A 115,343-nucleotide genomic window follows, 5' to 3' on the forward strand; every position below is an offset into this window, starting at 1 on the left:
TAATCCAGGATGAATACTACCAGCTTCAAACCAAATGGAATGGTCCAGATGTGCAAATTTACATTTATCCATCTGCTCAAAATGTTCGCCTTCTTCGTAAATTTTTTAAGGGTAAAAGCGGGTTGGCATATCCTGATGGTTTGTTCCTGTTTGTCTCTCCGACAAATAGTGAAGCTGAATGGCGTGCCTTGCTGACACATGAGTATCATCATGTTTACTATATGAATAAAAAAGGGCATGAACTAACATTGCGCGATGTGATCCTAATGGAAGGAATGGCTGAATATGCAGTACGAGAACGACACGGAGAAGATTATTTAGCACCGTGGACTTCACTTTATAAGAAGGAAGATGCACAGCGCATATGGAAGCAGTATTTAGAGAAATTTCAAGAGCTAGCCCCAGACCATCCATCCTTTAGAAAGCTCCTGTATGGAGGAGAAGGTGTGCCGCGTTGGGCTGGGTATTTTGTAGGTTATCATCTTGTTTCAAGCTATGTATCAAATAAGAAAATGAGTGCCGATAAATTGATTGAAATTCCAGCTGAACGGTTTTTACAAAACAAAGAATGGGTATAAAGAACGTAATAAATTGAATTGTTCGGCTGCAAACTTAAGGCATAGCGGTAAGCCTGTAAATCTTGCCGCTGCTTGTTTTTCACTACTATTCATTATCCAAAACGCATACTGTTTCTTCTGCTTCATAGAATGAATAAAAAGTGGACAGGCAGGGGAAGAAAATGCTTACCAAAAATATGGAAGTAGTAGACATGCTTGTTGTGAATAGCCAATGATATTTCGGTTGTTTCTTTATAGTATTGGTTTTGGATTAGCAGTAACAGGCGGGATAAGCATCATCGCCTATCTAAACCTGTTGACAATCGGCCACGACTTTACGGAATATTTGCTCTTTCTTACTAGGAAATTTGAATGTTATTTACTCCCGATCGGCCTTATTTGTATTTGGTTAAGTATCTATTGGCCATTAAAGGAAAAGTAAATTCAAAACATTTCTTTAAGTGGAATAAATTGTGTTAAAGCGGACATACTTAAGGATACATACTGATGAAGTGAGGGGAATGAGCATGTTATATCTACATGACGTATGGGTCAACTGGTTTGAAGGCGAAGAGAACGGCTATAACGTCTGTCCGTTCCACGAATGGCGTAAAACCGATTCCGTCGAACTTCTTGATCGAGTACCTCTTCTAAAAGTACATACACCATTATATCATTATATCGAAAACGATTTATCAGAATTACCAAAGAAGCTGCTTGAGGACATCTATCAAAAGAGTTTTGCGAGAAGAAATCATGAACGTGTACAGCTTGAATATTGCTTTGTAATCACAGATGGTACAGGTATTCTTGCAGTCGATACAATTGGTTACACACTGCCTATTCGAAAAAGCCGCCTAATCCCACGACAAGAGCAGGTTGTATACGAAATGATTGAAAATGAAGAGTATGTGGAGTATTCGTTTACAGAAGATGAGTTTATGAAGGAATATCACATTCTTTCACCAGAGCCCGTTCTTATGAAAGGACTTACTCGTAAAGAAAGACAGTTGAAGCAACTGCTATTTATGGCGCTTGATCAATTGAAAACAACTCAAAACCCAGCACAAATTCGCTACTGGTACACAGAATGGAATCCAGAGAAATACGATGAAATTCAAGCATTGAGCTTCCATGATATTTGGGTGCGCATGTATCAAGAAATGAAAAAAGGCTGGACAGACCGCCACGAATTAATTTGTGAGGGGTTAATAAAAGGGCAGCCATTCTTTGAAAAGCTATGGGAAATTGAACAAGGTCAAACAGTGAATTAATACAAAAAGGCAACCGTTATGGCTGCCTTTTTTTGTTGTGGAGAGTGTGGTTCAACCGAGCTTGTCGCTTTTATCGTCTTTTTCTCCCTAGACCTACAGCGTTCATTGCTTTACGCAGTGTGCGTGAGGCTGTACGGTTCGCTTTCTCCGCACCATGGTCTAAGATTTCATCGAGCTTATCTGATTCCATTAAGTTGTAGTACTTTTCTTGGATTGGTTTTAAGACATTGATAACAGCCTGTGCTGTATCTGCTTTGAAATCCCCGTATCCCTTGTTCGCGTAAGCTTCTTCAAGCTCTTCAATTGAACGGTTGGCGCAAATTGAATAAATGGTAAGCAAGTTTGAAATTCCCGGTTTATTTTCTTTGTCAAAACGGACAATTCCATCTGAGTCTGTAACTGCGCTTTTAATTTTCTTTTCGATTTTTTTCTCATCATCAAGCATAGAGATAAATGATTTTTGGTTATCATCTGACTTACTCATTTTTCTCGTTGGGTCTGTAAGAGACATAATGCGTGCGCCAACTTTTGGAATTTCGACTTCTGGGATTGTAAATACTTCAAGGTTACGGTTATTAAAGCGTTCTGCTAAGTTACGCGTTAACTCAAGGTGCTGTTTTTGGTCATCTCCGACAGGTACGACATCGGTATTATATAGAAGGATATCAGCTGCCATTAGTGGTGGATACGTTAACAAACCAGCTGAAACGCCTGCTTCTTGTTTTTGAGATTTATCTTTAAATTGTGTCATTCTTTCTAATTCGCCAATATAGCTTGTGCATTGTAAGATCCATCCGAGTTGTGCATGTGCCGGCACTTCCGATTGGATGAAAAGCGTCGACTTTTCTGGATCAATACCTGACGCTAAATATAATGCAGCAAGAGATCGGATGTTTTGACGAAGCTTTAAACGGTCTTGTGGAACGGTAATCGCATGTTGGTCAACAATACAGAAGTAGCATTCATTTCCTTCCTGCATATGAACAAAGTTTTTCATTGCCCCAAGGTAGTTCCCAAGCGTTAGTGTTCCACTTGGCTGGATACCGGAAAAAATCCTTTTCATTTCTTGTCACACTCCATTTAAATAGTTTTTTGCATATAAAAAGGCCCATTCATCCCCATAAAAAATAGGGACGAATGGACCGTGGTGCCACCCTAATTATCCTTGAATGACTCAAGGATCACTTACCCAGTACAAAATTATACTGTGCCCAGGATATCGCGCGGGCTGTCACGCCAAAGCCTACTAATGAATAGTCACGTTCAGTTTGGATGCTCGAAAGTCCATTCAATTTCGTTCGACTGCTTGTTTTCACCAACCACAAGCTCTCTATAAGTGAGACGAAATTTACTACTCTTTCTCATCGCATATTGTTCGAATCATATTTTGACCTCTATATTATAGCGAAAACAAGTAAGATGTTCAAATTGTTACAGAACTTGATTGAGGGTTTAAGTTTGAAAACTAATATTGCTGAATTCGCATACTTAATTTCGAATTTCGGAATACTATATTTTATAATATCATTACATGTAAGCGTTTTATTTTGCGTGAGAAAGACTAACATCTTGAAATTTTTTGTTGAAAATAACGGAATTATGTGTGTATAATGAAATCAGTTAATTTTGTTAAAGATTCGTTAACAAATCATTAACTTTTTACGTTAATCGCAGGGGAATGATCGGATTGCTTAAATTAGACCAAACAGATTTACGAATTTTGCAATCGTTGCAAGCGGATGGACGTAGACCATATACAGATATTGCTAAGCAATATGGGATAAGCGAAGGGAAGGTTCGCTTTCGGATTAACCGTATGATTGAAAACGGTGTGTTTGAATTTGTAATTCACACAAATCCAAACAAAATTGGTCTACATGTTCAAGCAATCATCGGAATTGTTACGAAAATCGGATTTCGTGACAAAGTAGCTATGGATTTGGCTAAGTTTAAGGAAGTTCGATTTGTGGGCGCATTCGCAGGAAAGTATGACATTATGATTCAAGCATATTTTACAAGCAATGAAAAACTCGTTGAATTTACAGACTTATACTTGTCAAAGGTAGAGGGAATTGAAAAATCAGATGTTTTCTTAGAGTTAAAAGATTACAAAGATTCATTCTCATACATTGACTTGGCAAGTGAGCAGCAATAATTTTTTTATAATTCAAAATGTCAGAATCTTAATGCTTGTCATTCGATTGTGCATTGAAGAAAAACGGTCACAAGTTGGACAACCTTTAAGGAGGTGATAGGCCGGTAGCAGCAGGAACAACGCAATACTTAGCTTTTATGAACGATTAATAAATTTATCAAAGGGGGAAAAGGTGCATGAAGAAAAGATTATCATTTTTGTTTAGCCTATTGCTTGTCTTTTCATTAGTGCTTTCCGCATGTTCTGGCGGTGGCGGTAATGAAGGCGGTGGAGATGAAGGAAACGCTGGTGAAGGTGGCGGTGAAGCACCTGAGCAAGTTTTCAAAGCTAACATTGTTACTGAGCCGTTCTCACTAAATCCGAGCTTGGCAAATGACTCAACTTCAGGCTCTGTATTATTACAAACATTTGAGGGCTTAACACGCATTAATAATGAGGGTGAACCTGAAAATGCAATGGCTTCTGAAATTCAAAAGTCAGATGACTTAAAAACTTACACTTTCACAATTCGTGAAGATGCAAAATGGTCTAACGGTGACCCTGTTACTGCACAAGATTTCGAATTTGCTTGGAAATGGGCTCTAGACCCAGCAAATGATGCACAATATGCATACCAACTTTACTACCTTACAAATGCTGAAGCAGCAAACAAAGGTGAAGTTTCTACTGATGAAGTTGGTGTAACTGCAGTTGATGAAAAGACATTAAAAGTTGAGTTGAATAACCCAACTCCTTATTTCCTTGAACTAACTGCTTTCTATACTTATTTCCCAGTTAACAGCAAAATTGCTCAAGAAAATGACAAATGGTACACAGATGCTGGTGAGCTTTACACTTCTAACGGTCCTTTCAAAATGGTTGAGTGGGAGCATAACAATAAAATCACTCTAGAACCAAATGAAAACTATTGGGATAAAGATGCTGTTAAGTTAGAGCGTATCGAATTGGCGATGATTAACGACTTTAATACTGAGCTTAATATGTTCCAAAACGGTGAGCTTAACTGGGCTGGACAACCATTAGGTGAAATTCCAGTTGAAGCAATTCCACAATTAAAGCAAGAAGACAAATTAAATGTTGAACCTATTGCAGGTACTTACTGGTACAAGTTCCACACTGAGAAAGAGCCATTTAACAATGTGAATATCCGTAAAGCATTTGCTTATGCAATTGACCGTAATGCAATCGTAGAGAACATTACAAAAGCTGGTCAAATTCCAGCGATGGCAGCAGTGCCACCAACAATGTTCCCTGAAAATGAAAAAGGTTACTTCGAAGATGCGAATTTTGAAGAAGCTAAAAAGTTACTAGAAAAAGGTATGGAAGAGCTTGGCTATAACAGCGTAGAAGATTTCCCAGAAATTAGTCTTTCATATAACACAAACGAAGCACATGCAAAGATTGCACAAGCAATCCAAGATATGTGGAAGAAAAATCTTGGTGTAGAAGTTACACTTGACAACGCTGAGTGGGCTGTTTACATTGAGAAGCTTCACCAAGGAGATTATCAAATTGGTCGTATGGGTTGGTTAGGTGACTTTAACGATCCTATGAACTTCCTTGAATTGTTTAAAGAAAAAGGTGGAAACAACGATACACGCTGGCACGATGAAAAGTTTGCTTCTTTACTAGAGCAATCTCAAACAGAAACAGATGCTGAAAAACGTAAAGAAATGTTAAAGCAAGCTGAAGAAATTTTTATGGAAGCAATGCCAGTTGCGCCTATCTATTTCTATACTAACCCTTGGGTACAAGATGAAAACCTTAAAGGTGTAGTAATTTCAGGTCTTGGTGATATTCAGCTTAAGTGGGCTTATTTCGAATAAGTCGATGACCACCTGTAAGGTATATGGGGAGTCTCCTCATATACCTTATATTCTGCATAAAAGCAGTTTGTTATAAATTGGAGGTGTATCCAACGTGTTAAAGTATATCGGCAAGCGGCTGTTATATATGCTGCTGACGCTTTGGTTAATCGTTTCTGTTACCTTTTTCTTAATGCGCGCAGCGCCCGGCACACCATTTACAGGGGAAAAAGAGTTGCCGCCAGCAATTCAAGCTAATTTAGAAGCTTACTATGGCTTAGATAAGCCTTGGTATATGCAATATGTAGATTATCTTGTTTCTGTTGCACAATGGGATTTCGGTCCATCATTTAAGTATAAAGGACAATCAGTTAATGATTTAATTAGTGATGGTTTCCCAGTTTCATTCATTCTAGGTATGGAATCTATCCTACTAGCATTAGCGCTAGGTGTATTACTAGGTGTTATTGCAGCACTACGTCATAATAAATGGCAAGATTATTCCGCGATGATAATCGCTGTACTTGGCATCTCGGTACCAAGCTTTATTATGGCCTCGGCATTACAGTATTTCTTAGCAATTAAAATGGATATTTTTCCTGTTGCACGGTGGGGGACATTTATGCATACGGTTCTACCCGCACTTGCACTTGCCTCAACACCGATGGCATTTATCGCACGTTTAACTCGTTCAAGTATGCTTGAAGTTTTAAGCAATGATTACATTAAGACTGCAAAAGCAAAAGGTTTGAATTCTTCCGAAATAACAATACGACATACAATTCGTAACGCAATGATGCCTGTTGTCTCATATATGGGACCATTAATTTCCGCAATCCTAACAGGTAGTTTCGTTATTGAAAAGATCTTTGGTATTCCAGGACTTGGGATGCACTTTGTAACAAGTATTACAAACCGTGACTACTCCGTCATCATGGGAGTAACGGTATTCTTTAGTGTACTTTTACTAGTATCCATCCTTCTTGTCGATATTGCATACAGCTTGATTGATCCGCGTATCAAGTTAGCGGATAAGAAGGGAGAGTAAACGATGCAACAATTACCTAAAGAGCTGTTCGAACAAGTCGGTACAAATACATCTGATTCCGAAAAGATATCTCGTCCAAGTATTTCCTTCTGGAAAGACGTTTGGATGCGATTTAAACAAAATAAATTAGCAATGTCAGGGATTATCTTAACTGCACTATTAGCATTTATGGCGATTTTTGGACCATATATGACGCCTTATGATTATGCAACAAATGATTTGATTAACTCGAATCAACCACCATCTGGAGACCATTGGTTTGGCACAGATGACCTTGGTCGTGACGTGTTTACGCGTGTGTGGATCGGAGCACGAATCTCACTATTTATTGGACTAGCTGCTGCTACAATTGATTTGTTTATTGGCGTTATCTGGGGTGGACTGAGTGGTTACTTAGGCGGCCGTACAGATGAGTATATGATGCGTTTTGCTGATATTCTTTGGGCAGTACCATACTTACTATTAGTTATTCTATTAATGGTTGTATTTGAACCAGGTTTGGGCACAATGATTGCTGCAATGACCATTACCGGTTGGATTAACATGGCCCGGATTGTTCGTGGACAAGTTCTTCAATTGAAAAACCAAGAATATGTAATGGCTGCTCAGACATTAGGTGCAAGTACAAAACGTATTATGGCAAAGCATTTAATCCCGAACACAATGGGACCAATCTTAATTACGATGACACTGACGGTTCCAAATGCAATCTTTACAGAGGCGTTCTTAAGCTACTTAGGTCTTGGTGTACCAGCGCCGCTAGCGAGTTGGGGAACGATGGCGAGTGAAGGTGTGCCCGCATTACAATACTATCCTTGGCGCTTATTCTTCCCGGCAACATTTATCTGTTTAACCATCTTCGCATTTAACGTAATCGGTGACGGTCTGCGTGACGCGCTGGATCCGCGACTTCGTAAGTAGAAGGAGTGTAAAGACAAATGGAAAAAGTTTTAGAAGTAAAGGACCTGAAAATCTCATTCCATACGTTTGCAGGTGAAGTGCAAGCGGTTCGTGGTGTGAACTTTCACGTAAATGAAGGGGAAACATTAGCAATTGTTGGGGAATCGGGTTCAGGTAAGAGTGTAACCACTCAATCAATTATGCGCTTAATTCCAATGCCCCCAGGTGAAATTAAAGACGGCGAAATCTTATTCCAAGGTGATGACCTTGTAAAGAAGACAAATGCCCAAATGGAAAAGGTGCGCGGTAAAGATATCGCGGTTATCTTCCAGGATCCAATGACTGCATTGAATCCAACAATGAAAGTCGGAAGACAAATCATGGAAGGGATGATGAAGCACCGCAAAGTTTCTCAGTCAGAAGCGAAGAAACGTGCAATTGAGCTGTTGAACCTTGTTGGTATCCCTTATCCTGAAAAACGTGTCGATCAATATCCACATGAATTTTCTGGTGGTATGAGACAGCGTGCAATGATTGCGGTAGCATTATCCTCTGATCCTAAGCTATTGATTGCCGATGAACCGACAACGGCACTTGATGTAACAATTCAAGCGCAAATTTTAGAGTTATTGAAGGATATTCAGAAGAAAACGAATACGTCCATTATCTTCATTACCCATGACCTTGGCGTCGTAGCAAATGTAGCAGATCGTGTTGCTGTTATGTATGGTGGGAAGATTGTTGAAACAGGAACAGTAGATGAAGTGTTCTACAATCCTAAACATCCTTATACGTGGGGACTTCTTGCTTCAATGCCGAGCTTGGATACAGATGATGGAAAGCTTCAGGCTATTCCTGGCTCTCCGCCTGATTTAACAAATCCTCCAAAAGGTGATGCATTTGCAGCGCGTAATCCGTACGCCATGAAGATCGACTTTGAAATGGAGCCACCTATGTTTAAAGTGAGTGAAACTCATTATGCGGCTACATGGCTTTTACATGAGAATGCACCAAAGGTAGAGCCTCCAGAGATTGTGAAGAAGCGTATGGAGCATTTCAAGGAAAAGGCTGGTGAGCGATAATGGCCCAGAACCAAGACGTACTACTGGAAATTAAAGAATTGAAGCAGTACTTCGGCAAAGGTGATCAAGTCGTTAAAGCTGTAGATGGTCTGACGTTTAACATCTTTCGTGGCGAAACATTAGGTCTAGTAGGCGAATCTGGTTGTGGTAAATCTACAACAGGTCGTACGATTATTCGCTTATATGACGCCACAGGCGGTGAAGTTTTTTTCAATGGTGAAAATGTGCACGGTAAAAAATCGAAGCAAGAGTTGAAGAAATTCAACCGTAAGATGCAAATGATTTTTCAGGATCCGTATGCATCTTTGAATCCTCGTATGACAGTCGCCGACATTATTGCCGAAGGAATTGATATTCACGGTCTTGCAAAAGGTAAAAAAGACCGTATGGAAAAGGTCTATGAATTGCTTGAAACAGTTGGATTGAACAGAGAGCACGCGAACCGCTATCCACATGAATTCTCAGGTGGTCAGCGTCAGCGTATCGGGATTGCACGTGCTCTTGCAGTTGAACCAGAATTTATTATTGCTGATGAACCGATCTCAGCACTTGATGTATCGATTCAAGCGCAAGTTGTTAATCTGATGAAAAAATTGCAGCAAGAAAAGAACCTAACTTATTTGTTTATTGCGCATGACTTATCAATGGTAAAATATATTAGTGACCGTATTGGTGTAATGTACTTCGGGAAATTAGTCGAGCTTGCAAACAGTGAGGACTTGTATAAGAACCCATTCCATCCATATACAAAGTCACTGTTGTCAGCTATCCCGCTTCCTGACCCGGATTACGAGCGAAACCGTAAGCGTGTCACATATGATGTTGAGAAGCATCGCAAAGAAATGAATGGTGAAGAAGCTGAATTCCGAGAAGTGAGCCCAGGGCATTGGGTATCATGCACAGAATCAGAATTCGAGAGCTACAAAAGAGAATTAAAGCAATAATTTAAAAAGCTCATCTGTTAAGTAGATGGGCTTTTTTGCTTTTTTAAAAATGAAGAGAATCTTATATTACCTTCATTCATTGCACTTTCTACACAATTTAGAAAATTCCTTCTTTTTAAGGAGGAAAATTTGTGTGTTAGTATCCAGTGAATGTGGAAATGCACACTAAATTCTGAACGTCCAATATAATCCAATATAAGGTGAAAAGAAAATTTTTTCAGCTATAAAGTACGGATAACTAGACTAAAGTGCTCATAAATATATAACAAAAGTTGTTATCAATGGAGCAAATATGAATTTTTGCTTTTTTTGGTCGAAAAATGTCTTATAATGAGAAGAGAAACTAAAAAAGATGGGAGACAGGCGAAATGGGGAAACATCGTACTACTTACATCATGTTCATCTTCTCTGCCTTCATTGCACTTTTAATCGCTGGCGTACCCTCGGTTAATGCTGCAGATGATAAAGGGATGCCTGCTGCAGTGCACAGTAAGAAGCAATCCAAAATTACAGTGCGTGATGTTCCAGAATCAATGAAACGCTTTAAATACGATTCTGGGCTTAGTTTTGAGTATCCAGATGCTGTTCGTGGCGCTTATTTAACAGGACACACTGCAGGTGGATACAAGACGTACATGGATTATAAGAATGGCGAACGTGAGACGTTAACAACACCAGGAAGAAAGTTTGGACATATTGTCGAGAAAACTGAGAAAACGGATTTGAATGCAGTTGTCATCGATATTAAAGATGACTGGGGGAACATTACATATGTTCCGCCAAAGGATTCACCACTTCATAAGTACGGAAAGCCTTATATTAATGAGCCGCGTAAGATGCTTGAGTATCTTGAGAAGAAAAAGATTTATCCAATTGCGCGTATCGTTGTTTTTAAGGATTCTGTGTGGCCGAAAGAGCGCCCAGACCTTTCTTTCCGTAAGAATGGTCAAGTGTGGACAAACGGCCGTGGAGAATCATTTGTAAACCCATTCTTAGCAGAAGTTTGGGAGCACAATGTTCAAGTAGCAAAAGAAGCAGCAAAGCTCGGATTTAAAGAGATTCAGTTTGATTATGTTCGCTTCCCAGAAGGCTTTGAAAAACGCGATGATACACTAGAGTATTCAATGGGAGAATACAAAGAAGTGGACATGAATAATGTACAAAAGCGTGTAAAAGCGGTAACAGATTTTGTTGCATTTGCTGAAAAAGAGCTCGACCAATACGATGTTGATGTATCAGTTGATATCTTTGGCTATACAGCAACATTGCCAGAGGCTCCAGGGATTGGCCAAAATTTCACGAAGATTTCACAGCATGTTGATGTCATTTCTTCAATGATTTATCCAAGTCACTGGACATCATACTTTAATATCGCAAAGCCTGATCTTGAGCCGTATCGACTTGTGTCAGAGTATGCGAAGGTTGAAAACAAAAAGCTTGCTGAATTAGAAAATCCGCCTACATCAAGACCGTGGATTCAAGACTTCACAGCTTCTTATCTAGGTTCTGGCAACTATCGAGTATATGGTAAAGCAGAAGTAGAAGCCCAGATCCGTGCCTTAAATGAGCAAGGGATAAAAGAATATTTACTATGGAATGCAGCGAACAACTATACAGAAAATGTGGATTATACACCACAATAACAGAAAGAGCCCTCTCGCCGATTCGAGAGGGCTCTTTTCATTTATTTTTGGCTTCCGCCAACAGCGTTCCAGCCTGTTTGTGTTTTATCAGATTGGTCGACATTTTCATTTTGCTTACCACGCCCAAAAATTTTAAGGCCAATCGTGCTCGAAATGACACCAACTGTGGCTGTAATACCAACAATTAATAATGCTAGTAATGTAAAGTCAAATAACATACTGCCCATATGTATCCCCCTTATAATGAAATCGCTTTCGAAAACACAAATGAGATTCCAAAAAACGTTACTTCTCTCTTCATTGTATGCCATGATTAGCAGAAAGAAAAGAGGGTTAAGCTATTTATTATCATCTCCGCTCATTGGCAGGAGCTTTATCTAAGTAATGCTTTGCAGGGGTAGGAAATTACGAATAATTCCGACAATATTAAAGGAAATCGACGCATTTAGATGAGTTAATGGGCTGTTTGGGGTCAAGCGGTTGAGGGTATTTACAATACTGGTTAAAGCATCTTAACGCCGTTTTATTGGTAATGACTCACTGTGATATAATTTTCACAGACAATAATTAACAAGGAGTAGATCAATGAACTGGTACGAAAAGTTAAATCAATATTTCCCTGTAGAGGAAATGAAATCCCGCGAACACATGGAAGCTCTGCTAAAGGACAAAGGTGACATCTACTATAAGGATGAAGGACCGAAACACGTAATGATGTACGTAGAAACAGATGACTTCTTATTCGTGGATTACGTTTTCGTATCCAAGAATGCACGAGGAGAAGGACTAGGACATAAGCTTATCCAAAAGCTAAAAGCAAAAGGAAAGCCAATTATTCTAGAGGTTGAACCGATTGACTATGAAGACAGTGATTCTGGTAAGCGTTTGCGCTTTTATAAGCGGGAAGGCTTCAGACATGCAAGATCGATTGGTTATCGACGTCGTTCACTTGCAACGAATGAAGTAAATCAATTGGAGATTTTGTACTGGTCGCCAGGAGATGAACCAGAAGAAGTGATCGAAAAACGCATTTACGAAGGCATGAAACGGACATATGAATTAATTCACACGTACAAGGATGAAGAATTCTACGGCAGATCCTATCAAACTGTAGATGAAGTTCTTACCTATGACCGAAATGAAAATGATGAGACCGAAAATATTTTAGCAAATATTTAAATGAGAAAAGCCTCCTTCGCTAAAAGAAGGGGGCTTTTAAAGTTCAAAACATGCATGTAATCACACAATTTCAAAAAATAATAAAATTTTTTCTCAATTTGCGAAACTTTTTCTCAGTTATATACGTATATACTAATGAAAAGTTTTTTAGGAAAAAAGCTAAAAAAGGTTTAATGTGAGGGATATTGAGGGAAAAGGAAATACAACGAACAATGTCGAAGTATTGTAGTGCTTATGTAAATTTTGAAAATGTATATCATTCTTAGTGGTTTTATTGTATAATCATTGTTGAATACCTCTTATTAATTAAAAATAATTTTAAAGTAATAAGTCATTCAACATATATATCGATTTTTGGAAGGAGTGAATGTGTGATGGTTACGTTGTATTCATCACCAAGCTGCACATCTTGCCGTAAAGCGAGGGCATGGCTTGAAGAGCATGAGATTCCGTTTGCAGAAAGAAATATTTTTTCAGAGCCGCTTACAATCGATGAAGCAAAAGAAATTTTGCGTATGACAGAGAATGGGACAGACGAGATTATTTCTACACGCTCAAAGATTTTTCAACAGTTGGATGTGAATCTGGAAAACATGCCGCTTCAAGATTTATTTGAGCTGATTAGTGAGAATCCAGGTTTGTTACGTCGCCCAATCTTACTTGATGAGAAGCGTCTTCAGGTCGGTTACAATGAAGATGAAATCCGCCGTTTCTTGCCTCGTAGAGTACGTACATTCCAATTAAGAGAAGCACAGAAGTTAGTTAATTAATAATAACAACATGAACAGGCAACAGCTTTCGGCCGAAAAAGAAAAAACTTCTACACAGGGTGTAGAAGTTTTTTTACACTTTTTTGTGCTTGCTTGATTGATGGAACTTTTATAGAAAGTTCGAAATATTCCTTGACGATGCGCAAGAAAGTTGTATAACATGAAAAAAACATGCATACTGCTTGCAGATTCACATAATCTTCAATATAGTAAATGCTTTTAGCCTTTGTCAAATGTATGATAAATGACCATTTTAGTAATTATGGGCGCTTTTCATTTCCATTCTGTTGCTTTTTATCATAAAATATAAGTACAAGGTTCCTCTTAGGGACTGATGAGCATTATGCTCAGGGGGTAAGGAGTTTGTCCCTTCAACAATACAATATTAGAAGGGAGAGTGTATTCGATGGAAATCGAACGAATAAATGAAAACACCGTGAAATTTTATGTCACATATGGCGATATAGAAGACCGCGGATTTGATCGAGAAGAGATCTGGTATAATCGTGAACGCAGTGAGGAATTATTTTGGGATATGATGGATGAAGTGCATCATAAAGAAGAGTTTCCAGTGGAAGGCCCCCTTTGGATTCAAGTACAAGCACTGGAAAAAGGTCTTGAAGTGATTGTCACAAGAGCGCAGCTTTCAAAAGACGGTCAGAAATTAGAACTACCAATCTCTGAAGAAAAGCAAAATGAACTGCCTGTAGATGAGCAAATTGAATCGATGCTTGACCAGCAATTCCGTTCAGGTAATAACGAGGATTCTGAAGAGGATGAAGTGGAAGAACTAGAAGAAGAGCAATTACGATTTGTAATTGGGTTTAGAGACTTCGAAGACATCATTTCGCTTGCTCACAATTTTAAAGTAGAAGGTATGTTCCAACAGCTGTACTATTTTGAAAATCGTTACTATTTATATATAGGATTCACAGATGAGCGTTATAGTGAAGAACAGCAAGATAATTTGCTTAGCCAAGTCCTTGAATACGGATATGAAGCACGAATTACCATCCATCGAATTCAAGAATACGGCAAAGAAATTATGGTGGATGAAGCTTTAGAACAAATTCGCAAGCATTTTCCACTTCATGTATAAGCCGGTTTCACTTTGTTGAAATCGGCTTATTTTTACGTATAAGCGGGTATGAATAGAAGAGGACATTTAATTTTGATGAACTAGTAATCATTCTAGAATTTATGCAGAGTGTAAGGAGCTTTCAAATGAAAAAGGGATTACAAGTGCTGGTGTTTATCGTCGGCATAGCCGTTATCATGTACTTTACAAATGATTATTGGGGAAACCAGCTTCTTGGTTGGTTAAGTCTTCTCGCTTCCTTATCAGCGGTTTTTATTGGAGCTATTATATTCCTTGAAAACCGCCATCCAACAAAGACGTTAACATGGCTGGTTGTACTCGCGGTATTCCCGGTGCTTGGTTTCTTCTTCTATTTAATTTTTGGACAAAGTTACCGAAAGAAACGAACTTATCAGCGGAAAGCTTGGCTTGATGAGCAGGCTTTCGCAAAAATTGAAGGAAACAGGCAAATAAATGAACGTGATATTGAACAAATGGGCGGGCACCAAAAGTTGCTCTTCAAACTCGCTCATCGGCTTGGAAAGAGTCCAATTTCTTTTGCAAGTGAGACGAAGGTTCTTACAGATGGAGAAGAGAAGTTCGAAGAGTTGAAAAAGTGGTTAAAGCGAGCAAGACATCATATTCACTTGGAATATTATATTGTTCGTAACGATGATATTGGTAAAGAATTAAAAGATATTCTAATTGAGCGTGCTCAAAAAGGTGTTGAAGTTCGCTTTCTCTATGATGCGGTTGGTTCATGGCAGTTATCAAGAAGTTATATTCACGAACTGAGAGAAAATGGAGTTGAGGTTGTTCCGTTTTCACCTGTTAAGATTCCGCTTCTTAATAGTCGTATCAATTTCAGAAATCATCGCAAAATTGTTGTCATTGATGGGAATGTAGGCTTTGTCGGAGGAATTAATGTTGGGGACGAATATTTAGGAAGAGATGAATATTTCGGGCATTGGCGTGATACACATCTCTTTGTAAAAGGCGAGGGTGTTCGGAGCTTACAGCTTATTTTTCTACAAGATTGGTATTATATGACTGGAAAGCCATTGCTGACACCTAATTATTTATCACCTGATTTGGTGCATGAAGAAAACCTTGGCGGCGTCCAAATGCTTGCAGGTGGGCCGGACAATGATTTTGATGTTATAAAAAACGTTTATTTTTCGATGATTATTTCAGCAAAAGAGTCGATCTGGATTGCAACACCGTATTTCATTCCTGATGAAGATATTTTATCAGCTTTAAGGATTGCAGCCTTAAGCGGTGTGGACGTTCGTATTCTAATGCCGAGTCGTCCTGACAAGCGAATTGTCTTTCATGCTTCCCGCTCCTACTTTCCTGAATTACTTGAAGCTGGGGCAAGAATTTATGAATATGAGCGTGGGTTTCTGCACAGTAAGATTGTAATCGTTGATAAAGAGCTTGCTTCAATTGGAACATCAAATATGGATATGCGCAGTTTTCATTTGAATTTTGAAGTAAATGCTTTCTTGTATAAAACGAAAAGTACACAAAAATTAGTACAAGATTTTCTTGATGACTTGGAAAACTCATCTGAGCTTGATTATGACACGTTTAAGAAGCGTTCTTTCTTTTTGCGTTTATTCGAATCTACTTCCCGTCTTCTTTCACCACTTTTATGAAAAGTACCGCTTTGGCGGTGCTTTTTCTTTTTGGAAGAGGAATGGTAAGGCAGGTGTCGAATGGTGTATAAGTAGAAAGGGGGAATTGAATTTTGCTTACAGCGGTTACGAAAGAAGGAACAGAGGTTTCATTGCTTGATGAAATGTTTCGTAGACAAGCAGCTAAGTCAGCAAAGCAACTCACATATTATTGTCCTGCATGTGGTGGCAGGCTTGTTCTTAAGCTTGGCACGAAGCGCATTTGGCATTTTGCACATGCTCAACAAGAAGCGTGTAACGCTCATTCAGAAGGAGAGTCAGATTATCACCTTCAAGGGAAGCAGCAATTGTATCATTATTTTCAGCAGCGTGGGTATACAGCCCTCTTAGAGCCCTACTTACATGAAATTAACCAACGCCCGGACATTTTACTTGAGAAAAAAGGACGTATGGCAATTGAATTTCAATGCTCAACGGTTTCGCGACAACTGGTGATAGAACGTACACAAAGCTTTCAAAATGAACAAATCCGTCCCTTATGGATACTAGGTGCTAACAGGCTTAAACGTTTAACAACCTCATTGTTTCGAATTTCCGCTTTTGACTGGACCTTTCTTACACCTCAACACCATCAGCCTACACTTCTCTACTACTGTCCTCACTCACATCATTTGCTTACTCTTTCTCATATTATGCCTTTTTCTACACAAACAACGATCGCTCATTTCTCCATAAAATCCTTAACCACAAACAAACCGCCTGTCTCTCATCAACAAATCACTCCTATCCAAAAAAATTGGCTTAAACAAAAACAAAAATGGCGCATGCATGCGGGGATGTTCGTATCTCCTCTTAAACATCAACTAGCTTCATTGCTCTATGAACATGGAGTGTATCTATGTTACGTACCTGCAGAAATCGGTATTCCGCTATCTTCCCTGTATTGGATTGAAACACCAGCTGTTATGTGGCAGGCATGGTTATGGCTTGTTTGTCTTAAGCCGGTTTCGATTGGGGATGTTTTGCACTTTGATTATGTTCATCAGCAATTCAAAAATGGGCTTAAGAACGGTTTATTTAGAGTGCGAAAGCTGCCGATGATGCAGGCATCTCATTATTCTTTTGCATTAATGGAGTATTTACAAGCGCTGAGTCAGCTTGGTGTTTTACGTCGAACTGGGAAAAAGTCATTTCAAAAAGTGAAAGAGCTTGAACAGCTTCAAACTTTAGATGAAGCTTTTTTTCAAGATAAAGAAGTGCTTGCATTATTATCAGCAAAGGAAAATGTGACAACATTTTGAAATGCATCCAGATGTGATCTACATCACTACCCCTTTTCCAAAAATGCTATATCTTTAAAACAGAATCTTTTGGAGGGGGATGGAACAATGTTCTGTCATCAATGTGAACAAACGCCAACAGGCGGTTGTAAGGTAATCGGTGTATGTGGGAAGGACGAAACAATTGCAAGCTTACAAGATACACTTGTTTTTGGTTTGAAAGGTATCGCTGCTTATCGTGTTCATGCAAGACAACTTGGATATACAGATCCATTCGTTGATCAAACGACACATGAAGCATTATATATGACGTTAACAAATTCGAACTTCAATGTGCAGGAGCATATTGATATGGCGATGCAAGTTGGGCAAGCGGCTGTACGTATGATGGAAGTGCTTGATGAAGCTCATACAACTCGTTTAGGTATTCCACAGCCAGTAAAAGTTTCCCAAAACAAGGTTGAAGGAAAAGCTATTCTAGTTTCAGGGCACAACTTATTCGCTTTAGAAGAACTGTTAAAGCAAACAGAAGGTAAAGGCATTAACATTTATACACACTCTGAAATGTTGCCAGCTCACGGTTACCCACAGTTGAAAAAGTATTCGCACCTTAAAGGAAACATCGGTAAAGCTTGGTACGATCAACGCCGTTTATTTGAAAAGTTCAAAGGTGCCGTTCTAGCAACAACGAACTGTGTTATGCCGATTAAGGGAACGTATGCTGACCGTATGTTTTCTTATGAAGTAGCAGGACTTGAAGGCGTGCAAAAAATTGTTAACGATGATTTCTCACCATTAATTAAGCGTGCGTTAGAGCTTCCAGATGCCGATATGGAGTCAGATGAAACATTGGTTACAGGCTTCCATCATGAAACAGTGATTGGTCTTGCACCAGAAGTCATTCAAGCTGTAAAAGATGGAAAAATCAAACGGTTCTTCGTTATCGCTGGTTGTGATGCACCAGGAAAAGGTGGGGAGTACTATCGTGAGTTAGCAACATCACTTCCACCAGAAACGGTTATCTTAACAACATCTTGCGGGAAGTTTCGTTTTAATGATGTTGATTACGGTACGGTTCCAGGAACAGACATCCCTCGTTACATTGACCTTGGCCAATGTAACAACTCCGGCTCGACTGTCAAGATTGCGAAAGCACTTGCTGACGCATTTGAATGTGAAATTAACGAACTGCCAGTTTCAATTGTTCTTTCTTGGTTTGAACAAAAAGCAGTTGCGATTCTGCTTGGACTGTTCAGCTTAGGTATCAAAGATATCCGTATCGGACCGAAAGCACCTGAGTTTATTAATGAAGGTGTGCTGAATGTGTTACAGGAAACATTTAATTTACAACTTATTGGTGATGCTCAAGAAGATATGGAAGCAATGCTTGCACTTTCATAATTCTTGTCTCATATTTTACCCTCAATCCCATTCTTGCCCGCTCACTCGTTTGAGCGGGATTTTTTTGTTGGTGTATTCTTTGCAACAGAGGGTGATTTGTAGGATAATTTTAGAGGTAAAGAATACACTAAAAGACAGGAATTAGCAGTATTCAAAGCGAAATGAAAACAGTGTGTACAAATCCGAATGGAGGGATGATCGATATGGCAGAAGTAAAGAAGCAATCACTACCGAAGCGTTCTGAAATTGATGAGCAATATAAATGGCGCCTTGAAGATATCTTTGTAAATGATGAGGAATGGGAGCAGTTATTTCAAGAGATAAAGGAAATGCTTCCAAAAGCAGTTGATTTTCAAGGTAAGCTTGGCCAATCATCAGAAACGCTTTATGAAGCGCTTGAGTATCAAAATGAAATTTCTAAACGTATTGGCAGATTATATACATATGCACATATGCGATATGATGAGGATACGGCAAATTCTCATTACCAAGGGTTAAATGACCGTGCCATGAACCTTGCGACACAGGTAGGCAGTGCTCTATCATTTGTTGTTCCTGAAATTCTTTCAATCCCTGAAGAAATGATTCAAAAATATCTTCAGGAACATGAAGGTTTAAAGCTATATGAACATTTATTAGATGAAATTAATCGTGAACGTCCGCATGTGTTATCGGCAAAGGAAGAAGCATTATTAGCTGAAGCTGGCGAAGTAATGGGGAATTCAAGTAATACGTTCGGTATGCTGAACAACGCGGATTTAACTTTCCCGGAAATTAAAGATGAAAATGGTGATGATATTGAAATTACACATGGCCGTTATCTTCGTTTCCTAGAAAGTACAGACCGTGACGTACGGAAGAACGCGTTCAAGGCTGTGTATGAGACATATGGAAAATATAAAAATACATTTTCTTCAACGTTAAGCGGTGCTGTAAAGAAAGATAACTTCTATGCACGGATTCGTCATTATGACTCAGCAAGACAGGCTGCCTTAAGTTCAAACAATATTCCAGAAACGGTCTATGATAATTTAGTGGAAGCCGTGAATGATAATCTTGATTTGTTACAGCGTTACGTCAAACTACGCAAGAAAGTGCTTGAAATCGACGAACTACATATGTATGACTTGTATACACCATTAATGCAGGACATTAAAATGGAAATTAACTATGATGAGGCAGAAGAATATCTCCTTAAAGGCTTAGCGCCATTAGGGGAAGAATATACAAGCATTTTAAAAGAAGGATTTACGAACCGCTGGATTGATGTTTATGAAACAAAAGGGAAGCGGAGCGGAGCTTATTCATCAGGTACGTATGGCACGAACCCGTATATTTTGATGAACTGGCAGGATAATGTGAACTCATTATTTACGTTAGCGCATGAGCTGGGTCATTCTTTGCATAGCTACTATACACGAAAAACACAGCCATACCCGTATGCAAATTATTCAATTTTCGTTGCAGAAGTTGCGTCGACATGTAATGAGGCACTATTAAATGATTATATGTTGAAGAAGACAGAAGATAAGAAGGAAAAGCTTTATCTCTTGAATCATTACTTAGAAGCTTTCCGAGGAACGGTTTTCCGTCAGACGATGTTTGCAGAATTCGAACATCAAATTCATCAGGTCGTGCAAAGTGGACAGGCACTGACTGCAGATTCATTAACTGAGATGTATTATGAGTTAAATAAAAAATATTTCGGGGACGACATCGTTATTGATGAAGAGATTGGCTTGGAGTGGGCGCGTATTCCACACTTCTACTACAATTATTATGTGTATCAATATGCTACAGGCTTTAGTGCTGCGGCAGCTCTGTCCCAGCAAATTCTTGATGAGGGAGAGCCGGCTGTTAAGCGCTATATCGATTTCTTGAAAGCAGGAAGCTCTGACTATCCAATTGAAGTGTTAAAAGGTGCAGGCGTTGATATGACAACAAAAGAGCCAATTGAACAAGCGTTACAAGTATTCGAAGCAAAGCTAACTGAAATGGAAAGCCTGCTAGACGAAATTTAATAGTCTGAACAAAATGAAACAGCCTTCCGCTCAAGAGAAGGCTGTTTTAAATTTCTCTTTTTTAAAGCCACGGCCGCGAAACTGATTGCGTCTATTCCATAAGTAAATGGTTAAAAGCAATGTTCCGAATTGAAGTGGTAGCGCAATGTATAAAGGTTGTAGTTGCATAAGTCCTAATAAATAATAAGCGAACACGATGAGGTTAAGCAGGAAGACAAAAATGGCTAAGATATTTCGTTTCATTTTTAAAACCTCCTACCCTCATTATAAGCGCGAAAAGTACATACGATGCCAAGCTTTTAAGTTTGATTTTAAATAATAAATTTATCATAATAACGTTGATAACGTATTCATTTCAAGCATAAAACCACAAGATTATTAAAGAATGTTTAAGAAAGTGACAGTTTTGTGAAAAAGGTAACAATCTAATTGTCAGACGTCTTAAAACTTGATATATTTGATTTGTAAAGTTAATCACAAACAAACATAACCCCTTTGTTTGACCGTGAAACTTTCTCCCACCCCCCTGTCGAATGAAGACGTGAGAAAAAGCCCGAAACCATTGTGTTTCGGGCTTTTTCATTTTAGCCGACAAATACAGAAGCGGTATCTTCGTATTTTGTATCATCGCGTTTATAGAGCCATGTATAGCCGATGTAGAGTGGCCCTAGTCTTGCAAGGAGCATGAAAAGCGAAATCATCAGCTGTTCAATCGGAAGAGCTACGTTCGAAATGACACCTAAACTAATCCCAGCCATACTAGTCAGTGAAAAAGCTTCAAAGGCTGCATTGAAAAAAGAAATATCAAATCGTATTAAGAAGAAAAACATGAGCATGAGAATAAATAAAAGGCTGCTTATCGTCAGTACCATTGCTTTGAGAATGCCATCCTTCACTAACTCTTTTCGATCAAGTACGGGAATTTTTCGTTTTCTTAAATAAGAATAGATGCTAAATAAGATTACTGCTACAGAGGTTAACTTCAGTCCGCTCCCTGTTGAGCCGCTTCCTGCTCCAATTAACATCAATAGCATCATCAAAAAAAGGGAGAACAACGATAGCTCACTTACACTAATGGTTGTAAACCCTGCTGACCTTGTCGTCAATGTTTGAAAGTAACTTGCCCATAACGCTTCTCCTGTATCCATATTGACAAATGCTTTGTTTTTTTCAATCATGAACAAAGCGAAGGTCCCTCCAACATTTAACACAATCGTCCCGATAAGCATGATTTTCGAATGAAGTGTAAGGGTAAAGAACCGCCTCTTCTTCAAGATATCCATCCAAACGAGATAGCCAAGCCCACCCGTTACGAACAGCAATGTAATACTCAAATTAATCATTGGGTCTCCGCGGTAATGAGAAAGACCGTTAGACCATAGCGAAATGCCTGCATTGTTAAAAGCAGAAACTGTGTGGAAAATAGCATAATACAGCCCTTCGAAAAACCCGTAGCGATTCGCCCATTTAAATGTAAGAACAAAAACACCAATACTTTCTACAAGCAGCATGAAAGAAATAATCTTTTTGCTTAGTTGAACGAACAATTCTTTCGTGAGCCCTTCTTGGGAAAGCGGGTAGTAAAAGATTTTCTCTACATGTTGATTCCTTCCGAATTCAATAAGCAGAAGGGTAGAGAAGAAGATTAATAAATAGCCGCCAAGCTGGATTAATAGCAATATAATGATTTCACCAAATAGCGTAAAGCTCTGTTCAATTGGTATAACAGTGAAACCAATTAATGTAACAGAAGAAACCGCTGTAAAAATGACTTCACTCCAACTATGTGGAGAAACAGAAGCAAAAGGAAGTTTTAAAAAAACTGAAGCAAGTGTAATGCTTGTTATGTATATGAGAATAAGACTCCGGAATGGGTGTTGTAGTAAAATAATACATTCCTCCATCATTTGCAAAGAGTATATACCTTGTACCTACCCTTGCTGAAAATGAATAAAACGACCTAAACGTTTAATGAAAAGCAGTTTATGGAATAGGGTAAACAGATCAGATTAGGAGGACTTCCCCTAGGGTTTATGACGGAGGAATACGCTGAAACAGCCAAGTGGGTAGGAGTGGAGCAAGAGAAATATTGTAATCCTCGGCAGACAGTTTCTGAAAAAAGGTATTCAAACGTCAATAAACGCAAAAGAGGGCTGATAACCATTCAGCCCTCTTTCATATGAGTAGCTCCAACATAGCGCCAGAATGTGCCGTATTTGACAGGAACACATTCAACGGTCTGCTTGAGCATGAATTTTTTCATTAATTTGTCGACTTCTTTACAGCTCATATTATAAACAACTGCGATTTCTTTAGCTGCTACGAATTGATAAGTGCGCATGAATTCTTCTACAGAAGGAAGTGGTTTTGGTTTTAGATTATTTTGAAGCATGTCCTTTAAGATTTGTTCATACACGTCATAATCATACTGACCTGTTACTTTAACTCCTTCTTCATCGATGTTTTGATTATTGAAAAATACAATTGTCGGACTCTCATCGACTTCCATTTCACCGCTGATTTTGATGTCACATTGAAAGGCTTTTACAGCGCTTTCTGAATGAAGGTCTTTTTGAAATTCATCTACATCAAGTCCAGCGTTATCTGCTATTTTTACTAAAACGCCTTCCTTAGACACATTTTGTTTTTCTAAAAACATTGTTTCTTGAAGTTTTCGTAGAAAGCGAACGCCAGCTAGCTTTCCTTGCAACTCAGCTGCTTTAATTGCAATAGCTGCTGCATATGGGGTAGCTATCGGGTCTTCAAACCATAGATCCCCATCACAAGACATTCCTGAACGGCTTGCGGTTTTCTCCCATACTTGAGCAAGGTTTGATGGTTTGTGATCTTTAGCTAAATTTAAACGTCGTAACTTACTGCTAATGACGTGACGAACAGTAAAGTATTCGCCATATGTGAGATAGAGTTTTTTTAGTATTGGTTCAAGAGCCCAGCATTCTGGACATATCGGATCAATAAATACATATATTTCGATAGGCTTGTTGCACATCACCGACTGCTTCGAACCTGAATAGCTCTCAGCAAAGTTACAAATCACATGGATTCTCCTTTCTCATGTGTTTCATCCGGTGTATTCACCATGTGCTGTGCCGTAAGGACAAGTCTTTCGTAAAATACATCTCGTGGCGCGCCGTGGATGCCTGCTTCATCCATTGCCTCTGACATACAGGCAAGCCAAGCCTTTGCTCGTTTAGGTGTAATCGGAAAAGGGAGATGTCTTGCCCTCATCATTGGGTGTCCATGCTCCTCGGTGTATAGAGGGGGACCCCCTAAATATTGTGTTAAAAATTGGCGTTGTTTTCGTGCAGTTTCAGTTAAATCATCAGGAAATATCGGTGACAACTCCGGATGTTTTCCAACTTTATCGTAAAAAATGTTGACAAGCTTTGAAATGGCTTCATCGCCGCCGACTGCTTCATATAATGTGTATTGAACTTCACTCATATTGTTGACCCCTCTTAATGATGCTATTTGGTTAGGCAATCAATGTGATGTCTTTTATGATTGCCGTTCTCTGTCGAAAAAGGTGGAGCTACAAACTGCTAGTCGATCCGCTCCCACTGCTTTTATTAAGTTGTTGCTCAGTTTATCCATTATGCTTATTCTAATTCAAAACGTATAAATGTTACATGTCTTAAAAATTTAATCCTATTTCTAATTTCTTATCTCTAATTTTATCAACGGCACGGTAGATGGGCAAATGTTCTGACTGACAAGTATCGTACACAAATAAAAACGCCTGCAGTTTTGCAGACGTTTTATTAAGTCAAATAGGTGTCTGTTACTTTTCGAACATAGCTTTGTGTTTCCTTAAATGGTGGAATGCCTCCATACTTATCTACATTGCCTGGTCCAGCATTATAAGCGGCAAGTGCCAATGAAATGTCACCGTTATAGCGGTCAAGCATCTGCCGTAAATATTTCGTACCGCCTTCAATGTTGTCCTTCGGGTCAAACATATTTCGAACTCCTAATCCACGTGCTGTTCCTGGCATTAATTGCATAAGGCCTGTCGCACCTGCGTGGCTCTTTGCGTTTGGATTAAAATTCGATTCATGCTTAATAACAGAGCGAATCAGGTTTGGATCAACACCATATTTCTTGGCAGCTTGTTCGATGAATAGGTCATATCTAGAGCCGTTCAGCTTTGGTGTCGAAGAAGGAGGTGCAGAAGTAACAGGTAAAGTCATTGCTTTTACAGGCAGCTGTAGTGGCTGCTCTTCTGTCGTTTCATTCTGTTTCGATATCTGCTCTTGTAGTAATATTGTAAATAATTCACTAATATCAGATGTTGACGATGAAGCGGACGATGAATTCATATTGCGCAGTGCCTGAATTTCCATCAGGGTCTGCAATTGCTGCGCGGAAAGCTTCATTCAATGTTCCTCCTTAATCCTTTTCAATACCTACTTCTCTTTTTCGGCTAAAAAAGCGGCGGATTTTATTCGGAGTGTCCCTTTTGGGTATTTTGTACTGCATTAAGAGCTCCTCAAACTGTTTTTCACCTTTTTTACGGTTAGTAACTTCCATTTCTAGCTCATAATCTTCGGTATCTAAATAAAAGCTGTGGTCGAATACAATTGTGGCGTCATCTTGTTTAATTTCTGTTCGTTTTGTCCGCAATTCACCGAGGTTACTTATAGCAGAAGGGTTTAACCCTAAGTGTTCTATGCGAGAAGAAACGTCGCCAGGGATGCACCCGCCTTGTTCGAGCATATGGGCTGCCTCTGCTTCTGAGAGTGATTGATGTGTCTCAAGTAAATCGTCGCCATGTGGTTCTTTCAGCGTTAGTGTGTACTGGTTGTTTTTATAACGAATGCGAAGAGCACAACGGGCATCACGAAGTGTAAAGTCTGGCGTGTCAAAATAGATATTCGCCTGCTCCCAAAACATTTCTTCTGTAAGTTGAAAACGATCATATAATAAATTAAATTCTTCTTTTGTCAGTAGGTTTTTAAATTCAATTTCAACTTCTTGACTCATAGGATAATGACGCTCCTTTTTTAATTAAAAGGTTTTATTTCTAACTTCATTATGTAGAAAAGAATATGAGAAATCAATTTTAAAAAAAATGCATGGAATATGGTACACTGTAGTAGATAAATCACACTATAAGATGTAATAGTTATATACAGCAGGAGGGATTTCGCATGCGTCAAAGAATTGAAGTTACCCGAGGGTTTGTGGATAACCAAAAAGTGGTATTGGAAATAGGAGAGACGATCACTGAAGGGATAAATCCAATCAGTACGGTGCTTGTTGATTCAGACAATTTGGCATTTGTTTATCTATTAGATAGTGATGACGGTTATCGCTATGTTGTGCTTAACGAGCAGTTATGGCCTTTGTTAAAGGAAGCAGTTGACCATGAAATGGAAGTTGTTCTGACAGATGGCACAACCATTCTTTCGCTGCATGATATGGGAGAGGAAATCGGTTATTTGATTGACAACATTAAAGGCAATTCAAATTATGGGGAAGAGATGATGACCCGAGTTGAAGAAGTCTTTGTTGATTAAGAAATAGAAAGAAGCTGCCTTTTTTTAAGGGGTAGCAGTGTTTTGATCTAACAGGTTGGTGGTGAAGGTTTTCATGCATAATTGGGAGCTGTTTCTTTCACCGTATAAACAAGCGGTGGACGAATTAAAAGTGAAATTAAAGGGGATGAGAGAGCAGTTCAAAATTCAAGATTCTCATTCGCCAATTGAATTTGTGACTGGGCGAGTGAAGCCGATTCCAAGTATTCTGGCAAAAGCGAGAAGGAAGAATATCTCGATTGAACGGCTTGAAGAGGAAATGCAGGATATTGCAGGGCTCCGAATGATGTGTCAATTTGTAGGTGACATTAAGAAGGTACGAACGCTGCTTCATAACCGAAATGACTTTACCGTTGTGGAAGAGAGGGATTATGTCTCTGAAAAGAAAGACAGTGGTTACCGTTCCTACCATATGGTTATTTCTTACCCAGTACAAACGGTGCGCGGTGAAAAGAAGATCTTAGCTGAAATTCAAATCCGTACGCTGGCGATGAACTTCTGGGCCACAATTGAACATTCTCTTAATTATAAATATCAAGGACAAATTCCTGATGAAATTAAAGAACGGTTATATCGAGCAGCTGAGGCAGCATCCCGCCTTGACGAAGAGATGTCGCAAATTCGCGGCGAAATTGAAGAGGCGCAGCGTTTGTTTTTACATAAATACGAGCGTTCAAAGGATTAACGAATAGAATGCTTCTGTAGAAAATTTATTTGGCAGGGAGTCGAGCGAGGATGAAATTTGCGATTCGTTCAAAGGGTGACCAAACGTCAAATGGCTTAAAGATGAAAATGAAAAATTATTTGCAGGAATTCGATTTAACCTATGACGAGGAAGAACCTGATATTGTCGTGACAGTCGGAGGAGACGGTACATTACTGTATGCGTTCCACCGTTATAAGCATCGATTAGATAAGACAGCTTTTGTTGGTATTCATACTGGGCACCTTGGTTTCTATGCTGACTGGCTACCGAAAGAAGCAGAAAAGCTAGTGATTGAACTAGCAAAAACACCATACCAAGTAGCTGAATATCCGATTTTGGAAACCATTATTCGTCATATTGATGGCGGTAAAGAGGTGCTTTACTTAGCATTAAATGAGTGTACGGTAAAAACAGTCGAAGGTTCGCTCGTCATTGACCTTGAGATTAAAGGTGAAAAGTTTGAGACGTTCCGCGGCGATGGGCTTTGTATTTCTACACCATCAGGAAGTACAGCTTATAATAAGGCATTAGGCGGAGCGATTTTGCATCCGTCAATTGAAGCGATCCAAATTGCAGAAATGGCTTCGATTAATAATCGGGTTTTCCGGACAATTGGGTCACCATTAATTTTGCCGAAACATCATACGTGCTTGTTGAAGCCGAAAAGAGTAACTGATCTTCTTATTACAATTGACCATAAAACAATTGTTCATAAGGATGTTAAATCGATTCAATGTCGTGTTGCAAACGAAAAAGTACGCTTTGCTCGTTTCCGTCCATTCCCTTTCTGGAAGCGTGTGAGGGATTCATTTGTAGCAGACGCTGATTCTGAGTAAGGAGAAAACAACAATGAGTAACACCTTCATTTGGACAGTAGAAGAAGAGCATGAAGGCATGATGCTTCGTGCTTTTTTGTTAGGTGAAAAAAAGCTTTCCCGTCGCTTGCTTGCGGATGTAAAATTCCATGGCGGCGGGATTTTTGTGAATGAAAAAAAAGTAACAGTGCGTTACCTTTTGCAAAAAGATGACGAAATAAAGGTCGTACTTCCTCCTGAAGAAAGAGGCGCTCGTTTAGTACCTAAGGCCCTTCCATTATCGATTGTATATGAAGACCAATATGTACTTGTCGTGAATAAGTCACCAGGCATTCCAGTCGTTCCTTCGCATGAACATCCGGACCATACAATTGCAAATGCGGTACTGTATCATTATGAGCTGACAGGACATGAGAATACCATTCATATTGTAAATCGTCTTGACAGGGATACAAGTGGATTGATGCTGATTGCGAAGGACCGTTTCACTCATCATTTAATGGGATTGCAACAATACGATAAGTCGATTGAACGCCGTTATTTAGCGATTGCAGAAGGGAATATCCGAGAGGACAGCGGCGTGATTGATTCACCTATTGCACGCAAAGAAGGTAGTATTATTGAAAGGACTGTACACCCTGACGGCCAAAGGGCGGTTACACATTTTAAAGTAATCGAGCGCTATGGTGATTACACGTTAATTGAGCTTGTGCTGGAAACAGGAAGAACTCACCAAATTCGGGTCCATTGTGCTTCAATTGGCCACACGCTTATCGGTGATGATTTGTATGGAGGAAGCTGTAGGAAGATGAAACGGCAGGCGTTACATAGTTACTACTTGTCTTTTACACATCCATTTACAAATGAGAAGCTGGAGTTACAGGTGCCGCTTCCGGCAGATATGAAGCCATTAATAAGCCGTCCGCAATCATAGCGAACGGCTGTTGTTACATGTTACGTATCAAATGAACGGAACTTTTCTGATACATAAGGCATTGATGATGAGACAGACAATAATTCCATTTCTGGGTAGCGTAAGCCTGTAAGCTTGTTGCCGAATACACATCCAGTGTCAATGTTATACGTATGATTGACCTTGCGCGGCTCTTTAACAGGTGTATGCCCATATACGATCCATGCTTGTCCATTATAGCGTTTGGCCCAGTCACGGCGAACAGGTGAGCCGTCAGGATGCTTTTCACCTGTAATATCTCCGTAGAGTACAAAGGTTTTCACGCGTTTATTATTTTTTCCGATGTAATCACTACGTATGCCAGCATGAGCAACAACAAGTTGGTTATTATCTAACTGCCAATATAGTGGGGAGGTTTCGTATAATTTCATAAAATGTTCCCGAACTTTTTGCTGTTGAGCAGCAGGGAGTGCTTCCCATTCTGCAACGGTCGTTTCTAAGCCATGTGTAATTTGCACGTTTCTTCCTAAGAAGAAGCGGTAAAGCTTATCGCAATGGTTTCCAGGAACGTAATGTCCCCAATTCTGATCTACAACCAATTTCCAGACTGTTTCTATTACTTCAATTGACTTAGGTCCTCTGTCTGTTAAGTCCCCGACGAAAACAAGCTTCCTTCTGTTTGGATGAATAGGAATGCCGTCTTTCCATTGATAACCTAACTTCTCTGTCAATTCTTTAAATTCATCAAAACAGCCATGAATATCTCCGATAATGTCAAACATAAAATCATCCCTTATTAAAAATAGTCTATATTTAAAAGTTTAAACACTCTCTTACATAAATATGTGATATCCTTGTGAGGAAAGTTTACATTGGAACAGGTTTTGGGTAAATGAATATATACCTTATTATCGGTTGAAATAAACATTTCATCCCTTCATATCGCTGTTTTAAGCTTACTGCAAAATAGATCGAAATAGAACGATTTTTGATTTGACAAAGTATACAATTGCTTATACGATAAACTAGGTTTTTAGCAGAATAAATTAACAGACATACACACTTTTTATACAAAATTAGGAAAAATGTTATAGATGAAGGGGATATTTAATAGCAGTTCTGTCAATGGGAGGTGTCAAGGATGTCAGAATTGGAAGAAAAAGCAGCTGAAGAACAGTTCGAAGAAGAAGTGTTAAGAGCTATCATAGAAGGAGACTTGGCAGGTTTTCGAGAGGAATTTTTAGATGCCCATCCATATGATCGGGCAAAATTCTTTATTAAGCAAGAAAAAGAAATACGCTTGAAGATGTATAGCTATCTTTCTCCAGAAGAAACAGCTGAAATGTTTGAAAACCTTGACATTGAAGACCAGGAAATTGTACTTGAGGAAATGGACCCAGCTTATGCTGCTGAAATGCTTTCGAAGATGTATGCCGATGATGCGGTTGACGTCTTAAATGAGTTAGATAAAGCGCAAGTTGTCAGCTACTTAACAATTATGGATGATGAAGCAGCACAGGAAATTAAAGAGTTGCTCCATTATGAAGAGAAAACAGCCGGTAGTATTATGACGACCGAATTCGTCAATATAACGGCTAACTTAACGATATCTGATGCGATGAATCATCTGAAGAATGAAGCACCAGATGCGGAAACGATTTATTATATCTTCGTTACAGATGAAGAAACCCGTCTTGTTGGTGTTATTTCATTGCGTGATTTGATTATTGCTGATAATAATAAAAAAATACATGAAGTAATGAATGACAGGGTTGTCTCAGTTTCTGTAAGTGAAGACCAGGAAGAAGTCGCGAAAATGATGAAAGATTATGACTTTCTGGCATTGCCTGTTGTTGATTTTCAGAAGCATTTATTAGGGATTATTACAGTCGATGATATTATGGACGTTATGGATGAAGAAGCTTCAGATGACTATTCGAAGCTTGCAGCGGTATCTGATATGGTTTCTACGGACCGTAATCCATTCTCCGCGGCAAGAAAGCGTCTGCCTTGGCTTGTTATTCTGTTGTTTCTCGGTATGATGACAGCTAGCTTGATTGGCCGATTTGAAGGTGCGCTTGATCAAGTGCCGATTCTAGCTGTGTTTATTCCTTTGATCGCTGGTATGGCCGGAAATACAGGCACCCAAGCGTTGGCGGTAGCAGTTAGGAGTATCGCTACAGGGGATGTTGAACAAGAAAGTAAGCTTAAATTGATTACACGTGAAGCAGGAACTGGTATTATTACAGGCACAACATGTGGTGTTGTATCTGTATTAGTTGTATATTTGTGGCATCATGATCTTTTTTTAGGCGTTCTTGTTGGAATATCAATTTTTGCCGCTTTAATTGTTGCTACATTAGCAGGTGCGCTTGTGCCATTGGTGATGCATAAGCTTAATATTGACCCTGCGGTTGCGTCTGGTCCATTTATTACGACGATTAATGATATTATTAGTATTTTAATTTATTTCGGGATGGCTACAGTTTTTATGCAATATTTATTGTGACTGTGGAAAGATTTTATTAGGGGGTGCTTTGATGGAACAACATGCTTCGGTAACCTCGCTTGTCATTGTTATTATCGTTGCGTTTCTCACGCCAATATTACTGCACCGGTTGAAATTAAACATTATTCCTGTCGTTGTAGCAGAAATCATCATGGGATTGATTATAGGAAAAAGTGGTTTGAACCTCGTGCACCCCGACATCTGGCTTGAGACGTTGTCTACACTTGGTTTTATTTTCTTAATGTTTTTAAGTGGATTAGAAATTGATTTCTCTGCTTTTGCTGGAGGGAAGAAAAAGAAAGAGGATGAACCGAATGCATTCTTTGTTGCTTTCATTTTCTTCATTGGTGTATTTGTGTTATCACTCGTCTTATCGCTTATCTTTGTATGGGCAGGATTTATTGATAATGCCTTCTTAATGACATTAATTATTTCGACAATCTCTCTTGGGGTTGTCGTGCCGACGCTAAAAGACGCACAAATAATGAAAACAAATATAGGACAGACGATATTGCTTGTTGCCGTTATTGCTGACTTAGTAACGATGGTATTGCTGGCGGTATTTGTTTCATTGTATGGCGAAGGGCACGGGAACATGTGGCTACTGTTAATTTTGTTTGGAGCCGGTGTACTTCTGTATTTTGTTGGGAAGAACTTTCGACACAAGTCATTTGTTGAAACGATGGCAACCGGTACAATTCAAATCGGCACGCGTGCTGTCTTTGCGTTAATTATTTTCCTTGTTGCCTTGAGTGAGTCAGTGGGAGCAGAAAATATTCTTGGGGCATTCTTAGCTGGTGTATTAGTTTCATTACTATCACCGAACACAGATATGGTTCATAAGCTCGATTCCTTTGGCTACGGTTTTCTTATTCCGATCTTCTTCGTAATGGTCGGGGTAAACCTTGATGTGATTTCATTGTTCAGTGATCCGAAGGTTATGATGCTTATCCCGCTCTTGTTAATTGCATTGTTTGCATCTAAAATCATTCCTGCGCTTGTATTGAAAAAGTGGTATGACTGGAACACCGTGTTTGCCTCTGGGTTTATCTTAACGTCAACACTGTCACTTGTAATTGCAGCTTCAACAATTGGTGAGCGTATGGGGATGATTGATTCTCAAATGTCTGGGGCTCTTATTTTAGTGGCTGTTATTGCATGTATCATTTCACCGATTTTATTTAAAAAGGTGTTTAAAAAGCAAGAAGAAGGGCCGCAGCGTACGAAAATTGCTTTTATCGGTGCAAATCGTATGACCTTACCTGTCACACGGGAGCTTGACCCAGGTCAATATGAAACGATCTTGTATCATACAAAGCAAGATAAGATTGATAGTCGTACAGCGAGTTCGTGTTTTCACATTTATGAAGTGGAAGACTATCACCTTGATACGTTGAAAGAACAGAATGTATTTGATGTCGATATGTTGATTGTGTCAACTGGTGAGGAAGATACAAACAAAGAAGTTGCTATCTATGCAAAGGATATTGAAGGCGTTGAACGGGTGATCGCGCGGATTGAATCTGCAGATGCCGAAGCTGCTGTGAAGGCGCACAATATTGATGTTTTCTCTGTTCTTATGTCAACGAAGACATTGCTGAAAGCGTTAATCGAATCACCAAGCGTCATGAATATCTTTACAAAGCAGGAAAGCGGCTTATTCCAAATTAATATGAACAATCCGAAATACCATGGAATTATGCTTCGTAACTTTCCGTTTACAGGGGATGTCATTATGGTTCGCGTCTTTCGTGGAAAAGACTCCATTGTCCCTCATGGTGACACAGAGCTCCGTCTCAATGACCGCTTGATTGTCACTGGTTCAGTTGAATATGTTGATGAATTGAAGCACATGTTAGAGTATTGTGAGTGGTGTTAAGCCTTCAGGACATTTCCTGGAGGTTTTTTTATTATAGGGGGAGGACACTGTGATGTTTTCTTTACAAAAAAGCAGGTTTTTAGCTATTAAAAGGTGTATTGTAATAGGGAAATCGGATTTGTAGTTTTTGGAGGTAGTTGAATGTTTTTTGTGTTGCTAACCATCTCAATTACGCTTTCTGTTGTCGGTTTACTGGCGATTATCGGGCATAAATCGAACACAGATTTTGTAATTGGTGGCGTCTTACTTGCAATGGGGCTGCTTGTAATTGTGTTGACTGTTCGAAAATATCGGAAACGTAAGAATCAAAATAGCGATAACGGTAGTTCTTGGGCAGATTGTGCTATGCTTGATTGCTCACCTGTTACTAGCGGTAAAGGTAAAAGTAATGGTTTAGACTGTGATTGTCTCGATTGTGACGGCGGTTTTCCGAATTAGGGGATGCAGATGAAAACATTAGTACAGGAGATCATGACACTCCAATTTATTCCTTGTCATCGCAAGCGTGAACGGTCCCTTGTTGTGTGCGGAAGACAGTTTCCGATTTGTTTTCGTTGCATGGCAATTTTGCTTGGATACTTGTTTGTTATTCCTTTGTTATTTTTTGTAGAAGCAGACCAAATCATCTTGAAATTAGGTATCGCGCTTCTTTGCCATGTGCCAATGTTCGCTGATGGTTTCACTCAATTATGGGGATGGCGAAGCAGTCGGAATGGCCTGCGCTTTTGTACGGGACTATTAAGTGGGTTTGGTCAGTCTCTATTGATTGTTGTAATAGCAAAGTGGCTTGTTGAGCTTATTATTTAACTTTTCGTAGTTTGTACATAAGAAAAAGTAGTGGTATAATCTTTTTAAGACTAGGTACTAAAAGTATGTCATAAATGAAGAGAGTGAAGGAGGAGTTTCATATGATTTCATTGGAAGGCCGTACATATGTCATTATGGGAGTTGCAAATAAACGAAGCATTGCTTGGGGGATTGCTCAAGCGCTTGATAAAGCAGGAGCAAGCTTAGTATTTACATATGCAGGAGATCGCTTAGAAAAGAACGTGAAGGACTTAGCAGCAACATTAGAAAAAGATTCACTCGTTATCCCTTGTGACATTACCGATGACCAAGAAATTGATAAGGCTTTCTCAACCATTAAAGAAGAAGTTGGCGTCATTCATGGTCTTGCGCATTGTATTGCCTTTGCGAACAAAGAAGAGCTAACTGGTGAATATATGAATACAACACGCGAGGGCTTCTTACTTGCGCACAATATTAGCTCCTATTCGTTAACGGCTGTTGCAAAATCAGTGAAAGAAAAAGAATTGATGAGTGAAGGCGGCAGCATTGTGACCCTTACATACCTTGGCGGCGAACGTGTTGTTGAGAATTATAATGTGATGGGTGTAGCGAAAGCTTCTTTGGATGCAAGTATGAAGTATCTTGCAAGTGACCTAGGAAAATACGGTATTCGTGTCAATGCGATTTCTGCCGGTCCAATTCGTACGCTTTCTGCAAAGGGAATTGGTAACTTTAATTCTATTCTAAAAGAAATTGAAGAACGCTCACCATTGCGCCGAACTGTTACCCAAGAGGATGTTGGGAATACAGCACTATTCTTAATGAGCAACTTATCAAATGGTATTACCGGGGAAATGCTTCACGTTGACTCAGGCTATAATATTATCGCTCGCTAAAACAGCATATTAATTGTAGGAAGACTCTTCAAGTTAAATTGGAGGGTCTTTTTTTTTGTGTGCAAGAAGTATTATTTTTTCACAATTCACAATTGGCATGAAATTTGCATGTAGTTTACAAGAAAAGAACTTAATGCAGAAAAAATCATGAAAGGAGAGAATAATTTCACTGGAGGTATCGAGCCGATTTTTAAGTTCAATTTTACAAAAATTTTTGAAAATGGTATTCTCATATAGTGATTGTGAAATTTGAATGTTTGAATAATTGAAGAAATTGTCGGTGAAGCAAGGTCTGAAACATAACAAGGGGGCAACTTGTAATGCAGCAAAAAGATAAGAACATAACGTTTGGATTAGCGTTGATTCCAATGCTTGTCATGGTTGTTGCAATGGGTGTAACAATTGTCAAGTTTGAAGGAAGTCCGCATATTCCGCTTATACTAGGGGCGATTGTATCCGCTTTCATCGCATGGCGCAAAGGTTTTAGTTGGAGAGATATTGAACAAAGTGCTTATAAAGGCATTCGCTTAGCGCTTCCTGCCATCTTAATTATTATTACAGTTGGGATTACAATTGGGGCATGGATTGGCGGCGGGATTGTCGCAACGATGGTTTATTATGGCCTGAAACTAATTTCACCATCGTTATTCCTCGTTTCTATTTCAATCATTTGTGCGATTGTCACACTTGCAATCGGAAGTTCATGGTCGACAATGGGAACAATCGGTGTCGCTGGTATGGGGATTGGTGCAAGTATGGGAATTCCATTACCTATGGTAGCTGGAGCGATTATTTCAGGTTCTTATTTCGGGGATAAGATGTCGCCGTTATCAGATACCACAAACTTAGCATCAGGTGTTGTCGGTGCTGACTTATTTGATCATATTCGCCATATGCTTTATACGACTATTCCTGGCTTTGTCATTTCAATTATTATTTATTGGTTTATGGGTCGTAAATTCACGGCGTCTAGTTTAAATAATGAGAATATTGCTAATGTAATGGATACACTGCAAGCGAATTTTGTTATTTCACCGTTATTATTACTAGTCCCGGCGATTGTTATTGTACTTGTTGCTCGAAGGGTGCCAGCCTTACCAGCGTTGTTTATTGGTGTCATTCTTGGTTGGGCGTCTCACATTCTTGTGCAGGGTGGAGCGATTGGTACAGCAGTTAACACCCTTCAAGGTGGATATTCAATTACATCAGGTAATGAGATGGTTGATACGCTGTTCAACCGCGGTGGTATCGATGATATGATGTATACGGTTTCATTAACGATTGTTGCGATGACATTCGGTGGAATTATGGAACATACAGGCATGCTGAAAGCGCTTGTAGACCAGATTCTAAAGCTTGCACGTTCTGCTCGCAGCCTTGTCGTAACAACGATTGTATCTGCGTTTTTTACAAATGTAGCTGCAGCGGAGCAATACATATCGGTTGTCCTGCCAGGAAGAATGTACGCACAAGCATACCATGATAAGAACCTTCATCCGAAAAACTTATCTCGTGCAGTAGAAGATGGGGGTACACTGACCTCTCCATTTGTTCCGTGGAATACATGTGGTGTCTACATTTATTCCACTCTAGGTGTTAGCGCCTTTCAGTATGCGCCATATGCTTTGGTGAACTTTATCGTTCCAATCTTAGCGATTATCTTCGCGACAGTAGGGTTTAAGCTCGCATATATGACAGATACTGAAGCAGCTGAATGGGACAAGCTCTTAAAAGAAAAAGAAAATCAAGCAGGATAATATAACAAAACCGGTACTCTGAATGCTTTTTAGAGTACCGGTTTTTGTGGTTTATTTAATACCAAGGTCAAGACCTTTTGTTGTGAATTTTAGTACATAGGATTGATTAAGCTTTTTATTCCCTGCGGTTTGTACGTCGTTTGTGACGTAGAGATAATAAGTTTGTCCTTTTTGATAATTTTGCTGTGGCTTAACTTTGACGGTTTTGCTATCAGCTGTGGATAGTGTTGTATTCACGATCTGTCCTTGTTTGTTACGTACATAAATATTTTTTGAAGTAATCGTGGAGGCTTTTACGTTGTTTGCAAAGTTGATACTCCAAACTTTATTTACCTCGATATTTCCCTCCGCCGTAAAGACATGCCAGTTTGGATGTTCAAAATCGTCTTCAAACAGGTCATCATAATCTTCATCACGATCGTCATCGTAGCGGTCATCATCCTCGTAACGATCATCATCATTGTAGCGGTCATCATGGTCTTCGTAACGATCGTCATCCTCGTAACGATCATCGTCATCGTAGCGGTCATCATGGTCTTCATAACGATCGTCATCATCATAACGATCATCATCAGCTAGAACATAGGTTGGGGATAAAACAAGTGAAGCAGCCAGCAATGTTTGTAATGTTCTTTTCCCTTTCAAGTTTCACATCTCCTTTAATGTTTTTTGAACTGCTTCTATTACAACAAGCCAGTCTGAAAAAAAGCTGAAAAAAACACAAAAGATGGAAATTAAGATTTGGAGAGTCAATTTCGTAATCAGGATAAAATATGTTTGCGTAGGAAAAATAAATAAGATGGTAAATAGCAAAAATAATTTGCGTTTTAATGCAAAAATATTTTTCGTCGAAAATTATTTTTGCACTAAGTTGAGCTATTATTGCACAAATTGAATGAAAATAACGCAAATTCAAGTTTTATTGTGAACAGGAAAGTTGGCACAATAATTGCAAGTAATATCTGTGGAAGAAAAATAATGGTGTTAATTTGAAAACTTTATATAGAGAGGGTGTTTTTTAATGGTTATCCCATACAAACATGAACCATTCACAGATTTCACAGTCGAAGAGAATCGCAAAGCACTGGAGGCTGCAATTGCAAAAGTTGAAGCAGAGTGGCTTGGTAAGGAGTACGATTTAATTATTGGAGGCGAACGGATTAAGACAGAAAACAAGATTGTTTCCGTGAACCCTGCGAATAAAGATGAGGTCATTGGCTATGTTTCGAAAGCAGACAAAGAGCTTGCGGAAAAAGCAATGAAGGTAGCCGATGAAACGTTTAAATGGTGGGGCAAAACTGATCCGAAAATGCGCGCAGATATTTTGTTCAAGGCTGCAGCGATTGTTCGTCGCCGTAAACATGAATTTTCAGCATTGCTTATTAAGGAAGCAGGAAAGCCATTTAACGAAGCAGATGCAGATACAGCTGAAGCGATCGACTTCATGGAATATTATGGTCGCCAAATGTTAGGGTTAAAAGACGGCATGCCTGTGGAAAGTCGTCCGTTTGAATACAATCAATTCAATTACATCCCGCTTGGCGTTGGGGTAACGATTTCACCTTGGAATTTCTTATTTGCGATTATGTGCGGCACAACGGTTGCACCAATGGTTGCAGGAAACACCGTTCTTCTGAAGCCTGCAAGTGCAACTCCAGTCATTGCATATAAAATGATGGAAGTACTTGAAGAAGCAGGTATGCCTGTAGGTGTTATTAACTACATCCCGGGCAGCGGCTCTGAAATTGGTGATTATCTTGTTGATCATCCGCGCACACGTTTTATTAGCTTTACGGGTTCAAAGGAAGTTGGTTTGAACATTTATGAACGCGCAGCGAAAGTTCACCCAGGTCAAAAGTGGTTAAAGCGTGTTGTAGCAGAAATGGGCGGAAAAGATACGATCGTCGTTGATAATAACGCTGATTTAGAACTAGCAGCACAAGCGATCGTGAAATCAGCATTTGGTTTCAGTGGTCAAAAGTGTTCTGCATGTTCACGTGCTGTGATTGTAGAAGATGTCTATGATACAGTGCTTGAGCGTGTCGTTGAGCTTACGAATGAATTACAGGTAGGCGATCCGAAAGATATGCCATTCATGGGCCCTGTGATTGACCAAGGCGCTTACGATAAGATTATGGAATATATCGAAATCGGCAAGCAAGAAGGTAAGTTAATGACCGGCGGTGAAGGGGACAACTCAAAAGGTTGGTTTATTAAGCCAACTGTCTTTGCGGATCTTCAAAGCAAGGATCGCTTAATGCAAGAAGAGATTTTTGGCCCGGTTGTTGGCTTTACAAAAGCGAAAGATTTCGACCATGCTCTTGAAATTGCCAACGATACAGACTATGGTTTAACTGGTGCCGTCATTACTCACAACCGTGAACATATTGAGAAGGCACGCCGTGATTTCCACGTCGGAAATTTATATTTCAATCGTGGTTGTACAGGTGCGATTGTCGGTTATCAGCCGTTCGGAGGCTTTAATATGTCCGGGACTGATTCAAAAGCCGGCGGACCAGATTATTTATTATTGTATATGCAAGGTAAGACAACTTCTGAAATGCTTTAAGGGGGATTTTTCTTATGACAGTAACAAACACAATTATCGAACAAACGGAAAAATATGGAGCACCGAACTATCATCCACTTCCGATTGTAATTTCGAAAGCTGAAGGTGTATGGGTAGAAGACCCAGAAGGCAACCGATATATGGATATGCTTAGTGCATATTCTGCCGTTAACCAAGGGCATCGTCATCCAAAGATCATTCAAGCACTGAAAGACCAAGCAGACCGTGTAACGCTTACGTCTCGTGCATTCCATAATGACCAGCTTGGACCTTGGTACGAAAAGATTTGTCAAATAACTGGCAAAGAAAGAGCACTTCCGATGAACACAGGGGCAGAAGCTGTGGAAACAGCAATCAAAGCTGCACGTCGCTGGGCTTACGAGAAAAAAGGTGTAGCGGATAATCAAGCAGAAATTATTGCATGTGAAGGAAACTTCCACGGGCGTACGATGACTGCTGTTTCTCTTTCATCTGAAGCAGAATATAAGCGTGGCTTCGGACCAATGCTTCCAGGTATTAGTACGATTCCATATGGCGATATAGAAGCATTAAAAGCAGCAATCACCCCTAATACAGCTGCATTTATGCTAGAGCCAATTCAAGGTGAAGCAGGTATTGTCATTCCACCTGAAGGCTTCTTGAAAGAAGCGAAAAAAGTCTGTGAAGAAAACAATGTTCTCTTTATTGCGGATGAAATTCAAGCAGGGCTTGCGCGCAGTGGTAAAATGTTTGCATGTGATTGGGAAGATGTTTCACCTGACATGCTTATCTTAGGTAAAGCACTAGGCGGCGGGGTATTCCCGATCTCTTGTGTCGTAGCGAATGAAGATGTGCTTGGTGTATTCAATCCAGGCTCACACGGTTCCACGTTCGGTGGAAACCCAATTGCATGTGCCGTATCTGTCGCATCACTTGAAGTATTGGAAGAGGAAAAGCTTGCTGAGCGCTCTCTTGAACTAGGCACATATTTCAAGCAAAAGCTTCAAGAAATCGACAATCCTAAAATTAAAGAAGTACGTGGAAAAGGATTATTTATCGGTGTTGAGCTGACTGAGCCAGCACGTAAATATTGTGAAGAGTTGAAAGAAGAAGGTCTTCTATGTAAGGAAACGCATGAAACGGTTATCCGTTTTGCACCTCCGCTTATCATTTCAAAAGAAGACTTAGATTGGGCGATCGAACGAATTGTAAAAGTTCTTTCCTAATTGATTGTAAGTAATAACTACCTTTAATACGTGTATGTTGTCAACCGTGCAGTCCACCTCGCTGCATGGATATACCCCTTATTATAAATAGAAAATAAATGAGCAGCCATCGTGGCTGCTCATTTCTTATATACATACTGGACTTTTGTATTGTGTGATATAGAGCAAATCCTTTACCGAAACAATGCCAAGAAGCTGTCCATCTTTCTCAACAATCACATCATCATAGACAAGCTCTTCGCTTCGTGCAAGTACAAGTGAAATGACCTGCCGAATGTCTGTATGATGAGAGACTATGAGAGGCTCTTTAACCGCTACCCCATATAGGGAAATGTCTTGGTCTAATTGACTGTATAACCATTCTCCGCGTCGAATAATCGATACAGGTTTAGTTCCATTCATCATAACCACACTGTTAGAATATTTGTTTGTTTGAAAAAAAAGTCTTCACTGCTTCGAGTGAGGTTGTAATTGAGAACGTTTGAGCTGGTGAAGCAAGTACGGCAATTGGCTTATCATTTTTTTGAGCATGATATTGCTTTATTGAATCCGATACTGATAATGGAACAGGTTGAACAGGGTTCCCAGGGCGTGCAAATAAATAACCTTGTCCATAGTCAAAGCCCAGTTCGATCACTTTAGCTAAGTCTGCTGTCGTTTCAATTCCTTCAGCAATCACATAACTATTCATTCGTTTCGCAATTGTTACGAAAGCTTCAAGAATAGACTCTTTCACACTTGAAGTGCTCACTCCGTCAATTAATCCACGATCAATCTTAATATATTCTGGTGCTAGTTCACTGATCGCTAGTGCTGAAGAATAACCAGCCCCAGCATCATCCACTGCAATCTGGAATCCTTGGTTTCGATAATGATTTAATGCTTTACGAAAGGTCGCAAAGTCGTCAATCGCATGACGTTCTGTAATTTCAAAGACAATATCCTTTGGTTCTAAGCCGTGAGCTTGTACCATTTCAATTGTTTGCCCAGGTGTGAAAGTTGGGTCATGAATCACTCGTGCGCTTAAATTTAAGAAAAGCTTTTCCTGGTTTTTTCGATGTGGATGGACTTTTGCAATTGCTGATTCTCTAGCACACTTTTCTAATGGATATAACAAATTTAACTGCTCAGCAATTGAAAATAACTTAATTGGAAAATGAAGCTCACTATTTATCGGACCACGGGTTAATGCTTCTAAACCAAATACAGCTGCTTCATTCAGAGAAACAATTGGTTGATAAACAGTTGTAAGATTATGATTTTCAATAATAGATCGACATTCTTCTTCATATGTAAGATGGAGATTGTTCATTTTTTCCACTCCAGTCGTTTCATTCGTAATGAATAATTACAGAAAAAAGGAGCAAGGACGAGTAACGACTTCAGGGGAACGATCGTTGGTCTGCATGCTCCGTCTATTCAAACATACTATTGATAGGGTTCGAAGAAAGTGTACCAAAGGTGTGTAAAGGTATAGTTGAGTATATGTAAATTCCGTGTCAAAAATCGACAGGCGCTGTTAAAAATAGGATAAGCTATGTATGAAATTTCTGGGCACATTCCCTAGAAGTGATGCATACACTTAGTACGTGAGGAGGGATAACATGGCGAATGAGAAAAAGTCAGCTTCGAACCGGCCATTTCTGTATATTGTGCAGCCTGAATTTGAACACAGCCAGTCCCAAATGCAAGAATATGTTGTGAAGAAAAATAGGGTTGAGCGCAATACTGAGAATTCTATGGTCATTAAGGTGAAGAAGGAAGACAAAAATGAGCCGCAAGAGGAACAAGAGGCACCATCGTCATTATCCAATGCAAAGCAAAGCTTTCAGAGTATGAGCTTGAAAGAGCGGGTTGATTTTCTCTTAAGTATTCCGAAAAATGTACCTCAAGTGCCTTGTGTGCTTGAAGTGAACGGAAAGCCGATTGAAGGCATTATACTTGAAAAATTTACAGAATCACTTTCATTTAAGCAGAAAGAGAGCGGGAACACAGTGGAGTTAAACTGGAAGGAAATTGATGACGTTCGAATGGTTTAGTTAAAAAGCAGGTGAATGTTTTTGTTAACAACATGGATGGGAATTTTCATGCTTGTGTTCGCGAGCTTTCGATTAACAAGGTTGATTGTCTACGATACGATCACAGCTTTCTTGCGAAAACCGTTTCATGAATTTATCGAAGAAAAAGATGAAGAGGGTCATGTAGAGACGTACTTAAAGGTAAAAGGCTCGGGCCTTCGTTATTGGGTTGGGGAACTACTAAGCTGTTATTGGTGTACAGGAATGTGGAGTACAATGTTTTTGGTAGGAGGAATGTGGCAGTTTCCGGTAGTCTTTGAACCGATTATTCTTATATTAGCAATTGCTGGTGCTGCAGCAATCCTGGAGACATTTGTAAATCAGTTATTATAGAAAAAGGACGCCTTAGAGTGGCGTCCTTTTTATGTCGATGGAAATTGAAGTGAAATCGTATTAAGCGCAGCTTTTCCTTGTGAGTCTTCTTGACAGTAGACATATCCCTCGATTCGCACTTCTTCCCCAATATTTTCTGATAATCTAATATGAAAATTAGAAAAAGTAAGCGTTTCTCCTTGTTCAAGACGGGGGCAGTGAAGTGGCCTTAACCAATGTTCACCATCCTGACGGGTCTTTTTGCGCCAGTCATATTCTACATACGTCCATTCTTCATTACTTTGATAAATAAGCTCATCAAGGTTTTTGCCTTTTCCGTAGGAAATTTTACCGCTTAAAGCTACTTTTGCTGGGGGAGAAATCTTTAAGCAAATAACTGGATTGGTCAATGTTTTTGTTCCTGTGTTGATTAAGTGTAAGTTTCCTAAAATGAATGTTTGTGAGAGTTCTTCTGATGATGAAGGGAGGATTGTTGAATATTGAAAATAAGAATCGAATGAAAGTATTTTGGATGGTTTTGAAAGAAATAACTTCTTGCTATTTGATTCTGAAGCTTCGTTCTTTAATTGGACTAACTTATCTTCAGCTTCCCTCAATAACTCATTAATTTTCACTAATTCTTCTTTGTTATCTATTTTGCTTGAGTTTTCAATTGACATGATAACACCTCCATTTCAGCTTCATTTCTAATGATATGTATGTTGGTCTTTATAAGAACAGTATTTTTGAAAAAAGCTCTGTTAACCGTGGCGGTTGGTAGCCGCTGCAGTCAAAAAAAGATAAAGCTGCCGCGGATGCAGCAGCTTTTATATTTAGCAATCGTGATGTCGACGGTCACTAGCAGGGAAGATATCAGGACATTGCGGCGGGAATTTATCCGTTGGGCACAATGCTGAAGCAATTGGTAATTCAGGACGCGGACGACAGAATTTACCTTCGACTTCAATCTTAACTTGTGCTTCCATTTGTACTTCAACGCAAAGCGTAATTGATACATCAAGCTGTTGGAAGTCTTCTGTACAAATTAAGCTTGCATCACACTCGAAGAAGGAAAGGTGGCATTGGACATGCGTTCCTTCAGGAGCACATAATACAAATGTTTGAGCAGTTGCGAACGGAATTCCTTCGTCAAGGTGGCAGATGACTTCGCCTGTTGGAGATACTAAGTCAACTCCGACAAAACCTTTCACAAGAACTTTTACTTTTTCAAGTGTTACTTCTTCACCGCTTGGAAGTGTAACGTTAACTTTCTCGCGGCCTCTTGGTTGGATGATTTCTTGGCAAAGAATAGACGTGTCACGTGACGGGTCAATTCGATTACCATATTTGTCGCTTAAGAAGCAGTCAACAAGAACATCTTCGACCCCTTCATTTGCAAGGATATCACAAATGTTAGAACCTACGCTGTCAGCTGTTGGGTCAGTATTACAGTCGAAATCTAAACGCTTCAGTTCTTTTCCAGTATAGCTGATTAATGGTAAGTCAACTTGACGAGTAACCCAATCATAAACCTTTGGAACTTTAATACAAAGCTTTTCCTTATCATAATGGCTCATTGTTTGAAAGCCCTCCTCGTTATTTTAATTAATCCCAACTTAATTGGTTAATTCAATTTCTCGGGACTACTTTATAGTATGAATTTCTCGCATATGTGTGCGATGGCGAACGCCTAATTTCTCCTTCAAGACGTACACAGGTTTTTTTAGGGGTGCATATATATAGATGAACAAAGAATAGAGGAGGGTGATGTCATGCAAAGAAAATATACAGAGGTTCAATGGAAGCGTCTTGTCACTCGATTGAAATCAGAGCTTTCTTATTATAAGGATAAAGTAGAAGAACTTGAGCAGAAGGAAGGAACGGAACAGCAGTTGGCTGCGAAGCTTAAGGAAGCACATCAGGAAATTGAGCAGCTTCAAGTGAAGTTTGAGACATATAAGGAAGAAGTTGAACGCTTGAAGACGGCAAAAGTTGCTCCGAATGGTGAAAGAGCAGAGAAGGAATTTGATTTTGTTAATGAGCACCTTAGTAACATGAAGTCGGAAGGGAAAAGAAAAGAAAAACAAAGAGGTGCTGATTCTTGGTTTTTTGATAGTATCCAACCACGTATGAAGCGTTAAGCTGATGGGCGAAAGCCTTTCTTTCTCTGTATGCCCTTATCCTACTGAACCAAATAACTCAATCGTTCATAAGATATAGAAGCGTTGGGGCAGTATGGAAGGAGGCAGCTTATGAGAAGGAGAAATCGGAATACAAGCGAAAGTGCAAGTAAACATAATCCGAATAAAAAATATCCCAAAGTGTATACAAGCAGCTCGTCCCAATCAATCAAATCAAGCGGTGGTTGCGGCTGTGGAAAATCATATAAAAAGAAATCGTGACTGCACTTAAATAGAGGGAGGTTTATTTAAATGTCAGAAGAGAAGAAGACAAAAGTAATTCATGTTGATAAGTTAATTGTTAAAGCAAATGAGGTAATCATTGAGCCGCAACGTCATCATCACCGTCCTGATCCATGGTTTGGCTTTGGACCTAGACAACAACAAGAAGTGCAGGCTGAATCTGCAGAAGAAAACCATGAACACCATGACCATCATCATGAAAATGATACAGAAGGCGAACAACGCCCACCATTTTCTTGGATTTAACGTAAGCTAACAAAATCAAGCCTTTATAATAATAGACTTTTGAAATTGTCTATCATTATAAGGGCTTTTTTTTACTTTCCACTATATAAAAGGGTTATGGTGACTGGTTATATTCACTAAACAAACGAAATGCTTGTTACATAAAATAATATAAGGCATATGAAAGGAGGAAAGAAATATGGGAGGCAAAGGGTGTTGCCCAGACCGAAAGTTCATTAAAATTATTGATCGTCTTTGCCCTTGTTGTGCGGAAGGGATGAGGGATGTATTAGCCCAATTAGATGATGTGGAGGTTAGCATCGCCACAATTGATGCGAATGGCCCTGGTGGAGGAGATAATAATTTCGTCATTGGCGGAATCCCGGGTATCGATCCAATTCAAAATAACCTTATTGTGACAGGGACAGTGCCAGGTGCTGGTCAAGATAGAAGAAATGCGGCTTTTCCAATCTGTAATGTTGTTGGGATTCAAACTAATAATGCGGAAGTATCTGCTATCTTAAGAGAAATTGAACTTCCACAGCTTGAGCCAGATGAAGTTTGTGACTGCTGTGAGGATGCTGCAAGGTCATTCTTAAATAGATTAGTCGGTCAAACTGTTGATATTGACACCGTAAATACTCGAGAAGGGTTCAATAATCTTCAAAATGTGACAATTGATGCAGTTGGGAAAGGAACAGTCAGGTTAACAAAAGGGAACCAAACTTGGATTCTCAACATTTGCTATATCTCAACCATTCAACAATTCACTTTATAATAAAAAGTAATAGCTGTTCTGCTGAGAACAGCTATTATTTTTATTTGAAGACAATGGGACAATCCTCTGGAAATTGTTTAGAGGGACAAAAGCTTGCCAAAATTTCTTCTCGTGGTTTACAAACCATTCCTTCTAATTCCACTTTGACTTGTGCAATCGTTTGAATACTTTGACATAGAGTGATTGATATGATGATCTCTTTGCAGCCTGCCTTATCTGAATGAATAGGTATTAAGAGCGCTTTACATGTGAATTTAGTGATTTCACACTCAACAGAGGTACCTTTTGGAGCACAAAGGATAAAGGTTTCCAATGAATGAAATGGGATTGGACATGTCTTTTTCTTTTTACCATTTTTTGTACTTGTTTCAATAACAATGAAGCCTCTTATTAACACCTCTACTTTTTGTAATGTTGCTGTCTTTTGATTGGGAAGCGTAATGTTAACCTCTTCTCTATCCTCGGGGTCTGACACTTCTTCGCATATAACAGCCCCTTCATCTAGTGGGTTAACAGGGTTTCCGTCTTTATCAGTGAGTATACACTTCACACTTTGTACGTCTTTAAAATCATACACCTCATAGTGAAGATCAATTGTAAATCGCCCGGCACATTTTTCAATTTCATCAACGCACCGAACTTCTAAGGAACGCAAAGAACATAAGGTGATCGAGCGGGATTCTCCTTGATTCAGTGAAAAAAGAAGCTCTCCATTAACAAATACTTCAATGCTTCCTTGTTCTAAACAGACTGTTAACGTGCCGCTGGGGTTAATATGTTCATCTGCTTTCCACAATATCCTCGGTTCTTCATCCTTAGGAATACAAAAGTTAGCACAGATTTCATCTTTTACATTTTTGGGTTTTAAGAATTCGGATAACTTAAGTGTCGTTTGGTGGGAAATCCAGTCATACACCTTATCAACTTTGATACAGTGTCTTGGAAGTAACCGGTTCGTATCCATCTACATTTACCACTCCTTCCTTCATTATATTCATACTATGAGGTTTCTGCTTTTCATGTACTAGGCTTTGAATAAGCAAACATCACATTTTAGAGATTTGTAGTTTATGAAAAATAGGCTTTCGCTATGTATCCGTGCCTATACAATGCTAAGCTGTGTTGCATTTTATATTAAGAGAGAAAGAGTTAAGAATTTACAAATGAATTCCATTTGTACGTTGCTCTTTTTCAAAAACCATAGAAATTAAAGGAGATGTTTTGTATGGGTAAAGGCTGTTGTCCGGATCGTCCAATTGTGAAAGATGAGTTATGTGCAAACTGGGAAGCTACTTGTAATGCCGATTATAACCTTCTTTGGGAAGCAGATAATGATGTTATTAAGCCTTTTGGAACTGTTACAATATTAGTAGAAAACAGCTGTGATGGTGTTGAAATCTTTGTAAACGGAACTGCATCAGGTAATAAAATCGCTTCCATTACTGAAGGTGAATCGTTCTCAAAGACTATTAGTAACTTGAGATCTGTGTATGTCAGATGCTTAGGTGGAACTGGAAATATCTGCTGCGGTAAGCTTTGTATGACTGTTCACTATAAGAGATGCTAGTTGAATGGTCAAAAAATGATTACAACCAATATAGTCAAGAATGACTCAATGCATCGGCTTTTTTAAGTCGGTGCTTTTGCGATCTAAAAACCATTTAAACGAAAAAAACATATATACTAAAATTATAGGGTAAACATTCGGTAAATCAGCATATAAGAAGGCTTTGGGAGACTTGAAATTAACCCAGAATACGCATTGTGTGAAAATTAGAAACGGGATATAATTAAGGAAAATATTGTGAGTTAAATAGGTGATTGTCCAGTTTTCTTGTGTATATGATGGTAGGTAGCAATTGGAGATGATAACCTTGAACAAATCAATTACTTCCAAGGGAAAAACAGTTGATGAAGCGGTTGATAATGGATTAAGAGAGCTTGGTGTATCGCGTGAAGAGGTTGATGTTGAGGTGATTGAGGAAGGGAAAGCTCGCTTTTTGCATTTTGCTTCTAAAGGAGCCGTTGTCAAACTAACTCAGAAAAAGCAAATGGCCCATACATTTCAATTTCAGCGAGAAGAACATCAGTCTGAGCTGGATGAGCCTACTAGTGTAGCGTGGGTTGAAGATGGAAAGATCCTTTGGCAGCATGATGGCAAAACCTCTCCGCAAATCGTAATTCCTCCTGAGATTGACATTTACAAAAATGATACGCTTGTGAATGATACGAAATTATCCTTGCATGATGGAGACTTAGTTCGTTATGAATCTGGTAAGGTAAATGAAGAAACGAAGTTTGAAATCTATTTAAATGAGCAAAAAACAAAAGCTTTCTTAAAGGTGATGCCAGGCTTTGAGTGTATGTATGCCCTCAAAAAAATGGAGCCTAGTCGTGTTCTAAAGCTTGAGATAACAGAAATTAAAAAACCATACTTAACGCTTACTGAGCAGATGATTCAAAGTGCGATTGAAGAAGAAGGAATTGTTTTTGGGATTAAGCGTGAAATGTTTAAGCAAGCTTGTGCTACACAAGATGAAGGTGAATTTTTAATTGCCGATGGTATTGACCCAGTCCAAGGTACAAATGGCTGGCTTGAGTATAAAGTGAAAATAAATGAAAGCACAGAAATGAAGGAACGTGAAGACGGAACGATTGATTTTCGTGATACTCGTCATATTCCAACAGTTAAAGAGCAAGAGCTTATCGCTGTTATTCACCCACCTAAAAAAGGGACTTCAGGTAAAGCTGTAACAGGTGAAGAAGTACCACCTCAACCTGTTAAGGCAATTAAAGTTCAGCAGGGAGAAGGCGTGGAAATAGTCGAAAGCAGCGGAGAAGTTTTTGCGAAGGTAGCCGGAAGGCCTTCGATTGAAAATCGTTTACGATCAATTTTAGTCGAAGTTCTACCGAAGCTTGAACACCGTGGCGATGTGAATATTGAATCAGGTAATCTTAATTTCTATGGAGATATTGAAGTATACGGTAATGTTGATGAAAATATGGTAATTACAGCAAATCGCGATCTCGTCGTACGAGGAACTACGTCGAAATCAGAGCTGACAGCAGGCCGTAATATGGTATTGCATGGAAATGTGATTGGAACGAAGGTTGTTTGCGGAAAACGCCAACAAGTGATGGCATCACAAGCTGAAACGCTTGAAGCAATCAATCAAGAATTACGACACTTTGACTTGGCGGTTGAACAATTATTGAAGAACCCTGCTTTTCAGAGTGGCTCTTTCGAAAATACAGGAATTTCAGCTGTAGCTAAGCTGTTAATTAATAATAAATTTGCACATTTGGTAGAAATCGTGAAAGAATTTTCAAAAGGAATACAAAATGAAGAAGAACTCTTCTCACCAAAATGGAAAGAGGTTGCCGACAGGTTAACACAGGCTTTTGTTCATAAGAAAGAAGAGCACCTTAAAGAAATACAAGACCTGTACCAATTCATTGAAGACATCGAGCTGTTATATGAGGCAGCGACCACACCTCCTGAAGAGAAAATGTCTGTCATCCTTCCAACAGCTCTTAACAGTGATATCTTTTGTGCTGGCGATGTAACGGTAACCGATCAAGGCTGTTACAATACGAGTATTCATGCTATTGGTAAAATAAAAATAAATGGTTTTTTGCGTGGAGGTTCGGTATTTGCATCTGAACGAGCAGAAATTCATGAAGCAGGGAGTAAGGGTGGCGTACCAACACGCATTACTGTTCCGAAAGATGGAGCCATTTATATGCATCAAGTCATGGCAGATACAACGATTCGCATTGGGCATCAAAGCTTTAAATTTACGAAAAAACAACAAAATATTCATGCAAGGTTAGATGAAGATGGAAGAATAACACTTGCTTAACTGAACCGAAGCCTAAAAAAAGGTTTCGGTTTTTTTATTTTATTACACTCAAGAACTTTTTTGAACTTTCGAAATATAATATAAAAAGAAAAACTTTCTTCAATAGCCTGTTTCATACTATATTTTTGGTGTTGATGTCAATGGTTTTTAGGAAATTTGTTTCTGTTTTGCGTTTATATTCACTATAGGAAGGGTATTATTTTAGTGAATACTAATCGCAATATTTGCATAATTTTTAGTGAAGGAAAGAAAAGCGAGGGAGGTGTACATCATGGGCTATATTTTACCAATTAATCACCAGCAATACCGAGAATATCGTAAGCGTGAAGAGAGTAAGGATAAGCCACAATTTCCGCTTGAGCCTGTTGAACGCGTTGCAAGGTATGGAAATGTAAGACGTAATAATGAGGAAGATCTATATGACTTCAACAGAGCCGGAGCAAGAATCCCGCGTGAAATGAATTATGATCACCTCGTTAAAGAAGTAGAAGATGAAATTGTTGATACTTATTTTGCTGAAATAACAGGAAGAGGACTGAACTTTAACGAATACGTATAACATAGAAGATTTTAGTAGATATAAAGGGGTATGGCTTATGGAATTTAGAGAGATAAAGGATTCATGCTGGTATTTCAATAGTGCAGTAAATATTGGGTATGTTCGAAATGGCGAGAAGGGAATGCTGATTGATGCAGGCTTAGATCAATCAACAGCGAAAAAGGTTTTAAAAAAATTAAAGCAGGAAGAACTGCCGCTTACCCATTTGTTTATTACGCATGCTCATGCGGATCATTTCGGGGGAGCGGCTTTTTTGCAAGCGCAAAACGACTTGTATACGATGGCTCCACCGTTAGAAGAGGCAATTTTGCGTTATCCCGTCTTAGAGCCGATGTATTTGTTTCAAGGCAATGAACCACTCCCAGAGCTACGAAATAAATTCTTAGAGGGTTCTCCAATTCGTATTGATCAAGTGATTGATGAAGGCATACATACAGTTGACGGGTTTTCTTTTGAGTGCCTTATTCTTCCTGGGCATAGTGCATATCAAGCAGCACTGTTAATAAATGATGTGCTGTACGCCGCCGATAGTTATTTTTCAACAGAGAATTTACATAAGCATAAGATTCCATACATTACGGATGCAAAGAAAACAATTGAATCACTTGAACGAGTGAAAAGTGTGTCATGTAAAGGTGCTGTGCCAGGCCATGGGGTGTATGAAGAAAATTTCCATGAGACGGTACAAGCGAATATTGCCTATCACTTACACATAATTGAAAGCTTGCGCAAGATTTTACGTACATATGAAAATGGTTGTAGCCAGGAAACAATTGTACGTGCCTTGTGTAGAGAATGGAAGGTGAAAATCCCACACCTTTCTTCTTGGGCCTTGTTTAGAACAGCTGTAACTGCTTATGTAGCCTATCTTTTTTATGCAGGAGAAGCTGACATAACGGTTCATGATTATACATTATGGGTTCAACTGAAATAGCACATTCCATTATGGGGTGTGCTATTTATTTTCTTAAAAAGTCTCCACATACAGTGCTTCCCCTTCTTTCCATTCTGCATACAACACATGTGCAAAGTTCGCTGCTCCGTGAGTTTGGATTTGCCCTTTAAGCCATTTTTCATCAAAACCAGAGGAATGAACATTATCCCATATTACTTCCCCATCGAGAATAAATGTAACAGGGAGGACGACCTTTTCATTTGGTAAGTTCAAATCATCTCTAGTTGGTGTCGCGTTTCCTGATTTTTTTAGGACACTGATCGTACCGTCTGTTTCAAGTAGTGCATATTCCACTTCACGTAATGAAAATACATCCTTTGACCGCAAGAGGTGTTGAAGCTGATTAATGTCTAGGTTTGCCTTTGCTAATGATTCTCTTTCAATTTTTCCTTTTCGAATGACAATGTCAGGCTGCCCCTCAAGATAATGACGTGTTCGTTTGAATTTTTGGGTAAGGACTTCAATTAAATAAATTAGGATGGTCCATAAGGCAATTGCAAATAAGACTTGAAAGATGTCTACATTTGAATCGTATAACGCATTGCCGACTAGTTCCCCAAGAACAAGGGCGGAGATGAAATCAAAAGTTGTAATTTGAGTAATTTGTGATTTTCCAAGTAGTCTTGTGGTAATGAATAAGGCGATAAAGCCGATAACGAGTTCAATTGCCGTCTGTCCGTACTCCACTTCTTTCACCTGCTTATTTTAAAAGTGTATAGATAGCTTGTGATAAAACAGGAATATTATGAGTGGAGAACCTAAAAAACGAATAATGTCGAAAAAGTTGTAATAAAAAAACGACCGAGAATGGTCGTTTTTGTGTAGTGTAAGCTTATAATGCTTTTTTCATCGTTACGTGAGGAATACCAGCATCCAAAAATGTCTCAGTTGATGTGCATTCGTAGCCAAGTCGTTCATAGAAAGGCTGAGCTTGGGTCTGTGCATTTAACTTCAACGCTTTAATGCCTTTTTCTGTGGCTACTTCTTCGCAAGCTTTCATAATAAGGGAGCCTGCACCTTTGCTGCGATGAGATGCCATCACACAAATGCGCTCAACCTTCAGCATGTTATCCACGACACGACAACGTCCTGCTCCTACAGGCTTGTCAGCATCATAGAGCACAAAATGATCAGCTTCTTCTTCAAATTGGTCAATTTCTTCTTCCTCAGGAACGTTTTGTTCATTTACAAAAACTTCTGTTCTGACGTAATAAGCATCTTCAAGTTGTTTCTTTGTTGTGACGCGTTCCACTTTCATAACTTAGAGATCCTCTCCAAGGTGAAATGTCTCATATACAGTCCAAGAACCATTATCAAGCTGATAGAGTAGATGGAAGCGGTCGATCGTTTCCTCATGATTCATATCCATCATCTCAAAGCGTCCAAGGACGTCGGAATGCTCCTGATCAGAAAGCTTTTGGCCGATTGTAATATGTGGTACAAACGTAAATGTTTTTTCTGTTTTGAAGCTTCCACTGTGGGTCATTTCATGAAGCTTTGATAATTCCTCGTCTGCTCTCACTGCAAGGTAAATGGTATTTGTAGTCGGATGAAATGACTTTACTTTGTACACTTGAAATGAGAAAGGGTTTACTTTTTTTGAAATGGTACGCAGTTCTTTTGCAAGCTTCTTAATTTCATCATCTTCCGCTTCAAAAGGTTCTTTCACTGTTAAATGTGGTGGAATTAAAGAATAATGCGGATCATAGCGTTTGCGATAGGAGTTTGCAGTATCTTGTAGTTTTTTCGCTGGAAAAATTACGATTCCATATTTCATTTGTTTTCCCTCCTAATGTCGTTAAAGGGTGGTGCAGAATAATGATTTGTCTTAAGTAGAATATTCGATGCTTGAACAGAATTTCTTTACTATTATATCAAATTTTCAAGAATTTTCATACTTCTCGTTTAAATATAGACAAGCATGTGCTGTAAGGAGCGGGCAATATCAGGCTGCCAATAGCGCCACATGTGATTGCCTTCAAACTCTTCATAGAAGTAATCGAAACCACGTTCTTCAATCACATCACTTAACTGGCGATTTGGAGTGAGAAAGTCTTTAATTGTCCCATCCGTTGTTTTCACTTTATCTTCACCTGTACCGATAATGTGATAGAGATTTAGTAAATATGGGTTCGGAAAGCTTTTCACTTTTTCAATGATCTCTTCATTTACAAATGGTGAATGCATGACAATATTACCGAATGTGTTCGGATACAATAATCCAGCCATAAGTGACACTGTTGCTCCAAGTGAATCGCCCATTAGTACACGGCCATATCCCATCTGATATGTCGTATATTTTTCATCCAAGTATGGAGCAAGCTCGTGGGCTAGAAAGCGAATGTAGGCAGAGTTCTTTTCACCATTTGGATGATATTTATCACGTCGGTCGTATTTATCTTTGTAAGGGATGCCAATAATGATTGCATTTGCAATTTCTCTTTCGTTGTATAGCTTATCAGCTGTTGTCGCAAGTCGCCCTAAGTTAAAATAATCACGCCCATCCTGCGCGACAACAATATGATATTTGTACAGTGGCGAATACGAAGGGGGGAAGTAAGTAATAAGCTCTACTTCTTCGTCAAGCGCTTTACTGTGAAAACGATCTTCAACAATTTTACCTCGATCCATTGTGACGTCCTCCATTACTTGATCTACTGATTAAAGCGTTTGCAAAAAGTTAGATTTCTATTATCCATCATAAAATATTTTTAATTTTCTTTTCAACATAAACGCTTTTTATATTGTAACATACAAGGTATGTTTAATGCTTTTGCTGAAATTAGGTGTCGTTTCATATCAGAAAAATTCGGAAAATGATATAATATAGGAATCTTTATAGAAAAATAGAAACCAGTATAGAGAGGGGAAGTTCAAGTTGAGAAAGAGAGTGCACAGTCGTGAAGTAGAAGCTGCTGCAAAAAGCTTACTGCATGAGCGTGGGGTAACACTTGATGCGATTGCAGATATCGTGTACCAAATGCAAAAACCTTATAATGAAGATTTGAAGATAGAAACATGTCTGGAGAGTGTAAGTGCTGTTCTTGAAAAGCGTGAAATTCAGCATGCTGTGTTAGTAGGAGTTGAGTTAGATAAGCTTGCTGAAAAAAATATGCTTTCTGAGCCGCTTCAATCAATTGTTGAAACAGATGAAGGGTTATTTGGAGTAGATGAAACAATCGCACTTGGTGCTGTGTTTGGCTATGGAAGCATTGCAGTTACGACATATGGTCATCTAGACAAGCAGAAGGTAGGGATTATTAAAGAACTTGATACAAAGTCAGGAGAAGGCGTTCATACCTTCTTAGATGACCTTGTTGCCAGCATTGCAGCCAATGCAGCCAGCCGCCTCGCGCACAGAACGCGAGACCGTGAAGAGGAGCTGCGCGATGAAGAAATTCAAAAACGTGATAAAGAGGAACGAATCGGTTAATTGAAAAAATGCCTGCTAGCGTTTGAATACTAGCAGGCATTTTTTTATTTGTTGTTGATTATAGCAGAAGGCGCAGATACGTGCTCAGCGGAAATCAACAGCAGAGCTGTTCTATTTAATATGGAATGTTTTGCAGTATGATTTCAGCAGCTTTTAATCTTGTTTCTTCTTTTTCACTTTGCAGTAATTGGCGAAGCACTTGCTTTGCTTCATCGCGCAAGTCATTTTGTGTTTCTGGAAGTGATTCATGATACAAAATTTCGTGGATCACATTGTTGTGCTTTGTAATATCTGCAACAGTTCCGGGATAACGGAGAGAGCCTTTTAAGCTTTCAGGTAAATCTGAGCGCAGTATTGGCTTTTTATTGAAGAACCATTCGACTTTACGTTGGTGTGGATATCCTGAACCTGGTTTGTCCTCATCAAATGTTGGATTATAAATATATTCACTGACTACTTTACCGAAATAGACGTCCTTCTTATTATCATCAGGCACAATAATAAGATCATCTGGCTCCATTAAGTGAACAAGGATGTTCACATTTCCAATACCTTCTTCCCAGTGATGTCGCTTAAGAATAGAGCGAAGTTCACTGTATCCGTATTGGGAAAGGTCTTCACCAACAGGATAACCAACTGCTACAATATCATTTCGCAAAAAATCTTGCATATGGTTTGATCCATGTGGTAAAGGCCGAACAAGCCATACATTTTGTCTCTTCAAGGTGAGCACTCTCCCTAAAACAATATATTATTAATATGAAAATTCATATTAATAATAAGGAATGCTGCTGATATTGTCAATATGTGTCTTTAATTTATTTCCTCTATACAGTCAGGACTATTATTTTTTGCTGAATTTACTTTCGTAGAAACAGGATAAGCTGTCATCTCTTGGCTGTTATAAGGTATGAGATATTCCTTCAAGCTAGAAGGGTTAGTTTCAGAACGATTCAGCCATTTTGCTTCTTTATCTGTAGGTAAGATAACGGGCATTCGACTATGAAGTTCACTCATTAAATCATTCGGTTCAGTCGTTATAATTGTGCAGGAGTTTACTTGTTTTTCTGCTTGCTGCCACTTTGTCCACAGGCCTGCAAATGCGAATAAACCGCCATTCTTTAGCGTAATATAGTATGGTTGTTTCGTACTTCCTTCTTTTCTCCATTCATAAAACCCATCTGCAATTATTAAGCATCGCTTGTTAGCTAGAAGTGGTTTGAAGCTAGGCTTTGTATCGATTGATTCAGCACGTGCGTTAATCATTTTATTTCCAATGGAAGGATCCTTGCTCCACGAAGGAATAAGCCCCCAGCGGAGAAAGCCTGCGCGGTTATTCTTCCCATCATTAATAACAGTCAGAACATGTTCAGTTGGCGCAATATTGTAGCTTGCTGAAAGTGAGAGTTCATTGGCGTTTGCAATTTCAAATCGTTCAATAATTTGTTCTAAAGAATGAAATAATGTGAACCTTCCGCACATTAGGAATACCCTCCTCCAATTCATTAATGTTATTATACCGAAAATGTCCGCAGAGCTATGCTTAAAAAAGATTCATTAAGGGAAATAGTTACAAAGTATTGATTGAGCTTGATTGCTACATAAGAAGGAGGAGCACGGATGAAGCATTTTTCTTTATACCGCATTTATCGGATTGTGTGGATGGCAATCCGTTTCTTTCTGCAAGTGACATACTTCAAACGAACAAATCGCGGGGAGTGGACGAAAGACAAGGAAGAGAAATGGAATGAGCTTGTGAAAAAACAAGCTCAACAGTATAAACGAACAGCGCTTGCATTAGGAGGGCTGCTTATTAAGCTTGGTCAGTTTCTGTCTACAAGAGCGGATATGATGCCGAGAACATTTATACAAGAGCTTGAAGACTTGACTGATCATGTTCCTCCAGTCGGTTGGAAAGAAACAAAGAAAGTAATCGAAACAGAATGGGAAGGCGATTATACGACGATTCTCACAGAAATTTCAGATGAGCCTGTTGCCTCAGCCTCGATTGGTGAAGTGTACCAAGCTCGGCTTCATACAGGGGAATTAGTGGCTGTGAAAATCCGAAGACCTGGTATTGAGCAGATTATTCAAACAGATTTCAAGGCGATTCGGTTCGTTATGTGGCTTGCAAATCGTTTCACAAAAATGGGGAAACAAACTGATCTTCCTGCTCTCTATCGTGAAATAAAGCGGGTCATTAACAGTGAGTTGAATTTTCGTAAAGAAATGCAAAATGGTCAAGCTTTCAGGCGTAGGTTTGAGAAAGACCCAAGTGTAGAAATCCCAGATTATTATGAAGAGCTTTCAACGAGGCGTGTGCTTGTAATGGATTGGAAAGAAGGGAAGAAGATAACGGATACAGCTTATTTGGACAAACATCAATTAAATCGAAAAGAAGTAGCCGATCTTTTGTTACGCCTGTTTCTTCAGCAATTGTTAGAGGATGGCATTTTTCATGCTGACCCGCACGGTGGAAATATACTAGTTAAGCAGGACGGTACGATTGTACTGCTTGATTTCGGGATGATCGGAACAATTCAAGAAGCAGACCGCAAATCAGTCCAGAAAGCGGTTGAAGGTGTGGTGATGGAACGGTATGACCTTGTCGTTGATGCACTAGAAGATTTGCGCTTTTTGCTTCCGCATGCTGATCGGTCCATTCTTCAAGAGATGATTCGCCATATCGTAGAGGAATACCAAGAGATGAACTTTGCCCATGCCGACAGTAGGATGGTAGAACAACTAATGGAAGATATTATTCATGTCGTACAGAAAGAGCCACTCCAAATGCCAAGTGAATTTGCTTTTTTCGGTAAGGCCGTTTCTACTTTAATTGGCGTTATTTATGTGATTGAGCCAGAGGCAGATTTGTTCAATATGGTAAAGCCAGTGATTTCACAATGGGTGACCACTGGGACCGAGGACAAAGACAAATTGAATTGGCAAGGTGTCGTGGTGAAAGCAGGAAAAGCTTTCGTTCGCCTTCCGTATAAGCTGGATGACCTGCTTGAAGAACCTCGCCGGGAAAGGCAGCGTAAGCAAGCTGATGCAGAAAAGAAACGGATTCATGAGACGATGCTTTCGAAAAAGCGTGATGCTCTTATTTTTTTCCTAATTCCTTTTACCTTTCTTCATGTTGGCTTATTTTTTGAAAAGTGGCTTGTTATGTATTGGTTTGGCGGTATTTCATTATTTACATTTCTGAACTATCTACGTGCTTCCCATAAGGTGAAAAAAGAAGAATGAAGAAAACCCTATAAATACAGGAAAATCAGTTTAGTTTTAGGGTATTGTGGTAAAAAGTATGTATAGTCTTGTGACGAATAGTATATAGAAAGGGGAGAAAGTAAATGAACAAGCATATAAGACTTGGGGCTCTATTTGGCGTTATGCTAGCAATGGCTTTTCTATTTCCGCCAAGTATACAGGCTGCCCCTGCTTCTTTGGATGGAGGCGTTATTAAAGAGGGTAGAGCCTATTTACCGATGAGAGCCCTTTTTGAGTCAATGGGTGCAACAATCACATGGGATAATCAAACGAAAACAGCTACAGCTTATCTCAATAACGATGTTGTGAAGATGGGAATTGGGGAAGAGTATCTAGTTAAAAATGGAGAAAAAGAAACGATTGATGCAGCAGCTTTCATACATAATGGCCATACGATGATGCCATTGCGGGCTTCAGCGGAAGCATTTGGTGGTTATGTCTATTGGGATGGCGATAATCGAATCGCTGGTTATGAATTAGGTGAAAAAGAAGCAATTGTGAAGTTCGGAACAGCTAATGCTAATGAAGGTGAGCATGCAGTCATTAATGAAGGTTTCTTATCATCTTTAGAAGAAGGTTCATTCCAAACATGTCCTTTTTCAATGGAAAACCCTCCAACAAAAGGTGAAATTATTGCAAAATACGGTGAGCCTGTTGATAAGTACGAAGGGGGCGGCGGGTATGCAATGCTTCTTTCAGACGTTTCATGCTCTCCAACAGTAGCATATGTAAATGACGGTGACGATGACCCGATTACGGGAATTATGTATTATGAAATTCCAGATGGAATGACACCCTCAAAGTTTGTTGAGGTAGTAGGAGCACAGCCTGCTTCTGCCCAAACGACAAATCTCAATGATAATTTTGCAATGGTCTATTATAGTGCTGATTATGCATACAAAGCCATTGTTTCGGCACCTGGTCAAAATGAAACAATTCAAGGCATTTACATTAAAGAAAATTAAGAATAAGCGACTAAGCTTGGAGACCTCTAGTATGGTTTTCAAGCTTTTTTTGTGTGCAGGCGTTTTTCATGCTCAGAGTAAGCCCTAGGTGTTATAGTGGGAGGGCAGAATTGAAAAGACAGCAAGGAGGCCTTTATGAATACAGTCAAAGTTGGTTTAATTGGTTATGGTTTTTCAGGGAGAACGTTTCATGCGCCGCTTTTGAAGGATCTGGATGAATTTGATATAACAAAAGTTCTTTCTTCAAAGCCTGAGCTCGTGAAGCAAGATATAGGGAAAGCAGAAGTTGTTTCCGGAATAAATGAAATCGTTGAGGACCCTGAGATTGAACTAGTTGTAATTACGACACCAAACACTTTTCATTACGAAATGGCAAAACAAAGTATCTTACATAGAAAACATGTTGTTATTGAAAAGCCGATGGTTATTGAGCAGGAAGAGGCGAAAGAATTAATTGAGCTTGCGAAGAAACAACAAGTCATGTTAAGTGTTTATCACAATCGAAGGTGGGACAATGATTTTCTCACTATTAAGCAGGTAATTGAGAACGGTGAGCTAGGAAAAGTAATGTCTTATAAAGCACATTTTGACCGTTTTCGCCCACATGTACGCAAGCGTTGGAGGGAGCAGAAGGGCAGAGGTTCAGGGATGCTTTACGACCTCGGTTCCCACTTAATTGACCAAGCGCTTCATTTATTTGGGTCCCCGAACTTTGTTATGGCAGATGTGCTTGCACAGCGTGATGAAGGGGAGACGGATGATTATTTTCATATTATTCTTGGGTACGAACGTCTAAGAGTCATGCTACATTCTAGTTCATTTGTAAAAAGTGCTGGGCCGAAATTTGAAGTACACGGAACAAAAGGTAGCTTCATCAAATATGGGAGTGACAGTCAGGAAGCAGCTCTGAAAAAAGGCGAACTCCCATCAGATAAAAAAGAGTGGGGAGTAGATAAACCGGAGCATTATGGTCGTCTTATTCAAGAAAAAGCTGGAGAAGATGTGGAAAGAATAGTTGAAACAGTCCCTGGATATTATCCTGCTTATTATAAACAAGTGTATCAACACATTCGAAACAATCAGCCTGTACCGGTTTCAGCAGAAGATGGGTTACGAACAATTGAATTGATAGAAGCGGCGTTTAGAAGTAGTCAGGAGAAGAGAGCCGTTTATTTATAGAGAAGCTGTCATTTGGCAGCTTCTTTTTTTATGCGTTTTCAAAAACCTTCTTTACACAAAACCCCCTGAAAATTTTGAACAAAAAGACCTAGATAATAACCATTATTAGAAGTCATAATCCAGTAACATTCTTTTAACACTATTATCACATTTATTTCTATTAAATGACTTTTAATAGGTTTAAATAACCAGTATAATAAAACCATCAAAAGCAGGGGGTAGATGGGGATGGGAAGGCATATCATCATTTTTATACTACTTATAGGTTTCATTATGCCTACATACATTGGGGCTGAGAGTGCTTCTGTTATGGGAAATGAAAGTACAAATAGTGGGGTAGAAAGTCTTTATTCTAAGTATATAAATGTAAAAGATGTTGGTGCTAAAGGTAATGGCGAGCAAGATGATACTTATGCAATTGTGAAAGCCATTGAACAAATAGATTCAAACGGTGGAGGTACAGTTTATTTTCCAGCTGGAACCTATGTTGTAAATGGGAGTATTTCTGTAGAGCTAGATAACGATCTAACAATTTTATCAGATGAAAACGCTGTAATTGATGGGGAAAATTCAATTGCACGAACGTTAATTCGATTAGGTGGTTACCGGAAAGAAGCTGCACAATTAAGTAAAGATATTCTTAAAGGTAATACAGTTATTGAAGCAGGTTTGAACGTGACAGAAGCAGATTATGTGTTAATCACTTCGTCAGATAAGTTTAACCTTTCTCGTGATTATTATATTACTGGTGAACTAGCAAAAGTAAGTGCTGTAAGTGGAGGCAGTATTCAATTAGAGAAACCATTGTCTTCTTCATATATCGCCCGTTCTACGCAAGTTGTATTATTGCAAATGCCGAAAGTTATAGTTGATGGATTAGCAATTAAACGTAATTCTAATGACCAAGGTCTTGTAATTGAATATGCACATGATATTGAACTGAGAAATGTAAATGCAGATGGGGCAAGGGAACGAGCTTTAGCTGTTAATTATACGTATGGTGGTATAATCGAGCGAAATAAAACAACTGACTGTTTTTACCCAGGCACAGGGACAAGCTATGGCTTAGTACTAGCTTCTGCTGTTCGAGATGTGACGGTGCAAGACAATGAGCTTGTCTGTGGCCATCACGGTATGACACTAGGTGGTCAAGAACCTGTGCGGGATATACTTGTGCAAAATAATGTTTTTGACAGCTATCGTGGTGAGGAAAATAACTATCTCGGTTCTTTTAACACACACTCAAATGTTGAAAATATTACAATTCAAAATAACTTAATGCTTGCCGGTGCAAGTATCGGTGGGAAGAGCTTAACGTTTAAAGGGAATGAAGTTCATCACTTCAACCGTGATGATGCAACATTATTTGTGAAGCTGATTCAAGATATGGATGATTTAGTAATTGAAGATAATATTATGGAGTCAGAGGGGTACGGTATCCGGATAGAAGGATATATGAAGGATATTTTTGTGAAAAACATCCGTATTCAAAGAAATGAAATTAATGCCGTTCAATCTGGTATATGGATAAAACCACGTACGACCGATGATACAAACATCCATATTGGAAGACTCGAACTAAATGATAACTATGTGTTTGCGAAAGAAGGAATAGCCTTAGGTCTACGGGCGATGTCTAACACGCGTCTTGGTGTGAATGATATCATCGTTAACGGAGGAACGTATCATTCTGATTTGGAAAAAGCATTCTATACATTTACAGATGGCGACACAAACATCTCTGTTGATGGAGCAACGTTTGAAATTGGCAGCTTCAATGCAGGAGTTCAGTTTTTACAGGGTGGAAATGTCAATCTTATGAATGCTAACTTTGTCGGTTTGCATGAAAAAGGAGGCTGGACAAATAGTTTTCTTAACCTAAAATCTCTTAATGTCGAGAACAGTACCTTCGATAAATGGTCAACTATTTCTGGGGTAGACATTCGTGATGTAGGTACAAGTGATGTGCTTCTTATGAAAAATACGTATGCCAACACACCTACACGAAGAGTTTTTGCACCTAAATCAGTTAAAGCTGAAAAAATGAATGGAGTAGTCAAGGTTAATTGGGAAACCTATGTAGATTCTTACAAATATCTCGTAAAACGTGATGGAAAAGTGATTGGCAAGCACTTAACTGAACGGATGCTAGAAGATATCATTACGACAGATAACACCTCAACGTATGAGGTATATTCAATTGACCCAGCATATGGAGTGTTAAGCGACCCACTCTCTATTCAAGTAACTCGATAATATGAAGGGCTGTGTAGACATTTTGTCTCCACAGCCCTTTTGCATCTATCCATTTCGGCTGGTTTCGAGTCGCTCTAACACTCTCCGCTTACGATAAAGCATGTTGCCAGTTTCAGAAATGTCGTTAATCATTGAACGGTTTGTGAAAGCACCAAAGATAATCCCTGCGATTGGCACCATTTGCAATAACTTCTTCCAGCCAAATTGATCTCGATATGTATAGACGACTTCGCGCCAGCCTTGTAGTTGAGACATCATTTCTTTTGTTTCTTTTTTCTCTCCATAGTAAGCGGAAAGTTCGTTTAGAATAGATTGACGCCCAACAATATCAGCAGAAGCAAATTGCAAACATTTTACGATAAAGATTCGTTCACTTCGTTCGTTTGGGTCATAGCCGTGGGCAATGGCAATCTCCTGTAGTGTTTTTAACGTCATTCCTAAGAGAACTGGAATATCAATAGCAAGTGTAAATAGCCCGCCAACTCCTGTCGTAGCCCCTTGAACGGTCGCGACATTACGGCGGTTATTCTGAATGCTCTCCCCAACGGCTTTCATTACTTCCAACGGTAACTCTGATATTTGTTCATATGTTGTAATTTCTTTGTTCGACTCACCTGAAAGCTTCCTGAAAATCACTTTTTCTTGTGTTAAATATTGGCCGCCATTTTGAATGAAGTTACCGAGCTCATCAAGCATAACGCCAATTTTCCGTTGAATAAATTCTGGGGTGAAGCGGTCTAGCAGCTTGAAAGGAAGGCGACCTATCCGCTCCCAAATCCATAATTTCTTCTGGTCGCTTTCCCATTCTTCAATGGTTTTCAACTCACTTAATAAAATCTCTTTTGATTCACTCAAGTTATTTCGCTCACTTTCCTTTTTGAATGTAATACGTATTGAATGCGGAGATCGTTTCATTTAATCGTTTCCCTTTTCAATAGAAAGTAACGCATAAATTCTCACCTATAAAATTTCTTTCATTTATGATACGTTATGTTAAAAAAAGAGAGCTAGGGGAGTTTGTATGGTTTCAGTTTTGACGCGTTACGGGATACTGGGGGTAGGTGCTGTTATCCAAGGCTGTGCGATGGCCTTGTTTTTATTCCCGCATGCGATTTCTTCAGGAGGAGCGGCAGGGCTTAGCATTATCCTTCACCATTTGTTTCACGTGCCGTATGCAGTGACACTTTGGCTGTTAAATGCTGTTATGTTATTTGCAGCCGTAAAATGGCTTGGAAAAGGAAACGCGCTGCGGACTATTTATTGTGTGAGTGTGACTGCATTTGTTGTAAATGAGTTAAGTATGGAAAAACCTTTAGGTCATATTGCAATCGACCTTAGCTTAGGAGCGGTTGTGTTTGGGATTGGCATTGGTATCCTATTTCGGGGAGGCGCATCTTCTGGAGGAATGGATATCCTTGCGTTAATTATTTCAAAGGTAAAAGGCACAAGACCCGGCCGGACGCTTTTCTGGATTAATACAACGATTTTAATTGCGACAGGGCTTATTGTAGATTTGAGAGTTATTGGCTATGCACTAGCGTGTCAGTGGGTAAGTACGAGAATAATTGATTTCATCGACAAAATGCAGCATCCATTTAGTAAGCCTCTACAGGAAAGGGCAGGGCGATCAGCTTGACGACCGCCCTGTTTTTCTAAATTTTAACCCCTAATGCCGAAGCACTAATTTGTCTTGATAATAATTGTGGAGCTGTTAAATAGACAAAACCGTTGCCTTCTAATGTTTTGGCATAGCCGAGTGGTACGGTACGGCGGATAAGCTGGGCATACAGTTCGCTTTCAGTTAGCTTTCGTTCAAATTCTTTTTCAGACAGTTCCTTAACTAATGCAAGCGCACCAGATACGTGAGGGGTTGCCATTGAAGTGCCGCTTAGCTTGGCATATTTGCCGCCTGGAACAGTTGAAAGAATCTTTTCACCAGGTGCAACAACGTCAATTTGTCGATTTGAGTTTGTGAATTCAGAGGATTCGTGTTGAAGGCTAACGGCACCGACGGAAATGACTTCATTATAAGCGCCAGGATATGACAGCTCAGGTGTCTTCGGGTCTGCATCTCCTTCATTTCCTGCGGCACAGACAACTTGAATGTTGTTTTCAATTGCTTGTTTAATGGCTTTATAGAGTTCGGCTTGATTATCAGGACCGCCTAATGACATAGAAATAATATCGACCTTTTGCTCTGTTGCATATTTGATCGCTTCTGTAATCCATTCATAGCGACCAGAACCTTTTGCTCCCAACACTTTCAAGATAAGTAATTTTGCTTCAGGAGCCACACCGACAACACCTGCATCATTTTCAGAAGCGGCGATCGTTCCTGCGACATGTGTGCCGTGTCCATTATAATCCGTTACATTTTCTGAATCACCGTTATCATCTGAGGTGAAATTTCTTACATCTAGTATTCTGTCTTTTAAATCTGGATGGTTAACATCGCAGCCTGTATCGAGGACAGCGATTGTTATTCCTTTCCCGCGTGTTTCTTCCCAAAGCTGAGGGGCTTGAATCAACTCTACTCCGTTTGGAATTTCTTTAACGGTATCTAGCTGCTCTTCAATCTTATAAGGGATTAAGTGAATCAGATTCTCCATACGCAAACCCTCCTCTGTATAGTAAGCTCTGGTAAATATCAGAACTTTCGCTAAATTTTATCATACCGAACAGTAGGGGAACAGGTGCTTAAGTTTCAGGGTAGATCTGTTCAGTTGCTACGCGTGTTTCTTTTGAAATAGGCTGGACAGGGGATAGATAAGCATACTTTGAATGATGAGTGACAGCAGAACGGCTCCAAAGGTCAATGACATAATTGTTTCAGCGTCTGAGCCGCTTTCTGATTTCAAGCTTAACAATAACGCAACAGACATCGTTCCTTTAATGCCTGACCATGTGATTAACGAAATTGCCTTCCAATCAAATTTCTTCCGCCATGTTGGGAACAGCTTGATAATACCAGCAAGTACAAAGAAACGAATAATCAAGGAAATGACAAAGATGATAAGTACAAATCCCCACTGTTCTGAAACAAGGTAATTTGCTGCTTCTATACCGATTAATAGAAAGATAATTGCCAAGATACTTGGTTCAACCACTTCCCAAAAGCCATCCAAATATTCACGGTAGTCTGTTTCCTTAATGGTATGTCCAAATTCCCAAGAAAGCATAATGCCTGCAGAAACCGAGGCTAAGACCCCAGAGACACCAAGGTGCTCTGCTATATAAAAGCTTCCATAAGCTAGTACAATACTGAGCATCACTTGGTATTGACGGTGATGGGTAAAGTGAACAGCTTTACTAACGAACCAGCCAAAGGCCACACCGATAAAAATACCGCCAAGCGAAACAAGGATAAAATCAGTAAGAAATGAACTGACTGAGAAGGAATTGTCCTTCAGAAACATACCAGCAAATACAGTAAATAAGACAATGCTTGTACCGTCATTTACCATCGATTCGCCTTCAACGACATCTGCAATCGTCGGGTCCTTTGATGAGTTTTTTAAGATTGAGACAACTGAAACAGGGTCAGTTGGAGTTAGCATTGAAGCAATTAACATAGCTCCTACAAATGAAAGAGAGAGGAATGGCATGCTAATCCAGTAAATACTGATACCTAGTAGAAACGCCGTTAACATCAAACCCAATGTACTTAAAATCCCGATCAGTCCAATATTTTTTTTGAAATGAGAAAAAGGAAATTGATAGGCAGAAATAAACAAGAGAGCAGGTAAGAACCAATTAAAGATTAATTCTTTCGTTACATGTGCAGATGAAAAATAGGGAATAAAAGAAAGTCCAATCCCAATTAGGAGAAGAACCATTGGCACGGGAAAGTTCTTTTGCTTCTTGTCGATTGTGAAAATAATGTATCCAATAAATAAAAGGGCAATAACTTGATAAGAATGCATGGTTCGGGTTCGACCTCCATGTTTGCTTGTTTATGTTTCATTTCCCAATATTTGTGGACAATTAAACAAGTAAAACAGAGCTGCAAAGATGCAGCTCCGTTGTATACTTAATAAAAGAATGGATGGAAGAAGCCTCCGATTCCATAGAACGGAAACCGATAATGTCTAAAGCGGCGGAAGCGACGAGGATATCTTCCAAAAGGATAACCTCCATAACCACTGTAGCCGCCAAATCCTCCTAAACCACCAGCTCCAAAAGGAAATCCACCAAGTCCAAATTGCCGAGTGTCCTCCTCTACAAGCTCTTCTTCAGCTAGTTCGCGATTTTCTGGCTTCATTTCGCCACTTGGTACGAGCATATAAACATAATCACGGTCAACATCTTCAATAATCCCTTCGTACATTGTCCCATCATTCATCTGTACCATCATCATTTTCAACATATTCTTTTTACAATAATCATACATATTTGGTTGTTGTGCTTGGGGTGCCGTGTATTGTGTATAAGGCATCTGCATATTGTGCTGATTGTTATGCATATTTTTCCACCTCTCCTCAAGTTTCATTGTCAGCATATTCAATAGGCACAGTGGTGTGACAAATTTTAAAAAAGGGTTTTGGCGGAAAAAGTGTAAGTATTTATTATAGAAAACATTCGTGAGCTTTCCTGAACAGCCTTTAAAATGGAAATGTAGCTCAGCATTAACTAAACAAAGAGGAGTGGGAGAATTGAATTTAGAAAAAACGTTTCCTTTGAAACCGTTTACGATTGAGCGGGGTAAAATCGCAGAATTTGTACAGGCTATCGGTGATTCGAACCCCGTATATACGGATATTGAAACTGCAAGAGAAGAAGGATTCAGAGATATTCCTATCCCGCCGACATTTCCGACAGTCGTTGAAATGTGGGCAGGTATTGATTTTGAAACAATTATTGAAGAGTTAGATTTGAATTTATTGCGGGTGCTTCACGGGGAACAGTCTTATGAATATCTTCAAGATGTTTGTGCTGGTGACACGATTAGCGGAGTTGGTTATGTGACAGATGTAGTTGATAAGAAGCGGTTAACAATTGTTAAGCTGCAGATGGATTTTTTCAATCAAGCTGAAGAGAAGGTTCTGATTGGTCGCTCTATTGTCATTGAAACGAAGGAGGAGACAGAATGAAAGAGTTAAGCAGTATTGAAAAGCAAGCGATTACTCATACACAACTTGTGCAATATGCAGGTGCTTCAGGTGATTTTAATCCGATTCACACCGTGGTTCCTATAGCAAAGAAAGCAGGGTTTGATGATGTGATTGCACATGGCATGCTTGTAATGGGGTTTGCAGGACAAGCGTTAACCACTTGGTTTCCTAGAAAAAGTGTAAGGAATTTCTCTGTTCGATTTACGAAAATGACATCACCTGGTGAGAAGTTAACTGTGCATGGAAATGTAGTTGATCGTAAGCATGTAAATGGAGAGGAGCGGTTAGTTGGAGAAGTCATCGTTGAAAATGAATCTGGAGAGCAGAAGTTAAAAGGTTCGTTTGAAGTAGTGGATTAACCGAAGAAAACGCCGAATAAACCGGCGTTTGATAGACTAATCATTTTCTAAGAATGCGTTAACCACAATTAAAAATGCCTCTAAAATATTTTGTGATTCTGTAACGACGCGTTCAGCATTAGTGATTGTGAGCTCGTCTGAAAGCTGTTGTGCTGCTTCGTGGAGTGCTTTGTGAGGAAGTTCAATTGCCTTGTAGCCTGGTAGATGACGATGCTGTTGATAGTTATTATAATACCATTTTCCGAAGTTACACTCTGTATGGCTATTTAACCTTTGTCCTTTACCAGCTATTTGAATCGTATGATGTAGAAAATGAGCGTGGTCGATAAGACGAGCTGAAAGGATGCCGATAACTGATTCTTCTTCAATCACTCGGAAGCTTGAAGAAACGGTGGAAATGAGATTATCTTTTTCTGTTTCGATTAATTGTGAGAAGTCGCTAGTTTCAGCAAGCTCAGTCGCAATGGTAGACAGGTTTTCAATGGCAGTGGTGTTTTCTTGGGTAGCGTTCGAGATGTTATGAAGGGCGCTTGATGCTTCTTTAATCGTGTCTGTATTTTGGTCAATTTTTGTAGATAGCTCCAGTTGGCCTGTAAGAAATTGATCAAAATACGTTTTCACACCTAGGACATTATCTATGGTCAATTTGCTGGTTTTGTCCAGTTTCTTTGAGATGTGCTGGACTTCATTTAATGATTTCTTTGTATGATTTGCAAGTTTGCCAACTTCTTTTGCGACTACGTTAAAGCCTCTGCCATGTTCACCCGCACGAGCTGCTTCAATCATCGCGTTGAGTGAAAGTAGATTTGTTTGATCAGCAATCTCAGCCACACTTTTGTTAATGTAGTTAATATTATTAAGTTCTTCTTGTAAATGATGAATATGATGTTCACTGTCATATAAAAGCTCTTTCACTTCGTTGCCTACTTTTGATGTGGTGATAAGTTCATCCATAATGTGAACAGAGGTGTCTTTAATGCCTTGCATGCTGACATTTAATTCTTCAGTAGAGGAAGAAACGTCTTCCATAATAGCACTCATCTGTTCACTCATGGACGCAATTTCGGTTACTTTATCTGCAACATGTTGAATCTTAAGGGATGTCTGGAACGTGATTAAGTCAGTATGTGCTAACGTATACGAAAGAAGGGCTTGATTGAAGGTAGACAAGTCTTTGTATTGTCTTAATTGGTCTGATAATCGAATAATTTCCGCGTCGTTTTTTTCTTTCTGTGGCTCTTTTACCAAAACTTCTTTTTTTCTCTTATTAAGCATTCTCCACACCTCATTTTTATTTTATATCAATAAGGTATGTATGAGAGAAAGTATCGGTATAGACAAACGTGAGTGTTATTCGACATTTTTCGATAAAAAGTAAAAACAGCGGAAGCATTTTGCTTTCGCTGTTTCGTCAAGTTTCGTTCAGTCGATCATCATTTTATATGGGTTTTCTAGCAGTTGTTTCAAAGCGGCTAGAAATTCACTTGCAGGGGCACCGTCTAGTACACGGTGGTCAAAGGTGAGACTGAGAGGTAATATTTCTCGTCGCTCCAATTCATCACCACGGTAGACTGGTGTAGACTCAATTGTACCGACACCAAGAATGCCTGCTTCAGGAGGGTTAAGAACTGGCGTGAAGTATTCAATACCATAGTGACCAAGACTTGTGATTGAAAAGGTTGAGCCATTCATTTCTTCAGGCTGTAAATCTCCAGAGCGGGCACGCTTGCTTAATGAACGAATTTGCTGTGCAAGTTGTTTAATTGAACATGTTTCGGCGTTACCAATCACAGGTACCATTAAACCATTTTCAAGCGCAACAGCAATTCCTAAATGAACATCTTTAAATTCGTAAATTTTTCCATCAATATATGCACTATTCATATTCTTGTGGCTTTGTAAGGCTAGGGTAACTGCTCGGGCAATAAAATCTGTAATCGAAAGTTTTACATCACCTTCTTGAAGGTTTTCACGAAGTTTCTTCTGGATCGCCATTAGGTCGGTTACATCTGCTTTTGATGTAAGGGTTAGTTGTGCGCTTTGCTGTAGGCTATCAAACATTCGATTGGCAATGACCTTGCGCATACCTGACACAGGTTTTATTTCAGCTTCAGCTGTTGTTGCTTGTTGTGGAGAAGCAGGTTGTGTAACAGGTTCTTTAGATGGTGTAGGCTCTGGTTGTTCATTTATTTTCTTTTCGACGTCAGCACGTGTAATACGCCCCTTTGGTCCTGTACCACTGATGCTTTCGATTTCAATATTATTTGCCTTCGCGAGCTTTCGGGCTGCAGGGGAAATTCGAGCTTTTCCTTTTGGTGGTGCTGGACTTTTCTTAGGTGGAGCAGGAGTGTCGAGTACTGCTACAGCTTCTCCAGCTGCTTGCTTTGATTCTTCATTTGCTGGTGCCGCAACTGTAGGCTCTATATCTTCTCCTTGAGCTCCTATGTAGCCGATTGGTTTTCCCACAGGCACAACCTCATCTGTTTGTGCTGCAATATTGATTAGAAATCCATCTTCAGGGGCTTCAATATCTTTTTCGATTTTATCTGAACTAATAACGGCAACAGGCTCGTTCTTTAAGACTTCTTCATTCTCTTGTTTCAGCCATTCGATTATTGTCCCTTCCTTCATGCTCATACCAAGCTTTGGCATAATGATTTGGGTTGCCATTTTGATTGCTCCTTTCAGATGATAATTAGAAGAAGAGCGTGGGGGAGAAGCACGCTCTTCTTTTTCTCTTAAACGGCCATCGTTTCATCACCGATGATTTCACCGACAACGGCGATCACTTTTTCTTTTGAAGGTAAATAGAGATCTTCTAATGCAGGTGAGAATGGAACAGGTGTATGTGGTGAAGTAATCATCTTAATTGGTGCATCTAAGTAATCAAATCCTTTATCAGCAACCATTGCAGCAATATCTGTAGCTGCACTGCATCGTGGTGTCGCTTCATCTAGAACAATTAAGCGTTCTGTTTTCATGACTGACTGAAGGATTGTTTCTTCATCTAATGGTGAAAGTGTACGAGGGTCGACAACTTCAACACTTATTCCTTTCGCCTCTAGGGCTTGGGCCGCATCGAGTGCGGTATGAACCATTTTTCCAATCGCGACAATTGTTAAATCCTCGCCTTCTCGCTTAATATCAGCTTGTCCGAATGGGATACGGTAGTCTCCCTCAGGTACTTCTCCTTTAAGCGTGTAAAGAGTTTTATCTTCAGAGAAAATAACTGGATCATCATCAAAAATCGATGTCATAAGCAGACCTTTTGCATCAGCAGGTGTTGAAGGTACGACTACTTTGATGCCAGGGATATGGGTGAATACACCATACAAGCTTTGAGAGTGTTGGGCAGCGGCGCGAAAGCCTGCGCCATGCGTCGTTCTGACGGTAAGCGGTACTTTTGCCTTTCCACCGAACATATAACGAAGCTTTGCACCTTGGTTCATCACTTCATCTAGACAGCTGCCGATGAAATCATTGAACATTAACTCTGCGATCGGGCGCATCCCAGTTGCAGCAGCTGATACGGCTGCACCCATGTAGCCTGCTTCTGCAATCGGAGTATCAAGGATACGGTTTCTGCCAAACTCTGTAACGAGTCCTTTCGTAACACCGAGAACACCGCCCCATGCTTCATCATCTTGTAAGTGGTCTACTGATGCGCCACCAGCTACATCTTCACCGAGTAAAATAACATCCTCATCCTGTCGCATCGCTAATTTCATCGCTTCATTAATGGAATCTGCAAAAGAAAGTTGTCTTGTCAAAAGAACCACTCCTTCCATAAATTTTGTTTAACACTTATTTATAAGAGACATAGACATCTGTATACAGCTCTTCAGGGGATGGATCAGGACTGCTTTCTGCGAATTCGACTGCTTTCTCTACCGCTGTTTCAACGTTGTTGTCAATGTCAGAAAGCTCATTTTCACTTACGAGAGATTGATTGATGACAAATTTACGGAAAAGCTCAATCGCATCAAGTTCACTTGTATGTTCCGTTTGTTCTTCGTCTGTTTTGTAAGTTTGCGCATCGCCTTCAAAGTGACCATAATTTCGGAATGTCTTACATTCAATTAGTGTTGGCCCTTTCCCAGCCCGAGCTCGCTCAATTGCTCGTTGGGCTGCTTCATAGACAGCGACGACATCTTTTCCATCGACAATTTCACCTGGAATGTTGTAAGCAGCCGCTCTGTCTGCAATGTTTTCGCAGGATGAAGCATAATTGAAAGGAGTTGCCTCTCCATATCCGTTGTTTTCAGCAATAAAAATAACAGGTAGGTTCCAAATAGCGGCTTGGTTAATGCCTTCATGGAAGGTGCCGTGATTATTTGCCCCATCACCAAAGAAGCACACAGAAACACCGCCTGTTTGTTTTAACTTTGCGGTTAGACCTGCACCAGTTGCTAATGGAAAGCCACCACCGACAATCCCGTTTGCTCCAAGCATCCCTTTTTCAACATCGGCAATATGCATGGACCCACCTTTTCCATTACAGAGTCCTGTGCTTTTCCCATATATTTCTGCCATCATTCCGCTTAAGTCGCACCCTTTAGCAATACAGTGGCCGTGTCCGCGATGGGTACTTGTAATCGCATCTTTATTGTCAAGGTGGGCACAGACACCGACCGCAATCGCTTCTTCACCTGCATACAAGTGAACGAACCCTGGAAGAATGCCTGTGCTGAACTTCTCGTGAACCTTGTCTTCAAAACGACGTATTTCGCACATCTTTTCATACATCCATTTCGCCTTTTCTGTTGTCAATGCCGGCTTCTCAACTGGTTGTGATAATGCCATTCATTATGTCCTCCTTTAGCAAATGTTTTCATTTAGTAGAAGTTTGGGAAGGGGAAAAGTAGTGTTTTTCACCTTTGTCCTTAATAATGCAATTTCCGTGCCAAAACAGAAAACGCTTACATAACGGAATTTTCAGACAAAATGAATGGTTTGAGGTGAAACAATTTGCATCACTGTGTCAATTTGTTTCATATTGTTTCAAAGACTAGAGCTTATATTTCTTCATTTTACGATATAAAGTGCTTCTAGAAATATTTAAAGACTGTGCTGTATTTGTAATGTTTCCATCTTGATGATGAAGAGCTGAGATGATTTTCTCTTTTTCACGCTGTTCTCGATAATTAAGCTGGATTGATTGCTGTTGTTCAGATGCCGACATACTATTAGCGGGTGTGAATAAAACAGATTGGAGGTCGAGATTAACAAGTAGATCATTCTCATACAGCACTCTCAGCCGATTAAGCACAGTAAAAAGCTCACGCACGTTGCCCGGCCAGTGATAGTCTTTAAATTGAGCAAGAAGCTTAGGTGGAAAATGCACCTTCCAGCCATGCTTGGAGCAATAATAATTAATAAAGTCGGATATATCCGCTTGTCGGTCTCTAAGCGCAGGAATTTGAATCGGAAATCCATAGATACGGTAGAAAAAATCTTCCCGAATTATCCCTTCATTTACAAGTGTCTGCAAATTTTTATGAGTAGCTGTGATGAGCCGAATATTCAAAGGAACCCCATTCGTAGCTCCGACGGGAATGACTTCTTTTTCTTGTAACACGCGTAGAAGGGCAACTTGCATATCATGTGGGATTTCCCCAATTTCATCGAGAAAAATTGTTCCGTAATTGGCTTGTTCAAGCTTGCCCATATGTCCATTTCGTTTAGCTCCTGTAAAGGCCCCAGGTGCGTAGCCGAACAATTCGCTTTGGAGTAAGTTATCTTTGATTGCTCCACAGTTTACGGCTATAAATGGTTCGTTTCGGCGTGGACTGTTCTCATGGATTGCTCGCGCCAAGATTTCTTTACCAGTTCCCGTTTCCCCATGAAGGTGAACTTCGATCTCTGTCTTTGCGACTTTCTCAGTGTGTTTTAACGTGTGTAAAAAGGAAGGTGTTGAGCCAATGACACCTTTGAAATGAAAAGTTGAAATAGGTGTAGGAGATAGCGGTCTTGCCTTTACATTGAGTTCGACGAAATAACCAATAATTCGGTTGTGTCTGGAAGAGTAGAGTGGTGTTCTTGATTGAATCTCTGTTTTGTTGTTTGGTAGTTGGTCTATTGAAAGGTTTTCATTCACAGGTAACAACTCTTTGCATTGTTCGTTTGTATACAGAATTCGCTCTTTGTAGTTGCAAAGAAGTGTCGGACATTGAGATAGGTGGGCATGTTCAATGTATGTCATTAACTCAAGCTCATCTTCTTTTATATTCTGTAGCCAGCGTTTTTCGATTGAATACGCCGCCATGACAATAGTGGCAAGCAGTCTTTCGTGTGGAATATCTTCAATAAGACCTGAAATATCAAATAAACCGACGATCTCTCCTTCTTCATCATGGATTGGAGTCGCTGCACATGTCCATTGGTGTGAAGCAACTGAATAATGTTCATTTCCTATAACGGTAATTGGCTCGTCTATGCGAAGAGCTGTACCGATAGCATTTGTGCCAACTTGTTCCTCAGTTCATTGCACACCTTCAGTAAAGTTAATCGTTTTTGCTTTACTAATTGTTGGTCCATCACCGAGCATTTTCAGTACATATCCTTCTCGGTCAATTAATAATGTAATCGCTTGAGAAGGGCTCATGAGTTGATTTAACTTTTGGAGACTTGGGATGGCTGATTCAATTAACAGTTGATTTTTTTGTTTTTGTTTCATTAGTTCATTCTGAGTGAGGATTGTCTTCCCAACCCCATCAAATGGATTGACAATTGCATGTCGGCAGTGGTACCACGATTCTTCTATTCGGTTATTGATCCGGTTTGTATCAAGTACACCTTCTGTGACAAAACGTTTCCAAACATCTTTCTTGAGTGGTTGATTTAACACTATTTCACCTCTTTTAACCTTGTAATCTTATCAATTATCTTACTATGACAAGGTATAAAGTGAAAAGGTACATGAAAAACAAAAGGGCAAGAAATTTATCGAATAAAGGCGAATGAAATAGACCTTTTGTAGGATCTCCTCATATGGTATTAAGAATAATTAACATGGGGGGCTACAAATGAAGATTTCACGCTTGTTGACAATTATTGTAATAGCGGCATTTCTGTTTTCTGGACTTGCTGTGACGTTTCTATTATTTTTTCATTTTAGTTTTGACGAAAGTAATGAGTTGAAGGATATTCGGAATGAAACTGTAGAGCTTGGCAATAAACTGGCCAACGCCTCTGAATATTTAACAAGAGAAGCGCGTTTGTATGCAGTTACAGGTGATAAAGAGCATGTGGATAACTATTGGAAGGAAGTCAATGAAACAAAAACAACAGACCACGTTGTTCAGCGTTTAAAGGAGTTAGGTGCTAAGCCAGAAGAGTTAGCTTTAATTGAGGAAGCAAAAAATAACTCTGATGCCTTAGTGAAGGTAGAAGAACAAGCAATGGAAGCAGTGATGTCAGGGGATATGGCTCTAGCTCAACAGCTTATGTTTGGAAATATATATAATGAAAGTGTAAAGAGCATTATGGAGCCGATTCATCAATTTCAAAACCAAGTTCACGAGCGAACAAATAAAGAATCTGCACAAGCGTTAGCGCAGGCTGAAGCTCAGTTATTTGCTGTTATAGGTAGTATTCTGATGTTAATTCTCATTGTCTTAGGTTCGTCTTTCGTTTTAATTAAGCGTTTGAAGCCGATTGGTGAAGTTGCGAAAGCGATGGAAGAAGTAGCGGGCGGAAACTTTGCAATTCATGAATTGGATATTAAGACAAATGATGAGATTGGTATGCTGTCACAAGCGTTGAACAAGATGATTAGAGACTTAAGCAACATAGTAACAAGTGTGTATGATTCGTCGCACCGTGTTGCAGCCGCTTCTGAACAACTAACAGCAAGTTCCCAACAGTCTACTTCTGCGGCTGAACAAATGGCGAAGATTGCAAATGAATCCTCACGTGGAGCAGCACAGCAGCTAACGAATGTGAAGGAAGTATCTTCTTCAATGGATGAAATGTCAAGCGGCCTTCAGCAAATTGCTGAAAGCACAGAGGGTATGCTTTATTCATCGGAAAAAGCTTCTACCTCTTCGAAGAATGGGTCACAATCTATTCATTCTGTCGTGAAACAAATGAATGATATCAGTACCTCCGTTCGCAATACGTCTATGATCATTGAAAAATTAGGTGTGCACTCTAATGAGATCGGCCAAATTACAGAATTAATCACTGATATTGCTGATCAAACTAACTTACTAGCATTAAATGCCGCAATTGAAGCAGCTCGAGCTGGTGAATATGGAAAGGGTTTTGCCGTTGTTGCTGATGAAGTACGAAAGCTTGCTGAGGAATCTAAGAAATCAACTGACAAAATCACGAACATCATTACGTCGATCCAAAATGAAACAGAAGCAGCTGTCCGCTCAATGGACCAAGGAAATAATAAGGTTCAAACCGGCTTAACACTGACAAGTAATGCAGAAGGTTCGTTTAAGGAAATTGAACAATCCATTGAGGATGTAATAGGCAGAGTACAAACTGTTTCAGCCGCCATTGAAGAAATAAATGCTGTAAGCGAGGATATCGTCCGTGCTGTCAGCCAAGTGAAAGAAATTGCTGAAACAAGTAGTTCATCAAGCTATGAAGCAGCCAGTGCGTCCGAGCAACAGCTTGCATCAATGGAAGAAATCACATCTTCAGCTGAATCGTTATCAGCATTGGCGAATGAACTGCAGACCTTGATGAGTCAATTTAAGCTAAGAGGCAGCGAGCATGAGTAAGGTGATCGTTTGTGCAGTAGGAAATGAAAAGGTGGTTAGCTTAAGTACCCCTGCTTTTTTCATATAATAGGGGTTTTTTTTACAAAGAATAGGGATATTTCCCGATAGCCTATTCGACAAATTTACTATATGATTAACATTAATAAGTAATGTGAGAGCAAGCTTCCAATTTGAAAGGGAGGGGAACCACATGAATATCGAAAAGAAGGATCATCCTATCATTACGAAATGTTTGAACCATCTTCAGGTTGTAGGTGCCGATTACAAGATTCAACAGCTTGTTTATATGTATATGAAGGAATTGAGTGTTAAGCTGGATGACAAACAAACAGACAAAGTTTTACAAAAAAAAGAAAACATGCCTCAAGCCTAGACTCCACACCTTTTTTCCTCACGAAAGACGTTTATTAAAGTAATAAAAAGCTAAAAAACTCCTTAAGCAAAAGAAAACCTTTCCTTTAAGGTTCGAATTGTTTTGAGGAGTTTTTCTATTTTGTCTATAATTGATTGTTAATGACCATACGTTCACTCGAATGGTATGGTTCAGGTATATTAGAGTAAAGATAAGAATATCATTCAAAATTATTACAGGAATTTCTGATTGGACATCCAGGTTCATATAAAACGTTTTTTCGTAAAAAAGGAGTGGGAGGATGGACGAGAAGGAATTAGAAAAAGAACAACATCGTCTTCAAGAGGTTACAAAACAAATTGCACAACGAATAAAAAAGTTTGAAAAGAGAACAGGTGGACGAAAAGAAGATGTAAGCTTTTTACGTCGTACCTTTTGGGACGATGTGAAAGTAAACCTTGATGATGCACATGAAGCAGCTGAGACATATGCGAGTATGAAACAACAGGCTGAGCTGTTAGCTGAACGTGAACGAAGCAGCTTGCAGGCTGAGCAGCAATTGAAGGCATTACATCGGTTGAAAGAGTCTCCTTATTTTGGGCGGATTGATTTTACTGAGGAAGGTGAACAGGAGACTGAACAGATCTATATCGGGACATCCTCTTTCATGGATAAGAATGAGGAAGATTTCTTGATTTATGATTGGCGTGCCCCAATTTCCAGTCTTTATTATGATTATGGACCAGGCCCAGTTGTGTATGAGACACCATATGGTCAGATGAAAGGCGAAATGGATAAGAAGCGGCAGTATGTCATTCGCAACGGGGAAATGAAGGCGGTGTTTGATACAGGCGTTACGATCGGTGATGAAATGCTTCAGCAAGCCCTTGGCACGAATGCAAGCTCGCAAATGAAAAGCATTGTGGCAACTATTCAGCGTGAACAAAATCAAATCATTCGGAATGAAAAAGACAAGATTCTCGTTGTTCAAGGTGCGGCTGGAAGCGGTAAAACATCAGCTGCATTGCAGCGTGCCGCGTATTTGTTATATCGGTTTCGCGGTTCGATGGAGGCTGAACAAATTGTCCTATTCTCGCCAAATCCACTCTTTTCTAGCTATGTGGCCAATGTATTACCTGAGCTTGGTGAAGAAAACCTTCAGCAAACGACCTTTCAAGAATATGCGGAGCAGCGATTAGGAAAGCGATTTAAGCTTGAAGGGCCCTTTGAACAGATGGAAGTTTCCTTAAAACGATTAGCCACTCCAGAATATCAAACACGGATGCAATCAATGGAACAGAAGGCTTCTCTCGTATTCAAAGAACATATTGAGCGGTATATGCACAGCTTGTTAACAGAAGGGATTGTCTTTCGAAATATTACATTTCAAGGGCGTGTGATCATACCGGCGGAACGTATAAAACGATATTTTTATCAGCTTGACCCTGCAATTCATTTAACAAATCGAATACAAGTAGTGTCAGAATGGCTGCTAGAAGAGCTTCGTACGATTGAAGTGGAAGAGCGAGAGAAGGAATGGGTGCAGGAGGAAATTGAACTTCTTAGTCAAGAAGACTTAGTGAAAGCCTATCAGAAGCTGCAAGAAAATAAGCGTTTTTCAATTGAAACCTTTGATGACTTTGAACGTGAAACGAAGCTTCTTTCCAAGCTTGTTGTAAAACGCCGCTTTAAGCCGCTGAAACAGAAGGTAAAGCGGAAAGTATTTTTGAATTTGCGAAAGATTTATATCAATATGATGGAACAGCTCCCACAAGAATGGCAGGCAATCACAAAGCAAACAGTCGAAAGCTTTAAGCAAAGAAAAATGTTTTATGAAGATATTACACCGTTTCTCTATATGGAGGATTGTTTGAAGGGAAGAAGAGCTCAGCCGACTGTTCGACACGTCTTTCTAGATGAGGCCCAGGATTATTCGGCATTCCAATTTGCCTACATTCGACAGCTGTTTCCAAACAGCCAATTTACGCTACTTGGCGATATGAACCAAGGGTTGTTTAATCATACGCTGAGTGGTAAAGGGGTTCTATCTAAGGCAGACACAGCTTCGCAATCAATTGGAACGATTTCATTGTTGAAAAGCTACCGTTCAACTCGGCAAATTGTTGAATTCACAAAGGCGTTTGTGGAAGGTGGAGAGAGAATTGAACCATTTAACCGTGATGGTGATTTGCCAGTGCTGCATAGTGTGAAGACTGTTAATGAACAACAGCGCAAGATGATTGAGCAAATTGAGCTGTTGAAAGAGAAGGGGCATGAAACAATTGCGGTTATTTGTAAGACGATGCAAGAGACAATGGATGCCTTTTATATGCTGCTTGAATATATGGATGTGCATCGTATTGACAGTGAAACAGCCATTATGCCTAAAGGGGTTATCGTTCTGCCTGTCTATTTAGCGAAAGGTATTGAGTTTGATTCGGTCATTATTTACAACGCATCTGAAACAGTATATGACAAAGATGAAGATCGAACATTTCTTTATACAGGTTGTACGAGGGCAATGCACGAATTACACGTATTTTCCCTTGGTTCCCCAACGTCTATTATTGATGATGTACCCAAAGATAAATATAAAAAGGAATAATCTAAAAAAAGTCACCTACTCATAAGAGGGAGGTGATTTTTTGATTTATAAGAAAATTATAGAAAAAATTGAGTTGATTATTCTGTAAGTTGTATATAATTGTTTTATGTTAGGGGGGAAATGGGTGTTTCATGTATTGTTTTTTAACTTTACAATCGTTGTATCATTTTTATTTTTGGTGAGTATTGTTAATAAATACGTTAGTAAAGAACGAAACATGAAATTAAGAAAGCTTATTTTATTTGGAATAGTATTTGGGGTACTAGGAATTATTTTAATGTATTATTCCATTCAAGTTACAGATACAATTATTGTAGATTTACGCCATCTCGCAACAATATTAGTTGCTGTGTATGGAGGGATGATACCTGCATTAATTTCTGCTGTCATTATTTCAATTAGTCGTATTGTTTTTTACGGTGCAACAAGTGCAGGAATGATTGCTTCTATGTTGATGATATGTATTGGAGTAAGCGGTGGATTGCTGTTTCGGTTGAAAGTAAGTCGTTTTTATAAGTTTCACATTATGAATATTGTTAGTCTAGTCATTATTTTTATAGCTTTAATGATTAATTTAGGTAATTTTCAAGCAGTCATTGAGGTTTATAAGTACTCATTTTTTATTTCGTTTTTTGGTGGTTTTTTTATTATCAGTGTAGCGGAATATCTTTATCAAGCACAAAAGTTTGAAGACAAATTGCTTCGTACGTCATCTCGATTATCTACATTAATTGAAAGCTTACAATCTGGGATATTACTTGAGGATGAAGGAAGAAGAATTAGAATTGTAAACGATAGATTTTGCAAAATGTTTAATTTGCCGTTTTCCCCTAAGTTCCTAGTAGGTCAGGATTGCTTAGAATTAGTCCAGAGAGCGAAAGGCTATTTTAAAGACCCTGAGCTCTTTGAACATACGATTGAACAGTGTATTAAGGATAAAAAAGTCGTAACAAACATCCCAATACAGCTTAATAATGAGGTCCATTTAGAGCTTGATTTTGTACCAATTTATAAAGATAAGTTGTATCTTGGACATTTTTGGAATTATAGGGATGTGACAGAGCGTGTTCAAACAACTCAAAGATTAAGAGAGTTAAGCCTTGTTGATGGTTTAACACAAGTTTCAAATAGACGTTTTTTTGACCTCACTATAGAAAAAGAAATGAATGGTTCAAATGAAAAGGGCACGCCGCTTTCACTTATTTTATTTGATATTGATTACTTTAAGAAATACAACGATACATATGGGCATAGTATGGGGGACCAAACATTAATCCAAGTTGCAAAGGTAGCAGCACAACAAGTTGAAGCTTATGGGCATGTATGTCGGTATGGAGGGGAAGAGTTTGCTATTATTTTGCCTAATACCGATACCCAGCAAGCAAAGCAGATCGGAGAACAGCTACGAAATGCGATTAACGCAGTGCAGATTCCTCATCACTCTTCTGAGATTGCCCCCCATATTACAATAAGCTTAGGCCTCACTTCGGAAGTAGTAGAGAAAGGAAGACAAAAAGAGGGTTTAATTGAAAAAGCCGATCAAGCCTTATATGAGTCGAAAGCAAAAGGACGAAATGTATTATCCATATGCGAGTGAAAAAATAAGCCCTGCCCATTGAAAGGCAGGGCTGTTACTTTATTGCGCTGGGATGCTTCCACCATAAAAACTCCTTTAACCTTAACCTGTTAAGGTTCTCTTCTTTTCGTAGTGTGAACCTTCCCTTTACCTGATTTTCAACCACTGTTTATACGGTTATTAAGTCGGCCTTCAAGGTTTACTTTGGACGTTACATAAACATTAAACTAAACAGGCCCTTAACAAAGGCTTAAGAATTTTCATATGACCTCGTTAAAGTGATGAATATCACAACAAAAATCACCATTTAATTTTATCATTGTGGTTATAAACGGTTGTTTTCTAAATGGGTTGCTACGTTAACAATATTTTAAAAAGAAATTAACTTTACCATAGAAAAAGGTCAAAATTTAGCCAAAAATGTCGATATTTTATGCAGTTATTACTTTGAACGATGGGGGATGTAAGATGAAAATGCCGAATCGAAAAAGCCTAGTCTATCAATTAGGCTTGCTTATCGTTGGTGTAATTGTCGCAACAGTGTTAATTACAACCATTTCAAGTTACAAATATAGTTATGATAAAGTACGAGAAGCCGCAGGGATTGAATTATATGGATGTGCAAACATTACTACAGGCTTGTTAACACCTGAAGATATCACACAGTTAACAAATGGGGACAAGTCGACAGCTGAGCGAATTGGAAAGCTGTTAAATTGGACCTCTGAGCATAAATCGATTTTTGAAACGCAATATATTTTGTCGTTAGATGGAACATTACTGACATTAGATGATAACCTTCGCGGTGATGGTTATGAAATCGGTGACGACTATTATTTAGATCAAGATGCACTAAAAATGGTAACAGAGATGAAACACCCACATTACTCTGATATCTATACGTATGGCGACCGAAGCAGAATGACAGGTTATGCGCCGATCTTTAAAGACCATGACCCAGCTAATGAAGTCGTTGCAATTAGTGCAATTGATTTCGATGGCGGCATTGTGAAAGACAGAACGTGGGAGATGACAAAAGGTGGGATTAGTGCCAGCTTTATTCCAATGGTTATCGCTGCCTTGTTCACGTTTTGGGTATTAAAGAGAAGAACACAGCCAATTTCAGATATGATTGTACAAGCGAAAAAGATGTCTGCTGGTGACTTAGCGATTGAAGATATGAACGTTTCTAAGAATGATGAGATTGGGGAACTAGCCACTGCACTTAATAAAATGAAAGAGAATTTAAAGACATTAATTGGTGGAGTGAAAAATTCTGCTGATGAAATCACGGCTTCATCACAAGAAACAACAGCATCAATAGAAGAGATTTCGTTAACTTTTGATAAAATTAACGACATCGTCAAGCATGTATCTGATGATGCTGAACAAAGTAAAAATTCATCTGTAGAAGCATCAGAAGCATTAGCTGAACTAACAGCTCTCATTGAAACGGCGAAAGAAAAAGCCTTAAATACACAGCAGAATTCAGAAGTAACATCAAACTCAGCGTTAGAAGGCGTAAACAAAGTTCAACAGTTAATTGAGAAGATGAAAGAAATCGAACATAAGACAGATGAAACAGAAGAGATGATTAAGAACTTAGAATTTTATGCTCAAGAGATTGGTAAAATCACGACAACCATTACGACAATAGCTGAACAAACGAATTTACTCGCATTGAATGCATCAATTGAAGCTGCACGAGCAGGGGAACACGGGAAAGGCTTTGCTGTCGTAGCTGAAGAAGTACGGAAATTAGCAGAGCAATCAAACGAAGGTGCACACCAAGTATCAGAATTAACACATCGGATTTCAGATGCGACCCTCAAGTCCGTTCAAGCGATGAAAGAAAGCAAGTCAAAAGTTAAAGAGGGTGTGAACACCGTTTCGGAAACGAATGATTCACTTGCAGAAATACTTAAAGCTGTTGAAATGACAGTCGCTGATATTAAAGTTATTACGGAGATTACAAATGAAGAGGTCGAAACGTCAAATAAAATTGTTGCCTTGGTAGACGAACTTGCAGGAAGTGCTGAGAGTACAAACCAGCACGCACATACTGCCCAAGACGCTACAGAGAAGGTTGTCGCCTCTGTTGAAAACGTGAATACCGTTGCAGAAGAGACAAGCGAGCTGTCTAATTCATTAAATGATTCCATTTCAAGATTTCGGTTTTAAAACGAACTAGGAAAAGAGCTGTCCGTATTGGGCGGCTTTTTTTGTGTTGGGTAAAAAGTTCATTTTATTCGAGAATTCAGAATATTGTGTTGACACAAAAGTGAAGATAACTTATAGTGTAGTCACACCCACTGGTAAAGACAACTGGACATATTGATAACATGTTGTGTTGTCCTAATGGTTGTGGGGAGAATAATATGAGGTGAAATTCATGCTAGCGAATGACGGTATTAATAAAGAAAGTCCATTACCGCTTTATTATCAATTAAAAGAATTACTGAAAAAAGAAATTGATTCAGGTAAGTTGAAGCCTGGAGAGATGATTCCATCTGAAAGAGAATTTGTAGAGATGTTTGAAATTAGCAGACCAACTGTGAGACAAGCTATTAATGAACTGGTTAATGAAGGTGTGTTAAACCGGAAGAAAGGGTTAGGAACCTTTGTTGCAAAACAGAAAATTAGCCAGCAGTTCCTTGAAAACCTTACAAGCTTTCAACATGAAATGGAAACAAAAGGATTGCCTTACTCAACTCGTGTATTGGGTATTAAGACAATTCCATCGAACCCTACTTTAGAAGATGTCTTTGGAGTAACCTATCCAGAGTATATCTACATTGAAAGATTACGGTTTGTAAAAGATACACCAATTGTCGTCGTTTCTACCTATATTCCAAAAGCTTTGGCACCAGGCTTAATCGACGAAGATTTAACAAATGCTTCGTTGTACCAAACGCTCCAAGATAAGTATGGCTTAGAAATAAGTAGAGCGACTCGTATTATGGAAGCTGTAAATGTAACAAATGAAGATGCGAAACGTCTTGAGGTTGAGGTTGGCTCGGCTATTATGTACTTCAAAACAACTGGATTCTTAACAGATGACAGAGCATTTGAATACACAATTGCTCGTTATCGAGGCGATTCAAGTTCGTTTACTGTAAACTTATCCATTTAACTGGTAGGCAGAGAAAGGGTGAGAGATTTGGGAAGTGAGTTAATACTTGCCCATGATATTGGAACAACAGGAAATAAAGCAACATTATTCTCTGATGATGGTTCAATCATTGGCAGTACATTTTATGGGTATGAAACATCTTTTCCAAAGGTCGGGTGGGCTGAGCAAAATCCACTCGACTGGTGGAAAGCTGTCTGTATATCAACGAAACAGCTGTTAAGTAAGTTTGAAGTTAACCCAAATAATATCGCATCCGTGACTTTTAGTGGGCAAATGATGGGATGCGTGTTAGTTGATTATGAAGGGAATCCGCTTCGTAAAGCGATTATTTGGGCAGATATGAGGGCAGAACAAGAAGCGGCCATGCTTAAAGACCAACTCGGCATGGAGAAGGTTTATCGAATAACTGGTCACCGCATCAGTTCTTCTTATTCAGGGGCGAAGTTGAAGTGGATTAAGAATAACCAGCCTGAATTGTATCAACAAGCCTATAAAGCTCTTCAAGCAAAAGATTTTCTTGTTCAGCGGTTAACTGGTCAATTTGCAACGGATTATTCTGACGCCTCAGGAATGAACTTACTGGACATTTCAACGAAGGAATGGTCCGAGGAAATTTTGAAGGCGTGGGAAATTGATGAAGCCATTCTTCCAGATGTTTACCCATCTACTCATGTAATTGGAAAGGTAACAGATAAGGCAGCTGAAGAAACAGGCCTTACTCCAGGAACACCTGTTGTGATAGGAGGTGGAGACGGTTGTTGTGCAGCTGCAGGGGTAGGAGTTGTAGCTGAAGGAGATGCCTTCACCTATATTGGCTCTTCGGCCTGGGTAGCTTTGGCGACAGAAAAGCCGTTATTCGATCCTGAAATGAAAACGTATACATGGGTTCACCTTGATGAGACAAAGTATTCTCCAAATGGAACGATGCAAGCTGCTGGAGCTTCCTATCAATGGATACGAGACCATTTATATAGTAATGAACACAAGCTAGCGAAGCAAAATGATGAAAGTATCTATCATCTTATGAACAACTTTGCGGAACAATCTCCTCCAGGGTCAAATCGATTGCTTTACTTACCATATTTGATGGGTGAGCGAGCTCCACGTTGGAATCCGGATGCTCGTGGAACCTTCCTTGGACTGCATGTGAAACATAATCGCTCAGATATGACCCGGGCTGTTATGGAAGGCGTAACATTTAACTTAAATGTCATTCTGAAAGCTTTGATTCAAGCGGGAGCAAGTATTGATAAAATGTGGATTCTTGGTGGAGCTGCTAAGAGTGATGTATGGAAACAAATATTTGCAGATGTCTATCAATTAGAGTTATCTGTACCACATTTACTTGATGAGGCTACCTCGATGGGAGCTGCTATTACAGGAGCGGTTGGTGTTGGTATATTAAAAGATTTTGAGGAAGCGAAATCATGGGTTTACGAACGAGAAGTGATTAAGCCCAAAGCAGAAAATCAACAAATTTATCAACAATTACATGACATATTCGACCAAAGCTACGAACAGCTGAAGCCGATATATGAACGTCTTGCACATATTAAAGTTGACTAAATTTATCCAAACAGGAGGATTTTTTATGAAGCCGTTTACAACTATTTATAATGATGCTGAATCTTTACTTGACCCGAAAGGACGTATTGTTACTCGCAAGCTTTCACATATGTCGGAAATGTATCAAGACCAACAAGCTGCACAGGAATTGTTGAATGATGACCCGCTTGTTTATGAAGTATTTAATGTTGAAGTCCCGGAAAATGTAGAGCACTTACAGCATTGCTTGACCGTTCTTTATCCGGGAAAAGTAGGGCAGGAATATTTTATGACAAAGGGTCACTATCATGAAGTGTTGAATAGAGCTGAAATCTATTTCTGCTTTAAAGGAGAAGGAAAGCTGGTAATGCAGACAAAGGAAGGTGAGGCTGAAGAAGTTGAAATGAGTCCCGGAACGATTGCATATGTTCCCCCGGCATGGGCTCACCGAACTGTCAATACAGGAAAAAACCCGCTCGTATTTTTCGCTGCTTATCCTGGAGATGCAGGTCATGATTATGGCGAAATTGAGCGCGAAGGATTTCGAAAAATCGTTCTTGATGATACAGGAGGCGTGAAAGTCGTTAATAACCCGCGTTATGATTCATAGAAAAGGAGGCAGACTGAGGTGAAAAAGCGATGGAGAGACCACCATTAATTTTTGATTTAGATGGGACCTTATTTGATGCAGAAAAGCTTGCTTTTGCTTCTTTTAAACAATTAACTGAAGAAATGGTTGAGAAGGGATTTTATCCGAAAAGAGAATGGACTTCTGAGATGTATCGTCATGTTATCGGGATGACCTTTCCAGAACTCTTCAGGTATTTGTTTCCTGGAGCAAATCAACAAGCATTTCACCAGGCAGAAAGCTTATTGGAGGAAATTGAGCAGGACTTTCTTCAAGAAAAGCAGGCAGGGAATTTATTTCGTGATGTAACTGAAACATTAATGCTTTTGAAAGAACAAGGCCACGCCTTATATATTGCAAGTAACGGTGGTGCAATGTATGTGCCTACGGTTTTACGTGTAAGGGAAATTTATCATCTATTTGACGGTGTATACTGCTGTGGTCTTCACAAGACGAGCTGTAAGGAAGAGTTGGTTGAGCTTCTATTGAAAGAACATAATTTATCGTCTGAAACGATTATGATCGGTGATCGAACATCTGATATTACAGCAGGAAAGTTCAATCATCTAAGAACAATCGGCTGTCTATATGGCTTTGGTGGAGAGGCGGAGCTGCAAGAAGCTGACGTTTTCATTTCTGAATTTAGTGAGCTGCCTCATACGATTCAAACATTAACGAATATGAAAGAATAAGGGAGGCATGTTACCTTGAAGAAAGTGCTGATTACCCCAAGGTCATACGGGTTGTTTTCACAGGATATCCTACAGTCTTTTCCTGCCGATGAATATAAAGTAATTCGTGATAAAGGGCCTTTTAATGAAGATGAGTTAGGTGAGAGGTTGCAAGGTGTCCACGGTCTTATTGTTGGAACAGACCAAGTTACTCGAAAAGCACTAAAGCATGCTGGTGATTTGGAGATAATCGTAAAGTATGGTGTTGGTGTAGATAATATTGATATGGATTATGCCGCAGATAAAGGAATTGTTGTGGAAAATACACCTGGCGTTAACACAGAAGCGGTCGCAGATTATACGTTTGGATTATTGTTAATGCTTGCAAGACAGGCTCATCTTAGTGATATGGAAATTCGCAATGGCGATTGGAAAAAGCGTGTTGGCCAAGAAATTTATGAAAAGAATATTGGTATATTAGGGCTCGGAGCAATTGGAAAAGCAATCGCCAAACGCGCTACAGGGTTTGATATGAATCTGTTTGCTTATGACCTTTACAAGGATGAAGCATTTGCTGAACAATACGAACTTACATATCTAGAATTAGATGAAGTTATTGAACAAAGTGATATTCTTTGTATCCATTTGCCGCTTAATAAAGAAACGAAACATCTCATAAATGAAGAACGATTAACGAAAATGAAGTCAAGCGCCTATATTATTAATACAGCGCGCGGAGGAATCATTGATGAACAAGCTTTGTATGAAGCCTTAAAAGAACGGGTTATTGCCGGAGCTGCACTTGATGTATTTGAGGCAGAGCCATTGAAGGATTCTCCGCTATTAGAATTGGATAATATCATTCTTACTCCTCATAACGCTTCTGCAAGTCAAGAGGCAACAAATCGAATGACAATACAATCCACCAATAAGCTACTTACTTTTTATCGTGATAGGAGTGTATCGAGTGGAAATTTACATTGATACTGCAAACCTAAACGAAATTAAAAGTGCTGCAGAGTTATTAATTCTTGATGGTGTGACGACAAACCCGTCAATTTTAGCGAAGCAGGCGAAAGTACCAAAGGAGATTCTTAGCGAAATAAACGCTTTAGTGGATGGGAAGGTATGGTACCAAGTAGTAAGTGAACATGCAGATGAGATGTACCAAGAAGCGATGGATATAGTAGAGGTACTTGACCATCCTGTTATAAAGCTTCCGATGGGTCCTGAAGCTTTAAAAGCTTGTAAAGCACTCTCAAGACAGAAGGTTGAAACAAACATAACGCTTGTCTATTCTGCATCTCAAGCGCTTCTTGCTTCAAAATCAGGTGCAACTTATGTAAGTCCTTATGTTGGCAGAATGAATGATATCGGCTGGTCAGGTTATAAGCTAATTGAGGAGATTGTAACATTATTTACTGCTCAAGGAATGGCTACGAAAGTAATTGGCGCAAGCCTTCGTAGTAATCAAGACATTATTGAAATGGGGATGCTCGGTGCAAAAGCTGTAACGATGCCTTACCGTGTACTTTTACAAATGCTCGGACACCCTATGTCTGATAAAGGGCTTACACAATTTCAAAAGGATTGGCAAGGCTATCAAGAACGATTAGGAGAATAGCAGTCTTAAAGAAATAGTAGTCAACTTGCAATTTTCAAAGTCAGAACATTGCGAATTATCAGTTTTATAATAAGAGGAGGATATATGATGAAAAAACGCTTAGGAATGCTTTTTAGCGCTATTGTCTTGTTGTTTGGCCTTACAGCTTGTGGAAATGCAGGTAATGAAGCTTCAGGAAGTGAAGGAGCGGAGAACGGAAAGGGAAGTGGAACAAAAGATATTGCAGTTATCGTGAAAGCGACAGATTCTGGATTCTGGCAAACTGTGTTACAAGGGGCAGAAGCTGCGGGTGAAGAGCTTGGCGATGAAGTAAATGTTATAACAGATGGGCCTCCATCTGAAGCAGATATCGCAAAGCAAGTCTCCATTTTAGAAAATGTTATTACACGTCAACCAGATGGCATTGTAATGGCTTCAACAAGCTCTGATGCAAGTGTACCAGGTATTGAAAAAGCAATGAGCCAAGACATTCCAGTCGTTTTGCTTGATAATCGTGTGAACACTGAGAACTATGTAAGCTTTCTAGCAACAGACAACAAAAAAGGCGGTGCTCTGGCAGCTGAAAAACTGGTAGAGAACTTAGAGGAACAAGGGAAAGAACTGAAAGGTAAGGTAGCGGTTATTAGTGCGATGGCAGGTGTACAAGTCTTAACTGACCGTGATAAAGGCTTTATTGAGAAATTAAATGAACTCGCACCTAATATTGAAGTGCTTGAAACACGCTATGTAAATAACGACATTACCCAAGCATTAGGTGCAGCACAAGATATCTTAACGAGTAACCCGGATTTACTAGGTTTCTTTGCAGATAATAATCATACCGGAATAGGGGTTGCACGCGCAATTAATGAACAAGGGTTAGAGGATAAAGTACCTGTCATTTCTTATGATGCAGATGAAGAGCAAATTAATTCTTTGAAGTCAGGTGCAATTGATGTGTTGATTGTCCAGGATCCATACGGAATGGGTTACAAAGGTGTTATGAGCGTGGTTGATACGCTCGAAGGAAAAGAAGTTAAGAAGGAAGTTGACACAGGCGTAACAGCAGTATCAATGGAAAACTTTGAAGAAGAAAAAGTTCAACAGCTTTTATTCCCAGATAAACGATAAATCGCAATTTCAAAACCCCGCGTTCTGGCATGACTAAGAGCGCGGGAATAAAGGGGAGATGAAGATGCAGAAGCCTTTAGTCCAAATGAAAAGCATTGTGAAGAAGTTCAAGGGGACTGTAGCCCTTAAAGGAATTGACATGGATATTATGCCCGGAGAAATTCATGCTTTATTAGGAGAGAACGGAGCGGGGAAAAGTACGTTGATTAAGATTCTTACAGGAGCTTACACCCCTGAAGAAGGAGAAATTGTTGTTAAGGATAAGGCCTATAATGCTATTCCGATTAAAGAGCTTGAGGACTTAGGAATCGCAGTCGTTTATCAAGATTTAAAGATGGCACCGGGTGTTTCCATTATGGAGAACATTTTAATGGGAAAGATGCCAAAGCACTTTGGACTCCTTGTGAACAAAAGAAAGGCAATACGTCTAACGCAAGATGCTCTTGTAAAAGCAGGAATTCCTGAAGTAGACCCGGCAGAAAAGCTTGGGAACTTAAAAATGGCAGAGCAAGAAATTGTCGCAATTGCCAAAGCGCTATCGAAAAATGCTAACTTATTAATCTTAGATGAACCAACGGCTTTATTGGCAGAGGATGATGTCCAAAAGCTGTTCAAAATCTTAAAAGAACTTGTTGCACGTGGTGTGTCAATTATTTATATTTCACATCGACTTGAAGAAATCTTTCAAGTTTGTGACCGTGTTACGGTTCTTCGTGACGGTAGCAAAATTTGGACAAAGCCAATCGCTGAAATTGAGAATGAAGCTTTAATAGAAGCAATTGCTGGAAAGATGGAAAGTAAAGAAGAAGTCTATTATCCGGCAGAAATAAAAGATGATCTTCTTAAGGTGCATTCCTTATCAAATGAACCTCACTACGAAAATATCTCATTTGCAATTAAGCAGGGTGAAGTTGTCGGGCTGTTTGGTCTTGTGGGCGCAGGAAAGAGTGAATTATTAAAAGGCGTTTTTGGAGCAATGCCTCCAAAGTCAGGAGATATTTATATCAATGGCAAAGAATTCAAGCCGAAAAACCCACGCGATTCAATAAGAAAAAAGATAGGCTTTGTAGCAGAAGACCGAAATACAGAAGGATTCCTTCCTCGCATACCTATTTACCAAAATGCGAATATTGCTTCCTACAAAAATGCTGCAAAATTTGGATTTACTTACCCTAATATAGAGAAAAAAAGAGCGTTAGAAATTATGAAAGATTTTAATGTGAAATATAGCAATTTAGAGCAAGATATCGATGATTTGAGCGGTGGAAATCAACAAAAAATTGTCGTTGCAAAATGGAAAGGAACAGATATCGAAGTATTATTGCTGGATGAGCCGACCGCTGGAATTGATGTCGGCGCACGACGTGATATCTTCAAGGTTTCCCGTCAGCTTGCAGACGAAGGAAAATGTGTTATTTATTGTTCTTCATACTTACCTGAGTTGCTCGAAGTTTGTGATCGGATTTTGGTAATGAGCGAAGGGGCAATTACCGGTGAGTTTACTCGTACAACTGGTTTTGTAGAGAAAGAGATTATGACAGCAGCCTACGCTTAAGAACAGGAGGAATGAACATGTTAAAGAAACTGGCGATTGAAAAGCCGAGTTCATCAGATGGTGCTAAGAAAATCAACTTTGATATGAAACTTTTATTTAAATTATCTTTACCTTTAATTCTTTTATTAATGTGGCTGGTTATTACATTTTTGGAGCCGAGGTTTATGTCATTTAATAATATGGCGAACTTGGGCCGTCAAACTGCGATTATTGCAATTGTAGCGATCGGACAAACCTTTGTCATTATAACGCGTGGGATTGACTTATCCGTTGGTTCGACATTAGGTCTTTCATGTGTAGTATCAGCTCTTTTACTTGTATCGGGCGTCTCTATTCTAGCGACAGTTGTCTTAGTTACGCTCTTAGGTATGATGATCGGACTTTTGAATGGGGTACTTGTGTATGATATGAAGATTACGCCATTTATTGCGACGTTAGGTACGATGACGATGGTGCGCGGGGCCACGCTTATGAGCAGTGAAGGACGAATTATTGCTGGTGTACCGAGTGAATTTACAAGCATCTCTAATTCAACAGTATTCGGGATTCCGTATATGATTTTTATTCTTTTTTTAGTCGGAGTTATTTTCATGGTCGTCCTTCGTTTTACAATCTTTGGTCGTAATTTATTTGCAATTGGCAGTAGTGATGAAGCTGCTCGCCTTTCAGGTGTCAGTGTAAGAAGAACAACCTATGGCGCGTATATGATTTCAGGCGCACTATCAGGTGTGGCAGGAATTCTAATGACATCAAGACTTGCAAGTGGTGTTCCAACTGCCGGTCAAATGTATGAACTTGATGCAATTGCTTCAGCTGTTATTGGTGGGGCAAGTTTATTTGGGGCACAAGGCAGCGTTATTGGTACAGTTATCGGTTCGCTTATTATGTCCTCTCTTCGTAATGCGGGGAACTTATTAGGAATTGAACCTTTCTGGTTGCAGATTGCAATCGGCGCCTTGCTAGTCATTGTTGTTTTCTTTGACCAACTCCAGAAAAATCGAGGCTAAAAGGAGGACGCAAATCTATTGAGTAAAGTAGCGGTATTAGGCAGCTTTGTCGTTGATTTAACAAGTTTTGTGCAACGGCTACCTGAACCAGGTGAAACATTACTAGGCAGTCAATTTTTGATGGGACCTGGTGGGAAAGGTGGAAATCAGGCTGTTGCAGCAAAGCGACTAGGTACAGATGTGCAAATGATCGGCAGAGTTGGTGATGACTTCTTCGGAAAGATGGCCGTCAAGAACTTCGAAAATGAAGGAATCGGTATTAAGCACCTTGTAATTGACGACTCTTATCCAACAGGGACTGCTCAAATCTTAGTTGGAGACGATAGTGAAAATTCAATTGTTGTTGTTTCAGGTGCAAATAAAGCGTTAGATGAACAACAAGTTGAACAAGCGCAATCAGTTATCAATGAGGCCGACCTTTTTCTAACACAATTTGAGCTTGACCTACCTGCAGTGAAATACGGGATTAAATTAGCTGCCAATAAACATAAAACGGTTGTCGTTAACCCTGCACCTGCTCAGTCGTTAGAAGAAGGAATGTACAAGTATATTTCAATTCTTACACCAAATGAAACAGAATTAAGAACGTTAACAAATATGCCTGTTGGTCACCTTGACGAAGTTGAGCAGGCTGCAAAGTGGTTGTGCAAAAAAGGCGTTCAATATGTAGTTGTAACACTTGGCAAAAAAGGTGCCTTACTTGTTAGTGAAGAAAAAACTGAGCACTTTCAAGCAAATCTAGTAGACGCAATTGATACAACAGGAGCTGGGGATGCTTTTAACGGTGGTTTGGTGACAGCCTTAGCTGAAGGAAAAAGCATCGAGGCTGCTATAGAATTTGCTAATGTAGTAGCCTCCTTGTCTGTTCAAAAGTATGGAACAGCACCTAGTATGCCGTATCGTTCAGACTTGAATATATGAGTGAGATTAAGGAGGAAGATTGAATGGAAATAAAAGCATTGCAAGACACGACAACTCTTCATAACGGAGTAACAATGCCTTGGCTTGGTCTAGGCGTGTTCAAAGTTGAGGACGGACAAGAAGTCGTTAACAACGTGAAATGGGCGATCGAAGCAGGCTATCGAAGTATTGATACAGCTGCCGTGTATGGAAATGAGGAAGGTGTTGGGGTAGGAATAAAGCAATCTGGAGTGAATCGAAGTGAGTTGTTTGTTACTTCAAAAGTATGGAATGATGACCAAGGATATGAAGCAACAATCCAGGCATTTCATGAAAGCTTGAAGCTAATGAATCTAGATTACTTGGACCTCTATTTAATTCATTGGCCTGTGGAAAAGAAATACAAAGAAACATGGAAAGCACTCGAGAAGCTCTACAATGACGGTTATGTGCGTGCAATCGGTGTTAGTAACTTTCATGTTCATCATTTAGAAGACTTGATGCAAACAGCTGTCATAAAGCCGATGGTTAACCAAGTAGAATTTCATCCAAAGCTTTCTCAGCCTGAACTGCGTACCTTTACAAAAGAACACAATATTCAGCTGGAAGCATGGAGCCCTCTTATGCAAGGTGAGTTATTAACACACCCGGTGATTGAAGAAGTTGCTCAGAAGCACGAAAAGTCACCTGCCCAAGTGTTAATTCGCTGGGATTTAGAGCATGGGGTTGTGACGATTCCTAAATCGTCGAAAAAAGAACGCATATATAGCAATGCTAATATCTTTGATTTTCAACTTGATGAAGAAGACATGGAGAAGATTAATCAATTAAATGAAAACAAACGTGTCGGTCCAGATCCTGACAACTTTGACTTTTAAACGTGGGGAGACATGTCCTTTGAAACCATTTGTGCAAACAGTAAAAGGCCGTAAGCAAGTTGAAGAGATTGGCTTTTCACAATGTCATGAACACCTTTTTCTTGCATATGGGAAGCCTGCTGAACTAAATGAAGCTTTGCACTTTAATGATTATGACAAAACATATCAAGAAGTTAATGAATTGAAAAACAATGGAGGCACGCTTATCGTCGATGCTCAGCCAATCGGAACCGGTCGAGTCGAACGTAAATTAGTTCGCTTATCTACAGAGTTAGATATCGATATCGTAGCTTCTACTGGTTTTCATCGATTAGATTTTTATCGGGATGATCATTGGATCTTTGCTTATGATGAAGCGCAGTTAGCGGATGTTTTCATCCACGAAGCACAGAGCGGAATGTATGTAGGTACAGAAATGAATTTTCCAGAACAATCGATCTATGAAAAAGCCGGAATGATTAAAACGGCCGTGAGTCCAAAGGGAATTGAAGAACGGAATGAAAAGATGTTCCTTGCAGCTGCAGAAACACATCGGGAAACAGGATTGCCAATTATGGTGCATAACGAGAAAGGAGCTGATCCATTTCAGGTGATTCATTTCTTCGAGAAGGAGAATATTTCGCCTGAGCATTTATTACTTTGCCACCTCGACCGAACACATCATGATTATCGGTTGCATGAAGAAATATTACAGACAGGTGCCTTTCTAGAATACGATACGATCGGACGATTTAAATACCATAATGATGAAGTAGAAGCAGAGCTTATTGAACATATGATTGAAGCGGGCTTCACTGAGCAACTATTAATGAGTCTAGACACAACTCGTCAACGTTTATCTCACTATGGTGGAGAAATTGGTCTTTCCTATTTGATTCAAACGTTCCTTCCTTTGCTAAGAAAGCGAGGTTGTACGGAATCCATTATCCAACAAATAACAGTGAAAAATCCTCAACGAGCTTTAAGAAATCGATTAAAGGAGGCAGCAGATGATGAAACTTGAACAAGCAGCATGTCCGACCTTTTATTTTATAGGTGTTACAACACAGCAATCATCGATTATGAAACTATTTCCATTATGGGTGAAAGAGCTGGGCATTGATGCAGAAATCAAAGGGATTGACATTGAGCTGAATGCAGAGAAGGAAATTTATGAAGAAGTCGTTACGTTCTTGAAAAATGATGCACTCTCACTAGGATCACTTGTTACAACTCATAAAATTGACCTGTATGAGGCTACCTACGATTTATTCGATTATTTGGATCCTTATGCAAAGAGCTTTCATGAATTGTCTTGTATCGCTAAAGGAGCTGGACAACTTAAAGGCTTTGCAAAAGATCCGATAACAAGTGGCCTTGCAATGGAAGCATTTATACCGAAGAACTACTGGTTAGAGCATAATGGCGAGGTTTTTATTATGGGCGCAGGGGGCAGTGCTATTGCGATTGCGACATCATTGCTAGACACTCAAAATAAAGAAAACATTCCTTCAAAAATTTACGTAAGTGATCCTAGTCAATCTCGCCTTGATTCATTGAAAGAAATTGTAGAGAAGTTTAATCCCAACGTCGAAATTGAGTATATTCTCGTTCAAGATAGCAGCACAAATGACCGAGTTCTTTCACGAGTAAATGATTATTCATTGATTGTGAATGCAACAGGTCTTGGGAAGGACCGCCCGGGCTCTCCCCTCACAAATGAATGTGAATTTCCAGAGAAAAGTTTTGTTTGGGAGCTTAATTATCGTGGAGAGCGATTATTTATGAAGCAGGCAAATGAACAAGCATCTAACAAGCAATTACAAGTGGAAGATGGTTGGATTTATTTTATTCATGGTTGGACTCAAGTCATGGCAGAAGTGTTTCAGTTTGAGATGGACAAAGAAAAATTCACTCGGCTTGAACGTATTGCAAATGATTTTCAAAGAAATAAAGTAAAGAGGTGAGGGAAAGTGCTGAAGAAAGAGGAAGTTCTTCAAATAGTAAGAGATAACAAGCTTGTTGCAATTATTCGAGCTAATAGTGAAGGTGAGGCAATTGAAGTAGCGAAGGCTTGCATCTCGGGCGGGATTAGAATTATTGAAATTACATTTACTGTGCAAGGAGCACAGAAGGTAATCGAAACGCTTGTTAATGAGTATAAGGATCAAGGTATAATAATAGGTGCTGGTAGTGTACTTGACTCTGAAACTGCACGTATTGCGATGCTGGCCGGGGCGACATTTATTGTAAGTCCATATTTAGATGAAGGGACAGCAAAGTTATGCAATCGTTACCGAGTTCCGTATATGCCTGGGATTATGACGGTGAAAGATGCTGTGCAAGCACTTGAATTAGGGGCAGATATCTTGAAGTTGTTCCCAGGAGATGCCTTTACTCCTGGAATGATTAAAGCCATTAAAGGTCCGCTTCCACAAGCTGAATTGATGCCTACTGGTGGAGTTAATTTGGAAAATATGAATGATTGGCTAGAAGCGGGTGCAAGTGCAATTGGACTTGGCAGTTCATTAATCAAAATGTCCCAGGAAGGTAAGTATACGGAGGTTTCAGATAAAGCACGTCAGTTATGTGCAAAAGTCTAACTTATTGAAGGGGGCATCAAAGTTTATGGAACTCATTGTTTCAAAGTCCATTAATAACTTGAACGATTATAGTGCTCAATTGCTCGTTAGTCTTATGCAGGCAACGGATGGAGGGAAGATTGGTCTTGCGACTGGTAACACGCCAATTGGAATTTACCAATCGTTAGTTCGATTACATCAAGAGGGGAAGGCTGATTTCTCCCAAACGATTACATATAATTTGGATGAGTATTGTGGACTTCATAAAGAACATCCGTCTTCTTTTTATACTTTTATGAAACAGCACTTATTTGATCATGTTAATTTAAAACGAGAAAATATCTATATACCTGATGGTGAAGCGGAAGATGTTGAGGAAGAATGTCGACGATATAATAGCGTATTACAGCATGCTGGCCAATTAGACGCTCAAATTTTAAGTCTTGGTTTAAACGGTCATATCGGCTTTAATGAACCAGGAGAAGAGCTTTCTCCGCATACCCATGTCGTGACTCTGACAGAACAAACAAGAGAGGTAAATGCCAGTGCCTTTTCTTCAATTGATGAGGTGCCAACTCATGCGATTACAATGGGAGTGGCAAGTATTCTACGTTCAAAGTGGATTCTCTTTATGGCGCTTGGGAAGAAGAAGGCAAGCATCTTGAAAAAGTCGCTAGAAGGACCGGTCACCACTGAGTGTCCTGCCTCTCTGCTTCAGCTTCATCCGAATGTTACCTTTTTCTTAGATGACGAAGCTGCATCAGAGCTCAATTTAGAAAGTGGAGCATATCAAGTTAGAAGCTTATAAAAATAAAAAGAGGAACAGCCTATAACAGCCTGTTCCTCATTCTTATGGCAATAAAAAAAGACCACATGAAAGTGGTCTTCTTCATCAAACAATTACTTTTGAACGTTAGCAGCTTGTGGTCCACGTTGACCTTGCTCGATTTCGAAAGTTACTGCTTGACCTTCTTCTAAAGTTTTGAAGCCATCGCCTTGAATTGCAGAGAAGTGAACGAATACGTCGTCTTGACCTTCAACTTCGATGAAACCGAAACCTTTTTCTGCGTTAAACCATTTTACTGTACCTTGTACCATGAAAAATTCCTCCTGTGTGGGAAATCCCACATTGTATTACTATTCTTGCTCTACATTTCATTCAAGACGAAAATCACTTTATAAAAGTTGCTTTTCAGTCACTCATGTTTCGAACAACAATAATTAACCTTAGTATAGCAAGTGATTTTTTAAAATGCAAGCAAATATGAAAAGTTTTTTTGAAAGATGATTTTTATTTAGGCTTGATGCTAACGAATGACAGTTGCGCCAACTAGTGAATCAGGGTCTGCACCGAGCGAAAGTAAGCTGATCTTCGCATAACCAGCATGACGGTAGCTGTTGAAAATCTCCTTAAGAGAGTCGATTCCTTGTTCATTGTGTAAGTTTTGAACTTCTTCTTCATATAGACGAAGAACAGAGCTATTAACATGCTGGGGTGCAGACTCATTTGTTTCTTCGTTCATCAAAAGAGAGCCCATATAGTGAAATTTAAACTGCATCTGACGTGTTAAATTAAGCACGTGTATATATTGTTCATATAAAGCAGGGTTGGATTGTTGAAATGAATGAAGTGCTTGATCTACCTCTTTTAATTCATCAAGGCTTGTGAGTGTTAACATCTTATTATCCCTTCTTTCGTATAAAATTAATTGGTTTTTATTCGTCCCAAGGCTTCTTAACAGTAATAAACTCCGCTAATTCTTTGCTTTTCTTTCTTCTTGCTTTCCGTGTTTCTGCTCTTTCCTTCGCTGTTTCATACAAGAACTTTTCTTCTTCTGTTTCAGGTACTACAGCTGGAACATCTACAGGGCGTTTGTTTTCATCTAAAGCCACAAATGTCAGAAAAGCAGTGGCTGCAACTCTTCGTTCTTCATGAATCATATCTTCCGCAATAACCTTGCAGAAAATTTCCATTGAGCTTTTTCCTGTAAACGTCACAAATGATTCAATACAAACTGAGTCCGTTTGATGAATGGCACATAAAAAGTCAATTGAATCGGTCGATGCTGTAACACATTCCTTCACTCTGGCATGTCTGCGCGCTGATAGGGTGGCACAGCTATCGAGTTTCTTCATAAGCACGCCTCCGAACAGCGTGTTGTAATTATTTAAATCGCTAATGAGAACTTGGTCAGTATTTACAATACGGCTTTCTTTTGCTTTCTTTTGATTCATATTATGTTCCTTTCTATTTCAAATCAATTGCTGAGAAATGTTTGTGTTCTTTGTGTTCTTTGTTCTACAAATTGAGTGTACGACGGTGAATTTTGGATGTAAAATGGTTATTTTTCATCTTAGTAATAGCTTTTGTCTATGAAAATGCTTTCAGTCATGAATGATTTGCATGAAAAAAGACGCCTCTTCTTAAAAAGAGCCGTCTGCAAGTTGTTCTTTCGTAAATCTGAGCCATTCTTTTGCTGCGTAGGAAAGGTAATGGTTGTGACGCCAAATTAGCGCAAGGTGCCAATGAATAGAAGGATTAACGACGTTAATTTTTCGAACATTTGAATGAAGGTGATGACAAATACTTGTTGGTAAGAGTGAGACGCCTAACTTACAAGCAACCATCTCTTCAATAAATCCCCACTGGGAGCTTTCTGAAATAACATAAGGCTCAAACCCGACATGGTTGCAAGCCGAAATAATCCGGTCATGTAATACAAAATCTTTATTAAATAAAATAAATGATTCGTCCTTAAGCTCTGCTAGTCGGACTTCTTCTTGTTCAGCAAGCGGGTGTGAAGAGTGAACAATTAATTTCAAATCTTCTTTTACGAAAGAAAAGGAATCAAATAAGTCAGTGTCAGTCGGTAAAACGGTAATGCCAATATCAAGCTCATCTTTGGCGACAGCTTCTTCGATCTTCTTCGAACCGTCCTCAACAAGCTGAAAAGTAATACCGGGATATTCTTCATGAAATCGGCCGAGTAAATTTGGAAAGAAGCGTGCATCCATAATTGGGGGTAGGCCAATTCGAACGTGCCCTTTCTTTAAGCCGAGAAGGTTATCAAGTTCATTTTCTAAATGATGAACTGCTCTTTCGATTGCTTGCGATTGTTCTAAAATGACACGCCCAGCATCCGTTAGCACTAACTTTTTCTGTGAACGGTCAAATAAGTCAACACCTAGTTCTGTTTCAAGGTTTTTGATCATTTTACTTATCGTCGGCTGAGTAATGTAGAGCTTGTTAGCAGCACGAGTAAAGCTGTTGCATCGTGCGACTTCAATAAAGTATTGTAAATGTTTTATGTTCAATGTGATCACCTGTCCTTCCAGCTGCTAACTTTATTTTATAGAAAGACATTGAGAAACGAAAACGTATGATTTTTGTAGAAAAACACTTGCAATGTAGTGGAAACCACGATATACTGCAAATAATCAAAAATATTAAAAATTCAAACAAAGCGATAAACTTCTTATCCAGAGAGGCAGAGGGACAGGCCCGATGAAGCCCGGCAACCATCAAATATTATTTGAACGGTGCCAATTCCTGCAAAGTCATTAGTGACTTTGGAAGATGAGAGGACGTATATAATATACGCAAACCTCTCTTAGATTAAGAGAGGTTTTCTTAATGGAGAGAAGGCTTATCGCTCGAAAAGGAGCGAGGAGTAATGGAAATTGCAGTATTTGGTGCAGGTTGCTTTTGGGGTGTAGAGGCGTTTTTTGAAGTAGTACGTGGTGTTGAGAGTACGCGTGTCGGGTATTCAGGAGGCAACATTCCGAATCCAACTTATGAACAGGTGAAAACGGGGAACACAGGGCATGCAGAAGTTGTAGAAGTGTTGTATGACCCATGGAAGATTTCCTATGATGAGCTACTGGATTTGTTCTTTGAATGTCACGACCCAACTACAAAAAATCGTCAAGGTATTGATATCGGCTCTCAATATCGTTCCGTTATCTTTTGCCAAGATGTTGCCCAGTTGAAAGCCGCTAAGGAAAAGAAAGTAGAACTAAATCGGAAAGGCATCTTTAAATCCAACCTTGTAACGGAAATAACACCAGCGAAAGAATTTTATTTAGCGGAAGAATATCATCAGAAGTACTTTCAAAAGAACGGAACACTTGCATGTGGCATATAAGTGATAATAGTGCGAATCTCTTATTTATCGAGATTCGCGCTTTTTTTTGTTTTTATGATCCAAACAATGGGAATTTACTTGTATAACCTTGAAAAGGGGAGAATGAGATGATTTCTATTAAACCAAATCATTTAGAACAGGTTATCGAGATTGAGGTAGAAGGTAAGATAATGAAGCATGATATCGAAGAGTTTGAAACGTATATGGAACAAAAGAGAGAAGACGGAGAAAAGCTTGATTTGCTTATGGAAATTCGTGAGCTGGACGGCTATACGATGAAAGGATTAATGGAAGAGTTAAAATTTGATACGAGTCATTGGAACGACTTTAACAAAATTGCCGTCATAAGTGAGAAGCAGTGGGTAGAATTTAGTACGAAGATGAGCGGGATTTTACCTAAAGTAGAGGTGAAGCATTTTAAGCCGGGTGAAAGAGATGTGGCAATTGATTGGCTAAGAAATATTTAAAGGAATAATAAAGCTGTCTCCCTTTTGAGAAGGGATGCAGCTTTTTTTGATCAAAAAAATGATTAACGAAATATTGCGAAAATTTCCGAGGTATGTTAGGTTATGTCTAACGATGAAGTTTAGACTTCAAAAATATAAATAAAGAAGTTTGAACAACAAAATAGAAAATAGGTGGATGAAGTGGATAAGTTCGAAAAGCTTATACAAACACATTTTGATTCTTTATCGAAAAGTCAACGCAAGGTTGCTCAGTTTCTTCTTAATTACCCTGAACAATTTGCAGTGCAATCAGCAAGTGAAATTGGCAGTGCTGTAGGCGTAAGTGAGACGACCGTTATTCGTTTCTGTCATGCGCTAGACTTTACTGGATTTGCTGGTATGCAAAAGCATGTTCGCGAACAGCTCTTACTAAAGAGAAGTAATCTTGATCAGTTTTACTCCGAGAAGGTTGCTTTTTCGCAAGAAAGACTTTTCTTTGGGAATGTAATGAAACAAGATGCTCTTAATATTCAGCATACAAGTGAACAATTAAAAGAAGCGAGTCTTGAAGCTGCCTCAAAACGAATTATTGAAGCAGACAAAGTTATCATTGCAGGGATGCGTACTTCATATGCAGCTGCTCATTGGTTAAGCTTTACTCTTCGTATGGGGAAAGAAAGTGTTCATCTCTTCCGGCCTGATACAGATGATCCGATTGCTCTTCTTCAGGAATGTACAGACAATACGGTTTTCATTGGCATTTCATTTCCGCGTTATGCATTACAAACGATTAAGATGGCGGAATATATGCAGGAGAGAGGAGCATATATCATCGGGATAACTGATTCAGCTGTCGCGCCAATCCAGAAGTATGCAGACCTTGTGTTATCCATTCAATCATCAAATACGTCCACAATTGACATGGCGCCAATTTTATTTTCTTACCTTCATTCCCTCGTAAGTTACGTATTAGTTAAGAACGAAGCACAATTCAAGCAACGAAAAGAACTGTATGAACTCGTGAATAGAGATGATTTCTTTTTGAAGGAGGGAGATGACTAATATGAATCAAGTTCTAGAATCATTGAAGCCGACACTCCAACAAACCTTTCAATACTTACATGAAAATCCTGAAATTAGTTGGCAGGAAGTAGGGACTACTAAATACCTTGTTGATTTCCTGTCTGCACAAGGTTTCGAGCCTGTGCTGTTTGAGGATTGTCCAGGCTTCTATATTGAAATAGGTGAAGGGCCTTTTTGTGTAGGCTTAAGAACAGATATGGATGCTTTGTGGCAAGAAGTGAACGGAACACTTCAAGCAAATCATTCATGTGGTCATGATGCGCATATGACGATGGCGGTGATGACACTGCTATTATTGAAAGAATTAGACTATCAGCCAAACGGAAGGCTTAAAGTGCTATTTCAGCCAGCAGAAGAAAAAGGAGAAGGTGCTTTAAAGCTAGTTGAAAAAGGTTTGATTGATGATATTGATTTCTTATATGGTGTTCACTTAAGACCGATTCAAGAGTTGCAGGATGGCCACGCCTCAGCTGGCATTCAACATGGGGCTGCCAATGTATTAAGAGGTAAGATTTTTGGCCAAGATGCGCATGCTGCACGTCCTCATTTAGGTACAAATGCCATTGAAATTGGAGCAGCGATTATGAACCATCTAAATATGATTCACCTTGACCCGATGGTTCCTCACTCAGTGAAAATGACCTCTTTTCAAGCTGGAGGAGAAATCGGTAATAGTATCCCAGGCTCCGGCACGTTCTTGTTGGATTTGCGAGCACAAACAAATGAAGTGATGCAAGATTTAAAGAGTGCAGTTCAGAAAACAGTACAGAAAGTTTCTGAGCTTTATAACGTTGATATTACGCTAAGTGGAAATGATGGCGTAGCAGCGGCGGTCATTGATTCAGAGGCACAACAGGTGATGGCGGAAGCGGTCGAAGATACAATTGGAAAAGACCGGCTAATGCCACCGATTGTTACGGCAGGAGGCGAAGATTTTCACTTCTATACGTTGAAACGACCTTCATTGAAAGCGGTCATGCTTGGACTTGGTTGTGATTTGAAGCCTGGACTGCACCATCCGAATATGACTTTTAATGAAGAGGCGCTCTCTACTGGAGTGGAAATTTTAGCGAAGACAATTATGAATACGTTTCGTACATACGGCTGAGGAGGGTTGGTATGCGGAGAGAGGTTACGATTCGTAAGCTTGAAACAATTGAAGATCTAAAAGGGATGCAGGAAATACAGCGAAGCATATGGTCAGAAGGGGTGATTCCGCTTCACCAAACGATGACTGTGAATTTAAATGGCGGCTTAATCATCGGCGCCTTTCATGAAGAGAAAATCATTGGCTTCAGCTACGGATTTCCTGGCTTTCAGAATCAAAATGTGTATCTATGTTCTCACGTTCTTGGTATTCACCCTGATTATCAGCGTCAAGGGATCGGTTCATTGCTCAAGCAAGCTCAGAAAGAAATGGCGATTAAGCTTGGCTACACCTCTATTACTTGGACATATGACCCGCTTGAAAGTGTAAATGGTTACCTTAACTTATCGAAGTTAGGCGCGATTTGTAGTACATATGTGGAAAATTGCTATGGAAAGATGGAGGACACCTTAAATTACGGGATGCCAACGGATCGTTTTAAAGTCGAATGGCATGTTCGCAGTTCATATGTGAACAACAGAATTGATTGGAACAAGCGGTTGGACAATCCTGTAATGATAGCAAACTATGAGAAGCTTGCAAGCGGACAGCCAATGTTGACTGATCAAATGCTTTTCGATGAGCAAACGATTCAACAACAAGAACAAGTGCTTATTCCGTGCCCAACACATATTCAGCAATTGAAGCAGGCTGATTTTAGTCTGGCACTTGATTGGCGCATGAAGGTAAGGAAGGCATTTCAAATGCTTTTTGGAAATGGGTTTGCAGCTGTACATATTCAAAAAACAGACACACCAGTTCATTATTATTTAGCTGTAAAACAAGCATCATTGCCATTACAGCATGAAAGCGAGGAATCAATATGCAATTAAAAGAAATTACAGTACGCCATATGCGGATGCGGTTGAAAGCACCATTTGTCACAAGTCTATGGACAACATATGATAAAGAATTTCTCCTAGTAGAAGCAAAAGACGAAAATGGTTTGACTGGCTGGGGGGAATCGGTTGCATTGCCGGCACCTTGGTACAGTGAAGAGACATGTGCAACAAACTGGCATATGCTAGAGGATTTCTTAATTCCGATGATTTTTGAACATAAGATTGAGCACCCTGACCAAGTTTCAGAGATCTTTAAGCCTATTCGAAAAAATAATATGGCGAAAGCAGGGCTAGAAGGTGCAGTCTGGGACTTATATGCCCAACGACAAGGAGTATCACTTGCAGCTGCACTTGGTGGAACACGTAGCCAAATTGATGTCGGCATTAGCATTGGCATTCAAGAAAGTGTAGATGAACTACTCCGCCTTGTAGAGACACATGTTGAAGAAGGCTACAAACGAATTAAAGTGAAGATTAAGCCGGGATGGGACGTTACCATTGTAAAAGAAATCCGCAAAAATTTTCCTAATATTTCGTTAATGGTTGATGCAAATTCAGCTTACACCCTTGATGATATAGACCATCTCAAGCAACTGGATGCGTATAACTTGCTAATGATTGAACAGCCTCTTGCAGCAGATGACATTATCGACCATGCCAAACTTCAGGCTGAGTTAAATACACCCATCTGTCTTGATGAAAGTATTCATTCTGTTGAAGATGCACGGAAAGCTCTTGAACTAGGAAGCTGCAAAATTATCAACATTAAAGTCGGACGAGTAGGCGGCTTAACAGAGTCGAAGAAAATTCATGACTTAGCAGTTGAACAAGGTGTGGATGTTTGGTGTGGTGGCATGCTCGAGGCAGGAGTGGGCCGAGCTCACAATATTGCGGTTACAACTCTAGCAAACTTTACATTACCTGGAGACACGGCGAGTTCATCAAGGTATTGGGAGGAGGATATTGTTGAGCCGAATATTACGGTCGAAAACGGCGTTATCACTGTTCCAGAAGCACCTGGCTTAGGTTTTCACGTTAAACGAGATACAGTTGAGAAATTCACTGTCAAACAACAGACATATTCCATAGTTAATGCATAAGAAAAAAGAGGTTTTAAGGAAAGGACACTCTCCTTTTCTTAAGCCCTCACTTTCATCATAATGGAGGAGGATGTTATGGAAGCGCTATCAAAGATAATTAGTCAACTGTCAGGATTTGTTTGGGGCTTACCGATGATCTTATTGCTTCTAGGTGGCGGGTTATTTCTAACAGCTCGTTTAGGATTCTTTCAATTCAAGTATTTCCCTCATATTATTAGTCAAACCTTCGGAAAAATTTTTAGTAAAAGTGATGCACCTGGCTCAGTTACACCATTTCAGGCAACAACCTCAGCCTTAGCATCAACAATGGGGGCAGCAAATATTGTCGGTGTACCTGTAGCAATTACACTTGGTGGGCCTGGTGCGATATTTTGGATGTGGCTTGTTGCGTTAATAGGAATGGCAACAAAGTATTCTGAAGTTGTGCTTGGGATTCGTTATCGCGCAAAAAACAAGAATAATGAGTGGGTCGGCGGCCCAATGTACTACATCGAAAAGGGACTAGGGTGGAAGCGTGTGGCAACATTTTTCGCCTTTGCCTTAATGATTGAAATCATTGCGAGTATGATGGTTCAAGCAAATTCAGTGGCAACAACGGTGGAAAGCTCGTTCGGTATATCTCCGCTTGTAACAGGCCTAGTAGTGATGGCGCTTGTCGGTCTTGTTGTTCTAGGCGGGATCAAAACAATTGGAAAAGTTTCAGAAAAACTTATTCCAACAATGGTTATCTTGTATTTAGTTAGTGCCCTTATCGTGCTTGGTGTCAATGTAGCTGAAATTCCTGCGGCGTTTGGTTTGATTTTCAAATATGCCTTTGCACCAATTTCAGCAGTGGGAGGCTTTGCCGGAGCTGGTGTAGCGATGGCTATTCGTTGGGGACTTGCTCGCGGTATGTATTCGAATGAAGCAGGTATGGGAACCGCACCAATTGCCCATTCAGCTGCTAAGACAGAGCATCCGTCGAAACAAGGCTTCTGGGGCGTGTTTGAAGTTATTGTTGATACGTTAATCGTTTGTACGATGACTGCACTGGTCATTTTAACGTCAGGTGTGTGGAAAGAAGCTGGAACAAATGATCCGTCAGCGATGGTAGCAGCGGCTTTTGCAAAGGTGTTCGGTGATTCAATTGCAGGTTCTATTGTGTCAATTGCACTTTTCTTCTTTGTTTTTACAACATTAATTGTCATTGTATACTATGGAGAGAAGCAAGCTGAATATCTATTTGGAACGGTGTTTTCAAAAGTGATGCGCGGTGTATATATTGTATCGATTGTCGTCGGTTCAATTGGCGGCTTGAAATTCATCTGGCAGTTCTTAGACTTATTACTAGCGGGAATCGTCATTCCGAATGTCATCGCGGTTGTCTTCTTAAGTAAACAAGTCCGTGAAATAACGGATGATTACTTCCAAAATTTCTACAAGCAATCTCGTGGGAAGCAGTCAAAAGATAAAGTAAATGAAATCAGTTAACTTAAATAAACCGAGCCAGTGCGGCTCGGTTTATGTTTGTTCTTTATTAATCCATTTTTTAAGATGAGGTGGCTCGTATGCATTGAATTTTTCAAGCAGTGTTTCCGGGTCGGAAGCAACGATCGCAATTGAGCGGTGTTCCTCTTTCATAAATTGCTGTTCTACCATATGGTCAAACAGTGAAATGATTGGGTCATAATAATGATGAATGTTAAGCAGTCCACATGGCTTATAATGTTCACCGAGCTGAGCCCATGTGAAGATTTCGAAGAACTCCTCCAACGTCCCAGGCCCGCCAGGTAAGGCAACAAATCCGTCTGCTAGTTCTGCCATCTTTGCTTTTCGTGCATGCATCGAATCGACCACATGCAATTCTGTTAAGTTAGGATGGGCAATTTCCTTTTCGTTGAGCATTTCTGGAATAACCCCGATAACTTGTCCGCCATGCTCAAGCACCGTGTCAGCAACTGTTCCCATGATACCAACACTTGCTCCACCATAAATTAACGTGATGCCTCTTTCTGCTAATACCTTTCCGAGTGCAATAGCACCTTCACGATACTTCTCAGAACGTCCATTGCTTGAGCCGCAAAATACACATAAGGTTTTCACAACAATTCGCCTCCCTTAATAGCTTGAGTATAAAACAATATATATGAAATATAAATGGATCATAGTCATCAGATGGGGTAGAGTATTGAAAAATTAAAGGTGAAGTGACCGTTCAGTCTATGGAGTAGGTAATAAAATGGGGTAAAAAATGAAGGTTTTTTTAAAAGAGGGTTGGCTTATTCTTCAAAATATTGCTTAAGGTTTTGGAAGTTTCGTTCAATCTCTGGAATTCTACTTTTCACGTCTTTTACATAATTAGGGTCATAGAAATTTGTATTTCCTTTTAGAGAGTTTAACAGTTCTTGGAGTAGCTTCACGACCTCGAATGATTGTTGAGTTGGCAATTTAGTACCTCCTAATAAGATGAGATTATAAAAATGTAGTTAAAATTCTACCGTGTTGTGTGAAGAAGTTCAATGAATTTTCTAAATAAACTTTTTATGAACATTTTGGTTGAAAAGATTGTGTTTTGGAGGTAAGGGTGGTATATTAATCAAGCGATGAGCTAATTTGTGTAAGTCGAAGGACACGCCTTCTGGTAACGTGCGAATGTGGTCGCATGGTTCTTCGCCTCAAACGTGAAAAAGGCGCCTGTTTCAGGCGTCTTTTTGTATTTTTTCGTGTTTTATCTTATAAATGTAATAAAATCAACATTAATCGGTTCAGCCCCAGTGTCGCGAAGATGTAAGTTAATCTGACCTCGATGATATTGTCCATGAAGTGCAACATGCGTTAAAATATCGCGAATTGAACTGTGGAACGTTTTCCCTGTACTATTTTGATAAGAGATGACATCATCTAGATTTGCGTTTGTGAGCTCGGTTAGAAATGCTTCGTAGTCAGTGTTATTCGTACCGACAAGCTCTTCACATTCTGCTAAACCCATGTCAGACCATATCGGCAGGTCGGAACTATTATGTCCCTGTAATCTTGTCAGCCAAACTTTTTCTGCACAAAGGATATGAGCAAATAACTGTCTTGCGCGTTGGTTATCAGCAGTCTGCAAAGCTGTAAGGATTCGTTCGTTTGCCCAATTTAGATGCTCATACATCTTTTGAATTGTCTTCAAACCATCATCCTCCTTCTTATTGCTTCTTTTATCACATATTCGAGAATTGATAGAAATTTCCTTTTTATTCAAAATTAAAAGGATGTCCCAAAAGAGGACACCCTTAGCTTGTATTCTTAAACAACACTCATGTGACGGTTTTTTCCTTTAAGAACCTGGAATATACCATACATCACTAATCCGATTGCTACTAATGCTAATAGCCATTTTCCAAAAGGCTGTTGGGCAATTTCTGATAGGGCTGCACTTAATCCTTTTGCATTATTTGAATTAGCGGTCATGGCCGTTTGGATGAAGAAGTAACCAATCATACTGAAGACTACGCCTCTTGCCATAAGTCCCATTTTTCCGGCTTTTTTCCCTAAGCGAATTTCTTTATTGCTCATTTGGTTAATTTTAAATCGTTTCGCAAATTTTTCTTTGTAGCCACTGTATAGCTGATAGATTCCGTAACCAATAATAATGGCGCCGATAATTCCAATGATCCATTGTCCGAATGGCTGTGAAAGAAGCTTTGCAGTTAATGTTTGCTTTGAAGATGAACCTCCTGAACTTCCTGAACCTGCAGATTGCATTGCGATGGAAATCGCTTTATACGCTAATGCTCCATAGATAACGGCACTAACAAAATAAGAAATTCTTGCTATTATTCTCTTTGAATCATGCCCTGGATGTTCAGGGTCTTTAAATGCTTGAATAAGACGCCAGATGACATACCCTACTAAACCAATTCCGATAATCCATAAGAGGACATTTCCATAAGGCTTACTTGCAACAGTTTTCAGTGCGCCGGTTGAGCCTGTTGTCTTTCCTCCTGGACCGAATGCAGCCATAACGGCTAGTACCCCTATTAATATATAAACTGTTCCTTTGGCTGCGTAACCGAAGCGGGCCATTCTTTTAACCCATGGTTTCGCTTCATATCCAGCTCTTTTGGCTTGTCGTTTTGTTTCATTGCCAGCTTTCTTCGCTTCATGCATTGTATCTGAATGTGCCACTTTCAATACTCCCTTCCAAGTTTTTCTTGTTGTGCGTGCTTATAAAATAGCTTCCCAGAATAAAAAAATTTGAAACAATCTTGAACAAGAGAACAATAAAAAAAGCCTAGCTTCTTATTTCGAAACTAGACTTAAGAGACACTTATTTCATAATTAAAACAGGGCAATGAGCGTATTTCAGAACATTATGACTGACACTTCCTAAGAAAATTTCTTTAATGTTTCCAAGACCACGGCTACCCATTACAATCAACTGAATGTCGTTGTCGTCTGCATATTTGCAAAGAGCTTTTCCGGGCGCACCTTCTAATACTTTTGTATGGACTGCATTTGACAAACCTTTTATTTCTTCTTTAACTTCTGCCATCTTCTTTTCTGTGTTTTCTTTTAATTCTTTAATAATATTCTTTTGGATAACTGCGTTCGTTGGAGAGCCTGTCGGATTAACAACAGACACGACATGGATTTCTGTGTTTTCATTTTCTCTTGCGACTTCGATTGCTTGTTGTAGAGACTTTCTGCTTAATTCAGAGCCATCATAGGCTACTAAAATTCGATCATATTGATTTAACATGAAATCATCCTTCCTTAAGAGAAGTTTGAATTTTCATCCTCTTATCTTTACTTTAACATCTATAAACGATTTTTTTAAAAGAAATCATTCATGTTTTAGTAAGAAATTTGCTAGATATAACAATTTGGTGAACCATAAGTTCTGAAACTTTTGTTTTGTTTTTGGAAGGATGTTTTTAGATTCGTTTACTTATAGAACAGCCCCTAGGCTCAGTCAATTATTCGCTTAAAATCGCTTCTAAATCATTTGCAAACTGGCTGACATCATCTTCGGTAGTATCGAAGGATGTCATCAGTCGGACTTGAGATAATTCTTTCGACCATAGTGCGATATAATATTTCTCTTGAATGCGCGAAATCGCCACTTCAGGAATTGTTACAAAAAGAGCGTTCGCGTCAACTGGATACAGCAGCTGAACATGGGGGAGTGCTTCAAGCTTATTTGCTAACAGCTTCGCCATCTTGTTAGCATTTTCCGCATTTTTCCGCCACAAGTCATTTGCTAAATACGCTTCAAATTGTGCCGCAATAAAGCGCATTTTTGAGCCTAACTGCATTCCTTGTTTGCGGATATAAGGGAAATCAGCAGCGTGTTCTTTATTAAAGAAAATAACCGTTTCACCAAGCATTAGACCATTTTTTGTTCCACCGAATGATAGCACATCTACTCCAGCATCAGCTGTGATTTCTTTCAAGCTTACATTCAGGCTTGCGGCTGCATTGGCAAGTCTTGCTCCATCCATATGTACAAGCAGTCCATTTTCGTGAGCAACTTCTGCGATTGCTTTGATTTCTTCTGGCTGATACACGGTTCCCATTTCAGTTGTTTGCGAAATGGATACAACTTTAGGCTGACTTCGATGTATATCCCCTTTTAGGTGGAGGTGTTTCTTTATTTCATCGACGGTTATTTTTCCATCAACTGTGGGCATCGGTAGAAGCTTGCATCCTGTAAAATGTTCAGGTGCCCCGCATTCATCTTCATAAATATGAGCAGACTCTGCGCACAAAACAGCGTGAAAAGAACGTGTTACAGCTTTAATTCCAAGGACGTTTGCCCCTGTGCCGTTAAAGACAAAGTGGGCCTGAATGTTTTCGCCGAAATGCTGCTTTAACGCTTTGATTGCTGATTTGGTATAATAATCATCACCATACGCAGGCGCGTGGTCTGCATTCGCAGCTCCAATAGCTTCAAAGATCGAAGGGTGAATTCCGGAGTGGTTGTCGCTTGCAAAGCTTTTTTGATTCATAATTCCATCAATCCTTTATGTAACGTTTTTTCCACTGTATCATGTTCTAACGTATTGTTGTATTTAAATGAACGGAGGCACACATATGAATCGCTGTGATTGGGTAAATGAAGACCCGCTTTATATCCATTATCATGATTATGAATGGGGTGTACCGATCTACGATGATCGGCTTCTGTTTGAATATTTAAACCTTGAAGGGGCACAAGCTGGCTTAAGCTGGTATACGATCCTTAAGAAGCGTGATAACTACCGGGAGGCGTTTGCCCGCTTTGATCCTGAAAAGATCCGTACATATGATGAGGAAAAGGTAGAACAGCTATTACAAAATGAAGGAATTGTCCGTAACCGTAGAAAAATTGAGGCTGTCATCAAAAATGCCGATGCTTACTTCCGTGTTGTTGAAGAGTTCGGAACATTCCATGATTATATTTGGTCGTTTGTCGACCATAAGCCGATTCAAAATCAGTACCAAACGATTGCAGAAGTGCCTGCTTCTACACCGATTAGTCATGCCTTAAGCAAAGATTTAAAGAAACGGGGCTTTAAGTTCGTTGGGCCAACGATTTGTTATGCTTTCATGCAGGCAGTCGGAATGGTGAATGACCACCTTGTAACGTGTGGTTGTTATGTAAGGGAAGGTAAATAACAGAACCTCTCTCTCATTCTCGGTATAAGCTAGAGAAATGATGATGTTAAGGGAAAGGAGTTTGGTTTATTATTAGAAGGATTTCCTAAGGTCTAACAGTTTATAAAGCTGCTAGACCTTTTTTAGTTGAAAAAAACATAACCTTAAACAAGAACGTTGTACTGTACACTTTGAAAGAAAGTGGTTATAATTTGATATTGAGGTGATTTCCTTGGGAAGTTGTATAAAATAGGTGAATTAGCGAAACTTAGCGATGTATCAAAACGTACAATTGATTATTATACAAAAATCGGTTTATTAGACTGTCAGCGTTCAGAGACAGGTTATCGGTATTTTAGTGAAGAAGCAATTGAGGATATTAAATTTATTGAACAGTGCAAAAAGATGCATATGACTTTAGAAGAGATTAAACAAAGAAAATGCGTTCTACAATCTAGTGAATTTGATGAGGCAGTTGTATTACAGCATATCGAACATATGAAGGATGAGATGGGGCATTTAGAGACTGAACTTAAAGAAATGTACCGGATGATTAAAAATCTAGATGAAAGTGAACGGAAGGTTATCCTTAATCATCTCTCTCCGCAAATGCTCGGTTTAGTTCAATCATTAGCTCTTTTTATTGGATAACGTCATATGCTTACTATTGAATAATTTATAGTTGGAGTGTGAATTTTTTTGGATGATCTACCACTTAATTCGTTGATATTGTTAATGTCATTAATTCTGTTGTCTGCATTCTTTTCTTCTGCTGAAACAGCTTTTTCAAGTGTAAACAAAATTCGGTTAAAGCATTTTGCTGATGAAGGAAAACGTGGAGGAAAGAAAGCCCTGTATATTGCAGAGAACTTTGACAATGCTTTATCAACGATTTTAATCGGAAACAATATCGTGAACATCGCCGCTGCAAGTATTTCAGCCAAGTTAGCTACTGATTTATTTGGCGCAAGTAAAGGCTTGCTTGTTAGTACATTCGTTATGACGGTATTAGTACTTATCTTTGGCGAAATTCTTCCTAAATCACTAGCTAAAGAAAACTCAGAATCCTATTCGCTTGTGATTTCAGGTGTTCTATTCTTTCTAATAAAAATACTTACGCCGATTAATTTCTTCTTTTTAAAACTTAAAATGTTGGTGTCAAAGTATTTTTCGAAAAAGGAAGGGATGCCTTCAGTAACGGAGGAAGAAATAAAAGTAATGCTTGAGATTAGTGAAGAAGAGGGTGTCATTGATAAGAACGAAAGAGAGTTACTTCATCGTTCAATGGATTTCGATGACATCCTTACCGGAGAAGCATTAACACCACGTATTGATATTACGGCTATCGAGGTAAATCAATCAATAGAAGAAATTAAACAAATTTTCTTTGAAGAACGGTATTCGCGGATTCCTGTATACGAAGAACATATTGATAACATTATCGGTGTTCTATCAGAGAAAGAATTTTTCACACACCTACTGAAATATAACGAAGCAAACGTCAGAGAATTAATTCGAGAACCACTATTCGTAGTTGAATCTACAAAAATTTCAACATTACTGCCAACACTTCAAAAGAATAAAGTACACATGGCAATCGTTTTGGATGAGTTTGGCGGGACGGCAGGGTTAATTACACTAGAAGATGTCTTAGAGGAAATCGTCGGAGAAATTTGGGATGAGCAGGATGAGAAGATTAGCTCAATGACGCGAATAAACGAAAATGTTTATAAATTTGACTCCCAATACCAAATCGATGATTTTGCGGATTTAATGGATATCTCTCTACCTGATAGCTCCTATCACACGTTGGGCGGTTGGGTGATCGAGAATCTTGAAGCGATCCCAACTCAAGGGGATTCCTTTGAATATGAAAATCTTAAAGTTGTGATCGATGAAGTTGAGAACAGAAGGGTAAGAAAGATTAAGGTTGAGAAGCAAGAAAGCGTCATATAAGGTCTTTAAAAGTGAAGGAGCGTGTAAATAGATGGGGAAACGAATTTTCTTTTTCCTTTTGACGAACGTTTTAGTGTTAGTCACAATTGGTATTATTCTTAGCGTCTTCAACGTAGGAAGTTATATAAATGCTGAAGGCGGAATTGATTTTGGAACGTTACTAGTATTTAGTGCCATTGTCGGGTTTAGCGGGTCATTTATATCGCTTGCTATGTCTAGATGGATGGCAAAAATGATGATGAGTGTTCGTGTATTAAAACCTGAGGATTCCTTATCTGCTATGGAAAGAGATGTCGTTGAAAAGGTTCACCGTCTTTCTCGTGCCGCAGGGTTAACGCACATGCCAGAAGTAGGGATTTATGATTCAGCTGAGGTAAATGCCTTTGCAACAGGTCCTTCAAAGAAGCGTTCTCTTGTTGCAGTTTCAAGCGGATTGCTTCATGAAATGGATGATGACGCTGTAGAAGGTGTTATTGCTCATGAAGTTGCCCATATTGCAAATGGCGATATGGTGACGATGACGTTGCTTCAAGGCGTTGTGAATACGTTTGTTGTCTTCCTTGCACGTATTGCAGCGTGGGCTGTTTCACGTTTTGTGAAAGAGGACTTAGCACCGATTGTTCATTTTATTGCGGTGATCGTTTTCCAAATTGTCTTTTCCATATTAGGCAGCATCGTAGTGTTCGCATTTTCTCGTTATCGTGAGTTCCACGCTGACCGCGGTGCAGCTGACTTAGCAGGAAAGGATAAAATGATTCATGCTTTACAAAGCTTAAAAGCCTACACAAACCGAGTAACAAATGAAAATGATACAGCTATTTCAACGTTGAAAATTAATAATAAAAAGAGAAATATCCTATTCTCAACACACCCAGACTTAGATGACAGAATTAGTCGATTAGAAATGAAATAATTTATGAAGAGCCTTGGCCAATGAACATACGACATTTGTTCAATGGCCGAGGCTCTTTTTTTAGCTTTTTATAAGAACATTTGTCGAATTTATCC

General features: G+C 39.4%; 118 protein-coding genes, 1 riboswitch and 1 other annotated feature (1 of these 120 running past the window's edge). Of the genes, 77 read left to right on the plus strand and 41 right to left on the minus strand.

The genetic code is table 11. The features are described from left to right. The 3 genes from LC040_01350 to LC040_01360 all read left to right on the plus strand — a co-directional run. Nucleotides 1–578, plus strand: partial view of a DUF2268 domain-containing putative Zn-dependent protease gene (locus LC040_01350; protein WLR51578.1) — the 3' portion only. 232 nt of this gene lie to the left of the window's left edge; 578 of the gene's 810 nt are visible here — the last part of the coding sequence; its start codon lies beyond the left edge, outside the window; its stop codon occupies nucleotides 576–578. Nucleotides 579–789: 211 nt separating this feature from the next. Then, a complete protein-coding gene (locus LC040_01355) occupies nucleotides 790–999 on the plus strand; it encodes a hypothetical protein (protein ID WLR51579.1) in 210 nt (69 codons plus the stop codon). Nucleotides 1,000–1,084: 85 nt separating this feature from the next. Beyond that, nucleotides 1,085–1,831, plus strand: a complete 747-nt coding sequence (locus tag LC040_01360) for a YjbA family protein (GenBank protein WLR51580.1) — start codon at nucleotides 1,085–1,087, stop codon at nucleotides 1,829–1,831. Between the two features lie 70 nt (nucleotides 1,832–1,901). Here LC040_01360 and trpS read toward each other — a convergent pair whose 3' ends face one another. Beyond that, nucleotides 1,902–2,894: a tryptophan--tRNA ligase gene (gene trpS / locus LC040_01365; GenBank protein ID WLR51581.1), complete on the minus strand. Its 993-nt coding sequence runs from the start codon at nucleotides 2,892–2,894 to the stop codon at nucleotides 1,902–1,904. A 63-nt stretch (nucleotides 2,895–2,957) separates the two neighbouring features. Then, nucleotides 2,958–3,205: a binding site (T-box leader), on the minus strand. Between the two features lie 313 nt (nucleotides 3,206–3,518). On the opposite strand from trpS, the gene LC040_01370 reads away from it, so the two are divergent. The 7 genes from LC040_01370 to LC040_01400 all read left to right on the plus strand — a co-directional run bounded on the left by LC040_01370 (nucleotide 3,519) and on the right by LC040_01400 (nucleotide 11,408). Next, entirely contained in the window at nucleotides 3,519–3,986 is a 468-nt protein-coding gene (locus LC040_01370; GenBank protein ID WLR51582.1) for an Lrp/AsnC family transcriptional regulator, read from the plus strand. 176 nt (nucleotides 3,987–4,162) lie between these two features. Next, nucleotides 4,163–5,812 (plus strand): peptide ABC transporter substrate-binding protein, encoded by a 1,650-nt coding sequence (locus tag LC040_01375; GenBank protein WLR51583.1) that lies wholly within the window; start codon nucleotides 4,163–4,165, stop codon nucleotides 5,810–5,812. Nucleotides 5,813–5,906: 94 nt separating this feature from the next. Beyond that, complete coding sequence (locus tag LC040_01380; protein WLR51584.1) at nucleotides 5,907–6,839, plus strand: ABC transporter permease subunit; 933 nt, start codon at nucleotides 5,907–5,909, stop codon at nucleotides 6,837–6,839. 3 nt (nucleotides 6,840–6,842) lie between these two features. Further along, entirely contained in the window at nucleotides 6,843–7,760 is a 918-nt protein-coding gene (locus tag LC040_01385) for an ABC transporter permease (GenBank protein ID WLR51585.1), read from the plus strand. Nucleotides 7,761–7,777: 17 nt separating this feature from the next. Next, nucleotides 7,778–8,821: an ABC transporter ATP-binding protein gene (locus LC040_01390; GenBank protein ID WLR51586.1), complete on the plus strand. Its 1,044-nt coding sequence runs from the start codon at nucleotides 7,778–7,780 to the stop codon at nucleotides 8,819–8,821. Further along, nucleotides 8,821–9,765: an ATP-binding cassette domain-containing protein gene (locus tag LC040_01395; protein ID WLR51587.1), complete on the plus strand. Its 945-nt coding sequence runs from the start codon at nucleotides 8,821–8,823 to the stop codon at nucleotides 9,763–9,765. The genes LC040_01390 and LC040_01395 overlap by 1 nt, the downstream gene beginning before the upstream one ends. Before the next feature lie 368 nt (nucleotides 9,766–10,133). Beyond that, on the plus strand, nucleotides 10,134–11,408 hold the full coding sequence (locus LC040_01400; GenBank protein WLR51588.1) for a putative glycoside hydrolase: 1,275 nt from the start codon (nucleotides 10,134–10,136) through the stop codon (nucleotides 11,406–11,408). A 41-nt stretch (nucleotides 11,409–11,449) separates the two neighbouring features. On the opposite strand, the gene LC040_01405 is transcribed toward LC040_01400, so the two are convergent. Then, the gene (locus LC040_01405; GenBank protein ID WLR51589.1) at nucleotides 11,450–11,635 is read right to left on the minus strand and encodes a hypothetical protein; all 186 of its coding nucleotides are present in this window, start codon (nucleotides 11,633–11,635) and stop codon (nucleotides 11,450–11,452) included. Between the two features lie 358 nt (nucleotides 11,636–11,993). Between LC040_01405 and LC040_01410 the strand changes: the two genes are divergently transcribed. The 7 genes from LC040_01410 (at nucleotide 11,994) to pepF (ending at nucleotide 20,774) form a co-directional block, all read left to right on the plus strand. Further along, nucleotides 11,994–12,587, plus strand: coding sequence for a GNAT family N-acetyltransferase (locus LC040_01410; GenBank protein ID WLR51590.1), 594 nt, complete (start codon nucleotides 11,994–11,996; stop codon nucleotides 12,585–12,587). A 374-nt stretch (nucleotides 12,588–12,961) separates the two neighbouring features. After that, nucleotides 12,962–13,357: a transcriptional regulator SpxA gene (gene spxA / locus LC040_01415; protein WLR51591.1), complete on the plus strand. Its 396-nt coding sequence runs from the start codon at nucleotides 12,962–12,964 to the stop codon at nucleotides 13,355–13,357. A gap of 406 nt (nucleotides 13,358–13,763) precedes the next feature. After that, entirely contained in the window at nucleotides 13,764–14,456 is a 693-nt protein-coding gene (gene mecA, locus LC040_01420) for an adaptor protein MecA (protein ID WLR51592.1), read from the plus strand. 125 nt (nucleotides 14,457–14,581) lie between these two features. Beyond that, nucleotides 14,582–16,093: a cardiolipin synthase gene (gene cls / locus LC040_01425; protein ID WLR51593.1), complete on the plus strand. Its 1,512-nt coding sequence runs from the start codon at nucleotides 14,582–14,584 to the stop codon at nucleotides 16,091–16,093. Between the two features lie 92 nt (nucleotides 16,094–16,185). Beyond that, the gene (locus LC040_01430; protein WLR51594.1) at nucleotides 16,186–17,373 is read left to right on the plus strand and encodes a competence protein CoiA family protein; all 1,188 of its coding nucleotides are present in this window, start codon (nucleotides 16,186–16,188) and stop codon (nucleotides 17,371–17,373) included. 87 nt (nucleotides 17,374–17,460) lie between these two features. Next, nucleotides 17,461–18,753 (plus strand): hydroxylamine reductase, encoded by a 1,293-nt coding sequence (gene hcp / locus LC040_01435; protein WLR51595.1) that lies wholly within the window; start codon nucleotides 17,461–17,463, stop codon nucleotides 18,751–18,753. Nucleotides 18,754–18,947: 194 nt separating this feature from the next. Further along, nucleotides 18,948–20,774, plus strand: coding sequence for an oligoendopeptidase F (pepF, locus tag LC040_01440; protein ID WLR53167.1), 1,827 nt, complete (start codon nucleotides 18,948–18,950; stop codon nucleotides 20,772–20,774). Between the two features lie 30 nt (nucleotides 20,775–20,804). Here the strand turns inward: pepF and LC040_01445 are convergent, their stop codons facing one another. The 6 genes from LC040_01445 to LC040_01470 all read right to left on the minus strand — a co-directional run bounded on the left by LC040_01445 (nucleotide 20,805) and on the right by LC040_01470 (nucleotide 25,778). Then, a complete protein-coding gene (locus LC040_01445) occupies nucleotides 20,805–21,017 on the minus strand; it encodes a hypothetical protein (GenBank protein ID WLR51596.1) in 213 nt (70 codons plus the stop codon). A gap of 341 nt (nucleotides 21,018–21,358) precedes the next feature. Continuing rightward, on the minus strand, nucleotides 21,359–22,681 hold the full coding sequence (locus tag LC040_01450) for a potassium transporter TrkG (GenBank protein ID WLR53168.1): 1,323 nt from the start codon (nucleotides 22,679–22,681) through the stop codon (nucleotides 21,359–21,361). 257 nt (nucleotides 22,682–22,938) lie between these two features. Next, entirely contained in the window at nucleotides 22,939–23,784 is an 846-nt protein-coding gene (locus LC040_01455; GenBank protein ID WLR53169.1) for a ClpXP adapter SpxH family protein, read from the minus strand. A 44-nt stretch (nucleotides 23,785–23,828) separates the two neighbouring features. Beyond that, nucleotides 23,829–24,239, minus strand: coding sequence for a globin (locus LC040_01460; protein ID WLR51597.1), 411 nt, complete (start codon nucleotides 24,237–24,239; stop codon nucleotides 23,829–23,831). 317 nt (nucleotides 24,240–24,556) lie between these two features. After that, a complete protein-coding gene (locus LC040_01465; protein WLR51598.1) occupies nucleotides 24,557–25,171 on the minus strand; it encodes a lytic transglycosylase domain-containing protein in 615 nt (204 codons plus the stop codon). A gap of 13 nt (nucleotides 25,172–25,184) precedes the next feature. Beyond that, entirely contained in the window at nucleotides 25,185–25,778 is a 594-nt protein-coding gene (locus LC040_01470) for a CYTH domain-containing protein (GenBank protein ID WLR51599.1), read from the minus strand. Between the two features lie 167 nt (nucleotides 25,779–25,945). On the opposite strand from LC040_01470, the gene LC040_01475 reads away from it, so the two are divergent. The 4 genes from LC040_01475 (at nucleotide 25,946) to LC040_01490 (ending at nucleotide 28,787) form a co-directional block, all read left to right on the plus strand. Beyond that, nucleotides 25,946–26,314: a hypothetical protein gene (locus tag LC040_01475; protein WLR51600.1), complete on the plus strand. Its 369-nt coding sequence runs from the start codon at nucleotides 25,946–25,948 to the stop codon at nucleotides 26,312–26,314. Between the two features lie 73 nt (nucleotides 26,315–26,387). After that, a complete protein-coding gene (locus LC040_01480; GenBank protein WLR51601.1) occupies nucleotides 26,388–27,017 on the plus strand; it encodes a GTP pyrophosphokinase family protein in 630 nt (209 codons plus the stop codon). A gap of 50 nt (nucleotides 27,018–27,067) precedes the next feature. After that, a complete protein-coding gene (locus tag LC040_01485) occupies nucleotides 27,068–27,874 on the plus strand; it encodes an NAD kinase (GenBank protein WLR51602.1) in 807 nt (268 codons plus the stop codon). Nucleotides 27,875–27,887: 13 nt separating this feature from the next. Continuing rightward, complete coding sequence (locus tag LC040_01490; protein ID WLR51603.1) at nucleotides 27,888–28,787, plus strand: RluA family pseudouridine synthase; 900 nt, start codon at nucleotides 27,888–27,890, stop codon at nucleotides 28,785–28,787. A gap of 20 nt (nucleotides 28,788–28,807) precedes the next feature. Here LC040_01490 and prpE read toward each other — a convergent pair whose 3' ends face one another. Then, complete coding sequence (gene prpE, locus LC040_01495) at nucleotides 28,808–29,548, minus strand: bis(5'-nucleosyl)-tetraphosphatase PrpE (GenBank protein WLR51604.1); 741 nt, start codon at nucleotides 29,546–29,548, stop codon at nucleotides 28,808–28,810. A 359-nt stretch (nucleotides 29,549–29,907) separates the two neighbouring features. Here prpE and mgtE point away from each other — a divergent pair, with 359 nt between their 5' ends. From mgtE to nhaC, 6 genes are all read left to right on the plus strand, one after another. Further along, nucleotides 29,908–31,275 carry a magnesium transporter gene (gene mgtE / locus LC040_01500; protein WLR51605.1) on the plus strand — a complete coding sequence of 456 codons (1,368 nt, stop codon included), beginning with the start codon at nucleotides 29,908–29,910 and terminating at the stop codon, nucleotides 31,273–31,275. A gap of 31 nt (nucleotides 31,276–31,306) precedes the next feature. After that, entirely contained in the window at nucleotides 31,307–33,154 is a 1,848-nt protein-coding gene (locus tag LC040_01505; GenBank protein WLR51606.1) for a monovalent cation:proton antiporter family protein, read from the plus strand. A gap of 141 nt (nucleotides 33,155–33,295) precedes the next feature. Continuing rightward, nucleotides 33,296–33,592 (plus strand): hypothetical protein, encoded by a 297-nt coding sequence (locus LC040_01510; GenBank protein WLR51607.1) that lies wholly within the window; start codon nucleotides 33,296–33,298, stop codon nucleotides 33,590–33,592. Between the two features lie 9 nt (nucleotides 33,593–33,601). Beyond that, a complete protein-coding gene (locus tag LC040_01515) occupies nucleotides 33,602–33,961 on the plus strand; it encodes a DUF2085 domain-containing protein (GenBank protein ID WLR51608.1) in 360 nt (119 codons plus the stop codon). Nucleotides 33,962–34,062: 101 nt separating this feature from the next. Further along, nucleotides 34,063–34,839 (plus strand): enoyl-ACP reductase FabI, encoded by a 777-nt coding sequence (gene fabI / locus LC040_01520; GenBank protein ID WLR51609.1) that lies wholly within the window; start codon nucleotides 34,063–34,065, stop codon nucleotides 34,837–34,839. 320 nt (nucleotides 34,840–35,159) lie between these two features. After that, nucleotides 35,160–36,596 (plus strand): Na+/H+ antiporter NhaC, encoded by a 1,437-nt coding sequence (nhaC, locus tag LC040_01525; GenBank protein WLR51610.1) that lies wholly within the window; start codon nucleotides 35,160–35,162, stop codon nucleotides 36,594–36,596. Nucleotides 36,597–36,647: 51 nt separating this feature from the next. Here the strand turns inward: nhaC and LC040_01530 are convergent, their stop codons facing one another. Beyond that, on the minus strand, nucleotides 36,648–37,241 hold the full coding sequence (locus tag LC040_01530) for an Ig-like domain-containing protein (GenBank protein WLR51611.1): 594 nt from the start codon (nucleotides 37,239–37,241) through the stop codon (nucleotides 36,648–36,650). A gap of 376 nt (nucleotides 37,242–37,617) precedes the next feature. Here LC040_01530 and pruA point away from each other — a divergent pair, with 376 nt between their 5' ends. Both pruA and LC040_01540 read left to right on the plus strand, forming a co-directional pair. Next, nucleotides 37,618–39,165: an L-glutamate gamma-semialdehyde dehydrogenase gene (gene pruA, locus LC040_01535; protein WLR51612.1), complete on the plus strand. Its 1,548-nt coding sequence runs from the start codon at nucleotides 37,618–37,620 to the stop codon at nucleotides 39,163–39,165. A 5-nt stretch (nucleotides 39,166–39,170) separates the two neighbouring features. Next, nucleotides 39,171–40,370 carry an ornithine--oxo-acid transaminase gene (locus tag LC040_01540; protein ID WLR53170.1) on the plus strand — a complete coding sequence of 400 codons (1,200 nt, stop codon included), beginning with the start codon at nucleotides 39,171–39,173 and terminating at the stop codon, nucleotides 40,368–40,370. Between the two features lie 126 nt (nucleotides 40,371–40,496). On the opposite strand, the gene LC040_01545 is transcribed toward LC040_01540, so the two are convergent. Further along, entirely contained in the window at nucleotides 40,497–40,775 is a 279-nt protein-coding gene (locus LC040_01545) for a CBS domain-containing protein (protein ID WLR51613.1), read from the minus strand. A gap of 10 nt (nucleotides 40,776–40,785) precedes the next feature. Further along, a complete protein-coding gene (locus tag LC040_01550; protein ID WLR51614.1) occupies nucleotides 40,786–41,682 on the minus strand; it encodes an EAL domain-containing protein in 897 nt (298 codons plus the stop codon). Nucleotides 41,683–41,974: 292 nt separating this feature from the next. Here LC040_01550 and LC040_01555 point away from each other — a divergent pair, with 292 nt between their 5' ends. Together LC040_01555 and LC040_01560 are read left to right on the plus strand one after the other, a co-directional pair. Then, nucleotides 41,975–42,409 (plus strand): CotO family spore coat protein, encoded by a 435-nt coding sequence (locus LC040_01555; GenBank protein ID WLR51615.1) that lies wholly within the window; start codon nucleotides 41,975–41,977, stop codon nucleotides 42,407–42,409. Nucleotides 42,410–42,445: 36 nt separating this feature from the next. Continuing rightward, nucleotides 42,446–42,781, plus strand: a complete 336-nt coding sequence (locus LC040_01560) for a DUF1360 domain-containing protein (GenBank protein WLR53171.1) — start codon at nucleotides 42,446–42,448, stop codon at nucleotides 42,779–42,781. A 29-nt stretch (nucleotides 42,782–42,810) separates the two neighbouring features. On the opposite strand, the gene LC040_01565 is transcribed toward LC040_01560, so the two are convergent. Both LC040_01565 and LC040_01570 read right to left on the minus strand, forming a co-directional pair. After that, nucleotides 42,811–43,440, minus strand: coding sequence for a hypothetical protein (locus tag LC040_01565; GenBank protein ID WLR51616.1), 630 nt, complete (start codon nucleotides 43,438–43,440; stop codon nucleotides 42,811–42,813). Nucleotides 43,441–43,593: 153 nt separating this feature from the next. Continuing rightward, on the minus strand, nucleotides 43,594–44,337 hold the full coding sequence (locus LC040_01570) for a hypothetical protein (protein WLR51617.1): 744 nt from the start codon (nucleotides 44,335–44,337) through the stop codon (nucleotides 43,594–43,596). Nucleotides 44,338–44,532: 195 nt separating this feature from the next. On the opposite strand from LC040_01570, the gene LC040_01575 reads away from it, so the two are divergent. The 3 genes from LC040_01575 (at nucleotide 44,533) to LC040_01585 (ending at nucleotide 46,186) form a co-directional block, all read left to right on the plus strand. After that, entirely contained in the window at nucleotides 44,533–44,901 is a 369-nt protein-coding gene (locus LC040_01575) for a hypothetical protein (protein ID WLR51618.1), read from the plus strand. Nucleotides 44,902–45,192: 291 nt separating this feature from the next. After that, entirely contained in the window at nucleotides 45,193–45,429 is a 237-nt protein-coding gene (locus LC040_01580; protein ID WLR51619.1) for a hypothetical protein, read from the plus strand. A gap of 178 nt (nucleotides 45,430–45,607) precedes the next feature. Continuing rightward, on the plus strand, nucleotides 45,608–46,186 hold the full coding sequence (locus LC040_01585) for a hypothetical protein (GenBank protein ID WLR51620.1): 579 nt from the start codon (nucleotides 45,608–45,610) through the stop codon (nucleotides 46,184–46,186). A 40-nt stretch (nucleotides 46,187–46,226) separates the two neighbouring features. On the opposite strand, the gene LC040_01590 is transcribed toward LC040_01585, so the two are convergent. Continuing rightward, nucleotides 46,227–47,150: a DUF3992 domain-containing protein gene (locus LC040_01590; protein ID WLR51621.1), complete on the minus strand. Its 924-nt coding sequence runs from the start codon at nucleotides 47,148–47,150 to the stop codon at nucleotides 46,227–46,229. A gap of 261 nt (nucleotides 47,151–47,411) precedes the next feature. Between LC040_01590 and LC040_01595 the strand changes: the two genes are divergently transcribed. From LC040_01595 to LC040_01610, 4 genes are all read left to right on the plus strand, one after another. Then, nucleotides 47,412–47,753: a DUF3992 domain-containing protein gene (locus LC040_01595; protein WLR51622.1), complete on the plus strand. Its 342-nt coding sequence runs from the start codon at nucleotides 47,412–47,414 to the stop codon at nucleotides 47,751–47,753. Between the two features lie 307 nt (nucleotides 47,754–48,060). Beyond that, entirely contained in the window at nucleotides 48,061–50,049 is a 1,989-nt protein-coding gene (locus tag LC040_01600; protein ID WLR51623.1) for a FapA family protein, read from the plus strand. A gap of 271 nt (nucleotides 50,050–50,320) precedes the next feature. Continuing rightward, the gene (locus LC040_01605; protein WLR51624.1) at nucleotides 50,321–50,608 is read left to right on the plus strand and encodes a hypothetical protein; all 288 of its coding nucleotides are present in this window, start codon (nucleotides 50,321–50,323) and stop codon (nucleotides 50,606–50,608) included. Nucleotides 50,609–50,645: 37 nt separating this feature from the next. Beyond that, nucleotides 50,646–51,542, plus strand: a complete 897-nt coding sequence (locus tag LC040_01610; GenBank protein WLR51625.1) for an MBL fold metallo-hydrolase — start codon at nucleotides 50,646–50,648, stop codon at nucleotides 51,540–51,542. A 33-nt stretch (nucleotides 51,543–51,575) separates the two neighbouring features. Here the strand turns inward: LC040_01610 and LC040_01615 are convergent, their stop codons facing one another. The 4 genes from LC040_01615 to LC040_01630 form a co-directional block, all read right to left on the minus strand. Next, entirely contained in the window at nucleotides 51,576–52,250 is a 675-nt protein-coding gene (locus LC040_01615; protein WLR51626.1) for a DUF421 domain-containing protein, read from the minus strand. A gap of 145 nt (nucleotides 52,251–52,395) precedes the next feature. Continuing rightward, nucleotides 52,396–52,821, minus strand: coding sequence for a GNAT family N-acetyltransferase (locus LC040_01620; GenBank protein ID WLR51627.1), 426 nt, complete (start codon nucleotides 52,819–52,821; stop codon nucleotides 52,396–52,398). 3 nt (nucleotides 52,822–52,824) lie between these two features. Continuing rightward, entirely contained in the window at nucleotides 52,825–53,340 is a 516-nt protein-coding gene (locus tag LC040_01625; protein WLR51628.1) for a YjcG family protein, read from the minus strand. Between the two features lie 128 nt (nucleotides 53,341–53,468). Further along, nucleotides 53,469–54,194 carry an esterase family protein gene (locus LC040_01630; GenBank protein WLR51629.1) on the minus strand — a complete coding sequence of 242 codons (726 nt, stop codon included), beginning with the start codon at nucleotides 54,192–54,194 and terminating at the stop codon, nucleotides 53,469–53,471. 247 nt (nucleotides 54,195–54,441) lie between these two features. Here LC040_01630 and LC040_01635 point away from each other — a divergent pair, with 247 nt between their 5' ends. Next, nucleotides 54,442–54,996 (plus strand): phosphatidylglycerophosphatase A, encoded by a 555-nt coding sequence (locus tag LC040_01635; protein WLR51630.1) that lies wholly within the window; start codon nucleotides 54,442–54,444, stop codon nucleotides 54,994–54,996. Between the two features lie 115 nt (nucleotides 54,997–55,111). Here LC040_01635 and LC040_01640 read toward each other — a convergent pair whose 3' ends face one another. Together LC040_01640 and LC040_01645 are read right to left on the minus strand one after the other, a co-directional pair. Continuing rightward, entirely contained in the window at nucleotides 55,112–55,720 is a 609-nt protein-coding gene (locus LC040_01640; protein ID WLR51631.1) for a hypothetical protein, read from the minus strand. Nucleotides 55,721–55,809: 89 nt separating this feature from the next. Beyond that, on the minus strand, nucleotides 55,810–56,478 hold the full coding sequence (locus tag LC040_01645) for an SOS response-associated peptidase (GenBank protein WLR51632.1): 669 nt from the start codon (nucleotides 56,476–56,478) through the stop codon (nucleotides 55,810–55,812). 138 nt (nucleotides 56,479–56,616) lie between these two features. On the opposite strand from LC040_01645, the gene LC040_01650 reads away from it, so the two are divergent. The 4 genes from LC040_01650 to LC040_01665 all read left to right on the plus strand — a co-directional run bounded on the left by LC040_01650 (nucleotide 56,617) and on the right by LC040_01665 (nucleotide 62,666). Further along, the gene (locus LC040_01650; protein ID WLR51633.1) at nucleotides 56,617–58,245 is read left to right on the plus strand and encodes an AarF/UbiB family protein; all 1,629 of its coding nucleotides are present in this window, start codon (nucleotides 56,617–56,619) and stop codon (nucleotides 58,243–58,245) included. Nucleotides 58,246–58,349: 104 nt separating this feature from the next. Next, complete coding sequence (locus tag LC040_01655) at nucleotides 58,350–59,231, plus strand: copper amine oxidase N-terminal domain-containing protein (protein WLR51634.1); 882 nt, start codon at nucleotides 58,350–58,352, stop codon at nucleotides 59,229–59,231. 135 nt (nucleotides 59,232–59,366) lie between these two features. Next, the gene (locus LC040_01660; protein ID WLR51635.1) at nucleotides 59,367–60,410 is read left to right on the plus strand and encodes an oxidoreductase; all 1,044 of its coding nucleotides are present in this window, start codon (nucleotides 59,367–59,369) and stop codon (nucleotides 60,408–60,410) included. A 228-nt stretch (nucleotides 60,411–60,638) separates the two neighbouring features. Continuing rightward, a complete protein-coding gene (locus LC040_01665; GenBank protein WLR51636.1) occupies nucleotides 60,639–62,666 on the plus strand; it encodes a glycoside hydrolase family 55 protein in 2,028 nt (675 codons plus the stop codon). A gap of 45 nt (nucleotides 62,667–62,711) precedes the next feature. Here LC040_01665 and LC040_01670 read toward each other — a convergent pair whose 3' ends face one another. Next, the gene (locus LC040_01670) at nucleotides 62,712–63,581 is read right to left on the minus strand and encodes an EcsC family protein (protein WLR51637.1); all 870 of its coding nucleotides are present in this window, start codon (nucleotides 63,579–63,581) and stop codon (nucleotides 62,712–62,714) included. A gap of 106 nt (nucleotides 63,582–63,687) precedes the next feature. Here LC040_01670 and LC040_01675 point away from each other — a divergent pair, with 106 nt between their 5' ends. Next, nucleotides 63,688–64,302, plus strand: coding sequence for a YitT family protein (locus LC040_01675; protein ID WLR51638.1), 615 nt, complete (start codon nucleotides 63,688–63,690; stop codon nucleotides 64,300–64,302). A gap of 16 nt (nucleotides 64,303–64,318) precedes the next feature. On the opposite strand, the gene LC040_01680 is transcribed toward LC040_01675, so the two are convergent. The 3 genes from LC040_01680 to LC040_01690 all read right to left on the minus strand — a co-directional run bounded on the left by LC040_01680 (nucleotide 64,319) and on the right by LC040_01690 (nucleotide 67,128). Further along, nucleotides 64,319–65,275, minus strand: coding sequence for a S8 family peptidase (locus tag LC040_01680; protein WLR51639.1), 957 nt, complete (start codon nucleotides 65,273–65,275; stop codon nucleotides 64,319–64,321). Nucleotides 65,276–65,392: 117 nt separating this feature from the next. Then, nucleotides 65,393–66,589: a sodium:proton antiporter gene (locus LC040_01685; protein ID WLR51640.1), complete on the minus strand. Its 1,197-nt coding sequence runs from the start codon at nucleotides 66,587–66,589 to the stop codon at nucleotides 65,393–65,395. A 107-nt stretch (nucleotides 66,590–66,696) separates the two neighbouring features. Next, nucleotides 66,697–67,128 (minus strand): hypothetical protein, encoded by a 432-nt coding sequence (locus tag LC040_01690; GenBank protein ID WLR51641.1) that lies wholly within the window; start codon nucleotides 67,126–67,128, stop codon nucleotides 66,697–66,699. Between the two features lie 190 nt (nucleotides 67,129–67,318). On the opposite strand from LC040_01690, the gene LC040_01695 reads away from it, so the two are divergent. Together LC040_01695 and LC040_01700 are read left to right on the plus strand one after the other, a co-directional pair. Then, nucleotides 67,319–67,756, plus strand: a complete 438-nt coding sequence (locus LC040_01695) for a MaoC family dehydratase N-terminal domain-containing protein (protein WLR51642.1) — start codon at nucleotides 67,319–67,321, stop codon at nucleotides 67,754–67,756. After that, complete coding sequence (locus LC040_01700; GenBank protein ID WLR51643.1) at nucleotides 67,753–68,136, plus strand: MaoC/PaaZ C-terminal domain-containing protein; 384 nt, start codon at nucleotides 67,753–67,755, stop codon at nucleotides 68,134–68,136. The genes LC040_01695 and LC040_01700 overlap by 4 nt, the downstream gene beginning before the upstream one ends. A 36-nt stretch (nucleotides 68,137–68,172) precedes the next feature. Here the strand turns inward: LC040_01700 and LC040_01705 are convergent, their stop codons facing one another. The 6 genes from LC040_01705 to LC040_01730 form a co-directional block, all read right to left on the minus strand. Then, nucleotides 68,173–69,411 carry a methyl-accepting chemotaxis protein gene (locus LC040_01705; GenBank protein WLR51644.1) on the minus strand — a complete coding sequence of 413 codons (1,239 nt, stop codon included), beginning with the start codon at nucleotides 69,409–69,411 and terminating at the stop codon, nucleotides 68,173–68,175. A 147-nt stretch (nucleotides 69,412–69,558) separates the two neighbouring features. Then, nucleotides 69,559–70,806: a dihydrolipoamide acetyltransferase family protein gene (locus LC040_01710; protein WLR51645.1), complete on the minus strand. Its 1,248-nt coding sequence runs from the start codon at nucleotides 70,804–70,806 to the stop codon at nucleotides 69,559–69,561. Between the two features lie 68 nt (nucleotides 70,807–70,874). Further along, nucleotides 70,875–71,906 (minus strand): alpha-ketoacid dehydrogenase subunit beta, encoded by a 1,032-nt coding sequence (locus LC040_01715; protein WLR51646.1) that lies wholly within the window; start codon nucleotides 71,904–71,906, stop codon nucleotides 70,875–70,877. Between the two features lie 34 nt (nucleotides 71,907–71,940). Then, nucleotides 71,941–72,939, minus strand: a complete 999-nt coding sequence (locus LC040_01720) for a thiamine pyrophosphate-dependent dehydrogenase E1 component subunit alpha (GenBank protein WLR51647.1) — start codon at nucleotides 72,937–72,939, stop codon at nucleotides 71,941–71,943. 205 nt (nucleotides 72,940–73,144) lie between these two features. Beyond that, nucleotides 73,145–74,338 (minus strand): sigma 54-interacting transcriptional regulator, encoded by a 1,194-nt coding sequence (locus LC040_01725; GenBank protein ID WLR51648.1) that lies wholly within the window; start codon nucleotides 74,336–74,338, stop codon nucleotides 73,145–73,147. A gap of 279 nt (nucleotides 74,339–74,617) precedes the next feature. After that, nucleotides 74,618–74,983, minus strand: coding sequence for a hypothetical protein (locus LC040_01730; protein WLR51649.1), 366 nt, complete (start codon nucleotides 74,981–74,983; stop codon nucleotides 74,618–74,620). Nucleotides 74,984–75,161: 178 nt separating this feature from the next. Here LC040_01730 and LC040_01735 point away from each other — a divergent pair, with 178 nt between their 5' ends. From LC040_01735 to nagB, 20 genes are all read left to right on the plus strand, one after another. Continuing rightward, nucleotides 75,162–76,871: a methyl-accepting chemotaxis protein gene (locus LC040_01735; protein ID WLR51650.1), complete on the plus strand. Its 1,710-nt coding sequence runs from the start codon at nucleotides 75,162–75,164 to the stop codon at nucleotides 76,869–76,871. 190 nt (nucleotides 76,872–77,061) lie between these two features. Then, nucleotides 77,062–77,244: a hypothetical protein gene (locus LC040_01740; protein ID WLR51651.1), complete on the plus strand. Its 183-nt coding sequence runs from the start codon at nucleotides 77,062–77,064 to the stop codon at nucleotides 77,242–77,244. A 280-nt stretch (nucleotides 77,245–77,524) separates the two neighbouring features. Further along, the gene (helD, locus tag LC040_01745) at nucleotides 77,525–79,828 is read left to right on the plus strand and encodes an RNA polymerase recycling motor HelD (protein WLR51652.1); all 2,304 of its coding nucleotides are present in this window, start codon (nucleotides 77,525–77,527) and stop codon (nucleotides 79,826–79,828) included. 124 nt (nucleotides 79,829–79,952) lie between these two features. Then, complete coding sequence (locus LC040_01750) at nucleotides 79,953–81,425, plus strand: diguanylate cyclase (GenBank protein ID WLR51653.1); 1,473 nt, start codon at nucleotides 79,953–79,955, stop codon at nucleotides 81,423–81,425. Nucleotides 81,426–81,872: 447 nt separating this feature from the next. Then, on the plus strand, nucleotides 81,873–83,585 hold the full coding sequence (locus tag LC040_01755; GenBank protein ID WLR51654.1) for a methyl-accepting chemotaxis protein: 1,713 nt from the start codon (nucleotides 81,873–81,875) through the stop codon (nucleotides 83,583–83,585). 211 nt (nucleotides 83,586–83,796) lie between these two features. Beyond that, nucleotides 83,797–84,537 carry a GntR family transcriptional regulator gene (locus tag LC040_01760; protein ID WLR51655.1) on the plus strand — a complete coding sequence of 247 codons (741 nt, stop codon included), beginning with the start codon at nucleotides 83,797–83,799 and terminating at the stop codon, nucleotides 84,535–84,537. Between the two features lie 27 nt (nucleotides 84,538–84,564). Continuing rightward, nucleotides 84,565–86,103 (plus strand): xylulokinase, encoded by a 1,539-nt coding sequence (gene xylB, locus LC040_01765; GenBank protein WLR51656.1) that lies wholly within the window; start codon nucleotides 84,565–84,567, stop codon nucleotides 86,101–86,103. A gap of 25 nt (nucleotides 86,104–86,128) precedes the next feature. After that, the gene (locus tag LC040_01770) at nucleotides 86,129–86,692 is read left to right on the plus strand and encodes a glucose-6-phosphate isomerase family protein (protein ID WLR51657.1); all 564 of its coding nucleotides are present in this window, start codon (nucleotides 86,129–86,131) and stop codon (nucleotides 86,690–86,692) included. A gap of 29 nt (nucleotides 86,693–86,721) precedes the next feature. After that, entirely contained in the window at nucleotides 86,722–87,402 is a 681-nt protein-coding gene (locus LC040_01775) for an HAD family hydrolase (GenBank protein ID WLR51658.1), read from the plus strand. Between the two features lie 24 nt (nucleotides 87,403–87,426). Next, nucleotides 87,427–88,365: a phosphoglycerate dehydrogenase gene (locus LC040_01780; protein WLR53172.1), complete on the plus strand. Its 939-nt coding sequence runs from the start codon at nucleotides 87,427–87,429 to the stop codon at nucleotides 88,363–88,365. Next, the gene (locus LC040_01785; protein WLR51659.1) at nucleotides 88,349–89,005 is read left to right on the plus strand and encodes a transaldolase family protein; all 657 of its coding nucleotides are present in this window, start codon (nucleotides 88,349–88,351) and stop codon (nucleotides 89,003–89,005) included. Before LC040_01780 ends, LC040_01785 begins: the two co-directional genes overlap by 17 nt. Nucleotides 89,006–89,089: 84 nt before the next feature. After that, nucleotides 89,090–90,115: an ABC transporter substrate-binding protein gene (locus LC040_01790; GenBank protein ID WLR51660.1), complete on the plus strand. Its 1,026-nt coding sequence runs from the start codon at nucleotides 89,090–89,092 to the stop codon at nucleotides 90,113–90,115. A 64-nt stretch (nucleotides 90,116–90,179) separates the two neighbouring features. Continuing rightward, the gene (locus LC040_01795; GenBank protein WLR51661.1) at nucleotides 90,180–91,670 is read left to right on the plus strand and encodes a sugar ABC transporter ATP-binding protein; all 1,491 of its coding nucleotides are present in this window, start codon (nucleotides 90,180–90,182) and stop codon (nucleotides 91,668–91,670) included. 17 nt (nucleotides 91,671–91,687) lie between these two features. After that, complete coding sequence (locus LC040_01800; protein WLR51662.1) at nucleotides 91,688–92,677, plus strand: ABC transporter permease; 990 nt, start codon at nucleotides 91,688–91,690, stop codon at nucleotides 92,675–92,677. 18 nt (nucleotides 92,678–92,695) lie between these two features. After that, nucleotides 92,696–93,598, plus strand: coding sequence for a ribokinase (gene rbsK / locus LC040_01805; protein WLR51663.1), 903 nt, complete (start codon nucleotides 92,696–92,698; stop codon nucleotides 93,596–93,598). Nucleotides 93,599–93,621: 23 nt separating this feature from the next. Beyond that, the gene (locus tag LC040_01810) at nucleotides 93,622–94,455 is read left to right on the plus strand and encodes an aldo/keto reductase (protein WLR51664.1); all 834 of its coding nucleotides are present in this window, start codon (nucleotides 93,622–93,624) and stop codon (nucleotides 94,453–94,455) included. 19 nt (nucleotides 94,456–94,474) lie between these two features. Further along, the gene (locus LC040_01815; GenBank protein WLR51665.1) at nucleotides 94,475–95,458 is read left to right on the plus strand and encodes a hypothetical protein; all 984 of its coding nucleotides are present in this window, start codon (nucleotides 94,475–94,477) and stop codon (nucleotides 95,456–95,458) included. Then, the gene (locus LC040_01820; protein ID WLR51666.1) at nucleotides 95,445–96,401 is read left to right on the plus strand and encodes a shikimate dehydrogenase; all 957 of its coding nucleotides are present in this window, start codon (nucleotides 95,445–95,447) and stop codon (nucleotides 96,399–96,401) included. Before LC040_01815 ends, LC040_01820 begins: the two co-directional genes overlap by 14 nt. 9 nt (nucleotides 96,402–96,410) lie before the next feature. Continuing rightward, the gene (locus tag LC040_01825) at nucleotides 96,411–97,037 is read left to right on the plus strand and encodes a bifunctional 2-keto-4-hydroxyglutarate aldolase/2-keto-3-deoxy-6-phosphogluconate aldolase (GenBank protein WLR53173.1); all 627 of its coding nucleotides are present in this window, start codon (nucleotides 96,411–96,413) and stop codon (nucleotides 97,035–97,037) included. Between the two features lie 25 nt (nucleotides 97,038–97,062). Next, the gene (gene nagB, locus LC040_01830; GenBank protein WLR51667.1) at nucleotides 97,063–97,824 is read left to right on the plus strand and encodes a glucosamine-6-phosphate deaminase; all 762 of its coding nucleotides are present in this window, start codon (nucleotides 97,063–97,065) and stop codon (nucleotides 97,822–97,824) included. A 92-nt stretch (nucleotides 97,825–97,916) separates the two neighbouring features. Here nagB and LC040_01835 read toward each other — a convergent pair whose 3' ends face one another. From LC040_01835 to LC040_01850, 4 genes are all read right to left on the minus strand, one after another. Beyond that, nucleotides 97,917–98,114, minus strand: coding sequence for a cold-shock protein (locus tag LC040_01835; GenBank protein WLR51668.1), 198 nt, complete (start codon nucleotides 98,112–98,114; stop codon nucleotides 97,917–97,919). Nucleotides 98,115–98,323: 209 nt separating this feature from the next. Further along, nucleotides 98,324–98,695: a hypothetical protein gene (locus LC040_01840; GenBank protein WLR51669.1), complete on the minus strand. Its 372-nt coding sequence runs from the start codon at nucleotides 98,693–98,695 to the stop codon at nucleotides 98,324–98,326. Between the two features lie 37 nt (nucleotides 98,696–98,732). Continuing rightward, nucleotides 98,733–99,251, minus strand: coding sequence for an acyl-CoA thioesterase (locus LC040_01845; GenBank protein ID WLR51670.1), 519 nt, complete (start codon nucleotides 99,249–99,251; stop codon nucleotides 98,733–98,735). A gap of 189 nt (nucleotides 99,252–99,440) precedes the next feature. Further along, nucleotides 99,441–100,331 (minus strand): LysR family transcriptional regulator, encoded by an 891-nt coding sequence (locus LC040_01850; GenBank protein ID WLR51671.1) that lies wholly within the window; start codon nucleotides 100,329–100,331, stop codon nucleotides 99,441–99,443. Nucleotides 100,332–100,489: 158 nt separating this feature from the next. Beyond that, nucleotides 100,490–100,600: riboswitch (SAM riboswitch) on the plus strand. Between the two features lie 90 nt (nucleotides 100,601–100,690). Between LC040_01850 and msrA the strand changes: the two genes are divergently transcribed. The 7 genes from msrA to LC040_01885 all read left to right on the plus strand — a co-directional run bounded on the left by msrA (nucleotide 100,691) and on the right by LC040_01885 (nucleotide 107,249). Next, entirely contained in the window at nucleotides 100,691–101,161 is a 471-nt protein-coding gene (gene msrA / locus LC040_01855; GenBank protein WLR51672.1) for a peptide-methionine (S)-S-oxide reductase MsrA, read from the plus strand. 107 nt (nucleotides 101,162–101,268) lie between these two features. After that, on the plus strand, nucleotides 101,269–101,628 hold the full coding sequence (locus LC040_01860) for an STAS/SEC14 domain-containing protein (GenBank protein ID WLR51673.1): 360 nt from the start codon (nucleotides 101,269–101,271) through the stop codon (nucleotides 101,626–101,628). 180 nt (nucleotides 101,629–101,808) lie between these two features. After that, nucleotides 101,809–102,669 (plus strand): MurR/RpiR family transcriptional regulator, encoded by an 861-nt coding sequence (locus LC040_01865; GenBank protein ID WLR51674.1) that lies wholly within the window; start codon nucleotides 101,809–101,811, stop codon nucleotides 102,667–102,669. 1 nt (nucleotide 102,670) lies between these two features. After that, nucleotides 102,671–103,798: a M20 peptidase aminoacylase family protein gene (locus LC040_01870; protein ID WLR51675.1), complete on the plus strand. Its 1,128-nt coding sequence runs from the start codon at nucleotides 102,671–102,673 to the stop codon at nucleotides 103,796–103,798. 11 nt (nucleotides 103,799–103,809) lie between these two features. Then, on the plus strand, nucleotides 103,810–104,670 hold the full coding sequence (locus tag LC040_01875) for a GNAT family N-acetyltransferase (protein WLR51676.1): 861 nt from the start codon (nucleotides 103,810–103,812) through the stop codon (nucleotides 104,668–104,670). Continuing rightward, nucleotides 104,661–105,779 (plus strand): o-succinylbenzoate synthase, encoded by a 1,119-nt coding sequence (gene menC, locus LC040_01880; GenBank protein ID WLR51677.1) that lies wholly within the window; start codon nucleotides 104,661–104,663, stop codon nucleotides 105,777–105,779. The genes LC040_01875 and menC overlap by 10 nt, the downstream gene beginning before the upstream one ends. Nucleotides 105,780–105,854: 75 nt before the next feature. Then, on the plus strand, nucleotides 105,855–107,249 hold the full coding sequence (locus LC040_01885; GenBank protein WLR51678.1) for a sodium:alanine symporter family protein: 1,395 nt from the start codon (nucleotides 105,855–105,857) through the stop codon (nucleotides 107,247–107,249). A gap of 30 nt (nucleotides 107,250–107,279) precedes the next feature. On the opposite strand, the gene LC040_01890 is transcribed toward LC040_01885, so the two are convergent. From LC040_01890 to LC040_01915, 6 genes are all read right to left on the minus strand, one after another. Beyond that, nucleotides 107,280–107,861 carry a TIGR00730 family Rossman fold protein gene (locus tag LC040_01890; protein ID WLR51679.1) on the minus strand — a complete coding sequence of 194 codons (582 nt, stop codon included), beginning with the start codon at nucleotides 107,859–107,861 and terminating at the stop codon, nucleotides 107,280–107,282. Between the two features lie 176 nt (nucleotides 107,862–108,037). Further along, nucleotides 108,038–108,205: a hypothetical protein gene (locus tag LC040_01895; GenBank protein ID WLR51680.1), complete on the minus strand. Its 168-nt coding sequence runs from the start codon at nucleotides 108,203–108,205 to the stop codon at nucleotides 108,038–108,040. Nucleotides 108,206–108,486: 281 nt separating this feature from the next. Continuing rightward, nucleotides 108,487–108,930 carry a DinB family protein gene (locus LC040_01900; GenBank protein WLR51681.1) on the minus strand — a complete coding sequence of 148 codons (444 nt, stop codon included), beginning with the start codon at nucleotides 108,928–108,930 and terminating at the stop codon, nucleotides 108,487–108,489. Between the two features lie 116 nt (nucleotides 108,931–109,046). Beyond that, on the minus strand, nucleotides 109,047–109,928 hold the full coding sequence (locus LC040_01905) for a DUF1206 domain-containing protein (GenBank protein ID WLR51682.1): 882 nt from the start codon (nucleotides 109,926–109,928) through the stop codon (nucleotides 109,047–109,049). Nucleotides 109,929–110,070: 142 nt separating this feature from the next. After that, nucleotides 110,071–110,502, minus strand: coding sequence for a universal stress protein (locus tag LC040_01910; GenBank protein WLR51683.1), 432 nt, complete (start codon nucleotides 110,500–110,502; stop codon nucleotides 110,071–110,073). A gap of 217 nt (nucleotides 110,503–110,719) precedes the next feature. Then, nucleotides 110,720–111,751, minus strand: a complete 1,032-nt coding sequence (locus LC040_01915) for a low specificity L-threonine aldolase (protein WLR51684.1) — start codon at nucleotides 111,749–111,751, stop codon at nucleotides 110,720–110,722. Between the two features lie 85 nt (nucleotides 111,752–111,836). Between LC040_01915 and LC040_01920 the strand changes: the two genes are divergently transcribed. The 4 genes from LC040_01920 to htpX all read left to right on the plus strand — a co-directional run bounded on the left by LC040_01920 (nucleotide 111,837) and on the right by htpX (nucleotide 115,248). Then, nucleotides 111,837–112,400, plus strand: a complete 564-nt coding sequence (locus tag LC040_01920) for a DNA-3-methyladenine glycosylase I (GenBank protein WLR51685.1) — start codon at nucleotides 111,837–111,839, stop codon at nucleotides 112,398–112,400. A 219-nt stretch (nucleotides 112,401–112,619) separates the two neighbouring features. Beyond that, nucleotides 112,620–113,030: a MerR family transcriptional regulator gene (locus tag LC040_01925; protein ID WLR51686.1), complete on the plus strand. Its 411-nt coding sequence runs from the start codon at nucleotides 112,620–112,622 to the stop codon at nucleotides 113,028–113,030. Nucleotides 113,031–113,078: 48 nt separating this feature from the next. Continuing rightward, nucleotides 113,079–114,335 carry a hemolysin family protein gene (locus LC040_01930; GenBank protein ID WLR51687.1) on the plus strand — a complete coding sequence of 419 codons (1,257 nt, stop codon included), beginning with the start codon at nucleotides 113,079–113,081 and terminating at the stop codon, nucleotides 114,333–114,335. A gap of 31 nt (nucleotides 114,336–114,366) precedes the next feature. Beyond that, nucleotides 114,367–115,248: a protease HtpX gene (htpX, locus tag LC040_01935; GenBank protein WLR51688.1), complete on the plus strand. Its 882-nt coding sequence runs from the start codon at nucleotides 114,367–114,369 to the stop codon at nucleotides 115,246–115,248. The last annotated feature ends 95 nt before the right edge of the window (nucleotides 115,249–115,343 follow it).

This window comes from Bacillus tianshenii, assembly GCA_020524525.2.
Classification (GTDB): domain Bacteria; phylum Bacillota; class Bacilli; order Bacillales; family Bacillaceae_N; genus Bacillus_AV.

Bases quoted from the DNA above. Each gene is read 5' to 3' on its own strand.
- LC040_01355 (WLR51579.1), top strand. From the start codon at position 790: ATGATATTTCGGTTGTTTCTTTATAGTATTGGTTTTGGATTAGCAGTA.
- LC040_01360 (WLR51580.1), top strand. From the start codon at position 1,085: ATGTTATATCTACATGACGTATGGGTCAACTGGTTTGAAGGCGAAGAG.
- trpS (WLR51581.1), bottom strand. From the start codon at position 2,894: ATGAAAAGGATTTTTTCCGGTATCCAGCCAAGTGGAACACTAACGCTT.
- LC040_01375 (WLR51583.1), top strand. From the start codon at position 4,163: ATGAAGAAAAGATTATCATTTTTGTTTAGCCTATTGCTTGTCTTTTCA.
- LC040_01385 (WLR51585.1), top strand. From the start codon at position 6,843: ATGCAACAATTACCTAAAGAGCTGTTCGAACAAGTCGGTACAAATACA.
- LC040_01390 (WLR51586.1), top strand. From the start codon at position 7,778: ATGGAAAAAGTTTTAGAAGTAAAGGACCTGAAAATCTCATTCCATACG.
- LC040_01395 (WLR51587.1), top strand. From the start codon at position 8,821: ATGGCCCAGAACCAAGACGTACTACTGGAAATTAAAGAATTGAAGCAG.
- LC040_01400 (WLR51588.1), top strand. From the start codon at position 10,134: ATGGGGAAACATCGTACTACTTACATCATGTTCATCTTCTCTGCCTTC.
- LC040_01405 (WLR51589.1), bottom strand. From the start codon at position 11,635: ATGGGCAGTATGTTATTTGACTTTACATTACTAGCATTATTAATTGTT.
- LC040_01410 (WLR51590.1), top strand. From the start codon at position 11,994: ATGAACTGGTACGAAAAGTTAAATCAATATTTCCCTGTAGAGGAAATG.
- spxA (WLR51591.1), top strand. From the start codon at position 12,962: ATGGTTACGTTGTATTCATCACCAAGCTGCACATCTTGCCGTAAAGCG.
- mecA (WLR51592.1), top strand. From the start codon at position 13,764: ATGGAAATCGAACGAATAAATGAAAACACCGTGAAATTTTATGTCACA.
- cls (WLR51593.1), top strand. From the start codon at position 14,582: ATGAAAAAGGGATTACAAGTGCTGGTGTTTATCGTCGGCATAGCCGTT.
- hcp (WLR51595.1), top strand. From the start codon at position 17,461: ATGTTCTGTCATCAATGTGAACAAACGCCAACAGGCGGTTGTAAGGTA.
- pepF (WLR53167.1), top strand. From the start codon at position 18,948: ATGATCGATATGGCAGAAGTAAAGAAGCAATCACTACCGAAGCGTTCT.
- LC040_01445 (WLR51596.1), bottom strand. From the start codon at position 21,017: ATGAAACGAAATATCTTAGCCATTTTTGTCTTCCTGCTTAACCTCATC.
- LC040_01450 (WLR53168.1), bottom strand. From the start codon at position 22,681: ATGATGGAGGAATGTATTATTTTACTACAACACCCATTCCGGAGTCTT.
- LC040_01455 (WLR53169.1), bottom strand. From the start codon at position 23,784: ATGTGCAACAAGCCTATCGAAATATATGTATTTATTGATCCGATATGT.
- LC040_01460 (WLR51597.1), bottom strand. From the start codon at position 24,239: ATGAGTGAAGTTCAATACACATTATATGAAGCAGTCGGCGGCGATGAA.
- LC040_01465 (WLR51598.1), bottom strand. From the start codon at position 25,171: ATGAAGCTTTCCGCGCAGCAATTGCAGACCCTGATGGAAATTCAGGCA.
- LC040_01470 (WLR51599.1), bottom strand. From the start codon at position 25,778: ATGAGTCAAGAAGTTGAAATTGAATTTAAAAACCTACTGACAAAAGAA.
- LC040_01475 (WLR51600.1), top strand. From the start codon at position 25,946: ATGCGTCAAAGAATTGAAGTTACCCGAGGGTTTGTGGATAACCAAAAA.
- LC040_01480 (WLR51601.1), top strand. From the start codon at position 26,388: ATGCATAATTGGGAGCTGTTTCTTTCACCGTATAAACAAGCGGTGGAC.
- LC040_01485 (WLR51602.1), top strand. From the start codon at position 27,068: ATGAAATTTGCGATTCGTTCAAAGGGTGACCAAACGTCAAATGGCTTA.
- LC040_01490 (WLR51603.1), top strand. From the start codon at position 27,888: ATGAGTAACACCTTCATTTGGACAGTAGAAGAAGAGCATGAAGGCATG.
- prpE (WLR51604.1), bottom strand. From the start codon at position 29,548: ATGTTTGACATTATCGGAGATATTCATGGCTGTTTTGATGAATTTAAA.
- mgtE (WLR51605.1), top strand. From the start codon at position 29,908: ATGTCAGAATTGGAAGAAAAAGCAGCTGAAGAACAGTTCGAAGAAGAA.
- LC040_01505 (WLR51606.1), top strand. From the start codon at position 31,307: ATGGAACAACATGCTTCGGTAACCTCGCTTGTCATTGTTATTATCGTT.
- LC040_01510 (WLR51607.1), top strand. From the start codon at position 33,296: ATGTTTTTTGTGTTGCTAACCATCTCAATTACGCTTTCTGTTGTCGGT.
- LC040_01515 (WLR51608.1), top strand. From the start codon at position 33,602: ATGAAAACATTAGTACAGGAGATCATGACACTCCAATTTATTCCTTGT.
- fabI (WLR51609.1), top strand. From the start codon at position 34,063: ATGATTTCATTGGAAGGCCGTACATATGTCATTATGGGAGTTGCAAAT.
- nhaC (WLR51610.1), top strand. From the start codon at position 35,160: ATGCAGCAAAAAGATAAGAACATAACGTTTGGATTAGCGTTGATTCCA.
- pruA (WLR51612.1), top strand. From the start codon at position 37,618: ATGGTTATCCCATACAAACATGAACCATTCACAGATTTCACAGTCGAA.
- LC040_01545 (WLR51613.1), bottom strand. From the start codon at position 40,775: ATGATGAATGGAACTAAACCTGTATCGATTATTCGACGCGGAGAATGG.
- LC040_01550 (WLR51614.1), bottom strand. From the start codon at position 41,682: ATGAACAATCTCCATCTTACATATGAAGAAGAATGTCGATCTATTATT.
- LC040_01555 (WLR51615.1), top strand. From the start codon at position 41,975: ATGGCGAATGAGAAAAAGTCAGCTTCGAACCGGCCATTTCTGTATATT.
- LC040_01560 (WLR53171.1), top strand. From the start codon at position 42,446: ATGGGAATTTTCATGCTTGTGTTCGCGAGCTTTCGATTAACAAGGTTG.
- LC040_01565 (WLR51616.1), bottom strand. From the start codon at position 43,440: ATGTCAATTGAAAACTCAAGCAAAATAGATAACAAAGAAGAATTAGTG.
- LC040_01570 (WLR51617.1), bottom strand. From the start codon at position 44,337: ATGAGCCATTATGATAAGGAAAAGCTTTGTATTAAAGTTCCAAAGGTT.
- LC040_01575 (WLR51618.1), top strand. From the start codon at position 44,533: ATGCAAAGAAAATATACAGAGGTTCAATGGAAGCGTCTTGTCACTCGA.
- LC040_01580 (WLR51619.1), top strand. From the start codon at position 45,193: ATGTCAGAAGAGAAGAAGACAAAAGTAATTCATGTTGATAAGTTAATT.
- LC040_01585 (WLR51620.1), top strand. From the start codon at position 45,608: ATGGGAGGCAAAGGGTGTTGCCCAGACCGAAAGTTCATTAAAATTATT.
- LC040_01590 (WLR51621.1), bottom strand. From the start codon at position 47,150: ATGGATACGAACCGGTTACTTCCAAGACACTGTATCAAAGTTGATAAG.
- LC040_01595 (WLR51622.1), top strand. From the start codon at position 47,412: ATGGGTAAAGGCTGTTGTCCGGATCGTCCAATTGTGAAAGATGAGTTA.
- LC040_01605 (WLR51624.1), top strand. From the start codon at position 50,321: ATGGGCTATATTTTACCAATTAATCACCAGCAATACCGAGAATATCGT.
- LC040_01610 (WLR51625.1), top strand. From the start codon at position 50,646: ATGGAATTTAGAGAGATAAAGGATTCATGCTGGTATTTCAATAGTGCA.
- LC040_01620 (WLR51627.1), bottom strand. From the start codon at position 52,821: ATGAAAGTGGAACGCGTCACAACAAAGAAACAACTTGAAGATGCTTAT.
- LC040_01625 (WLR51628.1), bottom strand. From the start codon at position 53,340: ATGAAATATGGAATCGTAATTTTTCCAGCGAAAAAACTACAAGATACT.
- LC040_01630 (WLR51629.1), bottom strand. From the start codon at position 54,194: ATGGATCGAGGTAAAATTGTTGAAGATCGTTTTCACAGTAAAGCGCTT.
- LC040_01645 (WLR51632.1), bottom strand. From the start codon at position 56,478: ATGTGCGGAAGGTTCACATTATTTCATTCTTTAGAACAAATTATTGAA.
- LC040_01650 (WLR51633.1), top strand. From the start codon at position 56,617: ATGAAGCATTTTTCTTTATACCGCATTTATCGGATTGTGTGGATGGCA.
- LC040_01655 (WLR51634.1), top strand. From the start codon at position 58,350: ATGAACAAGCATATAAGACTTGGGGCTCTATTTGGCGTTATGCTAGCA.
- LC040_01660 (WLR51635.1), top strand. From the start codon at position 59,367: ATGAATACAGTCAAAGTTGGTTTAATTGGTTATGGTTTTTCAGGGAGA.
- LC040_01665 (WLR51636.1), top strand. From the start codon at position 60,639: ATGGGAAGGCATATCATCATTTTTATACTACTTATAGGTTTCATTATG.
- LC040_01670 (WLR51637.1), bottom strand. From the start codon at position 63,581: ATGAAACGATCTCCGCATTCAATACGTATTACATTCAAAAAGGAAAGT.
- LC040_01675 (WLR51638.1), top strand. From the start codon at position 63,688: ATGGTTTCAGTTTTGACGCGTTACGGGATACTGGGGGTAGGTGCTGTT.
- LC040_01680 (WLR51639.1), bottom strand. From the start codon at position 65,275: ATGGAGAATCTGATTCACTTAATCCCTTATAAGATTGAAGAGCAGCTA.
- LC040_01685 (WLR51640.1), bottom strand. From the start codon at position 66,589: ATGCATTCTTATCAAGTTATTGCCCTTTTATTTATTGGATACATTATT.
- LC040_01690 (WLR51641.1), bottom strand. From the start codon at position 67,128: ATGCATAACAATCAGCACAATATGCAGATGCCTTATACACAATACACG.
- LC040_01700 (WLR51643.1), top strand. From the start codon at position 67,753: ATGAAAGAGTTAAGCAGTATTGAAAAGCAAGCGATTACTCATACACAA.
- LC040_01705 (WLR51644.1), bottom strand. From the start codon at position 69,411: ATGCTTAATAAGAGAAAAAAAGAAGTTTTGGTAAAAGAGCCACAGAAA.
- LC040_01710 (WLR51645.1), bottom strand. From the start codon at position 70,806: ATGGCAACCCAAATCATTATGCCAAAGCTTGGTATGAGCATGAAGGAA.
- LC040_01720 (WLR51647.1), bottom strand. From the start codon at position 72,939: ATGGCATTATCACAACCAGTTGAGAAGCCGGCATTGACAACAGAAAAG.
- LC040_01725 (WLR51648.1), bottom strand. From the start codon at position 74,338: ATGACATACATTGAACATGCCCACCTATCTCAATGTCCGACACTTCTT.
- LC040_01735 (WLR51650.1), top strand. From the start codon at position 75,162: ATGAAGATTTCACGCTTGTTGACAATTATTGTAATAGCGGCATTTCTG.
- LC040_01740 (WLR51651.1), top strand. From the start codon at position 77,062: ATGAATATCGAAAAGAAGGATCATCCTATCATTACGAAATGTTTGAAC.
- helD (WLR51652.1), top strand. From the start codon at position 77,525: ATGGACGAGAAGGAATTAGAAAAAGAACAACATCGTCTTCAAGAGGTT.
- LC040_01755 (WLR51654.1), top strand. From the start codon at position 81,873: ATGAAAATGCCGAATCGAAAAAGCCTAGTCTATCAATTAGGCTTGCTT.
- LC040_01760 (WLR51655.1), top strand. From the start codon at position 83,797: ATGCTAGCGAATGACGGTATTAATAAAGAAAGTCCATTACCGCTTTAT.
- LC040_01770 (WLR51657.1), top strand. From the start codon at position 86,129: ATGAAGCCGTTTACAACTATTTATAATGATGCTGAATCTTTACTTGAC.
- LC040_01775 (WLR51658.1), top strand. From the start codon at position 86,722: ATGGAGAGACCACCATTAATTTTTGATTTAGATGGGACCTTATTTGAT.
- LC040_01790 (WLR51660.1), top strand. From the start codon at position 89,090: ATGATGAAAAAACGCTTAGGAATGCTTTTTAGCGCTATTGTCTTGTTG.
- LC040_01795 (WLR51661.1), top strand. From the start codon at position 90,180: ATGCAGAAGCCTTTAGTCCAAATGAAAAGCATTGTGAAGAAGTTCAAG.
- LC040_01800 (WLR51662.1), top strand. From the start codon at position 91,688: ATGTTAAAGAAACTGGCGATTGAAAAGCCGAGTTCATCAGATGGTGCT.
- LC040_01810 (WLR51664.1), top strand. From the start codon at position 93,622: ATGGAAATAAAAGCATTGCAAGACACGACAACTCTTCATAACGGAGTA.
- LC040_01820 (WLR51666.1), top strand. From the start codon at position 95,445: ATGATGAAACTTGAACAAGCAGCATGTCCGACCTTTTATTTTATAGGT.
- nagB (WLR51667.1), top strand. From the start codon at position 97,063: ATGGAACTCATTGTTTCAAAGTCCATTAATAACTTGAACGATTATAGT.
- LC040_01835 (WLR51668.1), bottom strand. From the start codon at position 98,114: ATGGTACAAGGTACAGTAAAATGGTTTAACGCAGAAAAAGGTTTCGGT.
- LC040_01840 (WLR51669.1), bottom strand. From the start codon at position 98,695: ATGTTAACACTCACAAGCCTTGATGAATTAAAAGAGGTAGATCAAGCA.
- LC040_01845 (WLR51670.1), bottom strand. From the start codon at position 99,251: ATGAATCAAAAGAAAGCAAAAGAAAGCCGTATTGTAAATACTGACCAA.
- msrA (WLR51672.1), top strand. From the start codon at position 100,691: ATGGAAATTGCAGTATTTGGTGCAGGTTGCTTTTGGGGTGTAGAGGCG.
- LC040_01860 (WLR51673.1), top strand. From the start codon at position 101,269: ATGATTTCTATTAAACCAAATCATTTAGAACAGGTTATCGAGATTGAG.
- LC040_01870 (WLR51675.1), top strand. From the start codon at position 102,671: ATGAATCAAGTTCTAGAATCATTGAAGCCGACACTCCAACAAACCTTT.
- LC040_01875 (WLR51676.1), top strand. From the start codon at position 103,810: ATGCGGAGAGAGGTTACGATTCGTAAGCTTGAAACAATTGAAGATCTA.
- menC (WLR51677.1), top strand. From the start codon at position 104,661: ATGCAATTAAAAGAAATTACAGTACGCCATATGCGGATGCGGTTGAAA.
- LC040_01885 (WLR51678.1), top strand. From the start codon at position 105,855: ATGGAAGCGCTATCAAAGATAATTAGTCAACTGTCAGGATTTGTTTGG.
- LC040_01910 (WLR51683.1), bottom strand. From the start codon at position 110,502: ATGTTAAATCAATATGATCGAATTTTAGTAGCCTATGATGGCTCTGAA.
- LC040_01915 (WLR51684.1), bottom strand. From the start codon at position 111,751: ATGAATCAAAAAAGCTTTGCAAGCGACAACCACTCCGGAATTCACCCT.
- LC040_01920 (WLR51685.1), top strand. From the start codon at position 111,837: ATGAATCGCTGTGATTGGGTAAATGAAGACCCGCTTTATATCCATTAT.
- htpX (WLR51688.1), top strand. From the start codon at position 114,367: ATGGGGAAACGAATTTTCTTTTTCCTTTTGACGAACGTTTTAGTGTTA.